The 85,767-nt window shown below is 43.6% G+C and carries 86 protein-coding genes, 2 pseudogenes and 4 riboswitches (1 of these 92 running past the window's edge); of the genes and pseudogenes, 30 read left to right on the forward strand and 58 right to left on the reverse strand.

Features of this window, described 5'->3' with window-relative positions; translation table 11 throughout:
• The 12 genes from EKC99_RS01270 to EKC99_RS01325 all read right to left on the reverse strand — a co-directional run.
• Positions 1-1,136, reverse strand: partial view of a putative bifunctional diguanylate cyclase/phosphodiesterase gene (locus tag EKC99_RS01270; RefSeq protein WP_163150073.1) — the 5' portion only. 463 nt of this gene lie to the left of the window's left edge; 1,136 of the gene's 1,599 nt are visible here — the first part of the coding sequence; it begins with the start codon at positions 1,134-1,136; its stop codon lies beyond the left edge, outside the window.
• A gap of 93 nt (positions 1,137-1,229) precedes the next feature.
• Entirely contained in the window at positions 1,230-2,342 is a 1,113-nt protein-coding gene (locus tag EKC99_RS01275; protein ID WP_009362583.1) for a Ger(x)C family spore germination protein, read from the reverse strand.
• Entirely contained in the window at positions 2,339-3,439 is a 1,101-nt protein-coding gene (locus EKC99_RS01280; RefSeq protein ID WP_163150076.1) for a GerAB/ArcD/ProY family transporter, read from the reverse strand. Before EKC99_RS01280 ends, EKC99_RS01275 begins: the two co-directional genes overlap by 4 nt.
• Entirely contained in the window at positions 3,436-4,902 is a 1,467-nt protein-coding gene (locus tag EKC99_RS01285) for a spore germination protein (RefSeq protein WP_163150079.1), read from the reverse strand. The genes EKC99_RS01280 and EKC99_RS01285 overlap by 4 nt, the downstream gene beginning before the upstream one ends.
• 79 nt (positions 4,903-4,981) lie before the next feature.
• Positions 4,982-7,870: an ATP-binding protein gene (locus EKC99_RS01290; protein WP_163150082.1), complete on the reverse strand. Its 2,889-nt coding sequence runs from the start codon at positions 7,868-7,870 to the stop codon at positions 4,982-4,984.
• Positions 7,854-8,228 carry a response regulator transcription factor gene (locus EKC99_RS01295; protein ID WP_075039408.1) on the reverse strand — a complete coding sequence of 125 codons (375 nt, stop codon included), beginning with the start codon at positions 8,226-8,228 and terminating at the stop codon, positions 7,854-7,856. The genes EKC99_RS01290 and EKC99_RS01295 overlap by 17 nt, the downstream gene beginning before the upstream one ends.
• On the reverse strand, positions 8,228-11,422 hold the full coding sequence (locus EKC99_RS01300) for a hypothetical protein (protein WP_205597781.1): 3,195 nt from the start codon (positions 11,420-11,422) through the stop codon (positions 8,228-8,230). The genes EKC99_RS01295 and EKC99_RS01300 overlap by 1 nt, the downstream gene beginning before the upstream one ends.
• Positions 11,419-12,804, reverse strand: coding sequence for a glycosyltransferase family 2 protein (locus tag EKC99_RS01305; RefSeq protein WP_163150085.1), 1,386 nt, complete (start codon positions 12,802-12,804; stop codon positions 11,419-11,421). The genes EKC99_RS01300 and EKC99_RS01305 overlap by 4 nt, the downstream gene beginning before the upstream one ends.
• Positions 12,797-13,837 carry a HEAT repeat domain-containing protein gene (locus tag EKC99_RS01310; RefSeq protein ID WP_163150088.1) on the reverse strand — a complete coding sequence of 347 codons (1,041 nt, stop codon included), beginning with the start codon at positions 13,835-13,837 and terminating at the stop codon, positions 12,797-12,799. The genes EKC99_RS01305 and EKC99_RS01310 overlap by 8 nt, the downstream gene beginning before the upstream one ends.
• Before the next feature lie 2 nt (positions 13,838-13,839).
• Positions 13,840-15,450: a diguanylate cyclase gene (locus EKC99_RS01315; RefSeq protein ID WP_163150091.1), complete on the reverse strand. Its 1,611-nt coding sequence runs from the start codon at positions 15,448-15,450 to the stop codon at positions 13,840-13,842.
• A 12-nt stretch (positions 15,451-15,462) separates the two neighbouring features.
• Positions 15,463-16,368, reverse strand: coding sequence for a chemotaxis protein (locus EKC99_RS01320; protein ID WP_019417999.1), 906 nt, complete (start codon positions 16,366-16,368; stop codon positions 15,463-15,465).
• Positions 16,369-16,438: 70 nt separating this feature from the next.
• Positions 16,439-17,077: a glycoside hydrolase domain-containing protein gene (locus EKC99_RS01325; RefSeq protein WP_019418000.1), complete on the reverse strand. Its 639-nt coding sequence runs from the start codon at positions 17,075-17,077 to the stop codon at positions 16,439-16,441.
• Between the two features lie 144 nt (positions 17,078-17,221).
• Between EKC99_RS01325 and EKC99_RS16125 the strand changes: the two genes are divergently transcribed.
• The gene (locus EKC99_RS16125) at positions 17,222-17,803 is read left to right on the forward strand and encodes a TetR/AcrR family transcriptional regulator (protein ID WP_075039403.1); all 582 of its coding nucleotides are present in this window, start codon (positions 17,222-17,224) and stop codon (positions 17,801-17,803) included.
• On the opposite strand, the gene EKC99_RS01335 is transcribed toward EKC99_RS16125, so the two are convergent.
• Complete coding sequence (locus EKC99_RS01335; protein WP_075039402.1) at positions 17,800-19,056, reverse strand: ATP-binding protein; 1,257 nt, start codon at positions 19,054-19,056, stop codon at positions 17,800-17,802. The genes EKC99_RS16125 and EKC99_RS01335 overlap by 4 nt on opposite strands.
• Positions 19,057-19,195: 139 nt before the next feature.
• Here EKC99_RS01335 and EKC99_RS01340 point away from each other — a divergent pair, with 139 nt between their 5' ends.
• The 3 genes from EKC99_RS01340 to EKC99_RS01350 all read left to right on the forward strand — a co-directional run bounded on the left by EKC99_RS01340 (position 19,196) and on the right by EKC99_RS01350 (position 21,019).
• On the forward strand, positions 19,196-19,384 hold the full coding sequence (locus tag EKC99_RS01340) for a hypothetical protein (protein ID WP_019418003.1): 189 nt from the start codon (positions 19,196-19,198) through the stop codon (positions 19,382-19,384).
• Positions 19,385-19,516: 132 nt separating this feature from the next.
• Entirely contained in the window at positions 19,517-19,753 is a 237-nt protein-coding gene (locus tag EKC99_RS01345; RefSeq protein ID WP_075039401.1) for an IDEAL domain-containing protein, read from the forward strand.
• A gap of 114 nt (positions 19,754-19,867) precedes the next feature.
• Positions 19,868-21,019: an aminotransferase A gene (locus tag EKC99_RS01350; RefSeq protein WP_042533688.1), complete on the forward strand. Its 1,152-nt coding sequence runs from the start codon at positions 19,868-19,870 to the stop codon at positions 21,017-21,019.
• Between the two features lie 10 nt (positions 21,020-21,029).
• On the opposite strand, the gene EKC99_RS01355 is transcribed toward EKC99_RS01350, so the two are convergent.
• From EKC99_RS01355 to glcT, 9 genes are all read right to left on the reverse strand, one after another.
• Positions 21,030-21,896: an NAD(P)-dependent oxidoreductase gene (locus EKC99_RS01355; RefSeq protein ID WP_042533686.1), complete on the reverse strand. Its 867-nt coding sequence runs from the start codon at positions 21,894-21,896 to the stop codon at positions 21,030-21,032.
• A 15-nt stretch (positions 21,897-21,911) separates the two neighbouring features.
• Positions 21,912-22,679 (reverse strand): SDR family oxidoreductase, encoded by a 768-nt coding sequence (locus EKC99_RS01360; RefSeq protein ID WP_042533684.1) that lies wholly within the window; start codon positions 22,677-22,679, stop codon positions 21,912-21,914.
• 25 nt (positions 22,680-22,704) lie between these two features.
• Positions 22,705-23,973 (reverse strand): GGDEF domain-containing response regulator, encoded by a 1,269-nt coding sequence (locus EKC99_RS01365; protein ID WP_021094498.1) that lies wholly within the window; start codon positions 23,971-23,973, stop codon positions 22,705-22,707.
• Positions 23,970-25,214 (reverse strand): GAF domain-containing sensor histidine kinase, encoded by a 1,245-nt coding sequence (locus EKC99_RS01370; RefSeq protein WP_163150094.1) that lies wholly within the window; start codon positions 25,212-25,214, stop codon positions 23,970-23,972. Before EKC99_RS01370 ends, EKC99_RS01365 begins: the two co-directional genes overlap by 4 nt.
• A gap of 131 nt (positions 25,215-25,345) precedes the next feature.
• Complete coding sequence (locus EKC99_RS01375) at positions 25,346-27,325, reverse strand: methyl-accepting chemotaxis protein (protein ID WP_075039399.1); 1,980 nt, start codon at positions 27,323-27,325, stop codon at positions 25,346-25,348.
• A gap of 141 nt (positions 27,326-27,466) precedes the next feature.
• Positions 27,467-29,182, reverse strand: coding sequence for a phosphoenolpyruvate--protein phosphotransferase (gene ptsP / locus EKC99_RS01380; protein WP_163150097.1), 1,716 nt, complete (start codon positions 29,180-29,182; stop codon positions 27,467-27,469).
• Positions 29,183-29,455, reverse strand: a complete 273-nt coding sequence (locus EKC99_RS01385; protein ID WP_019418009.1) for a phosphocarrier protein HPr — start codon at positions 29,453-29,455, stop codon at positions 29,183-29,185.
• A gap of 83 nt (positions 29,456-29,538) precedes the next feature.
• Positions 29,539-31,551, reverse strand: coding sequence for a glucose-specific PTS transporter subunit IIBC (gene ptsG / locus EKC99_RS01390; protein WP_163150100.1), 2,013 nt, complete (start codon positions 31,549-31,551; stop codon positions 29,539-29,541).
• A 243-nt stretch (positions 31,552-31,794) separates the two neighbouring features.
• Positions 31,795-32,640 carry a glucose PTS transporter transcription antiterminator GlcT gene (glcT, locus tag EKC99_RS01395; protein WP_163150102.1) on the reverse strand — a complete coding sequence of 282 codons (846 nt, stop codon included), beginning with the start codon at positions 32,638-32,640 and terminating at the stop codon, positions 31,795-31,797.
• 193 nt (positions 32,641-32,833) lie between these two features.
• On the opposite strand from glcT, the gene EKC99_RS01400 reads away from it, so the two are divergent.
• Positions 32,834-33,637, forward strand: coding sequence for a Cof-type HAD-IIB family hydrolase (locus EKC99_RS01400; protein ID WP_009361103.1), 804 nt, complete (start codon positions 32,834-32,836; stop codon positions 33,635-33,637).
• Positions 33,638-33,655: 18 nt separating this feature from the next.
• On the opposite strand, the gene EKC99_RS01405 is transcribed toward EKC99_RS01400, so the two are convergent.
• Positions 33,656-34,684, reverse strand: a complete 1,029-nt coding sequence (locus EKC99_RS01405) for a C40 family peptidase (RefSeq protein ID WP_163150105.1) — start codon at positions 34,682-34,684, stop codon at positions 33,656-33,658.
• Between the two features lie 175 nt (positions 34,685-34,859).
• On the opposite strand from EKC99_RS01405, the gene EKC99_RS01410 reads away from it, so the two are divergent.
• A complete protein-coding gene (locus EKC99_RS01410; RefSeq protein WP_163150108.1) occupies positions 34,860-35,624 on the forward strand; it encodes an alpha/beta fold hydrolase in 765 nt (254 codons plus the stop codon).
• A 168-nt stretch (positions 35,625-35,792) separates the two neighbouring features.
• On the opposite strand, the gene mnhG is transcribed toward EKC99_RS01410, so the two are convergent.
• Genes mnhG through EKC99_RS01445 form a run of 7 tightly spaced genes read right to left on the reverse strand, consistent with a single transcriptional unit; the run spans position 35,793 to position 41,479 of the window.
• Positions 35,793-36,134 carry a monovalent cation/H(+) antiporter subunit G gene (gene mnhG, locus EKC99_RS01415; protein WP_033383505.1) on the reverse strand — a complete coding sequence of 114 codons (342 nt, stop codon included), beginning with the start codon at positions 36,132-36,134 and terminating at the stop codon, positions 35,793-35,795.
• Positions 36,124-36,399, reverse strand: coding sequence for a Na(+)/H(+) antiporter subunit F1 (locus EKC99_RS01420; protein ID WP_009361107.1), 276 nt, complete (start codon positions 36,397-36,399; stop codon positions 36,124-36,126). The genes mnhG and EKC99_RS01420 overlap by 11 nt, the downstream gene beginning before the upstream one ends.
• On the reverse strand, positions 36,396-36,872 hold the full coding sequence (locus tag EKC99_RS01425; RefSeq protein WP_009361108.1) for a Na+/H+ antiporter subunit E: 477 nt from the start codon (positions 36,870-36,872) through the stop codon (positions 36,396-36,398). Before EKC99_RS01425 ends, EKC99_RS01420 begins: the two co-directional genes overlap by 4 nt.
• 6 nt (positions 36,873-36,878) lie before the next feature.
• Positions 36,879-38,351 (reverse strand): Na+/H+ antiporter subunit D, encoded by a 1,473-nt coding sequence (locus EKC99_RS01430; RefSeq protein ID WP_009361109.1) that lies wholly within the window; start codon positions 38,349-38,351, stop codon positions 36,879-36,881.
• On the reverse strand, positions 38,344-38,676 hold the full coding sequence (locus EKC99_RS01435; RefSeq protein WP_009361110.1) for a Na(+)/H(+) antiporter subunit C: 333 nt from the start codon (positions 38,674-38,676) through the stop codon (positions 38,344-38,346). Before EKC99_RS01435 ends, EKC99_RS01430 begins: the two co-directional genes overlap by 8 nt.
• Positions 38,676-39,098, reverse strand: coding sequence for a Na(+)/H(+) antiporter subunit B (locus tag EKC99_RS01440; RefSeq protein WP_009361111.1), 423 nt, complete (start codon positions 39,096-39,098; stop codon positions 38,676-38,678). The genes EKC99_RS01435 and EKC99_RS01440 overlap by 1 nt, the downstream gene beginning before the upstream one ends.
• Positions 39,095-41,479, reverse strand: coding sequence for a Na+/H+ antiporter subunit A (locus EKC99_RS01445; protein WP_205597782.1), 2,385 nt, complete (start codon positions 41,477-41,479; stop codon positions 39,095-39,097). The genes EKC99_RS01440 and EKC99_RS01445 overlap by 4 nt, the downstream gene beginning before the upstream one ends.
• Positions 41,480-41,591: 112 nt before the next feature.
• On the opposite strand from EKC99_RS01445, the gene EKC99_RS01450 reads away from it, so the two are divergent.
• Complete coding sequence (locus EKC99_RS01450) at positions 41,592-41,765, forward strand: hypothetical protein (protein WP_163150111.1); 174 nt, start codon at positions 41,592-41,594, stop codon at positions 41,763-41,765.
• Here the strand turns inward: EKC99_RS01450 and EKC99_RS01455 are convergent.
• From EKC99_RS01455 to EKC99_RS01475, 5 genes are all read right to left on the reverse strand, one after another.
• On the reverse strand, positions 41,748-43,040 hold the full coding sequence (locus EKC99_RS01455) for a globin-coupled sensor protein (RefSeq protein ID WP_163150113.1): 1,293 nt from the start codon (positions 43,038-43,040) through the stop codon (positions 41,748-41,750). The two genes, EKC99_RS01450 and EKC99_RS01455, sit on opposite strands and share 18 nt — an antisense overlap.
• An 81-nt stretch (positions 43,041-43,121) precedes the next feature.
• A complete protein-coding gene (locus tag EKC99_RS01460; RefSeq protein ID WP_009361115.1) occupies positions 43,122-43,265 on the reverse strand; it encodes a YvrJ family protein in 144 nt (47 codons plus the stop codon).
• A gap of 68 nt (positions 43,266-43,333) precedes the next feature.
• Positions 43,334-43,549 carry a DUF2922 domain-containing protein gene (locus EKC99_RS01465; RefSeq protein ID WP_009361116.1) on the reverse strand — a complete coding sequence of 72 codons (216 nt, stop codon included), beginning with the start codon at positions 43,547-43,549 and terminating at the stop codon, positions 43,334-43,336.
• Between the two features lie 12 nt (positions 43,550-43,561).
• Complete coding sequence (locus tag EKC99_RS01470) at positions 43,562-43,765, reverse strand: DUF1659 domain-containing protein (protein WP_009361117.1); 204 nt, start codon at positions 43,763-43,765, stop codon at positions 43,562-43,564.
• Positions 43,766-43,816: 51 nt separating this feature from the next.
• Positions 43,817-44,131 carry a winged helix-turn-helix transcriptional regulator gene (locus EKC99_RS01475; RefSeq protein WP_019418020.1) on the reverse strand — a complete coding sequence of 105 codons (315 nt, stop codon included), beginning with the start codon at positions 44,129-44,131 and terminating at the stop codon, positions 43,817-43,819.
• A gap of 114 nt (positions 44,132-44,245) precedes the next feature.
• Between EKC99_RS01475 and EKC99_RS01480 the strand changes: the two genes are divergently transcribed.
• Positions 44,246-44,848: a nitroreductase family protein gene (locus tag EKC99_RS01480; protein WP_026011749.1), complete on the forward strand. Its 603-nt coding sequence runs from the start codon at positions 44,246-44,248 to the stop codon at positions 44,846-44,848.
• A 15-nt stretch (positions 44,849-44,863) separates the two neighbouring features.
• On the opposite strand, the gene EKC99_RS01485 is transcribed toward EKC99_RS01480, so the two are convergent.
• Positions 44,864-46,120 (reverse strand): ATP-binding protein, encoded by a 1,257-nt coding sequence (locus EKC99_RS01485; protein WP_163150115.1) that lies wholly within the window; start codon positions 46,118-46,120, stop codon positions 44,864-44,866.
• An 18-nt stretch (positions 46,121-46,138) separates the two neighbouring features.
• Positions 46,139-46,381 (reverse strand): YueH family protein, encoded by a 243-nt coding sequence (locus EKC99_RS01490; RefSeq protein ID WP_009361121.1) that lies wholly within the window; start codon positions 46,379-46,381, stop codon positions 46,139-46,141.
• A 256-nt stretch (positions 46,382-46,637) separates the two neighbouring features.
• Between EKC99_RS01490 and EKC99_RS01495 the strand changes: the two genes are divergently transcribed.
• Entirely contained in the window at positions 46,638-47,162 is a 525-nt protein-coding gene (locus EKC99_RS01495) for a sigma-70 family RNA polymerase sigma factor (RefSeq protein WP_019418024.1), read from the forward strand.
• Here EKC99_RS01495 and EKC99_RS01500 read toward each other — a convergent pair.
• On the reverse strand, positions 47,089-47,289 hold the full coding sequence (locus EKC99_RS01500; protein WP_009361123.1) for a hypothetical protein: 201 nt from the start codon (positions 47,287-47,289) through the stop codon (positions 47,089-47,091). The two genes, EKC99_RS01495 and EKC99_RS01500, sit on opposite strands and share 74 nt — an antisense overlap.
• Positions 47,290-47,430: 141 nt before the next feature.
• Between EKC99_RS01500 and EKC99_RS01505 the strand changes: the two genes are divergently transcribed.
• Both EKC99_RS01505 and EKC99_RS01510 read left to right on the forward strand, forming a co-directional pair.
• The gene (locus tag EKC99_RS01505; protein WP_163150117.1) at positions 47,431-47,577 is read left to right on the forward strand and encodes a hypothetical protein; all 147 of its coding nucleotides are present in this window, start codon (positions 47,431-47,433) and stop codon (positions 47,575-47,577) included.
• Between the two features lie 88 nt (positions 47,578-47,665).
• Positions 47,666-47,842, forward strand: a complete 177-nt coding sequence (locus EKC99_RS01510; protein ID WP_009362719.1) for a YkvS family protein — start codon at positions 47,666-47,668, stop codon at positions 47,840-47,842.
• A 15-nt stretch (positions 47,843-47,857) separates the two neighbouring features.
• On the opposite strand, the gene EKC99_RS01515 is transcribed toward EKC99_RS01510, so the two are convergent.
• The 7 genes and pseudogenes from EKC99_RS01515 to queC all read right to left on the reverse strand — a co-directional run bounded on the left by EKC99_RS01515 (position 47,858) and on the right by queC (position 52,167).
• Positions 47,858-48,547 carry an oxidoreductase gene (locus tag EKC99_RS01515; RefSeq protein ID WP_240468781.1) on the reverse strand — a complete coding sequence of 230 codons (690 nt, stop codon included), beginning with the start codon at positions 48,545-48,547 and terminating at the stop codon, positions 47,858-47,860.
• Positions 48,548-48,664: 117 nt separating this feature from the next.
• Positions 48,665-48,994, reverse strand: a pseudogene (gene queF / locus EKC99_RS01520) (preQ(1) synthase); the annotation flags it as partial.
• A gap of 131 nt (positions 48,995-49,125) precedes the next feature.
• Complete coding sequence (locus tag EKC99_RS01525) at positions 49,126-50,028, reverse strand: hypothetical protein (RefSeq protein WP_043965114.1); 903 nt, start codon at positions 50,026-50,028, stop codon at positions 49,126-49,128.
• A 137-nt stretch (positions 50,029-50,165) separates the two neighbouring features.
• Positions 50,166-50,327 (reverse strand): annotated as a pseudogene (locus EKC99_RS01530) (preQ(1) synthase); the annotation flags it as partial.
• A gap of 18 nt (positions 50,328-50,345) precedes the next feature.
• Positions 50,346-51,068, reverse strand: a complete 723-nt coding sequence (queE, locus tag EKC99_RS01535) for a 7-carboxy-7-deazaguanine synthase QueE (protein ID WP_163150121.1) — start codon at positions 51,066-51,068, stop codon at positions 50,346-50,348.
• Positions 51,068-51,505, reverse strand: a complete 438-nt coding sequence (gene queD / locus EKC99_RS01540; protein WP_009362722.1) for a 6-carboxytetrahydropterin synthase QueD — start codon at positions 51,503-51,505, stop codon at positions 51,068-51,070. Before queD ends, queE begins: the two co-directional genes overlap by 1 nt.
• Entirely contained in the window at positions 51,502-52,167 is a 666-nt protein-coding gene (gene queC / locus EKC99_RS01545) for a 7-cyano-7-deazaguanine synthase QueC (protein WP_019418028.1), read from the reverse strand. The genes queD and queC overlap by 4 nt, the downstream gene beginning before the upstream one ends.
• Before the next feature lie 76 nt (positions 52,168-52,243).
• Positions 52,244-52,288, reverse strand: a riboswitch (PreQ1 riboswitch).
• A gap of 139 nt (positions 52,289-52,427) precedes the next feature.
• Between queC and phoU the strand changes: the two genes are divergently transcribed.
• On the forward strand, positions 52,428-53,087 hold the full coding sequence (gene phoU / locus EKC99_RS01550; protein WP_009362724.1) for a phosphate signaling complex protein PhoU: 660 nt from the start codon (positions 52,428-52,430) through the stop codon (positions 53,085-53,087).
• Between the two features lie 89 nt (positions 53,088-53,176).
• Positions 53,177-53,752, forward strand: a complete 576-nt coding sequence (locus EKC99_RS01555) for a hypothetical protein (protein WP_163150123.1) — start codon at positions 53,177-53,179, stop codon at positions 53,750-53,752.
• A 46-nt stretch (positions 53,753-53,798) separates the two neighbouring features.
• Here the strand turns inward: EKC99_RS01555 and EKC99_RS15860 are convergent, their stop codons facing one another.
• Complete coding sequence (locus tag EKC99_RS15860; protein ID WP_003396753.1) at positions 53,799-53,912, reverse strand: DUF6254 family protein; 114 nt, start codon at positions 53,910-53,912, stop codon at positions 53,799-53,801.
• Positions 53,913-54,018: 106 nt separating this feature from the next.
• On the opposite strand from EKC99_RS15860, the gene EKC99_RS01560 reads away from it, so the two are divergent.
• Positions 54,019-55,632: a methyl-accepting chemotaxis protein gene (locus tag EKC99_RS01560; RefSeq protein ID WP_163150126.1), complete on the forward strand. Its 1,614-nt coding sequence runs from the start codon at positions 54,019-54,021 to the stop codon at positions 55,630-55,632.
• Between the two features lie 10 nt (positions 55,633-55,642).
• Here the strand turns inward: EKC99_RS01560 and EKC99_RS01565 are convergent, their stop codons facing one another.
• The 3 genes from EKC99_RS01565 to EKC99_RS01575 all read right to left on the reverse strand — a co-directional run bounded on the left by EKC99_RS01565 (position 55,643) and on the right by EKC99_RS01575 (position 57,575).
• Positions 55,643-56,092, reverse strand: coding sequence for a hypothetical protein (locus EKC99_RS01565; protein WP_163150129.1), 450 nt, complete (start codon positions 56,090-56,092; stop codon positions 55,643-55,645).
• Positions 56,093-56,137: 45 nt separating this feature from the next.
• Positions 56,138-57,133 carry a YkvI family membrane protein gene (locus tag EKC99_RS01570; protein ID WP_163150132.1) on the reverse strand — a complete coding sequence of 332 codons (996 nt, stop codon included), beginning with the start codon at positions 57,131-57,133 and terminating at the stop codon, positions 56,138-56,140.
• 67 nt (positions 57,134-57,200) lie between these two features.
• Positions 57,201-57,575, reverse strand: coding sequence for a FixH family protein (locus EKC99_RS01575; protein ID WP_163150135.1), 375 nt, complete (start codon positions 57,573-57,575; stop codon positions 57,201-57,203).
• Positions 57,576-57,664: 89 nt separating this feature from the next.
• Here EKC99_RS01575 and EKC99_RS01580 point away from each other — a divergent pair, with 89 nt between their 5' ends.
• The 5 genes from EKC99_RS01580 to EKC99_RS01600 all read left to right on the forward strand — a co-directional run bounded on the left by EKC99_RS01580 (position 57,665) and on the right by EKC99_RS01600 (position 63,826).
• Complete coding sequence (locus EKC99_RS01580; protein ID WP_163150138.1) at positions 57,665-58,639, forward strand: YncE family protein; 975 nt, start codon at positions 57,665-57,667, stop codon at positions 58,637-58,639.
• A 2-nt stretch (positions 58,640-58,641) separates the two neighbouring features.
• Positions 58,642-59,313, forward strand: a complete 672-nt coding sequence (locus EKC99_RS01585) for a response regulator transcription factor (RefSeq protein WP_163150141.1) — start codon at positions 58,642-58,644, stop codon at positions 59,311-59,313.
• The gene (locus tag EKC99_RS01590) at positions 59,300-60,706 is read left to right on the forward strand and encodes a sensor histidine kinase (RefSeq protein ID WP_163150144.1); all 1,407 of its coding nucleotides are present in this window, start codon (positions 59,300-59,302) and stop codon (positions 60,704-60,706) included. The genes EKC99_RS01585 and EKC99_RS01590 overlap by 14 nt, the downstream gene beginning before the upstream one ends.
• Before the next feature lie 35 nt (positions 60,707-60,741).
• Positions 60,742-61,596 (forward strand): methyl-accepting chemotaxis protein, encoded by an 855-nt coding sequence (locus tag EKC99_RS01595; protein ID WP_035064150.1) that lies wholly within the window; start codon positions 60,742-60,744, stop codon positions 61,594-61,596.
• A gap of 142 nt (positions 61,597-61,738) precedes the next feature.
• The gene (locus EKC99_RS01600) at positions 61,739-63,826 is read left to right on the forward strand and encodes an ATP-dependent Clp protease ATP-binding subunit (protein ID WP_163150147.1); all 2,088 of its coding nucleotides are present in this window, start codon (positions 61,739-61,741) and stop codon (positions 63,824-63,826) included.
• 12 nt (positions 63,827-63,838) lie between these two features.
• Here EKC99_RS01600 and EKC99_RS01605 read toward each other — a convergent pair whose 3' ends face one another.
• From EKC99_RS01605 to EKC99_RS01615, 3 genes are read right to left on the reverse strand one after another with little or no spacing between them, the layout of a single operon-like run.
• Positions 63,839-64,486, reverse strand: coding sequence for a TetR/AcrR family transcriptional regulator (locus EKC99_RS01605; RefSeq protein WP_009362735.1), 648 nt, complete (start codon positions 64,484-64,486; stop codon positions 63,839-63,841).
• A 7-nt stretch (positions 64,487-64,493) separates the two neighbouring features.
• Positions 64,494-65,528 (reverse strand): ABC transporter permease, encoded by a 1,035-nt coding sequence (locus tag EKC99_RS01610; RefSeq protein ID WP_163150149.1) that lies wholly within the window; start codon positions 65,526-65,528, stop codon positions 64,494-64,496.
• Entirely contained in the window at positions 65,525-66,241 is a 717-nt protein-coding gene (locus tag EKC99_RS01615; RefSeq protein ID WP_205597783.1) for an ABC transporter ATP-binding protein, read from the reverse strand. Before EKC99_RS01615 ends, EKC99_RS01610 begins: the two co-directional genes overlap by 4 nt.
• A 161-nt stretch (positions 66,242-66,402) precedes the next feature.
• A riboswitch (Lysine riboswitch) is annotated at positions 66,403-66,581 on the forward strand.
• 133 nt (positions 66,582-66,714) lie between these two features.
• On the opposite strand from EKC99_RS01615, the gene EKC99_RS01620 reads away from it, so the two are divergent.
• The 5 genes from EKC99_RS01620 to EKC99_RS01640 all read left to right on the forward strand — a co-directional run bounded on the left by EKC99_RS01620 (position 66,715) and on the right by EKC99_RS01640 (position 72,461).
• Complete coding sequence (locus tag EKC99_RS01620) at positions 66,715-68,136, forward strand: amino acid permease (protein ID WP_136260318.1); 1,422 nt, start codon at positions 66,715-66,717, stop codon at positions 68,134-68,136.
• A gap of 284 nt (positions 68,137-68,420) precedes the next feature.
• On the forward strand, positions 68,421-68,939 hold the full coding sequence (locus tag EKC99_RS01625) for a type II toxin-antitoxin system PemK/MazF family toxin (RefSeq protein ID WP_163150155.1): 519 nt from the start codon (positions 68,421-68,423) through the stop codon (positions 68,937-68,939).
• 502 nt (positions 68,940-69,441) lie between these two features.
• Positions 69,442-70,860: an ATP-binding protein gene (locus EKC99_RS01630; protein ID WP_163150158.1), complete on the forward strand. Its 1,419-nt coding sequence runs from the start codon at positions 69,442-69,444 to the stop codon at positions 70,858-70,860.
• A 2-nt stretch (positions 70,861-70,862) separates the two neighbouring features.
• Complete coding sequence (locus tag EKC99_RS01635) at positions 70,863-71,597, forward strand: ZIP family metal transporter (RefSeq protein ID WP_163150160.1); 735 nt, start codon at positions 70,863-70,865, stop codon at positions 71,595-71,597.
• Positions 71,598-71,609: 12 nt separating this feature from the next.
• Entirely contained in the window at positions 71,610-72,461 is an 852-nt protein-coding gene (locus EKC99_RS01640) for a DMT family transporter (RefSeq protein ID WP_009362525.1), read from the forward strand.
• A gap of 8 nt (positions 72,462-72,469) precedes the next feature.
• Here EKC99_RS01640 and EKC99_RS01645 read toward each other — a convergent pair whose 3' ends face one another.
• From EKC99_RS01645 to EKC99_RS01665, 5 genes are all read right to left on the reverse strand, one after another.
• Entirely contained in the window at positions 72,470-73,006 is a 537-nt protein-coding gene (locus tag EKC99_RS01645; protein WP_163150163.1) for a 1,2-dihydroxy-3-keto-5-methylthiopentene dioxygenase, read from the reverse strand.
• A 12-nt stretch (positions 73,007-73,018) separates the two neighbouring features.
• A complete protein-coding gene (locus EKC99_RS01650; RefSeq protein ID WP_009362523.1) occupies positions 73,019-73,627 on the reverse strand; it encodes a methylthioribulose 1-phosphate dehydratase in 609 nt (202 codons plus the stop codon).
• Complete coding sequence (locus EKC99_RS01655; protein ID WP_033383316.1) at positions 73,624-74,280, reverse strand: 2-hydroxy-3-keto-5-methylthiopentenyl-1-phosphate phosphatase; 657 nt, start codon at positions 74,278-74,280, stop codon at positions 73,624-73,626. The genes EKC99_RS01650 and EKC99_RS01655 overlap by 4 nt, the downstream gene beginning before the upstream one ends.
• Positions 74,277-75,500: a 2,3-diketo-5-methylthiopentyl-1-phosphate enolase gene (mtnW, locus tag EKC99_RS01660; RefSeq protein WP_009362521.1), complete on the reverse strand. Its 1,224-nt coding sequence runs from the start codon at positions 75,498-75,500 to the stop codon at positions 74,277-74,279. Before mtnW ends, EKC99_RS01655 begins: the two co-directional genes overlap by 4 nt.
• A gap of 59 nt (positions 75,501-75,559) precedes the next feature.
• A riboswitch (SAM riboswitch) is annotated at positions 75,560-75,667 on the reverse strand.
• Positions 75,668-75,756: 89 nt separating this feature from the next.
• Positions 75,757-76,929, reverse strand: a complete 1,173-nt coding sequence (locus tag EKC99_RS01665) for a pyridoxal phosphate-dependent aminotransferase (protein WP_163150166.1) — start codon at positions 76,927-76,929, stop codon at positions 75,757-75,759.
• 97 nt (positions 76,930-77,026) lie between these two features.
• Between EKC99_RS01665 and EKC99_RS01670 the strand changes: the two genes are divergently transcribed.
• The 6 genes from EKC99_RS01670 (at position 77,027) to EKC99_RS01695 (ending at position 83,850) form a co-directional block, all read left to right on the forward strand.
• Positions 77,027-77,821: a carbon-nitrogen family hydrolase gene (locus EKC99_RS01670; protein WP_035064181.1), complete on the forward strand. Its 795-nt coding sequence runs from the start codon at positions 77,027-77,029 to the stop codon at positions 77,819-77,821.
• Between the two features lie 87 nt (positions 77,822-77,908).
• A riboswitch (SAM riboswitch) is annotated at positions 77,909-78,008 on the forward strand.
• A 72-nt stretch (positions 78,009-78,080) separates the two neighbouring features.
• Positions 78,081-79,250 (forward strand): S-methyl-5-thioribose kinase, encoded by a 1,170-nt coding sequence (mtnK, locus tag EKC99_RS01675; protein WP_163150169.1) that lies wholly within the window; start codon positions 78,081-78,083, stop codon positions 79,248-79,250.
• A gap of 10 nt (positions 79,251-79,260) precedes the next feature.
• Entirely contained in the window at positions 79,261-80,295 is a 1,035-nt protein-coding gene (gene mtnA / locus EKC99_RS01680; RefSeq protein ID WP_163150172.1) for an S-methyl-5-thioribose-1-phosphate isomerase, read from the forward strand.
• Positions 80,292-81,404, forward strand: coding sequence for a sugar ABC transporter substrate-binding protein (locus EKC99_RS01685; RefSeq protein ID WP_163150175.1), 1,113 nt, complete (start codon positions 80,292-80,294; stop codon positions 81,402-81,404). The genes mtnA and EKC99_RS01685 overlap by 4 nt, the downstream gene beginning before the upstream one ends.
• The gene (locus EKC99_RS01690) at positions 81,401-82,894 is read left to right on the forward strand and encodes a sugar ABC transporter ATP-binding protein (RefSeq protein WP_163150178.1); all 1,494 of its coding nucleotides are present in this window, start codon (positions 81,401-81,403) and stop codon (positions 82,892-82,894) included. Before EKC99_RS01685 ends, EKC99_RS01690 begins: the two co-directional genes overlap by 4 nt.
• Complete coding sequence (locus EKC99_RS01695) at positions 82,891-83,850, forward strand: ABC transporter permease (protein ID WP_009362514.1); 960 nt, start codon at positions 82,891-82,893, stop codon at positions 83,848-83,850. Before EKC99_RS01690 ends, EKC99_RS01695 begins: the two co-directional genes overlap by 4 nt.
• Positions 83,851-83,856: 6 nt before the next feature.
• Here EKC99_RS01695 and EKC99_RS01700 read toward each other — a convergent pair whose 3' ends face one another.
• Positions 83,857-85,593, reverse strand: coding sequence for a methyl-accepting chemotaxis protein (locus EKC99_RS01700; protein WP_163150181.1), 1,737 nt, complete (start codon positions 85,591-85,593; stop codon positions 83,857-83,859).
• Between the last annotated feature and the right edge of the window lie 174 nt (positions 85,594-85,767).

Below are 85,767 nucleotides of genomic sequence, written 5' to 3' on the forward strand. Positions count from 1 at the left end.
AAATCGGCTTGCAAAAATTGTTTAATAGAAACGTTAATGCCCATTTGCACGTGTGGAAGCCCTTTTTTCCTCCACACTTTACTTTGTTCACATACTTTTCGCAACACCCATTCACCGATTGGCTGAATTAAATTCGTTTCCTCGGCAATCGGAATAAACGTTGCGGGTGAAATCCATCCGCGCTTCGGATGATACCAGCGCAATAACGCTTCCACCGCCACAATATCGCCTGTTTTAATATCGACAATCGGTTGATAATGAAGCGTAAATTCATTTTGTTTTAACGCTTTTCGAATGCTATGTTGAATGTACAATTTTTGTTCGTTCGTCTTTTTTAATTCGTTCGTATAAAAACAGTACGTATTTCCACCGTTTTCTTTCGCAATTTCAAGGGCTAAATCCGCAAACGACATGAGCGTCGTCCAATCGGTTGCATCGTGAGGAAAGACGCTTACTCCAATGCTTGGCGTCACCGTCAGCTCTTGATCTGTCAGTTGAAACGGAGCCGAAAATAATTGAATGATTTCCTCGATGACTTGACGCAGCTCATTTCGGTCAACGGTATAAAAAGCGAGAAAAAATTGATCGCGATGTTGTCTAGCGACGATGCCACCTTCATAGCGCCGCAATCGCTCCGCTACTTGTTTTAACAATTCGTTTCCACGTTCATAGCCAATTAAATCGTTAATGAATTTAAAACGGTCTAAATTCAACGACAATAACGTAAACGGTTCATTTTGATTCATTCGCTCGCAAAGCATATGTTGAAACGAATCGTACGACAAGACGCCGGTTAATGTATCCGAATCATTATCGTCTAACAAAAAGAACCCTGTCCAAATGAAATGCGATTGAAACGAATGCACGTGCATATACGCATGACGTTGATCGACCGTCACTTTTCCGCGCCACGTATCGTTTGTATATAATGTAGAAATGGCTTCTTGGGCACGGTCAACGAGTTGTTGCACGACGCCATAGCGGCGCGATAGTTGTTTCATGAACAAATCGCTCATATACACAATCGTTCCGTCTTCGTTCGTAACAAAAAAAATCGCACATTGATCAAACTGTTGCCCAACGGCCTCCCATTTTATCAATGGAGGGTGTTGGAACAGAAACTGCTGTTCATTCATGTTGTAATCCTCGCTTTTTGTTTTCTTCCCTCCTTTTTTTATTAAACCATACGTGACGATAATTGAAAATAATTTTTCAGAAAGAAACGAAATTTAGTCAATTGTTCCTGTGCGTAAAATCGATACGTTCACATCGACGTCGATCCGTGCATCTTTGTACAATGGCAACCATTGTTTATGTGTCAACTGTAATTTGCGCACCGAATGGTCATATATTTGTCCAAATCCGATCGGGTCCGTTTTATATGCTTTTAATTTCACCAATAGCTGATTGATTTCTTTTTTCATTTGTTTTTCAATTGCTCGCTCAAGCACGTGTATATTCGCTTGCATAATTGGCTTCATTTTTTCAGACATCTCTAAAATTTCCGTTTGCATCTTGACCGTAACACGGAAATGCGGAAATGGTTTTTGACGAACGAGCTTAATTTTCCGTTTTGTTTTTATTTCATTAATGACAAGATTCACTTTTTTTCCCTTTTTCTTTATTAATAACGGAGCGACATCTTCGCGCGACACCGTCACATTTTTTAGTCCGGTGTTATACTCTGAGGCTAATATTTTTATGTAAAAACTTTCGTCGAGTCGCACCGTTCCGACAAATTTGTCTCCGCGAAAGAGTGCTACTTTTTCAATAATCGGTTTGTCGTCACGCAATGATAAACAAGGTAAAACCGGATCTTTGCCAACGTCGTAATAACTATGAATGAACTCGTGCAACGTGGCGGCTAATAGCGATTCACTGCGCAAATTTTTTTCAATTAATCGATATAAATATGTGCCAATATCGGGCGTATCTTCATGTTTTTTACTTTTTATGACTGTTTTTGCGTTCGGCTCCGCAATAGCTAAATAAACGAGCGAGCCGATATTTGCATCGCGTTGTAGCGTGTCGGTGAGTGGAAAAATCCCATCTTTCTCTGCTAGCTCTTTTCCGTATACAACGACGCGAATTTGTCCCGAACCTAAATCGTGGCTCGTTTGCGCCTCTAAATCTTGGCGAAGCCCTTTGCTCGTTTTATTTGTCGCTTCAATGACTTCGGACATCGATGAACCTGTCGTTTGGAACGAAAGCATAACCGATCCCGCCTCATACATCTTTCCTTTTTTATCAAATCCTGCTGCTGTAATAATGCCTTGTCGCTCTAATACGCGCGGGGATACACAACCGCTAAGCAACAACATGACGATGATCAACCATTTCATTTTGCGCTCCCCTTTGCCCATGTTTTGATGCGCACAAAAACATATAAGAAAAATGGATAGACGAAGCTCAACGAAAACCCATACCATCCGACTTGATCAATAAACTCGTTAATTGTCGCTCGCTTTTCAAACATCATCGCAACGAAGAAAGATAAACATGCGAAAATAAATAATCCGTATTTTTGCTTTATATGAAAAAGCGCTTTTCCGCCGCGCGTCATCGCCCACATAAACATGAGCAAATTAGGTAAAATGACGAGCAGCCAAAGCGGAATAATGACGTATTCAAACCGTTCAATAAAAGGAAATTTGACGATCGAAAACATCGACAACGACGCCCAAATGGTCACATCGAGCTGCTTCGGACTAAAAAAAGCAATCGCAATGACCGTCACTATGGCAACGAGCAATGTCGTCAATAACACACCAAGTTGCGCATAGCGATGAACGCGCTCTTTTTCTTTTACAAACGGATAAATGAGATATAACACTTCAAATCCGAGCATCGTGTAAGACGTTTTTAATACGCCGTTCATCATTTGTTTCGGCGTCGCTTCTAATATAGGGAGTAAATGAATCCACTCCGCATATTTCAACGGTTGAAAAACGACAACAACGATCCAAATGGCCATAAAAAACGTTAAAAAACTAACGCCAGCCACGAGCCGAAATCCGCCGCCATATAGGGCATATACCGTTAAAAGCACTAAAATGAGCGCACCGCCCCAAAGCGGAAAATCGGGGTACATCCACGTTAATGCCATCTCCACATAACCGAGCAAAATAGACGTATACGCCATTAAAAAATAAACGACAACCGCTGCGTTCATGATCCAACCGAGCACACGTCCATACACGAACGTATGAAGCGAAAAAATGTTGTCATGTTCCGACGATTTTAACGTTTGGCAAATGACGAAAACGATAAGATGAATCCATAACCCGCTAATAAGGACGGCAATCCATGCATCTTGGCGCGCTTCAACGAAAATGACGCGCTGCACGCCGACGATGCCGAGGCCAATTTGCGCGGTATGAACGAGAAAAAAAACGAGATACGCATTCACGGATAGCCGTTCGTTTGGCGTTTTCATCATTCATCCAAATCCTTTCGTTTCATCGCTTCACGCCATGAAAAACGGCGGGAGTTTTGCGGACGGTTCGTTTTCGGACGTTCGTTATAAAACTTAATCGGCAAGCGAATGAGCGCATATTTCATATCTGCAAAACGAAACGGATACATCGGCGATAAATATGGACGTCCAAGCGATGTAAGCTTTAATAAATGAATAAGCAACAGGCTGACGCCAATAAATATGCCGATAAGCCCCCAAAGCGCTGCGAGTAAAATGATTGGGAAGCGTAAAATGCGAATCGTTGCCCCCATTTCATAACTTGGTGCCGTAAACGAACCGAGCGCGCTTAATGCAACAATAATGATGAGCACGTTGCTCGTAAATCCGGCATCCACTGCAGCCTGTCCGAGAACGATACCGCCAACGATACCCATCGTTTGACCGACTTTTGTCGGCAAGCGCGCCCCTGCTTCACGCAATAGTTCAATCATAAATTCTAAAAATAACGCTTCAATGACAGGAGGAAAAGGCACGCGCGAACGGGATTCGCCAATCGTTAACAATAAAGCGGACGGAATGACTTCGTAATGATATGTAATGACGGCGACATATAACGGTGATAAAAAAATGGAAGCGAAAATGCCAAGCATGCGTACCGCGCGCAAGACGGTGCTCATCGTCCAGCGTAAATAAATGTCTTCCGTCGTCTCAAAAAAGCTAAAAAACGTCGTCGGACAAATGATGACCGTCGGGCTACGATCAACAAAAATGCCGATGCGCCCTTTTAATAAACTATACGCTAAGCGGTCAGGCAGTTCCGTTAATAAATATTGCGGAAAAATCGTATATGCATGATCGTCTAATAGTTGCGCTAAAATGGAGCTGTCGATCACTTCGTCAATTTGCAATTCCGTTAACCGTTGCTTCACCGTTTGAACGTTTGTTTGATCGGCGATGTCCTCAATGTATACGACGCGCACATCGAGCGGATTGCGCACCCCGATCGTCATTTTTTCAGTCACCAATTTTTGATCGGTAATATTTTGGCGCAAAATACGAATGTTCGTATCGATGGACTCGGTAAACGACATTTTCGGACCGAGGACAAGCGATTCCGTTTCCGCTTTTTCAAGCGAACGTTCGACTTTTTCTGCGATGTTGACGACAAGACCACGCTTTTCTTTTTCGATGTAAATGCCCGCCCAACCGTCGCGTATATATGACGCCATTTCTTTTTCCGTTTCACATATGCTCACTGCGCCAATCGGCAAACAGCGCGCCAGCTGCTCAATCGATACGTGTTGTTGTGCTTGAATAAAGGCTAGGACGTTTTGTTGAAGATGAGCGTGATTAATTAAATTGCTTAAAAAGAGAACGTATACGTTTTTTCCTTTACATGCAATGCGGCGGCACATAAAATCTGGCGAATGGGCAAGCTGTTTCGCCACATCATCTATTCGATTTTTTTTCGTAAACCACATCATCTTGTCCCCTTTTTCTTCCGCTTCGTTTTTTACTAGTTTGCAATGACAAACGTTTTTTATGCAAAAAAAAGAGGAAACCTTAATTGGCTTCCTCGTTCAGTGGGACAAAAATTTCTCCTTGTCGCTCTTTATTCAACAACATTTGCAAAATCGTTTTCGATAGTTGGCTCGGTTGATATGGTTTTACTAAATAACTATTTGCGCCGAGCGCCATTCCTTTTTCCCGTTCTTCTAACGCCGAAGAAATAATAATTGGAATATGGGCGAGCTCTTCATTTTGTTTTAATGCTTTTAACACATCCCAACCAGATGCGTCATGTTCTTCTAACATAATGTCCAACACGACCGCATCCGGTTTTTCTTTTTGAATGAGCTCAATCGCCTCTTTTCCTTCTTTGACGAGTTTGACGCGAAACCCGCTATCTTTTAATTCCGCTTCTAATAACGCAGCTAAATTTTCATCATCTTCAACAATAATGACGTGCGCATGCGCTTGTTTTTCATCCGTTTCGCGTTCATCATCTCCACCGCGCGCCAACGTGACAAGCGGCAAGGAAACGGTAAACGTGCTTCCTTTTTTCAATTCGGATGTGACAGTAACTTCTCCTTCATGCGCTTTGACAATTTCTTTTACAATCGCCAGTCCAAGACCTGTTCCACCGATGCGGCGACGGTCGGAATTGTCGACGCGATAAAATTTCGTAAATAAGTTCGGGATCGCTTCTTCTGGAATGCCTAGCCCTTCGTCTTGCACATCGACACATAGTCGATTGCCTCGTTCGTATATGCGTACTGTAATATTGCCGCCTTCTGGCGAATATTTGATCGCGTTGCTAATTAAGTTTGTAAACACTTGAGCGAGCTTGTCGCGGTCGCCGAGCACCGTCGTTTTGTCTGTTTCTTTTCGGACATGAAACTGGTGAATCGTCGTATTTACTTTTTGCGTTTCAATGACGTTTTCAATAATCGAAACGAGATCTTCGTATTTTTTGTCGTACGTTTGTTTTCCAGACTCCATTCGCTGTACATCTAAAAAGTCGTTAATTAGCGCCGTTAACCGTTTCGCTTCTTGGTAAATTGTCGTTAAATATTTTTTCTGCCGTTCTGGCTTTAACTCTTTCGTTAACATCAGTTCCGTAAAGCCGAGTACGCTTGATAACGGCGTGCGCAATTCGTGGCTGACGGTGCTCACAAACTCCGATTTCATTTGGTCGACTTCAAACTCTTTCGTAATGTCGCGATGGACAAATACCGTCCCTTGTCGCTCCCCATTGCGATATAACGGCTTGGCGTACACTTGAATGACTTTTCGTTTTTGCGGTAAATGGTACACAAACGGTTCACGTTCTTCATCGCCGTTAAAAATAATCGACTGTAAATAGTCGCACAATGTTTTCCCTGCATCAGATTGCTCAACTAAGCCGCGCGCCCATTGTTCGTAACTGGCACCTTCAAGTTCAGCAATCGATTGTTTTTGCAGCAGTGCAACCATCTGTTTATTGACGATCTTGCTGTTGCCGTTCTTGTCGACAAAATGAATGCCTTCTTGTACTGTATTTAAAATATGTTGTACCGTTTCGCGCGCTTGTTCTGACTGTTCATATAGCGCAATTTTTTGCAGTGAAATCGATATTTGTTTCGTTAAACCGACATATTCTTGAATCTCTTCATCAGAAAACGGTCCGCCGAAGCGACTAAATACTAAAATCGCTTCCACTTCATTTTCATTCGAAAGAACAGGCAAAAAGATGTCATGTACAAACATCGTTTCTTCATGATACCCTTTTTCAGAAGCTGTAACTTCCCGTTTTAGCATAAACGGCTTTTTTTGCTCAAACAATCGTTGATGTAGACCGTTATAAATATATGTTAAAAACTGTTCTACCCCATGCGCCGACAATCCGAATGCCGCATGCGTTTTTTCGTCGTTCATTAAAACGATCATGCCGCGATCCGCTTCCATAATGCGCGCCATATGAAACACGATGCTTTGCAACACGTCTTGCTTATCCAATGAGCTCGATAGTCCGTGAACAAATTCGTTATGACGCTTTAATTCTTTTTCTCGCGCCTGCATCGTTTCAAGCGCTTGTTCCAGCTCGGCTTGTTGCACCTCTAATTCATCTTGCTGCGCAAGCAATTCTTCGTTGTGCGCCATTAAGCTTTCTTCTTTTTCTTGAATGCTCGTTAACATTTTTTTAAAGGCGTTTGCCAATTTTCCAATTTCATCTTCGCGATTTTTCGCTTCACGGACGTCATAGACGACTTGCTCATCGTTCGCCATTTTTTCAGCCACTTTGGCAAGTTCATTAAGCGGTCTTCCGATTTTTGTCATCATGATACGCGCGATTGTAATTAAAATCGTCAAAATCGTCAAAATGAATAAAATAAACGCCGTTTGCGCGGTCGTTTGATCATTGCGCAACTGTTGAAATTCCGCATCAAGCTGTTCATTTAATGTATTTTTGTACGTTTTCATTTGAAATTGAAATTGTTCAATCGATGCGGTTCCGCCGTTTTCTGATAAGCTTAATACTTTTTGGATGTTGCCGTTTTCAAACGCTTCAATCGCTTGCGGAACGAGCGTGCCGAAATAATAGCTAGCAAACTGGCGCGCTTTTAAAAGAAATTGCTTATCGTCTTTTGTCGTCGCTGCCAACTCTAATGCATCAAGCGCGGTTTGCACATGTTCTTGTTCGCGAAAAATGCTTAATTTAAATTCTTTTCGGTTGAACGCTAAATAGCCGCGCGTATCAGAAAACGCCTGGTTAAACGCCCGTTCAATTTCTTGGGCATATTTCATCTTCGTTTCGATTTGTTCTTTTTTTCGTTCAAACGTCGACGTTAACGACGTTTGATATAGAAACAAAGATGCCGCCCCGATGACAAAGACGACTAAAAAACTAGTGACGAGCACGACAAATTGTCTTGCTAAGCTTTGCCGAAAATAGTTACGCATCTTCTCCATGTAAAATCGCCTCGATTCGTTGCACTAATTCAAGCGGGCTATACGGCTTTGCCATAAAATAGTCGGCGCCAGCGTCTAGTACACGTTGTTGATCCGCCTGTTGACTTTTTGCCGATAGCATCATAATCTTTACATGTTTTTTATCGGGCATTTGACGCACTTGTTGAATGACTTCTAAACCGGTATATATTGGCATCATATAATCAAGTAAAATTAAATCGTAATCGTTTTGTTTAATCATCTCCAACGCTTCTTCCCCATCGCACGCTTCATCGATGTCATGCCCTTCATCTTCTAGCGTATCGACAACGAGCATGCGCAACACTTCTTCATCTTCCGCTAACAAAATTTTCGCCATTATTTCCCCTCTCCTTCTACTTTTTCATATATTTGTTTCACAATCGTGTACGAACGTTTTAACCGTTCGTGATATGTCGGTTGTTCCCAACCGTTCCATGTGTACGTATAAAAATGTTTTGCATCTAAATGTTCAGGATACGAAAATCCTTTTTCATACACGCCAACGCGAATGCCGTCAATCGTTCGGCTGCTTGCTAGCCCGCCTTGCCACATATCTCCCATCGCTTCGTGCATGCTCGGGTCTTTCATATTTAAAAGCGCCCACGGGATGCGAATTTCATACCCATCTTTTTGTTTGCTGACGCTTACGTCTGTTAAAGAATTGTATGCTTTATCGTTCGGATTTGCTGTACCAAACGTCATGACGCCTGTTTCGTAAAAATCGAACGGATACGTTTTTCCTTTAATTTGTAATTTTTTATTGAGCGTCAAACGAATCGGATGATATATACCGTTATTTTTTTTGTTCGCATACGGCAAACGGTCAATCATCTTTAACATGTGTCCGTAATGATAATAAAACGAATCGTAATAACTATCAATCCATAATCGTCCTTCTTTTTCACCGCGCAAATGGAGAACGAAATCGACGCCTTCTGTTCGTACGTTCGGCACATCAAGAATGGTCGCTTGCCCTTGATTCGGTACGGTATTAAACAATATATAGACGTCTTTGTCTTGTTTAACCGTTGTGTCGTAACGAATGTAAACGTACCGTTCATCGCTCGTCATATAGAGCGCACGCCCGTCTTGTCGAAAGGCAGGAGCAATTTGTTGAAATGCCCAATCTTCTTTTCGTCCGTCGACTTTGATCATCATCGTTTCATTTTCCGCTGGATCAAAGCTAAGTAAACCGAATTGTTGTTCGTTCGTTTGCGCGTTAGACCAAAACGGACGACGGTCAGGATTATCGTAATCCATCGTGTTCCACGTTCGTTTAAACCATTCATCTTGCCATGTGAAAATAAAACCGCCTGCCATGTTTTCATGAACGATGTCTTCAAACAATTTTTTGTTGATCATTCCTTGTTCTTGTTCGGAATGAAACCCTTGGTTCATCCCATATACGTTGCGATGCGTCATTCCGCGCGATGACGGCACGCCAAATTCGGCGACGACAATCGGCATGCGATGCGCTCGTTTCATATCGTTTAAGTAGCCAGCATAGTTGTTTTTCTCGCCGCGATGATCGATGTAATTCACATATTTCGGCTCATAGTTTAAAAAGTCTGGGTAGTACGGATAAATGTGATACGACGCAAACAAGCCGCTATGCATTTTATTTGTCGGATATATGACGTTCGGGTTTACCGATACGAAATCTTCTTTTTCTAACGGCTCGCTCGGATGTGTTAACAAATCCGTCGTCACCCAGTTTGTGAAACTGACCGGACGTTGCCAGCCGTACGTTTTCGTTTCGTATGCGATCGCTTCATCCATCATGCGCGCAAGCCAAATTTCAAACGGTGACGCATCTTTTGTGTACACATACGTCCCTTTATAATCTAGTAATCCCGCATGTTTCGTATTTGTCGCATGAACGACCGTCGGTTCCCATTCGACCCCAAAAATCCAGCCGAGCACATACGGCGAAATATCGTATCGATATATGCCGCTCGCATGCCCTGGACGAGCTGGGATGTTTGCGCGCCCGTGAACGATATCGATCGTTCGTTTCATTTCCGCAACAAATTCATCCGTATTTTCTTTTGCAAACGCATCGTTTGTGCGCAAAAACGTTTCTTCATTCACCCATACCCCATGAAATAAATATAAAGGCTGCTCGGCGATTTCGTTATATTCGTAAAACGCCTCATAAAACGCAGGCGGGTGAATCGTGTACACACGAATCGCATTGGCATGCATCGCCCCAATTTGTTTAAACCAACGGAAATATTCTTCTTTCGTAATCGCCGTTTCACCCGGGAAATGACCCGGTTTTGCGATTCCCATATTGACCCCTTTTAACAACATGTTTTTCCATTTTCCGTTTTGATAAATTTGTATATATTGCTCTCCGACGCGTCCCGCGAGTTGAATCCCGTCGTCTGTTTTCGCAATCGTTCGTTCGACCGTACGTTTTTCATCATGATGCATCGATTGAAAAATCGTTTTCATCATTGGAACATACGCTTTCCAATAAAACGATGCGGTGCTATTCGGGTCGTGGCGCGTCGTCCATTTACGCCATACGTCGATGCCGACCGTTTGATATATGCTCGGTACATCTCCTTCATCTGCATAATCACCACAAAAGTAATACGCCTCATAGCGCGCATTGCGATGATGAACAACGGCTGGAAACGCCGTCGGCAACCCGAGCGCTTGTAATTTTTCTTTCCCACTTTCCGATAACGACAGCGTATATGTCGCTAACACTTCCTCATTATGTATAGGCTTTACGACATCAAACCAATACGAATACGGAATGGAACCTTCTATCGCAAGCTTTTTTTCTCCTTTTTTCGTCGGAGTAAAAAGCACCCCTTGTTTTCCTATTTCTTTTTTATCCAAAATGACGAGCCGATCGTGTTCATCAACAAGCACATAACCCGGACCGGTAAATGCATATCGTTTCTCATATTGTTTTTCGTAATTTTCTCTTACCCAACCAGGCACTTCGTCATCTTCAAGTTTCGGAAAATAGCGGCCAATCCAGCCCGTCCATTCGACGTTTAATAAACTATAAAATTTGTTGCGAACAGACGGATCCGTCGGGCTTGCAAACGAATTAAACTCGGCGATGAGCGTTTTGTTTCCGGCAAACATCGCCTCGTGCAATCGATTGACTTCTTGTTCCGTCAAGCCACCGTACACTTTTTTTGAGCGCTTCCCTTTCTTTTTTTTTGTCGTCAAATCATTTTCATATACGCCGTACGTATCGGCGACATAAATGACATCATACGATTGTAACGATGTCGGCCATGGTCGCTCTTTTTTTGTCGTCGGCATAAACCCGACATAATCTTTTTTCACATCGTAGCGCGTTCCGTTTGGCTTCACGTACTTTTGTTGGTTTAATAGCCAAACGAGCCCTTTATGTTCACGATACGTATCATCTGGAACCGTTTTATTGACAATCAACACGTGTAACGTCGTGTCAGGTTTTATTTTCCATAACCAATACGGTGAAGAAATGATCAGAAAAATAAAGACGATATATAAAACGAGCCAACGTTGTTTGTTCATCATTTCGACACACCTTTTCTTTTCATTTTTCCCCATCCTTTTCTTTTTAACAGCACATCAATGATTCCTTCACAGCGCCATAACACCGTCAACGGGCGATACCATAACGTTTCAGTAAATGAATAAAAAAAGAGGTACACAACGTCTGAGACGCTCGAAAATTTCCGCACCGTCCATTCTTCTAATAACACGGCAGCCATGGAAAAAATTGAACCGTACAAAACAGAAATGAGAAATAGTAAAATAGCAAATTCAATATACACATCTCCTAAGATGAGCGAAACGATCATGAGGATGTAGCCGAACAACTCAATAACAGGACCTAAAAATTCAATCAGTAAAAAGTATGGCATCGACACGAGCCCGATGGAGCCATAACGTGGGTTAAACCACATGCGCCGATGAAGCCAAAGGCTTTCAAACAACCCGCGATGCCAGCGCCGCCGTTGCTTGCGCAAATCGGTCATCGACTCTGGCGCTTCCGTCCAACAAACCGGATCAGGCACGTACACAATTTTTTTATTTGCTTTCGTTTCTTTAATGAGACGATGAAGTCGGACGACAAGTTCCATATCTTCTCCAACTGTATGCGCATATCCGCCGGCACGAATAACCCATTGTTTTGAAAAGGCACCGAAGGCACCTGAGACAATTAATAATAAATTATGACGGCTTAATCCGATACGTCCCATTAAAAAGGCGCGCAAATATTCAATGACTTGCATAATGACGAGCGGATGACGGGAAAGTCCTATGCGCACTACTTCCCCTTTTTCAATGTCACAGCCGTTAGCGATGCGCACACTTCCGCCAGAGGCGATCACGTCTTCGTCTGAGTCCACAATCGGCTTCATTACTTTTAAAAAGGCGCGGCGTTCAATGACCGAGTCGCCATCCATGGAACAAACGTATGGATACGTTGAAAAATTAATGCCCGCATTTAATGCATCTGCTTTTCCGCCGTTTTCTTTATCGATGACAAATAAATGAGAAAACTTGCGTGAACGATACACCGCGCGCACACGTTTCGTTTTGAGTTGTTCACGAATGACGCGCCTGATCGCAATGAGATCGAAATCTTTCTTCAGCCGCTCAAGCGTATCGTCGGTTGAGCCGTCGTTAATGACGACAATTTCATACTCTGGGTATTCGATGCTAAGTAACGAACGAACAGTCGCCAAAATGCCGGCTTCTTCATTGTAGGCAGGCACTAAAATCGAAATGGGTTTCGTATAACTCACATCGAGCATTTCTTCATACGGTTCCCATTCGTCCAATTCGTACATGCGGCGCAATTGAACGAACGAAACAACGAGTAAAAACGTATAAAACAAAATGACCGCCAGCATAAAATAAAAGACGAACATCGCCGCCATTTCAATCATGTTCTCGACCTCTTTCTAACCATTCAAGCGCCATATCGCGCGCATAGCGATCGTCTGATGTTTGCGCAATATGTTCGAGTATGTCCAGTCCGTTCGGCATGCGCAACAACGCTTCTGCCGCTTGCGATCGAACGGAAAATACAGCATCTTTCATTAACAAAACAATATGATCGACCATTTCTTGCCGGCGCGTACGTGCGCACAGTCGTAATGCCATTAAACGCTCTTGCCAAACAGGAGATTGGAAATGAACGCGCAATTGTTCAACGTCGAGTGGATATGCCATTTGTGCTAACGCTTTTAATGCACGAACGCGATATTCGCTTTGCTCATGTTGAAGCAATGTACGCAAAAATGAAACGTGCGCAAGTTTTTGCATAATGCCAATCATATCAATTAACGCATATTGTATTTTTTCATTCCAATCAAAAAAATGGTCAACCATTTTCGCAAACATATGGTCGTCCATGCGCGATAAAATGAGGCGATAATCAAATTGCGTAAACGATTCATCCGTTTGTTTCATATATTCATATACGTTCGGATGTTGAAAAAGCGCAAACATTTTTAACAGTTGGCGCTTTTCCATCGGCGTTAGCTGTTTTTGTTCGTACATCGTTTCTAACTCATGGACGAGCGAGCGAAGATGAAAATCTTCAATAAAAAAGAGGGCGTTCATTCTTCTTCCGAGCCGCCGATGGGCAAGTTGTGCGCGTAAATAATCGACAAAATACATCTCGGCTAACGTTGTCGCCCTCTCCTTTACGCCCTCATTGGCAAGAACGCGTATAAAATGATCGAGTAGTTCCATTACCGCAACATGTTGTGCAGACGATGACGGAGCAGGGACTTGTTCGTCACCGTAAGCTAAGTAGCGAAATAACACCGGTTCATATCGTTGTTTATACCTTTTTACTTCTCGTTTCCATTTGCCATCTTTTATTTTTCGAACAACTAAATAAAGAAACATCACAAGTAAAGCGGTGAATAAAGCGACGACGATGACAGCAAACAAAACAAGTTCATGGAACACGACTAATTCATCCTTTTTAATATATGGCGTATTCTTGCTTCAAGCTCAAGCAACTTAAACGGCTTTGTCATATAGTCATCTGCACCGAGCTCCAGCGCACGGGCAATATCGTTTTCACTTTTTCTTGCTGTTAACATAATGATTTTATACCGCGAGGAGTCTTTTCGGTTTCGCAGTTGTTGTAACACTTCAAGTCCATCCATTTTCGGCATCACCCTATCTAAAATGACGAGGCACGGTTCTTTTCCATCATGCCAATCGGACGTCATAAACTGCTCGCCATCTTTAAACGCGCGCAAATCGAGCGTCACTTTTTCTTTCGTAAACATTTTTTGGACGACGTCTGTCACAATCGCGCGCACAATGGCATCATCATCGACAATCGCGACTTTCACCGTGCGACGATGTGATGCTTTTTGTTGTTTCGCAAGCACGACGCAGTTTCTTCCTGTATTTTTCGCTTCATATAGTGCAGAGTCGGCCAATTCAATCCAATGGCCGATCGGCTTCGTTGGATCGTTCACTTCAACAATGCCCGTTGAAAACGTACACGAAAACGTCACATCGCCACTTTGAAACGTCATCCGTTCAAACTGTTCACGCAGGCGATCAAACACAAGAAACGCCTCTGCCGCTTCTGTTGCCGGCAATAATACAACAAATTCTTCTCCGCCAAAACGAATGACGATATCGCGTGCACGGACGTTCGCTTTTAAAAATTGCGCAAATTGTTTTAAAACGACATCACCAATTAAATGTCCGTATTGGTCGTTGACTCGTTTAAAATGGTCAATGTCAAGCACCGCTAAACAAAACGGTTCGTGCGTGCGATGCCAATCGCTTTTTAATTGTTCATATGCTTGTTTTATATATTTTCGGTTGTAGACGTGCGTCAGTTCATCTAAAAGAAGCAGTTCGTCAATTAGTTGCTTTCTCTGAAGTTGACGGCGAATACGTACGATAAATTCGTCGATCTCAAACGGTTTTGGAATGAAATCGTCAGCGCCCATTTCATAGCTTTTTATGCGCGTTTCTTTTCGATCATCAATGCTCACCATAATCATCGGGATAAATTGTTGTTTTAATTTTTCTTTTAAAAACGTTAATACTTCAAACCCTGTTTTTTTCCCCATATGAATATCAATGACGACACAATCCGGGCGGACATCGTAAAACAAAGCGACCGCTTTGACCGGATCGGCAATCGCGACAACGTACCATCCGTTTTGTTCCAGTTGTTCTTTCACATACATTAAAAACGATGGATCATCATCAATAAGCAAAACGGTCGGTTCGTCTCCTCTTTTCGTCCCTTGTTTTCCTTTTGCCACTTCTTCAATTTGTTGTTCATAACAAAGTTGAAAAAGCGGGGCTAGCCGCTCTTTCACATCTGTCGCTTTCCATTTTTTTCTTTCGTCTTCTCCCCATTGTTCCATTAACTGGCGCGCATAATTTCCGATATCCGTCATTCCGATCATCGCGGCCGTGCCAGCGATGGAATGAAGTAGGCGGTACACGTCTTGATGGGCAATTTCATCTACCGTTTCCCATTCTTCTAACCGTTTGCGGATATTTTTTAAAAAATGTTGGCGATATTTTTCATAACGATCCATAGCCATCCCCTACTACAAAATATATTGATCAATCATTTGCACAAGCTCGGCAATTTCCGGTTTGCTTACTTGTGCTGTCGCTCCAACGCGCTCCCCTTTATGACGAAGATCGTCGGTAATAAGCGAGGAGAAAATGATGACTGGTAAATGTTTTAATGTTTCATCTTCGCGAATGCGCTTCGTTAAATGATGGCCGTCCATTTGCGGCATTTCAATGTCGGTAATGACTAATTGCACTTCGCTTTCCACCGGCTTTCCTTTTTGGACGATCGATTGTAAATAATGTAACGCATCTTCGCCGTTTTCAAAAAACTCGACATATACATACCCTGCTTCCGCGAGCGTGTCGTGAAGAAGCTTACGTAACAACGGTGAATCTTCCGCAACGATTAGCTTTTTATTCGACCGCTCACGTTTGCCAAGCTTTTTCACACGCTCGACATGAATGCCCGATTGCGGGTTAATATCGACGACGATTTTTTCAAAGTCAAGCAATAAAATCATATGGCCGTTTAATTTCACAACGCCGATAATTTGGCTTTCCAATCCTTGATACATTTGCGACGGCTTTTCGATTTGTTTCCATGATATGCGATGAATTTGTGTGACGTTATGGACGTGAAACACTACTTTTTGTTGATTAAACTCCGCAACAATATATTTATCTTGCGCTGGATTGTTTGATGGCCCAAAGCCGAGCGCTTTCGCTAAATCAATAAGCGGTAGCACTTCACCGCGCAATTCAATAATGCCTTCGATGTATGGATGGGCATGCGGCACTTTTGTCGGTGCAATCGGATGAATAATTTCTTTTACTTTAATGACGTTAATCGCAAATCGGTTTTCACCAATTAAAAATTCGACAATTTCTAGTTCATTCGTCCCACTTTCTAATAAAATTCCATGTTTATTTTCCATAAAACAGCCTCCATTACGACATCATTTACCGTTATTTTATCATACTTCTTATCGCGGACGAAAAATATTTTTAATACAAATAGTCGCTTATTTTTCGGTTTGCCACGTTCGTATCAATGGCGCAACGGTCGGCATCGCGCCCATATTGCCACATCCAAACGTTCGCGCGGCAATTCGGCACGTTCGGGCGATACGTCGGTGCTTTGGCCGCTGGCGTCGCCCCCGGACGCGGGTATGAGCTCCATATGATCGTTTGTTGGGCGATTCGTTCATCGTTTTTTACCGCTTCACAATACGCTGCACCAAACGCTCCTTTCGTCGGATTGGCGTATATACCCGGACGATATCCGCTCGGATAAAACGTATCGACCCATGCTTGAATCCATGCGGCATCTACTTGAAATTCATCTTCAATATTGGCAAAAATGACTTTATTTTTCGGAATGCCTAATCTGCGCGCATGAAAAATCGCATTTCGCGCTGCCGTTCTTCCTTTTTCGTATTGTGTCGCCTCACGAAACGCATTGTAAATCGGTGCAATTTTTATGCCGCGCCCTCGAATAAATGCAATTTCCTCTTTCGTCAAACCGTCCGATACGTTCGGCACCGTCGTCACATATCTTCCCCAAAATTGCGGAAAACCGTATTGTGTTCTGACACACGTAAGCAACGTTTCCGTCACTTTTGCAGCTGAATCGACGCCCCACATGTCCATTCCCTCCTTTTCACGCTTCTTTCCATATATATGCGAATCATACATGTCTAAACAAAATTTTCATCTTTTTTAATAATACTTTATTCCTAGGTAAAAATCACTATAATAAAAGTAGAAGATGATGACGGGGGATTCATAATGAAAAGAGAGCGACAAAAAAAGCAAACGAGAATATTGCTCCAACAAACCGCCCTTCAATTATTTCAAAAACAAGGGTATGAGCAAACGACCGTTTTGCAAATTACGAATGAAGCTGGCGTGGCGAAAGGAACATTTTTTAATTATTTTCGTACGAAAGAAGAAGTATTACAAAGCGTATTTTCCACCCATGTAGAACGTGTATGCAAAAGAGTGCAAGAAAGCGAGGAACGAACGTGGCATAAGCAAATCGAGCAGTTGTTTTATGAATTAACAACGATGCACGAAAAACTCGGAAAAGAAGTGACGAAATCCATGGTACATATTTATACGGGAAAACAACAAGAGACGCTTCCGTTCACTCCTTTTATTCATATGTTGACGAACATATTTGAAGAAGGGAAACGATGCGGAGACATTCGAACGAAACGATCTTCCGAAACGCTTTCGTTAATCGCTCTTCAACTATATTTTGGGGCATTAAAACTATGGATGTTTTCTCACTTATCTGAACCGCTGTCGACTTTTACGATCGATACGATCACGATGTTTATCGACTATATGAAAAAAGAAGGGGACTAATCCCCTTCATATAGCGGTAATGTAATCGTGACCGTCGTTCCTTCATTCAGTCGGCTTTCGTACGCCATCGTTCCTCCCATTTGGCGAATGAGCCGAGAGGCGATCATGCTTCCAAGCCCGGTTCCTTTCGATTTTGTCGTATAGTACGGCAAGCCGATATTTTTCAGCTCATCTTCAGTCATTCCTTTTCCTGTATCGCGAATCGTGATAATGACTTCCTTTTCTTTTTCATCGACCGTTTTATGAACCGTCACCGCCCCACCGTATTCAATCGCTTCAATCCCGTTTTTCATCACGTTTAAGAGCGCTTGTTTTAAATAATGCGCATCGCCATACACGTCGCTTTTACCTTCTGTGTAGAGATGTAGCGACACGTTCGTCATCGTACCGAGCGGACTTAATAAATGGACAGAGGTATGTAAAATGTCATCGATGTTCACTTTTTGCAGTTGAAAGGATGCTGGTTTAGCGAGCGTTAAATATTCTGTAATAATTTCGTTCGTCCGATCTAATTCTTCTAAAATGATTGGAGCGAACTTTTTTACGTTTTCATCGGTCGTATCTTTGCTTAAAAATTGGACGAATCCACGCACCGTCGTGAGCGGATTGCGAACTTCATGGGCGAATGAAGCGGCCATTTCGCTTACTGTCGCTAATTTATCGACGTAAATCATATCGTCAAACTGTTCGTTAAATTGAATGAGACGTTCGATGACGGAAACGAGCGCTAAAAACATCGCGATAAAAAAGGAGAAGTAAACGACATAAAATCGCCAAGAAAGCGGCGGAACGGCGTACATAATCGTTGCGATATATAAAATGAGATAAATAAAAACGATCATAAGTCCATACAATATTTTTCTTTTGACGTTAAAAAAAGACGAGCGAAACAACATGCCGACAACGTATGCGAATACGGAAACGATCACTCCCGCATAAGCAAACGGGCCGCCGATCATAAATCGTCCGATCACAACGGTGAGCGTACATAATAGCCCAGCCGTTTTTCCGATATATAATGTCGTCACTAAAATGACGATCATACGAAAGTCAAAGTTCGTTTTCGCTAACGGTTGGATCGGATACATCATACATAAAACGGCAGTAAACGATGCCACAACGCCGTACATCATTTTTTGTTTCCAAGTGAGCATCATTTTTCGGCGAAATGGAAAAAATAAATTTGCATTAAAAACGAGTGAAAATAAAATAGTAATATTGACAACGAGCGGTTTAATAACAGCGCTAAACATGTGATGCCTCCTGATCATTGTTCCTTTTGTATTGTAGCACACTCGCTAACGGACATAAATGTGTTCGTATTTTCAGAAAAAACAAAAACATTGACATCTTTATGAACATCATAGACGTGGACAAGCGAAGGGCGTTACAATGTTTGTGAAGAAAAACACGAAAAGAGAAGGTGTCAAAATGAAAGGGTTAGCCATTCTTTTTGAAGAAAATCATACGGTTACGATTTTAGAAGATGTAGAAAAAGAACAACTGGAAGAAGTCGCAGACGAAGAAACAGAAGCGGTTCTTTGGCATGATGAAGAAATCGACTGGGATTACGGTTATTAATATATAAAGCTGGCATTCGTCAGCTTTTATTTTTTTGTTTTCATTTTTCAAAATTTTATTTACAATTTACAAAAAACTCTTTATAATGTAGAAAAGGAGAAGAATATTCTTCTCTCTAAGGGGGAATGAAACATGTTTGAAAAGTACAATGATATGGCACTCGTATCTCAACCGTATGATCTCACAGATTACAAACAAGCAGCACAATTTGTGATCGAACAGGCGTTGTTTCGCTACGAAAGAGATCGGCTCATGCGCGATATTGACAAGGCGCTTGAGCAACGGGATGAAGCGTTGTTTCTAACCCTCGCACAACAATACAACGAGCTTCGAGAACGCTATCGTCATTTGGAGGATGTGCGCGCATGATCGACTGTGAAACGACAGAACAGCACATAAGGTGGACGTTTGACGCAAAAACACATTGCGAAACGTTCACCTTTTATTGTTTAATAAAAAGAAAATGAAGAAAGGTGAAAAACGATGATGCTTCCGATCAATGAACGTGTACAACATATTCAGTTATCTGGCATTCGTCAATTTTTTAATCTCGTCGCACAAGAAAAAGATATCATTTCGTTAACAATTGGGCAGCCCGATTTTCCGACGCCGGAACATATTAAAGAAGCAACGAAGCGAGCGCTTGATGAACAATTTACTTCTTATACGCATAATGCTGGATACTTGCCTTTACGTGAAGCGGCTTGCCGTTTTGTTGAAACGAAATACGGGCTGCGCTATACAACCGATGAAGTAATCGTCACTGTCGGAGCAAGCCAAGCGCTTGATATTGCGTTTCGCACCATTTTAACAGAAGGCTCGGAAGTCATTCTCCCTGCCCCGATTTATCCAGGGTACGAGCCGATTATTCGTTTATGTGGTGCTACGCCTGTCTATGTCGATACGCGCCAAACAAATTTTAAACTGTTAGCTGAACAAATCGAGCCGTTTATAACTGAGCGAACGCGCTGTATCGTGCTTCCATATCCGTCCAACCCGACAGGAATGACGTTAACGAGCGAAGAATTGCAACAAATCGCTGAGCTCGTGAAAAATAAACCGATATGGGTCATTTCGGATGAAATTTATAGTGAACTTGTGTTTACAGGCACGCATGAGTCGATTGCAAAATGGCTTCCGGATCAAACGATCGTCATTAACGGCGTCAGCAAATCGCATGCGATGACCGGATTTCGCATCGGTCTTTTATTTGCGCGGCAATGGGTCATTGAGCATATATTAAAAGTGCATCAATATAACGTTTCATGCGCGACGTCCATTTCACAAAAAGCAGCGCTAGAAGCGTTAACGGTCGGAATAAACGATGCCGAGGAGATGAAAAAGCAATATGCTGAACGAATGGAATATGTGTACGACCGCCTTTGCACCATAGGCTTTCACGTACAAAAGCCGAACGGAGCGTTTTACATTTTTCCATCGATCGCAACGTTTCATCACTCCTCATTTGAGTTCGCCCTCAAGCTTGCAAAGGAAGCGAAAGTAGCGGTCGTGCCAGGAAGTGCGTTTTCTACATACGGCGAAGGATATATTCGCTTGTCATACGCTTGCTCGATCGATGCGTTACAAAAAGGTCTCGATCGCATCGAGTCATACGTAAAAAAAGGTGCTCGCTAAAAGCACCTTTTTACCATTCTTTATACCATTTATATAACGCCTGCGTCCCGCTCTGTCCTTCTCCCCGTTCAGCAAGCGATTCATACAACTGTTTCGCAAGCTTTAACCCCGGAAGCGACAAGCCGAGCGTTTCCGCTTCTGCAAGCGCAATGCCCATGTCTTTAATAAAATGTTTCACATAAAAACCGGGAGCAAAATCGCCCGCAAGCATTCTTGGGGCTAAGTTGGAAAGCGACCAGCTGGATGCTGCACCTTGTGAAATGCTTCGCAACACTCGTTCCGGATCTAATCCTGCTTTTTCCGCATACACGAGCGCTTCACATACGCCGATCATATTTGTCGCAATCGCAATTTGATTGCACATTTTCGTATGTTGTCCCGCCCCTGCTTCTCCTTGCCAAACGATATTTTTTCCTAAATGAGAAAGAAGCGGCATGCATGCCGAAAACGCCTCTTTATCGCCGCCAACCATAATAGATAACGTGCCGTCGCGCGCACCAATATCGCCTCCTGATACAGGTGCATCAAGGGCAAATATCCCTTTTTCTTTCGCCGCTTCGTGAATGCGTACCGCAAGCGATGGCTTAGACGTCGTAAAGTCAATGACATACGTCCCCCGTTTTGCATTTGCAAGAATGCCGTCGTCACCAAAATATACGTGCTCGACATCGTGCGGCTCGCCGACCATCGTCATGACGACGTCTGCCACTTTAGCGACGTCTTTCACCGCATCTTTCCATACTGCCCCTTCCGCCAATATATCCTCCGCTTTTTCTTTTGTCCGCGTATATACGATGAGCGAATAACCTGCCCGAAGCAAATGTCGCGCCATGCTTTTTCCCATCACACCAAGCCCAATAAAACCGATCGTTTGCATATGTTTCACCTCATTTTAAATCGCTTTCACCATGCCGCCATCCACTACAAGCGACTGTCCTGTCATATACGTATTTTCATCGGACAATAAAAAGGCGACGACGTTCGCAAATTCTTCTGGCGTGCCATAACGTCCGAGCGGAATCGTCGCTTTCATGCGCGCTTCTAGTTCTTCTTTGCGAATGCCGAGCTTTTTCGCATTTTGTTCGTCTAAATAGGCGACACGCTCTGTCGCAATGCGTCCCGGTGCAACGGTATTAATTAAAATGCCATACGGGGCGAGCTCTTGCGCGAGCGTTTTCGTCAAACCGACGATGCCGAGGCGAAACGTATTGGAAAGAAGCAGTCCCGGAATCGGCTCTTTAATGGACGATGAGGCGATATTTACAATTTTTCCTTTCGTCTTTTTCAAATGCGGTAACGCTGCGCGAATAAGACGCACGTAGCTTAACACATTTAACTCAAACGCTCGTTGCCAATCATCGTCTGTCAACGTCGCAAACGTCCCTGTCGGTGGTCCCCCAGAGTTATTGACTAACAAATGAATGTCGCCGAACGTTTCCACCGTTTTTTCTACTAGCTGCTCGATCATTTCTCGATTCGTCACATCCGTCACCGTATATGCCGCCTTCCCTTTTCCGAGCGCATTTAACTGTTCAGCGACTTCGTGCAATTTTCGCTCATCGCGGCTCGCAAGCATGACATGGACGCCTTGCGAAACGAGTTTTGTCGCAATCGCTTTACCGAGCCCTTGGCTCGACGCAGCAACAATCGCTGTTTTCATTTCATCCGCCTCCTCTCACGCTATACTATTCGCTAACGACGACGCGATTCCTTCCTCCACGCTTTGCTTCATATAGCGCTTCGTCCGCTCGCTTCACCATTTGCTCTTTCGTCATTCCTTGTTCATATTCGCACACGCCAAAGCTGCACGTAATATGCCCGACTTTCGGGAAATGAACGGTTTCCACTAAATGACGTAACGATTCCGCTAAACGATACGCGCCTGTTCGCGATGTTGCAGGGGCTAAAATAATAAACTCTTCCCCACCCCAACGCGCCAAAATGTCACAATCGCGCAAACGGTTTGAAATGGCTTCACACATGCGCACTAACACCGCATCACCAACGTCATGTCCGTACGTATCGTTCACTTTTTTAAAATGATCAATGTCAAATAAAATGATGGAAAATGTATGTTTGTATCGCTTCGCGCGCTGAATTTCACGCGTAAAAAACTCATCAAATTTTAGTCGGTTAAACGTTTTTGTGAGCGGGTCTTTCGTCGCTAAAAACTCGTTTCGCTTGCTTTCTTCTTCAAGTGCAGTAATGTCGGTAAAGACGACTAAATACGACTCCGATTCATCTGGAAACGACGTCGCTTTCACTAAAAAGACGTGCTCTTCCCCTTGTTTACACATCAGTTTTACCTTTAAAAACGGAATGGTGCGGTCAATAAGCGGACGAATCCAACGCCTTTCCCCTTTCATATAAAAATAGCCGGGTTCATGAAGAAAATAATCGCATACGTGCGCCCGACCGGCACGAAGTTTTTCCATTTGTTCTTGCCCGAAAAAACGTTGAAACGATAAATTGCAATCTAACAACCGTTCATCGTTTAAAATGCATATTAAGTTTTCTTGAAAGTCGATAATGGTGCGCGTATATTGTTTTTGTTTTTCAAGCTCAAGTTCGAGCTGACGTTGATAAATCGAATGTTGCAACGATTGCAAAAATTTTTCATGGTCAATTGGCTTTAAAATAAAATGATTTACCCCGTATTCGATGGCGCGAATGAAAAAATCGTTGTCGTCATAGGCAGTCGTAATAATAATTTGCACATGCTCATCAATCGTGCGAATATGGCGGATGAGTTCTAACCCATTCAAGAAAGGCATTTTAATATCTGTAATGACGATGTCAGGTCGAAACGTCATAAATAGTTCGAGCGCTTCTTGACCGTTTTTCGCGACTTTTACATCGCGAATGCGCCGTTTTAATAAACGCGTTAACATATCGCGCGCGCCCGGCTCATCTTCAACATACAATACTTTAATATCTGTTTGTACCGTAATCATAATCCCCTTCCCCTTTCATATCGCGGCATGCGAATCGTAAACGTCGCTCCTTTTTGCGATGATGAAACGAATACATCCCCGTTCATTTTCGTGACAATCATTTTTGACATATATAATCCGAGCCCTGTTCCGTCTTTTTTCGTCGTCACATACGGTTCGAACATATGTTTTTGTATTGTTTCATCAATGCCGCCTGCATTATCTTTCACTTGAATGTAAATAAACGAGTCGTCCGCATATGTGCGCACGCAAATGATTCGTCGTGCAATATCGCGCGCAACAAACTGCTCGCACGCATTCGTCAACAAATTAATGAGCACTTGGCTCATTTCGTTCGGAAATCCGTACATATGCGCACGCGTGCGATTTTCGACGTGCAAGTGAACGCCGTAATGATCTAAACTCGCTGAAATAATTTTTAACGCTTGGCGAATCGCTTGAATCGGTCGAAAATATGTCGCTTCTTTATGCGGTTTAAAAAAGTTGCGAAAGTCGTTAATCGTTCGCGACATATGTTGAATTTGGATGAAACATTTTTGAATGGACGTGCGCAAATACAATTCGTCTAGTTCTCCATATGCATACGCTTCTTGTATATCTTGCAAAAGCAAGCCGAGCACATTTAACGGTTGGCGCCATTGATGAGCGATGTTTCTTAACATTTCTCCCATCGTCGCATAGCGTGATTGCTCGATGAGCATAAAATCTTTTTCGCGGTTTTTACGCACTTCTTCTTCCACTTTTCGTTGCAACGTCGCATTCATTTGTTCCATTTCTTGTTTCATCCGCTGCAATTCATGTAACGTTTGTTCTCGTTTAATCGATTCGCCAATCGTGCGGGCAATTGCCAAAAAAATAGCGCGTTCATGAGCGGGAAACGTCCTTTTTTGTTCGCAATCGACGACGCTTAAAAACCCCCACCGCTCATCGTGAATAAAAATCGGAGCGATCATAAACGATTGAATGTCCCATTCCTCAAAAATAGTGCGCACATCACCTTCTAATTCATCTGTATGCCCGACAAATACATTTCCGTCATACAAATGGGCAAAACAATGGGCGTGTTCTGTCGCAAGCACGATATCATCATGCTTCAGAGGACGTGAAGAGGGTGTTTGTATATGATGAATGCGTTGTAACGTATACGTTTGGGCGGTTGTATGTAAACGAAAAATGGCCACGCGCGTCACATGAAGCGCAATGCGCAAACTTTCTAACGCCGCCATAAGCGAGCCATCCATATCCCTCTCCTCCAAAAAAACAAACAAATATAGGTCTTTCATCCTAAATTTATCGTAATGATTATATAAACAAAAATCAAGGAAAAAAATTGTTACTGAAATGTAAAAAAAGCTAGGCATTATACCTAGCTTTATACACGAAAGCGATGAATCAATTGCTGCAACGTGCGGCTCATGTCGTTTAACCGCTCTGCTGCTTCTGTGACAGTGCTTAACGCTTTTAACTGTTCTTCCGATGATGCGGACACTTCTTCTGCCGATGCAGCCGATTGTTCTGAAATTGCTGCTAAGTTTTGTAACGCTGCAACAATTTGTTCTTTATTTTCATTGACGTCATGAATTTGTGTAAAAATATGTTCGATCGCTGACGTTAACTGTTCCATCATTGTTGCAATATGCATGAACGACTCGGCCGTTTCGTTGACCGCTTGTTGTTGCTGGTCGTTCATTTGTTTCGTATGGTCAACCGCTTCGGTCGCAAGAGAAGCTTGTTGTTGAATCGACGTAATCGTTTGACGAATTTGTTCTGTCGCTTGTGCCGATTGCTCCGCGAGTTTCCGCACTTCTTCTGCGACGACCGCAAATCCTTTTCCGTGCTCACCTGCGCGCGCCGCTTCGATCGAAGCGTTTAACGCTAAAAGGTTCGTTTGAGCAGAAATGTCTGTAATCGTTTGAATGATGGCGCCAATTTGTTTCATTTTTTCCCCTAAATCAGCGATCACTGTTTCAACAGAGCGCAATTCATTTTGCGATTCCGCTGATTTCGCTTGAAGTACATTTAACTTTTCAATGCCCATATAACTTGCGTCTTTCGTTTCGTCGGAAAGCTGCTTCACCCGTTCTGCCGATTGCGTCACCGCACCCATTTTTTCAGATAAGTCGTTCATACGGTCGTTCATCGCATCTAAATTGCTCGCCTGCTCTGATACGCCTTTTGCAATATCGGTCACCGCCGTCGTCACTTGTTCGCTCGTCGCCATCGTTTCTTCAGACACCGCGCTTAAATGATCGGCCGCAGCGCCAAGTTCCGTAACGGAACGATCCACTTCGCCAATAAGCGAACGCATATGAGATACCATGTCGTTAAAGTGGCTCGTGAGCTGGGCAATTTCGTCGTTTCCTTTCGGCTCAACGCGCACCGTTAAATCGCCGGTCGCCACTTGTTGCACACGCTCATTGAGCTGAATAATTGGTTTGACGATCGAACGCGATACGGCATAAATAAGAAGCGAAGCAACCATTGTCGCGATGACAACAATCGTCCATGATGTTTTTCCGATTGTTGTTAACGTCGCTAATAAATCTTTTTCTTTATATACGACACCGACTTTCCAGTTCAACTTTGGAATCGTCGCAAAATATAGCAATCGTTTTTCGCCATCTTGCTCGTATTCATAAGCTCCTTGTTCTTTTGCAAACATCGTTTTTACAACCGGATGGTCAGACATATCTTTTCCTTTAAACTGTGGATGAACGATCGCCAATTTATTTTGGTCAAACAAGACAGGATAGCCGTTGTAGCCGACGCGGAACTGTTCGACCGTCTCTGCAAGTGTATTCAATGAAACGTCCAAGCCGATCACGCCGATCACTTGACCGTTTTCAACGATCGCTTTAGCGATCGTGACGATGTAGTCGTTCGTTACCGCATCGACGTATGACTCAGTCCAAATAACTTTATCAGGCGTTGCTACGGCCGCTTTATACCACGGACGCGTCGTCGGGTCAAAATCTGGCGGCAAATCGACAGCTGGCGTCGTATACATCTTGCCGTTTGCCGTACCGATGTAAGCTAATTGTACTTTTTTATGAATGTTTAAAAACGCCGCGAATTGTTGGTCGATATCTTGCCAAAGTTGTGCATCTTCCGTTTTTGTAAACGTCTTAAAACCTTTCGTTTCACTAAATTGTTTTAGCGCATCTTCTTGGCTAGCGAAGCTATGTTCAATATCGTCAACAAGCCCTGTCACAAGCTCCTCAGCGCGCACTTTTGCATCTTTTTTCATAACAGACGCCATTTGTACATAATTGACCGTCTGTGAAGCGATAAGTGCAACAATTAATAATAAAGCCATTAAGCCCGTTAATTTCATCGTTAATGACCGAAACAATGTAGACCCCCCTTAGTTATGTCGAATGTTGTCGAAAAATTAATAAAGTTGTAGTTTCATTATAAAAGGTTTACGATATGATGTCTATGACCGTTTTGTACTGATTTTTTTCCACAAAAAAAGAACCGGGGCGTCCGGTTCTTATTGTTGGAACGTTTCTTTCACGAAACGAACGACTTCTTCTGCTGTCGCAAGCGATAAAATATGATTTTTCACTTGTTCAGCTTCTTGTTTAGACAGTTTCTTTAATTGTGAGCGAACGCGTAAAATGGATGTCGCACTCATGCTAAATTCATCTAAACCAAACGCTAATAAAATTGGCACAGCAAGTTGCTCTCCTGCCATTTCCCCACACATGCCAACCCATTTTCCTTCTTTATGCGCCGCTTCAATGACGTTATAAATGAGGCGCAAAATCGCTGGGTTGTACGGTTGGTATAAATATGAGACGCGCTCGTTCATTCGGTCAGACGCCATCGTATATTGAATTAAGTCGTTTGTACCGATGCTGAAGAAATCGACTTCTTTTGCGAATTGATCGGCCAATACAGCAGCTGCTGGGATTTCGACCATCATGCCGACTTCAATCTCATCCGACACCGGAACCCCTTCCGCAACGAGCTTTTCTTTTTCTTCTAAAAGAATCGCTTTCGCTTGACGGAATTCGTCTAACGTCGCAATCATCGGGAACATCACTTTTAAGTTGCCGTATACGCTTGCGCGCAACAACGCGCGAAGTTGCGTACGGAACATTTGTTGCATATCTAAGCAAAGACGGATCGCACGGAAACCTAAAAACGGGTTCATTTCTTTTGGAAGGTCTAAGTATGGTAATTCTTTGTCGCCGCCAATATCGAGCGTACGAACGACAACAGGTTTTCCTTCCATTTTTTCCAATACTGTTTTATATGCTTCAAACTGTTCTTCTTCTGTCGGCAACTCGTGACGTCCCATGTATAAAAATTCTGTACGATATAGTCCGATGCCTTCTGCTCCGTTCGCAAGCACACCTTCGACGTCGTTTGGCGTGCCGATGTTCGCCGCAAGCTCGACATGGTGACCGTCTTTCGTCATCGTTTGCTCGTGAACGAGCTTCGCCCATTCTGCTTTTTGTGCAGCAAATGCGGCACGTTTTTGTTCATATTGGGCAATGATTTCTTCTGTCGGATTGACGATCACTTCACCGTCAAGTCCGTCAATAATGACGATGTCGCCGTTTTGAATCGTCGCTGTCGCTTCTTTCGTGCCGACGACGGCTGGAATTTCCATTGAGCGTGCCATAATCGCCGAGTGAGATGTACGACCGCCGATGTCAGTTGTAAAACCTTTCACATATTTTCGGTTTAATTGTGCCGTATCGGACGGTGTTAAGTCTTCAGCGATAATGACGACTTCTTCTGTAATCATGCTTGGATTTGAAATCGTGACTCCTAACAAATGAGCAAGCACGCGTTTCGTTACATCGCGAATGTCTGCGGCACGCTCTTTCATATATTCGTTATCCATCGCTTCAAACATCGCAATAAACATCGATGCGACGTCATGAAGAGCAAATTCTGCATTGACGCGTTCTTGTTCAATTTTTTGTTCAACAGCTTGGACGAGTTCTGGGTCGCTTAGTACGAGTAAGTGGGCGGAGAAAATAGCCGCTTTATCTTCGCCAAGCTCTTTTAATGCGTGCGCTTGAATCACTTTTAGTTCTTCTTTTGCTTTGGCGAGCGCTTGTTGCAAGCGGCTCACTTGTTCAGCTGGGTTTTCAATCGTTTGTTTTTCAACCGTTAAATCGGGATGTTCTAAACGGTACGCTTTCGCAATGGCAATGCCATTCGATGCAGCAATCCCTTGCAATCGTTTCATTTATTGAGCTAATCCTTCTTTTGCTAACGTTTCTGTTAATGCATTCATCGCTTCTGCTGCATCGCTACCTTCAGCTGAAATCGTAATTTGCGCACCTTGTGGAATACCTAATGACATGACACCCATAATGGATTTTAAGTTTACTTTTTTGCCGTTGTACTCTAATTGAATGTCGCTATCGAATTTGCTTGCTGTTTGAACTAACATTGTTGCTGGACGGGCATGAATACCAGATTCTGCTGTTACTTGAAACGTTTTTTGCATATTGCTCATCTCCTCACTTTATATTTTGAAAACATAGAGGGCGAAAACCCTCTATGTTTTTTTACCGAAAAATGACGCATTTTGCAAGTAAATTATTTTTGAACGACGACAACGTCTTCGCCTTTTGTTACTGTTCCTTGTTTCGCGATGTACACCGTTTCTCCTGCTTGTAAGTTCGTGAAAATAATTGGCGTAACAACAGAAGGGGCGTGTTGTTTCACATATGCAAGGTCAACTTTTAAAATTGGTTGTCCTTTTTTCACTTCTGCTCCTTCTGATACGAGCGCTTCAAATCCTTGACCGTTTAATTTCACTGTATCAATACCGAAGTGGATGAGCACTTCACGACCTGTTTTTGATTGAATGCCGATCGCATGTTTTGTCGGGAACACGTTCACAATCGTTCCGTCTACTGGCGATACGACTGTTCCATCTGTCGGCTCAACCGCAAAACCGTCACCCATCATTTTTGTTGAAAACACTTGATCTGGCACTTCAGAAAGTGGAACGACTTTTCCTGTTAACGGCGATGCGACTTGTTCTGTTTCTCCTGTTGCTTGCACCGCTGGTTTTGCTTTTTCTACTGCTTTTGTCGGCACGCGGCCTTCCATAATATCTTTAATTTGTGTTTTTAAAATGTCTGATTTCGGTCCGAAAATCGCTTGAATGTTGTTGCCGACTTCTAATACGCCAGCCGCACCGAGCGCTTTTAAACGATCTTTATCGACATGTTGAATGTCGTTGACAGATACACGTAAACGCGTGATGCACGCATCTAAATGTGCGATATTTTCTTTTCCGCCAAGCGCCGCTAAAATTTCGTGCGGAAGTTCGCCTGCATCTGCTGAAGCAGTTGTGTCTGTCGTTTCTTTTTCACGACCTGGTGTTGCTAAATCCCATTTACGAATCGCAAAACGGAATCCGAAGTAGTAAATGACCGCAAACACAAGACCGACCGGAATGACGAGCCACCATGCTGTACGGCCCGGCAACACACCGAATAGTAAGTAGTCGATGACACCACCTGAGAATGTCATACCGATTTTTACGTTTAAGATGTGCATAAGCATGAATGATAAACCAGCGAAAATGGTATGAATCGCAAACAATGCTGGCGCAACGAACAAGAATGAGAATTCAATTGGTTCTGTAATCCCTGTTAAAAACGATGTTAACGCGGCAGATGCCATAATCCCTGCAACGACTTTTTTGTTTTCTGGACGCGCTTCATGATAAATCGCAAGCGCCGCTGCTGGTAAACCGAACATCATGAACGGGAATTTTCCTGTCATAAACGTACCCGCCGTTAGCTCGGCACCGTCTTTAATTTGTTCGAAGAAAATGCGTTGGTCACCACGTACAATTTCGCCTGCTTTGTTCACGTATTGACCGAACTCAAACCAGAACGGTGAGTAGAAAATGTGGTGTAAACCGAACGGAATTAATGCACGCTCGATGACACCGAAAATAAATGCAGCTAACGTACGGTTCGCATCAATCATATTGTGTGAAAATGCGTTTAAGCCGTGTTGAACAGGTGGCCATAACCACGTCATCGCAATACCGAGAATTAACGCGGATGCAGCTGTCACAATCGGAACAAAACGCTTTCCTGCAAAGAAACCTAAATAAGATGGCAACTCAATGTTAAAGTATTTGTTGTACATGTACGCGGCTAAAATACCGACGATAATCCCGCCGAATACTCCTGTTTGCAACGTCGGAATACCTAATACGTTTGCAAACGATGGGTCTGTGCCGATTTGATCGGACGTTACACCTAAAATGACGCTCATTGTTACATTCATAACTAAGTAACCGATAATCGCTGCTAAACCAGCAACTCCTTCACCGCCAGCTAATCCGACGGCAACCCCAACCGCGAATAAAAGCGGCAAGTTCGCAAATACAATTCCACCAGATTGCTCCATCACTTTTGCAACCATTTCAACCCAGCCTGTTTCTAACGCCGGAATTTTTTCAATTAATGCTGGGTTTTGCAATGCGTTACCAAACGCAAGCAAAATACCTGCTGCCGGTAAAATCGCAACGGGAAGCATAAGCGCTTTACCGACTTTTTGTAACGTACCAAACGCTTTTTTCATATAAAACCCTCCTTCATCATGTTAACGTTTGCAACAAACGGCATTTTCATGTATGGAAAGTAGATGAAGTGAAACGTTAGACGTCTAACGAATGTAAGCATTTGCAAATATGAGAAAACAAAAAGGCATGAGCAAAGAACGACAGAAAAAGGGTATTATGTAACGAACGTTTCGTTACACCACTTTTTTGCCTTCTTTACTCATGCCTGATCGAATCAGTAACACGTAAAGATAAGTGCCCATTTATTCACTTTTTCCAGTTAACCGTTGCAAGTGCAACGTTAAATATACTGCTTCTGCTTCATCTACCGGAAGCTGCAACGTTTGCTGCATAATTTTTATGAGCTTCCACGACAGATTATAACATAGTGGGTACGTCTCTTTCAATATGTTTGATAATTTTTTTGGCTCTTCAATTTTTTCTCCTTTTTTCACTCGCTCAATCGCATAGCGCAAATGACGAACAAACCGTAAATAATGAATGCTTTCGCGATCAATGCGAATGTCAAGCTGTTCTTCCACGACAGAAACGAGCCGAGAAATCAATTGCGAATGTTGATTCACTTCCGACAGTTGATGATTTGTTAACGCACTATGAATGTGTAACGCGATAAAACCAATTTCTCCTTCAGGGAGTTGGATGTGCAAGCGGTCATTTAACATATTCACGACTTCGGTAGCGACGTCATATTCAAGCGGATATAAACTTTTCGTTTCCACTAAAAACGGATTTTTAATATCCATTCCTTGTTCTAATCGCTTGATTGCGAACAAAATATGGTCCGTTAATGCGACGTGAATATGTTCGTTTAACGGACTGTTCGTTCGTTTTCGGATATGATAAATGATGTCGTTCATTAAGCCGATAAATTCTTCATCGACATGTGGCAACAACTTTTTATATTGTTCTTGTTCACGCTCATTTTTTAAAATAAACCATTTTTCAACGTCTTTTTGTTCAATGACGTCTCCTTTCTTTTTACCAAAGCCAATGCCTTTCCCGATTAACACGACTTCATCGTATGTTGGATGCGAGGCAATGAGCACGTTATTGTTTAATATTTTTTCAATGCGAAACGATTGTTCCACGTCTAGTTCGCCCCTTTAAAAACGTTTACATTACTTTCAATGTTACGAAACGAACGAAGCAACGTCAATGGAAATGCGATCATTTTTGTCAAGACAGCTGTGAACGTTTTTTTACAATGAGGCATTTCAATTGCACAAATGCGTTTGTTCGATTAAACTTTTGTTCATCACGAAATGGAAAGGAGTTGCCATCATGATTCAACTCATCGTCACCGATTTAGACGGTACGTTGCTCGGTTACGACCGACGCGTCAAAAAAGAAGATCGTGAGGCGGTCGTTCGCGCCATAACAAGCGGCATCCAGTTTGCCGTCGCTTCTGGGCGAATGGATAATGAAATTTTGGAAGTGTTAAAAGAAATCGGTCATGACGCGCATCGCATTAGCCAAAACGGCGCATTTGTATACACAAGCGATCATCGTCTTCTTCATCAGCGCGCATTCGATTCAGCTCTTGCGCGTTCCATTTATGAACGGGCGCGCACTCTTGAAGCGATTGTGCTCGTATGTAACGAACAAACGAGCTTTGTCGAAACGAAAACGGAACAAATCGAACAAATGAGAGCGCGGTTATTTTTCGATATTGTTGAAAAGCGAGAGATGCTTCACGCGATTGGACGTGACATCCATCCGTCAAAAATCACGGTCATTGGGGAAGAGCATGTCGTCAACCGTTTTGAGCGCTTCGTCAATGAAACGTGGGGACCGTATGTCGATACGTTCATTTCTGAACCGCGTTGTTTAGACATTATGCCGAAACGAATTAGTAAAGGTGAAGCGCTTCAACTGTTAATGAACCATTTACACATTCAACCGGAAGAAGTCGCTTGCTTTGGCGACTCGTTTAATGATATTCCGATGTTTCGCCTCACCCCGCATAGTTTCGTCATGTCGCACGCGCATGAACAAGTGAAAAAAGAAGCCCGTTACGTCGTTTCCTCTGTACATGAGGCGATTGAAACGGTGCTTCACATAAACGAGAAGATGCCTCAAACGTAAGAGGCATCTTCCTTTCAATTAAAAAAGACGAACGGCTTTTACTGCTCGCGGCGCCCAATACGGTTTCATGTTCGCAAACGCAACGCCTGTGCTTGTCGCCGCATGCAGCAACGTTTCGCTATCGACGACAATGGATACGTGGTTAATGATTCCATCTCCATCTGTATCGAAAAACATTAAGTCGCCTTTTCGAACGCTTGCTAGTGGCACTTCCGTACCGACCATCGCTTGTTCGCGTGATGTGCGCGGCAATGTGATGCCGTTTTCGCTATATACGCGATACGTAAACGACGAGCAGTCAAATACATCTGTGCGCGTCGTCGGTGCACCGAACAAATAGGCTGCACCGATATATTTTTTCCCTGTTTCAATGATCGCATTCGCCCGTTCTTCCCATGAAAGCGGCACGTAAATCGTTTGTCCGACGTAAATGAAATCGACGCTCGTTATACTTGGATTTAACGCAAGTAAATCGTTCACTGTTGTATTGAATGTTTTCGCAATCGTAGATAACGTATCGCCCGGTTGAACGATATATCGTTTTGTTGCGCTATTTGTCGTTGTTGGCGGTGTTATCGTTGTTGGTGCTGGCGTTGGTGACGTCAATTGATTTGTCGTTGTATTTGTTGTACTTGCCGCCGGCACTTGTAATACTTGTCCAACATAAATACGATTCACGTCTGTAATCGTTGGATTCAGTTCAAGAAGACGTGTCACCGTTGTATTCCATTTTTTAGCAATGGTAGATAACGTATCGCCACTTTGAATCGTATATGTTGTTATAGTTGTTGTATTTGTTGTTGTGTTTGTTGGCGCAGTTGGTTGCACAGTTGTTTGTGCATCAGGCACTTGTAATACTTGTCCAATAAAAATCGTATCTGTCGTTAGTTGATTTAACGTTTTTAATTCAGTCACTGACGTGCGGAACGTTTGGGCAATTTTCCATAACGAATCGCCTGATTTCACCGTATATTGTGCGGCATCTACCGCTTTTTCCCCTAAAAATAACGTCGATAATACCGCTCCAGCTACAATCGTTTTTTTCATCGTCCCAAACTCCTTTTTTCTGTTTTTGAAGCGCTTCCTTGCTCATATGATAACATGAAACTAACAATCTATTAACTGTATACTTTTAAACTTTTCTTCCATTAAATTGAAATCAGAATAAAATATCGATCTTTTTTCGCATACTATTCGTATGAAAACGAAAGGAAGATGCGAAATGGCTTACACATTTGTCGAACATTCCGTTCCTTTGTACTATGAAACGATAGGAAGCGGGACACCGATCGTGTTCGTTCATCCACCCGGCATGGGAAGTGTGACGTTTCATCGCCAGCAGCGCGAACTTTCTTCTTCATTTCAAGTCGTCACATACGATTTAAGAGGAAATGGAAAAAGTGGAAAAGGAAATAAACCGATAACGATGAATATGTTAGTGAGCGATTTACATGAGCTGTTTCATCATTTACAAATCAAAGAAGCGATCGTTTGCGGTTATTCAAACGGAGGCTCGATTGCACAACATTTTGCCTTACAATATCCACATCAAGTGAAAGCGCTTATATTAATTGGCGGTTTTTCGGAAGTATGTACCCCGCTATTGTACGGTGAATTTTTGATGGGCATTTACGCAGTCAAATGGCATGGGCTATCTTTTTTAGCAAACGTGCTCGGTCGTTCCCACGGCATAACGAAAGAAGAACAACAAATGATTGCAAACTACGTTCGGTTAAGCGACCGAAAGCGTTTGTATGAAATGTACGTCACAGGTCTTCATTACCGTTCCACCGACCGATTGCACGAGCTTCGTTGTCCTCTTTTACTGATATACGGCGCTCGCGATTATTACGTTCATGCGTATGGTCGTCTATTTCAACAACATGCGCCCGACGTCCGCATCGTCTATGTCGATGGGGCACGCCATCAAATTCCAACAAAACATGATGCTGAACTCCATCTGATCATTCGTTCATATTTTTCGTAAGAAAAGCGCAAAGCGCCCGCCTATCGGCGAAGAGCGCACAAGCCCCACCGAGGAGGCTGTCGCCGCCGCAGTGTGGGGCGGAGCGACTCGAGCCGATGGCGCTTGGAGCTAGACAGCTCCCCAAATCTGAAATTTTATACTTTCTTATCTTGTAAAAAAAGCTGACGGTCATTTTCCGCCAGCTTTTTCTTTTAAATCATCGCGAACTGTTCCTTCCCACCGCTCGACGTTTGCATAATACGCTGCCCGGCTAATGAGATGCGCCGCCACAGGAGATGTCATAAAAATAAAAATGATGCCGAGCAATAAACGAGAGTTAAAGTGGTTGTTTTCAATTAAAAAATGTAAAAACGCGCCGAGTAAAATGCACATGATGCCGAGCGTCGTACTTTTACTAATCGCATGGCTGCGCGTATATACATCCGGCAAACGAATCGCGCCGATCGCAGATAAAAGGGTCAACACCGCGCCAAGTAAAATGAGCGTTGCAACAATCACATTAGCAATCATCCCCACGTTCGATGACAACCCCTTTCTCTAAAAACTTCGCAAACGCGACCGTCCCAACAAACGCTAAAATGCCAATGAGCAAAATGACATCTAAAAACGCGCTCGTATTTAACAACATCGAAACGATCGCAACCATCCCCGCAAGTGTAATGCCCATCGCATCGAGCGCAATGATGCGATCAGCCACACTTGGCCCTTTTACGACGCGATATAAAAAACCGATCATAGCGAATGACAAGATGACGAGGGCGATATTGGCAATCATTTGCTCACCTCCATAATCGTTTTTTCAAACGATTGTTTAATGCTTTCAATGGCTTCATGCACATCTGGGCTATTTAACGCATGAATATACAACGTACTTCCATCATCTGACACGTCTAAAACGAGCGTACCCGGCGTGAGCGTAATGAGCATCGCTAAAATGGTAATTTCCCACTCTTTTTTTAATTCCGTCGGCAAAGCGAAAATGGCCGGCTGAATCGTTAACGGACGTTTCATGACGACTTTCGCAACGGCGATGTTCGATAAAATGAGCTCTTTGAAAAAAATAAACAACAATTTCACAATGACGAACACCGGAACGAGATAAAAACGAGAGTGAAAAAAGCGACGCAAGATGAAAAGGATAAGCAACCCGATTATATAGCCAACGATAAACGATGCCCCGTCAAATGAAACCGTTAAAAACATCCATACGAACGCTAAACAAACGTTTAATAAAATTTGAAATGCCATCGCTTTCTACTCCTTTAACACCGCTTGAATGTACAAATCCGGTTCTGTCAATACACGAACGGCATCGACAACAAACGGGCGAACAAATTCTACGCCAACCCCGTATGCAACGGATAAAACAAGCAACACGAGCACAGGAACGATTCGTCCATCAAGCCGCTTTTGTTCAAACCCTTTTTTCTCTCCCCAAAAGCCGTTCATAAATATTTTCATGACAGAATATAACACAAGCAAACTCGACAATAAAATGACGATCGCTTCAAATAAGAGATGCGCATCGAAGCTTGCTTTTACAATAAGCAACTTACCGATAAATCCGCTAAATGGCGGAATGCCTGCAAGCGATAACGCGGCGATAAAAAATGCCCAACCGAGAAGCGGGTATGACGCCATTAATCCAGAAAACGTACGAATATCGTTCGAACGGGTAATCGAAAAGACGATGCCAACGAACAAAAAGAGCGTCGTTTTCATCACCATATCTTGCAACAAGTAAAAAATCGTTCCTTCTACACTTTCTGACGTCATCATGGAAACGCCAAAAATCATGACGCCAACAGCGGCAATAATGTTGTAAATGACGATGTAACGCATATCGTCATACGCCACCGCTCCGATTGCGCCAATCGCAATCGTACCGAGCGCAAGCCAAGCGAGCAACGTATGCGTGTAGGCAGCATCATGCGTAAATAAAAGCGTAAACGTGCGCAAGATCGCATATACCCCTACTTTTGTCAACAAGCCTCCAAATAGCGCTAGCACAGGTGTCGGCGGCGCATAATATGCACCCGGAAGCCAAAAGTAAAACGGAAAAATCGCTCCTTTTAATCCAAATACAACGAGAAACAATACGGCAATAACCGTTAAAATAGGAGAAGGACCAAGGTCATGAATGCGCTCAGCTAAATGCGCCATATTTAACGTCCCTGTCACCGCGTATAAATACGCCACCGCAACGACGAATAATGCGGACGAAATGACGTTGACAAGCGTATATTTAATCGTTTCACGCAATTGCATTTTCGTGCCGCCAAGCACAAGCAAAACGTATGAAGACATAAGCATTACTTCAAAAAAGACGAACAAGTTAAACAAATCGCCTGTCGTAAAAGATCCGTTCACACCGACGAGCAAAAATTGAAAAAACGAATAGTAATAAAATGTTTCTCGCTCTTTGCCAATGGCATAAAACGAGTACACTAAACAAGCAAGGGCGATGATGCTTGCGGTAAGTACAAGAAGCGCAGATAACGAATCAGATACGAGCGTAATGCCAAATGGTGCTGGCCAATTTCCGACGTTTAACGTTTGAATGCCGTCTGTATGGACGCGATAAAGCAACACGCTACTTGCAACGACTAAACTACTTGTCGCTACCGCTGAAACGACGCGTTGCCAAAACACGTGCTTCGGGAAAAAAATAAGAATGATTGCCGTCACAAGCGGAATGACAATCGGCAAAAGTAGAAGGTTACTCATCTCCCTTCATCCCTTCCATATGATCTGTTCCAATTTCTTGGTATGAACGATACGCCAACACTAAGAAAAATGCTGTTACCCCAAAACTGATGACAATTGCTGTTAAAATGAGCGCTTGCGGCAGCGGGTCGACGTATCGCGTTGCTTTTTCTCCTAAAAGCGGCGGGGCGCCTACTTTTAACCCGCCCATTGTCAACAACAACAAATGAGCGCCATGGCTAAGCAAGCCTGTACCGATAATGATGCGAAGCAAACTTTTGCTCAGTATTAAATATGTCGCAGCGGTAAATAAACAACCGATGACGACAATCATAAGCAGTTCCATTAGTCGCTCTCCCCTATCGTTTCAATAATAATCATCGTCACGCCAACGACGACAAAATAAACGCCTAAGTCAAATAACACTGCGGTATGAAGCGACGTATGGTCAAGCAACGGCAAATGAACGTATTGATACGCATGCGTTAAAAACGGTCGGTCGAGAAATAGGCTGCTTATTCCTGTTCCGACCGCAAACAACAATCCGATCGCCACAAGCCATTTATAATTGATCGGAACCATGTTGCGAACCGTTTCAATATCAAACGCTAAAAGCAATAAAACGAGCGCACCAGCTGTCATTAATCCGCCGATAAAACCGCCGCCCGGATAATAATGACCTGCAAAAAACAGTTGAACAGAAAACAGCACGATGATCGGCGTAACGACCGCTGTTGTCGTTCGTAAAATGACATCGTTTCGCTTCATCGTTCCTCCTCCTTCGCCAGCCGCAATTTTACCATCGCATAAATGCCTAAGGCGGCAATCGCTAACACGCATATTTCAAACAACGTATCAAAGCCGCGGAAATCGACTAAAATGACGTTGACCATATTTTTTCCAGCCGCTTTTTCATACGTATTGTCTACGTAATATTGCGAAATGGAATCAAAATGTTTTCCTGCATACGCAAAAAAGGCAATGACGCTCATCGTGACGCCAACTGCAATGGAAATGAGCGCATTTCCTACGTTAAAACCGACGCTTTCTTGCTTTTGGCTAAATTTCGGCAAATGATAAAAACAAAGCAAAAAGAGCGCAACGGAAATCGTTTCAATGACAAGTTGCGTGAGCGCTAAATCCGGAGCGCGAAATAGCACGAAAAATAACGCCACCGCATAACCGACAGCCCCTAACGAGACGATAGCTGTTAAACGCGATTTGGCCATCACCGTCGTAATCGTCGCCGCAATCATGGCTACAGCGAGCACAACTTCATATACGCGAACGTGCGCTAGGCGACTTAAATCGATGTTCCATTGCTCGCTTACACCGATCGTAAATAAAAGCAAACCAACAAGCGAGGCAAACATGTACATCAAGTACGTGCGCATCGAACCAGTCATCATGCGCGACATCACCGCACGAGCTCCTCTTTCCATCCAAACGAACGACTGATCGTACAAAACGTTTAGCGACATCCGTTCCGAAAGGCGAGCATACACCTTTTTCCATTTTGAAAACGTGCGATACAACAACAAACCGAACAATAAGACGCCAATCGTCATAAACAATTCTGGCGTAAACCCGTGCCAATGGGAAATATGGACATCAACAGCTTCATTTGGCGTAAACAGTCCGTATAATACCGCATATACGGCTGGTGCTAATATCGAGTCGGACAATACGTTTGGCACGATTCCAATAAAAATGACGAGCAATGCTAACACAATTGGTGCAACGAGCATACCCATTGGCGCTTCATGCGCTTCTTTTTTCAACAAATGCGGCTTGTACGTGCCAAAAAACGTGCGGCTCACGAAAAGCGCGCTATATACAAACGTAAATATGCTTGCGATCCATGCAACGATCGGTAAAATAGCGGCCCAACCTGCCACTTCTGTTGCACGCAACATCGCAGTAAAAAACATTTCTTTACTTAAAAAACCGTTAAACGGCGGCAGTCCCGCCATCGAAAGCGAGCCGATCAGCGCGATCGTAAACGTCATCGGCATCACCGTCATTAAACCGCCAAGGCGACGAATGTCGCGCGTTCCTGTTTCATGGTCAACGATGCCGACGACCATAAATAAACTTCCTTTAAACGTCGCATGGTTAAATAAATGAAAAATCGCAGCTAGCACCGCAACCATAAATATGTTTTCTTCCATCCAGTCGTAATGAAACGCTAGTCCCCCGACTCCTAGCAGCGACGTAATTAAACCGAGCTGGCTGACGGTTGAAAACGCTAAAATCGCTTTTAAATCCGTCTGTTTTGACGCTAAAAACGATGCCCAACATAACGTCACAAGCCCAACGAGCGCCACGGTCCAAACCCAAAAAGACGAAACCGCAAAAATCGGCGTCAAGCGTGCAATTAAATAAATTCCTGCTTTCACCATCGTGGCAGAGTGCAAATACGCACTAACAGGCGTCGGTGCTTCCATCGCATCAGGTAACCAAATATAGAACGGAAATTGCGCTGATTTCGTAAAAGCACCAAACAAAATAAGGAAAAGAGCGGGGATAAACAGCGGATGTTCCGTTAATGGTATATTGACGAGTTCACGAATGTGATACGTTCCACCTGCGATCGCAAGCGCAACAAATCCACCGAGCATAAGTAGCCCGCCAAACATGGTAATAAGCATCGATTTTTGTGCCCCGTAGCGCGACCGGTCACGCGTATACCAATAAGCGATTAACAAAAACGATGAAATAGATGTCAATTCCCAAAAGACGTATAGCGCAATGAGATGGTCTGATAAAACGACACCGAGCATAGCGCCCATAAATAAAAGTAAATATACGTAAAAATGGCCGAGCTGTTCTTTTCCTTTTTGCAAATAATAAATGGAATATAGCACAACGAGCGTACCGATTCCTGTAATCAATAATGCAAACAATAAACTTAATCCATCGACATATACGTCAAATGAAATGTGTAGCGACGGAATCCAAGGCATTGTCGCACGAATCGCTTCACCGTTGCGCACGTCTTCCATATAAGATAGGAAATAAACAAATAACGCAAGCGGAAGCGGCAAGACGAACCACCCGACGTGCAGCGAGCGGACAAATTTGTACAAAAATGGAACGAATAGCGCCAACAAAAACGGCGCGAACATCGCGATATGTAATGTCGGCAAAGCAGTCAACCCCCTTCTAACATAACAATCCTCTTTTTTATACGAACCATATGTATAAAAAGTTTCACTTTTTTTCAAAATACATAGTAAAAACGATGAAAGGAGAAAAGCGATGGTTGCTTTTTTTATGTTTGCCATGTTTTTTGCCGACTATGAAACCGAAGGAAAAAAAATAGAGCCTTCCATTTACGCGACGGTAAACGAAAGGCATCATGAGCCGTTTCAACCAAGACAATATATTCGGAAAGTAGAGAAAAAAGAGGACGGATTACAATTCGCTCGCTAACCCTTCTAATTCATCCGCAGAGGCGGAAACGTGTTCCATCGCCTCGTGAATTTCGCTTACTGCTTGTACACACGCTTTCATTTCGCCGTCAATGCGGACGCTATATTGGCAAATACGTTCAAGCGCTGTTGCAAATTCATCAAAAAACGAATAAATCGTTTCCATTCCATTTGTACTCTCGGTCACAGAAAGCGATGCTTGTTCAAGCGATTGCGACATCGCAACAATATGATCATGAATGTCGCTTAATACGCGCGACACGTCAGCGACCGATTGTTTCGTTTGCGTCGCGAGTTTGCGCACTTCATCAGCAACAACAGCAAACCCTTTTCCGTGCTCCCCTGCGCGCGCCGCTTCAATCGATGCGTTCAACGAAAGCATATTCGTTTGATCCGCAATGGACGTCACAAGCGAAGCGATATGTTCAATTTCTTTCATCGCTTGTTGGAGCTTGCCCATATTCGTTTCAATTTGTTTCATTTTTTCGTTCATTTGTCGCATGTTTTCTACTTGCGCTTGCAATTGTTTTTTTCCTTTTTCTGATTTTTCAGCGCTCGCCACAGCCACATGAGAAGCTTCTTGCGCTGCTTGCAAAATGCCAGCAGTTTGCGCGTTTAACGAAGAAACGGAAGCGCTTACTTCATCAGAGACGTGACTTAACTGTTGAATCGATTCTTTCACTTGTTCTTTCATTTGTTGTTTGAGCGTCTCCATTTGTAAACGAAGCGCTTCATTTTCCCGTTCATATTGTTCTAAAACGAGTTGCTGTTCGACGTTTAACATTTTAGAGACCGATTTCATAATGGCTCGCACATATAGCGGTCGTTCAATATGCTCCCCAATGATTTCCCACATTTCTTCAAGCAAATGTTGAAACGAAGCGATGTACCATTTCGGCTCTAAACCGATGCGGACGTGTGCTTGGGCAACGCGGCGCCTTTTTTCAATAAACGCTTCATCAATCTGTCCGTTAAACATTTCTTTGACATGGATCGTTAACGTTTGTTTTAGGCGCTCAATTGTGCTATGTTGTTGAATGATCGAAAGCAAATGACTTTCTGTTTGAAGCGCACGATAAAAAGCGTCAACGATGCGAGCAATATGTGCTTCGATATAAGGTTTGACGTGCTGTAAAATCGCAATATCTTTCGTCGTCATCCCGATGAGCGCCAGCTGTCGTTCAACCGTTTTGTCGTTCAAACGAAGCGGTTCTTCTTTCATTTGTAAAATCGCCTCAAGTTGTAAATCACGCTCATCTCGTTTTCGTTTAAACAAAATAAAACCCCCCTTAACTCACATAAACAACATGTTTACATATGTATGTTAACAAACGGAAGAAAAAAAGAAAACACCCATTTAGTTGGGTGCTTTCCATTGTTCACCTAGCGTACGAATCGAATCGATGACCGCATCTAATTTTCCTTCAATCCGATGCAGTAAATAAAACGTTACCGCAATGGGAAAACCGACATCGGAAAGAAGCGACAAATAGGCTTCCATCTTTCTCATCCTTTCTTTTTTCGCTTATATGCGACAAGGTGTCCTGTGTGTCAGGACACCTTCACTCGTTAAGCAAACGCCCATTGTGTCATCGTCGTATCGATGAGGCGCGCTCCTTTTTTCGCGATGAGGTCGCCTCCGCTAGACGGAAAGACGTTTGCGGCAATGATGACATCCATCACTTGACTAATTTGCGCTTCTGTCACATCTTCACGCGGTGCATCAATCGTGAAACGAACCGTCTTTCCTTCTTCATTCATAAACTGCAATTCAAGCGTTTTCATTTCTCATCCCTCCTATTCGCCTAATACGTGCACATCGTTGCGATATACGTGAACGAGCGGAGCGCTTTGCAAAGATGCGAGCGCTTGGGCAACAGAGACGAGCGAGCTTTCCGTTGCGTTCGGTTTAATCGTATACGTTTTGTTTTTATATACCGGTTTGCCCGTTTCTGTCACGCCCACTTCAAACGTTAAACGAAGTTGTGAACGTTGAATCACGCCTCCTCCCCTCCTTTCACCTATAACTATCGCAACGACAATGGCAAAAGGTTAGGGACTACACCATTTTTCTGCCCATGCTTGCACCGCTTCCATCACGATGCGTAAATCTTTTCCTTTCTCCGTTAATTCGTATTCAATGCGCACAGGCTTTTCCGGATATACATGGCGGACGACGATTTGTTCTTCTTCTAACTCTTTTAATCGTTCTGTTAACATTTTTTGACTAATTTCTGGAATACTTTCTGCTAAATCTTTAAAGCGAAGCGGACCGCGAAATAAGACGTGAATAATTAATCCGTTCCATCTTTTACCGATTAATTCAAACGCGGCTTCAATTTTTGGACAAACATGTGAATGTTCCATGGATGATCACCCTATGCATGAAATTTGACAAACTTATTGTAACTAAATTAATATATTTATCGTAACTAACAAAAAGTGAGTAATGTTATTTTTGTATGTTCAAGGAGGATATATATGATTTCAATTATGGAACAACGTCAATCGATTCGGAAATACGATCCGAATGCTTCGATTTCGAAAGAACAACTGACAAAAATTTTACAATTAGCGACAAAAGCGCCTTCCGCTTGGAACTTGCAACATTGGCATTTCGTCGTCATCTATGGAAAAGAAGCGCAACAAAAGCTTCTTCCGATCGCTTACAATCAACAACAAATTGTTGATGCATCCGCGGTCGTTGCGGTGCTTGGCGATTTACAAGCGAATAAAAAAACAGATGCCGTATATGATCCGCTTGTCGCACAAGGAAAAATGACAAAAGAAGTGAAAGAGACGCTCGCCAAACAAATTGAACAAGCATATACAAACGCACAATATGCGCGCGATGCTGCGTTCACGAACGCTTCGTTAGCAGCGATGCAACTCATGCTTGCCGCAAAAGCAGAAGGGTTTGATACGTGCGCCATCGGCGGCTTTGATCCACAAGCATTCATGAAAGAATTTCACATTTCAGACCGATACATTCCGGTGATGCTTATTACAATCGGTAAAGCGAGCGCGCCAGCCCATCCGTCTCTCCGTTTACCAGTAGATGAAGTCACGACATGGGTAGAGTGATAAAAATGACCCGTTTTAAGACGGGTCATTTTTATATGTTGGCAATATGATGTGAACCCGCGTTCCTTTGCCGACTTTGCTTTCGATTTGCATCGTGCCTTTATGTTCATGAATCATTTTCATGCTCGTCGTTAAACCAAGTCCCATTCCTTTTTCTTTTAACGTATAAAACGGTTCGCCAATTCGTTTTAAATGCTCTTGTTCAATGCCTTTTCCTGTATCTTCGATGATAATATGGACGCGGTCATCTTCTTCTTTCGTAGAAATTGTAAGCGTTCCCCCTTTTGGCATCGCTTCTAAGGCGTTTTTTACGACGTTGACAAACACTTGGATGAGCTCGTTTTTGTCGCCGTGTACGGTTGCCGATGTGTGCGGTTCGTATTTCATTTGTACATTTTGCAAAATCGCTTCGTACGTAAACAATCCGACAACGTAGTCAACAACGTCGTGTAAAGCGAGCGGCTTATACGATTTCATTTGCGGTTTCGCTAGCACGAGAAGTTGGCTCACGATTTGATTGACGCGCTCAATTTCATCTAACATAATTTGCACGAAACGTTCATCTACTTCTTTCGTTTCTTTCATCATTTGTAAAAAGCCTTTAATGGACGTGAGCGGATTGCGAATTTCGTGGGCGATGCCTGCCGCTAACTCGCCGATGACCGATAGTTTTTCTTTTTTCAACAACAGCTGCTCAGCAACTTTTTGTTGCGTAATGTCGCGACCGATGACGACAAGCCCTTTTCGTTTTCCGTTTTCGTAAAATAGCGGCACTTTAATGACGTCAAACGTTTTCATTTCACCGTTTGGCATCGGAAACGATTCTTCCGCACGCGTCACCGTTTTTGCCCGCCACGCTTCTTCATCCGAATCGATGCAATAAAGTAACGCCTCGCGAAAATGAGGAGTATATTCCGCCAGTTCCGCATCTGTTTTTCCTTTATAATCGACATGCTCAAGCCCATAAAGCTTTAAACCAAATTCGTTTACTCTGAGCCAACGCCCTTGTCCATCTTTAAACGAGACGAAATCAGGCATCGCATGAATGAGCGTCAACAGCTCTTGTTCGCTTTCGCTCATCTGTTTTAAGGCACGATGTTTTTTCAAAGCGATATACATAAATACAGCAGACAACATGACAAAAATAAAGCCTTTAAACGTTTGAACATATGGCATGATGTGTTGTGGAAGCGGCAACTTTTCTACGTAAAAATCAGTCAATACGATCCAAATGGTGCTGACAATCACATAAATGACAATGGCGTATTTCATCTGGCAACGAAACCTTTCCTACATTTCTCTCATCCATTGTGCAAGCTTCATCGCAAGCGGCGAAACATGTTCTTCTTCTAACACTTTCGCAAGCGATTGTTGTAAACGCGATTCGATATGAGCGAAATCATCATAGCTAACATAAATGGACCATTCCAAATACGGAATCGCGACAACGATATATTGTTCTTTTTTATTTTCATAAATGTATACATTTTGTTGTAATGATTGTTCATCAATCGTCGCTTTTCTAATTTTCATCTCTTACTCATGCCTTTCCATTTTTTATTATCATATCACAAAATTTTTCCATTGTTCAAAACATTTTTTAGCAAATCCGCTCATTTTCACTTCGTTTTTCGTCCGATTTTTTGTATTTCCTCTAGGCAAATGGTGTGTATGCAGAACATAAACGGACGATTTTTATCCGTTTTCCCTTTCGCTTGGCGCAAGCGTTTTTGTTAGGCTAAATGTACCGCGGAATAACTGAAGGCGCGCCTTCAAGGAAGGGATATATATGTCATTTGAAAAAATCGTTGCCGAATATCGCCCACTCATTTCTTATATCATTCGCAAGTTGCACATTCGCCGTCATGTCGATGAATATATGCAAATTGGCTTCATTGCGCTTTGGGAAGCATATGAACGATACGACGAAACGAAAGGTTCCTTTTGTACGTTCGCATTCAAAATGATTCGCTGGCGCATCGTGTCACAGCTGCGCAAAGAAACGAGAAACGTACACGTTCCGTTGCCAGATGAATATGTGTTAAAAGAAAATGTCGATTTTTTTGCCGACATCATGTGGGAAGAAGCGATGCAATATTTAACGCCACGTGAGCGCATATGGCTTGTTCGTCATGTGATCGAAGGAAAAACATTAAAACAAATCGCTCATGAAGAAGGCGTAAGCGTGAATGCCGTAAAACAATGGCGCATGTCCGCCGTCAAAAAGCTAAAACGTTACGTTAACTGCGCGGCTCATCCATATAGTAGTACACGACATCCCCACCGCGCTGGGCAACGCCGCGAAAATGTTTAAAATCTTCTTGTTGGACGAGCACATGACGAAACGTTAAAAAATGTTCCTTTTTCACAAGTACATGTGGAATGGCGCGCGTGCGCAATTGTTGAAGAAGTTGCTTTGCTTCTTGTTCAGTCACGTTCATCCCTCCCTCTTTGTTTTAACGTGCTGAACGATACATGTCAATACGATGTGTGAATGCCTAATTTTGTTATATTGACACACGTCTATCGAAAATGCACATACAATGTTGGTGGATTCTAAATGAAAGAAAGGAAGATGAACGATGAATGACTGGAATATGTATGAAGATTTCCGACTAGATCAACAAATGATGCCGCAAACAATGCCAATGCCACAAATGCCGCAACAAATGCCACAGATGATGCCAGGACCAATGTGGCCGTACATGCCGTATGGGCCACAGCGTTAAAAATAGTTGAAAATGCCCTTTACGAACGAGGAAAAATCATGCAAAATAGAAAAAAGGTTTAAAAATTCAAAAGTAAAGGGGATTTTCAATGAAAAAAGCGCAAATTGGCGACATCATTGAATTTAAAAATGGGTTGCGGGGAATTGTTGAAAAAGTAAACGAAAATTCAGTTATTGTCGATTTAACGTATATGGACAACTACAAAGAACTCGACTTGCAAGAACGAACAGTCGTCAACCATAAAAACTACAAAATTGTAGAGTAACGAAAAGAGGGCTGCTTATTGTTGATGAGACAGCCCTCTTTGTTGTTCACATTGCCCTTTCATTTCGCTACATTCGTAAATGTATACCCCTTTTTTTTCTGAAAGTGCAGCATAATACATCGCTTCTGCCACTTGTTTTGCGGCGATCGGTTTATATTTTTCCCATTTGCCGACGAACGCAAACGAAAAACCGTGACAAAGCCATTCCGCTGTTTTTTCACCGAGACGAAATTCTTGTCGCTCACCTGTTAATAACGATGGGCGAAAAATGTGCAACGAGCGAATCGTAAGCCGCTGCAACGCTTCTTCCGTCTCTCCTTTGACGCGATTGTAAAAAAACATCGAATGCGGATCTGCCCCGATCGCAGAAACGAATAAAAACGTTTTGACGTGACATTTTTCCGCCAGTTTTGCCGCCCGCAACGTATATTCGTAATCCACTTTAATAAATTGTTGTCTTGTTTTTGCTTTTTTCATCGTCGTCCCTAAACAACTAAATACATCGTCGACATGAAAATATTCTTCATATTGTTCTATTTTGTCAAAATCAACGACAACTTGTTTTAATTTTTCATGCTTGCACGCCATTTGTTTTCGAACAAACACCGTCACTCGTTCATAATGCTCCGAACGAAGCAACCGCTGGAGAAGCTCGCCTCCGACTAATCCGCTTGCTCCGATCACAAGAGCCGTTCTCTGTCTCAAATGAAGACCCCCCAAACAAAAAAGGTTCGTAACAATTTGTCATTATATACCCGTTTGCGAAAAAAAACTAGTTCTCTTTTATGAATTTTTTAAGGCTGACTTCATGAGCCAGCCTTCTTAGCGATTATCTACTTTTTCCGGATATAAATCGTGGTTTAATAAGCGATATTCCGCCATTTGTTCGTATTTCGTTCCCGGGCGACCCCAGTTGCAATACGGGTCAATCGAAATGCCGCCGCGCGGTGTAAATTTCCCCCACACTTCAATGTAGCGCGGCTCCATGACGCGAATTAAATCGTTCATAATAATATTGACGCAATCTTCATGAAAATCACCATGATTGCGGAAACTAAATAAATATAACTTCAGCGACTTGCTTTCAACACATTTTTTATCAGGAATGTAACTAATGTAAATTGTTGCAAAATCTGGTTGTCCGGTTTTTGGCAACTGCTTTTTGTAGAGCAGGTGGACTATATCTTATTCTTATTCGACTGCGATATCGAATAAGAACCCTTGCGCTTCCACCACGATATTTTCATCGTGATGTACTCTACTCTCTTCCTTTATCACTACTTTTACTCGCTTCGTGATAAAGTGATTTCGATAGTCTCTGCACCTTCCTTAAAGAAAAAGGCTGTATACATCGCACTTTCTTCTTTAAGGCTTGGCTCAGGGTTGGAGAAATAGGGTTCTAATAAATGGATAAGACGATTCTCTTCTTGCATTCTCATATAATAATTCTCTTGTCGATGGATATTGCGATGACATGCAGAACACAAACATTTGTAAATTTTACTAAAGTTTTCTTTATGAAATTTATGCATTTCTGAAATGACAGACAGTGTGTCTAAACAATTACGTTTATCTAAATAAAAGCAAATAGCATCAAAAATTTTTGTAAAAGATAGGAGATGATGTCCATTACAAGTAATGGATCTGATTCCACAGCACTCACAAGTATAGTCTTTTTCAATAACGATATATCTATTCCAAGTGTCAAGAACATACTCTTTCACACTAAGACGATCAATGTGTTTATAGACCTGAGAACTGTAAAATCCACCTTTCCAATTCGAATTATTTTTTCCTCTTTGTTTTTTGGATAGATTTTCTTTAAATTCCTCTGATCTTTTCACATTTTTATTTGAAGCAGAAATTTTATTTTTTATTTCTTGAGCCTTCTCTTTACCATAAATATCCTCATAACTTTTCCCTTTATACATAATCTCTGCTTTTCTTTTATTAGAAATCGAATATCTTTCCTTTTTCCTCTTCACTATGTTTTCAAAAACATCTAATCCGTACTCCGCAATAATCCTTTCTCTTTCCGAGTGCCTAGGTAACCCGTGAATCTGCCTCCACCTTTCAAGACTAGACCAATCCATACCTAATTCAATGGACAACTCATGAATACTTTTCCCAATGTAAATAAACTGCTCAGTAAACCATCCCTTATCTCTCCAAGGTGTACCGTACAATACAAACACCCTTTCACGAACACATATTCCTATGCTTGTATTGTACATAAAAATTCAGATAATTTCCACCCTTTTTCTCTTCCCCTGAATTCACAAGGTTTAGCCGACAGTGTCACCACTGAAGTGTGCCCTCATTGACACAAGCTCGTAAACTCCGGACAGTTAAATTTTACAAAGTAGTCGCGATCGGGATGTTTGTTATCAAACACTTCAAGAATGTCTGGGCTGTATTCAAATACATATTTCGTTCCTTGGTTTCCAAGAAGCGTAACTCCTTGTAGTTCTTCATCTTTTCTCATCGCTTTCTCCTCCTTTAGTTATACGCCGCGACGATTGCCCCATAATAACGTGTGTAGTTGGGGCAAGACGCGAACGTCGTTCATTTCGCTTGATTGCACAACTTGTTCGACGAGCCATTCAAGTTTTTGTAATAATTTTAAGCGAAGCGTAACGTCGTCTGCTTCCTGTAGCTCATCGTTGCCGACTTGAACGTAAAACGGAACGGTTGGGTAGCGTTGATGCACATGTTTGGCATAAGCAAAATCTTCATCGTTAAATACGACGACTTTTATACTCACTTGTCCGCGATGGCTCGCTAATCGGTCCATGATTGTATCAAGCATCGCAAAGTTTGTTTCCATGCTTGAACTCGGCGGCTTTGGTGAAATCGTGAAATCATCGATATCGTAAAACCAGTCTTGCCATACGCTTCCTTGCGTCTCTAAGCCGATGCGCATTCGATGTTGTTTCAGTAAAGAAATGAGCGCATGCAAACTTTTGAGCAGCGCAGGATTGCCGCCTGAAATGGTCACGTGGTTAAACCGATCCCCGCCAAGTTGTTTCAGTTGTTGCCAAATGTCTTCAGCCGTCATTTGTTTTATTTCATCTTTCGCTGAACCGTCCCACGTAAACGACGAATCGCACCAACGGCAACGATAGTCGCATCCTGCTGTGCGGACAAACATCGTTTTTTGCCCGATGACCATGCCTTCGCCTTGAATCGTCGGGCCGAAAATTTCAATGACCGGAATGCGCTCCATTATTGTTTCCCTGCTTTCGGACGATATACGACGTAGCTTGTCGGGGACTCCCGCACAAACACTTGAACGCATGTCGGTTTATTCGGCAACGTGTCTAAATGTTCCTGAACGATTTCTGCAATTTTTCGCGCTACCACTTCTGTCGTTGGAAAATGTTCAGCCGCTGTATCGCTAAATACGTCTTTATGGTCGTTCATAACTGTATGATCAAAACGGTTGTGCACAAGTTTTTTTAACTGTTGAAAGTTAATTAAAAAGCCTGAATCATCAAGCTCGTCACCTGCAACAGTAATGTTGATAAAATACGTATGTCCGTGCATATTCGCACATTGGCCGGCTGCTTCATGCGGAATAAAGTGCGCTGCCGCAATTTGCATATCTTTATTTAATTCATAGCGAAACGGGTGAATGACTTGCGGATAAATTTGTTGGATCATTGCACATGCGCCCCTTTCTTTTCACTCATATATTGATCAAGACCTCGTTTACGCAACACGCACGCTGGACATTCGCCACAACCGTCAGCGATGATGCCGTTGTAGCATGTGAGCGTTTTCGTGCGCACGAACTCAAGCGCATCCAGCTCATCAGCAAGCTTCCACGTTTCCGCTTTATTTAACCACATGAGCGGCGTATGAATGACAAAGTCGTAATCCATCGCTAAATTAAGCGTCACATTTAACGATTTAATAAATACGTCACGGCAATCCGGATAGCCACTAAAGTCTGTTTCACATACGCCCGTCACGAGATGACGCGCCCCTTTTTGTTTCGCAAGCACCGCCGCAAACGATAAAAACAATAAATTGCGCCCATCGACAAACGTGGACGGCAATTGTCCTTCTTTTTGTTCGATCGCTATATCGCTTCTTGTTAGCGCATTTGGTGCGAGCTGATGTAATAGCGACATATCAAGCACCGTATGTGGCACGTCAAGCTCTTTCGCAATCGATGCAGCGACGTCAATTTCAAGCCGATGGCGTTGGTTGTAATCAAACGTCACCGCTTCGACTTCCGCAAAATGTTTTTTCGCCCAAAATAAACATGTTGTACTGTCTTGGCCGCCACTAAAAACGACGACTGCTTTTTCTCTTTTCATCTTTCGCTCCCCTTTCTTACATAATGAGAAGAAAGAGCGTTCTAAAACAAAAACGCTATACCCCCTAAGGACATAGCGATCCCTAGTTTTTTTATAGAGGGTGTTCTAGAACCTCTCCTACGCAAGCCGCGTAGAATTCTTCTTCAATTGTACGCCTAACAATATACCATAAAACATATATTCATTCTATAAAAAATTATGCTTTATTTGTGAACTGTTTTCAGGATATAATAACAACAAAAAAAGTTAGGTGATTCAACATGACAAAACGTTCAACTTTTGATGCGGCGCTTCAACAACTGCGCGAAAAATTAATGACGATGGTATCTGCTTCCCAACAAGCGCTACATGAATCGATTGAAGCGTTAAAAACGCAAAATATCGCGAAAGCAGATGACATTATCGAAAACGATAAAAAAATTAACGAACTTGAGCGCGAAATTAACGAGCTGGCAATTATGACGATTTTAAAACAACAACCGGTCGCATCTGATTTACGTCGGTTAATCGTTGCGCTTAAAATTTCGTCTGATGTCGAGCGCATTGGTGACATTGCGGTCAATATCGCAAAATCAGTCAAATTTATCGGCACAGAACCGCATGTGAAACCGATCGTCCACATTCCTGAAATGGCGGCAATCGTCAATGAAATGTTAGACCATGCGCTTCATGCGTTCCATAACGATGACGTTGAAGAAGCGAAACGGATCGCACTTGAAGACGATCGAGTAGATGAGTTGCAAGGAAAAATTATTCAAGAATTAATTGACTTAATGAGCGAAAAACCAGAGTTTACAAATCAAATTACACAATTGTCGTTCATCACGCGCAACTTAGAGCGCGCTGGCGACCATGTGACAAATATCGCTGAAAATATTTTATATAGCGTCAAAGGAATTCGCATTGATTTAAACTATTAAATATTCGGGTGCCTCATAATTTGAGGCATCTTTTTTATCGCTTTCTTTTTTATGCGATGATATAATTTTGTCGGGGGAGGTGAGTAAACATGGACGATATGCTCAAACGTATTTTCGATGAGCTTGCATTGTTGCGCGAACACATGGCCACAAAAGACGATATCGCTGCCATGGACAAGCGTATCGAACACATCGAGCAAACGATGGCGACAAAAGACGATATCGTAAGCATTGAGCAACGCATGGCCACAAAAGACGATATCGCAAGCATCGAGCAGCGCATGGCTACTAAAGATGACATCGCAAGCATCGAGCAGCGCATGGCTACTAAAGATGACATCGTAAGCATCGAGCAACGCATGGCCACTAAAGATGACATCGTAAGCATCGAGCAACGCATGGCCACTAAAGATGACATCGTAAGCATCGAGCAACGCATGGCCACTAAAGATGACGTCGCAGACATTCCTCTCATTAAACAAGCCGTGTTAGAAACATTAGAAGCAGTAAATGAAATATCAACGATCAAGCAAAACCTCGCTGAAATGTCCCAAAAGCTAGATGATGTCATCGCGACCCAAGCGCGACACGAGCTCGCTATCCAGTCGCTCGCTGTTCGGTCACTTGTACATGAAAACGAAATTCGTGCGTTAAAAGCAAGATAACGAGGCAAAAGGCTGTCACAAACTTCTTTGGGACAGCCTTTTCCATTTATTTTTCTTCTTTTGCTAGTTGTTCAAACGACTTCACTTTCCCGTGCGGTTCGTTTTGCGCTTGTTTCCGAACGGTCCATTGTCGCTCTTTTTGTCTTTTCGATTGGGTCATTCGTCTCACCTCCCTTTTTATCATTTGTTCATTTTTCTTTTTTATGACTTTTTCGTTGTTTGAAAATTGTGTATATTTGAAATAAGGGGAAAAGGGGGAGAGAACATTGTTACAATCGAAACAAGCAAAAAAAGCACTGCAAAAAGTACAACGAGTAGCGAAAGAAGTACAACGAACGATGCGATTAGACCAAGCGCTCGCTCAACAGCTCAATTCGTTGCGCGACGTATTAGACCGCCATCTTGAACGCGATGAATATTTCGTCATCGTCGATGAAGACGGAAAAGGTGTTGTGCATACAAACCGTTTGCGTGAAGGGATGGTGTTTGACGACGAAGTAGGAAAAAAAGCGGCAACGACAACTGCTCCACTGTTGCAACTGTATAAACGAAATACGGGCGAAGTGCTCATTGATGCGGCCTGTCCGCTTTTCGAACAAAATGGAAAGCGCTTTAATTTGCGCATGGGACGTCTGATCCATCAGCCATATATAGAAATGTGGTTTAGCACGATCGTCTTCTTGCCAGTCATCGCTCTTTTTATTGTTGCGTTTATAATGCAGCTATCGGTCAAACAAACGTTGCTTCTGACGGGCGTCACCGGCTTCATCAGCTTTCTCGTTTCTTTTTCATTTTACCGTACGATCATGAACCGCCTGCACGCGTGGTATCACGTCACTCGTGCCGTCTCATCCGGACAGCTTCATACCGAAGTGAAAACGGTCGGAAAGCGCAACGCTTTTCATCAAATTGGCTATGAAATAAACAAAGTCATTCTCGGTTTGCGCATGATTTTACAACAAATCGCAAAGGCAACTTCCTCCGTCGAACAAGTGAGCCACGAACAAAAAGAAGAAGCGAAGCGAATTGCGGAGGCGTTTGATGAAGTGTCCGCAACGATGGAAACGTTTCGTGAAGGGGCGCAAAAACAAACGACGTTTGTCGATGAAGCGAAACAGCGCATTCAAACGATGCTTGATTACATGCGCACCGTCCAAACAGATATTGAACAAGTCGTCGAACGGGCGCAAACGACATTTCAATCTGCCCAAACAGGATATACGTATATGCAAGCTATCGAACAACAAATGAACGACACAAAACAACAAATGAACGACACCGCAAAACAAATTCAAACGGTCGCGAAAGAAGCCGATGCGCTCATCCAAAAAGTGTCCGCCATTACGGCGATTGCGGAACAAACGAACATGTTGGCGTTAAATGCTTCCATTGAAGCGGCACGAGCAGGAGAAGCTGGAAAAGGATTTGCCGTCGTCGCCTCAGAAGTGCGGAAACTTGCGGAACATACGAACGCTTTCGCGCATGAAATTTTATCATCGCTTGCGAATACGTATAATCAACTATCAAGCGTCGCACATGCGGTCACGAAACAAGCAAATACGATCGACGAAACGACCACCTCCTTAACAAAACTGACCGACAGTATTGCGTATTTTCAAACGATGTCACATGAGCTAAATGCGTTAAGTCAACGAAACCGAACGCTCATGCAACAAACGACAAAAGAAGGAAACGAACTACACGAAGCGATTACAGATATTTATACGATCGCCAACGACTTTACAAAAGTCGTTCACGAAACGGCAAGCGGGCTGGAACAACAAGCGATGAGCGTCCATCAACTCGCAAAAGAAGCGGCAGTGCTAGCGGAGGAAGTGTATCAACTAAAACAAATTTTACATCGGTTTGGCGTGAAGTGAAAAAGCGAGCCTAAAGTGCATTGGCTCGCTCGCTTTTTGTACGATATGCATATGCCCCGACACCGATCGTTAAAATAAAAAGAAACAAAAGCATCTCTCCTGCCTCTAAGCTCGCGACAACGCTACATCCGAAACAAACGAGAAGCGGTGTTTCCAGCCACTGTTCCTTGCTAAACAGCCACCACTCAAATAAACCGATCGTAAACGCCAATACGTACATCGTTTCGGCATGAAGCCAAAAGAACGAAAAAACTCCCATCCATAACGCAATGGCTGCTGGCAATAAAAGAAATGCGTCATGCTCACGTACACCGCGCTTAAACACATATATATGAACGATAAGTCCAAAAGAAAAAACAATAAGCGCCCATACGCTTGCATCGTACCATTGAATGATGTGAAACGTTTCGAGCGTAAAGAAAAGAAGTAAAACGAACATTGCCATGACCGTTTGCCGCATCACTTCACCTCCCCTTTACATTCAATGTACTACACTTCTTTTTTTCTAGCTAGGCATTTTTCGATAGAAAAGCAAGAAAATAAAAATAATGCTCATATATCCAAACAAAGGATATAAAAAAGTAAGAAGCGCATGATATCCGATTAAGCTAAACGCATACATCGCTAGCAAAAGCACAATAAGGATAAATGTCGGCTGCTGAAAAAAAAGCGCCAATTTCCGATGCAAGCCGAACACCCCTGCAATAAACGAGGTGAAAATTTCCCCATAAATAATCACGACGTATAACGAGTAAAACGAAGCAAGCGAACGTTTCACTACTTCCGCCATCGGAATGCTGTAAGAGGACAATTGCGGCAACAATGAAAGAGCAACATGACTGCTAAATAAAATAAACATAAGCAACATGCCACCGAGCCAACCACCGAGACGGATCGTCTGTTCATCTTTTACTTCCGTTGCAAGCGGAACGAGAACGACTTGCGCCATCGCTAAATTAAACGCCACATACGCAAACGGAGAAAAAAAAGCAGCAAGCGGTGGCTTCGTCCATACGACGTCGCTTCCGTTCATTATCGCAATACTTAAACTAAATATCACCATCATCGGCACGACAATCATATTGACGCTTAAAATACCGTTTAAACCAAATAACATCGTCACAAAGGCGAGAATGATCGTGAGCACAAGCCCAACATATGCCGGCATATGAAGCTGTTCTTCAAACACCGCCCCCGCCCCTGACAACATGACCGATGTCACGCTAAATAACACAACAAACATAAAGAGATTGACGAGAAAACCGAATTTCCCAAACAAATACGCATTCAACTGTTCATATGAACGGGCATGAAGCCGAGCGGCCATCATCATTAAACGCGTTCCGAAAAAAATAAATAGCCCCCCGCTTGTCGCAATAGTCACAAACCCAATTGCACCGTATTGCGTAAAAAATTGCACAATTTCTTTTCCGGTCGCAAATCCAGCCCCAACAACCGTTCCGACATACACAAACGCAATTTGAACCGCCCGCATCCACATACGCTCTCCCCCACTCGTCCATTTTTTCTATATATATGAAAAAAAAACGGCGAATATTTTCCGCCGTTTATTCTACCACTACATCGATTTTTGGCATATTATGCATATTTTTCGCCGTCACATGCGCCACAACCGCATACGTTCCTTTCGTTGCAAACGTATAGCGCGCGACATATTTTCCGTCGCCGACATGTTTTCCTTCAATCATTTGTCGGTCTTCTGTGCCATGTTTCCATACTTCAAATTTCACTTCTGATGCATCCGTTACTTTTTCATCGCCATATGTCACAAAACAAGCGAGTTCGACTTCTTGATTAGCCGGAAGCTTTTCTTCCACCGCCATGTTGACGTCTAAATACGCCAACTCTTCTTCTTCCGCCTTGCTCGCACAACCGGCGACAACAAGCAAAACGAACGAAAACAACAACAACCATTTTTTCATGTTTATCCCCTTCCATGTTACAATAGTTTCACAAAATATTCACAACTATTTGCTACAATAGTATTAAAACGCGATGGAGGACTCGTACAATGCAAGTTCGTTTCTTTCTTTGGCTGATGATCGTGATGTTATTAACGAGCTGCACCTCACAAACGTACCCCCCGATCAAACGGGACGAGGCGATCATTGGCGTCGTAAATATAAAAGAACAAAGCTTGTCATTTATTGATTATAACACGAAACAAGTCATGACAACATGGCAAATGAAAAAACCAATCACAAAAGCAGCACTTCTTCCGGACGGAGATACGATCGTTTTATTCGGACAAGACATGGACGAAATGATCGCCTATACGTTATCAACCGGAACAGAAACGAGACGATGGAACGTTGAAAAAGGGATAACGGATGTACTTGTCACCGAACGTCACTTGCTCGTCGTCAACGAAAAAAAAGGAACGGTGTCAATCATGACGTTTGATGGAAAAGTGAAAAAAGTGATCACCACTCCGCTGTCCCCTTTTTCAATCGTAGAAGACGATAAACATCGCCAATGGATCGTTATTCATTTTAAAAACGGTGCGATTTCATTTATTGATCAAACGACAAAACGAGTGACACGAACGGTCGATACGCTCGATTCCGCCGTCAGCGGCTTCGTCGTTCCCGAAACGAATGAACTATGGGTCGGCGGGCATGGTAGCGGAGCAACGATTCAACAAGAAGTGTACGTTCATTCACTTGTCGACGGACGGTTGCTCACACGTGTAAGAGCAGAAACGATGCCGATTCAATTCGTTCAAACAAACGAAGCGATATACGCTCTTTGTCACGGATCGAATATGTTGTATGCATTTGAACCAAAAACAAAACGTATGATGCGCTCGCTTGATGTTGGCGCCAATCCGTTTGCGATGACAAAGGCGAAAAGCGATCTCGTCATCGCAAGTTACGACAGCAATGAATTAATTTTTGTCGATGAAAAAACGTTCAAACAAACAAATACCGTTTCTGTCGGACATGGACCGTTTTATATCTTTTTTCGTGATGCAAAGGGGGAATAAGCGTGGCAACGATTTTAATTATTGACGATGAAAAAGAGATGCGCGAGCTACTTCGCCTATATTTAGAGCCAGAAGGATTTACGTGCATCGAGGCGGACGATGGCGAAGCAGGGCTTGCCCAATTCGGACGAAGACATGTCGATTTAATTTTACTTGATATTATGATGCCAAAACTCGACGGCTACCGTTTTTGCATGCACGTGCGCGAGCGTTCGCAAGTGCCGATCATTTTTTTAACGGCACGAAGCGATGAATGGGATCGTGTATATGGGCTGAAAATTGGCGCAGACGACTACATCGTAAAACCGTTTAGCCCGAATGAAGTCGTGGCGCGCGTTCATGCTGTACTTCGACGAACGAAAGGGACTGAGGCAACTCCGCAATATGAAGCAGGTCCGATCGTTGTCGATGAAAAAGCTCGAAAAGTCACGGTCAACGGAAACCATGTTCTATTAACGTTAAAAGAATTTGAATTGCTCGTGTTATTTTTAAAACATCGCGGTCAAGTATTTACGCGTGAACAGCTGTTAGATCGCGTTTGGGGCATTCATTACGTCGGCAGCACGCGCACGGTCGATACGCATATTAAAACGTTGCGCATTAAATTAGGTGAAGCGGGGCAACTCATCCAAACGGTATGGGGAGTGGGATATAAATTTGATGAAACGGTTTAATTCTCTTTCTCTACAACAAAAACTATGGCTCACGATTAGCGCTTTTTTAGTGCTTGCGGTGTTGCTTTTATATACGGTTGCTGTGTATATATATGAAAATATTTATATTTCACACGTCGAACAACGTTTATTGCAAGAAGGAATGAACATTGCGGAAAAATATGACGGCGGTGCGCTGACAGACTCGTTTCGCAACACCGTTTCCTTTATCAATGACATATCCGATACAGAAATTGTGCTCGTCAACAATCCGCGTGAATTAAGCGCCTGTTTGCCGTTTGAAGTCGATCATCACTCCGTCATTAGCGAAGCAGAACGGCAACAACTGCTTGCCGGGAAAACGGTAACGAAAAAAGGATATGAACAAACGTTTGACCGCCAAATCGTCGGCATCATCATTCCGCTATTAGACGAACATCGCCTCATGGGCATTTTATATTTGTACGTTCCGCTTGCATCCATTGAAGATGTGCTCGAGCGCATTCAAACGTTCGTCATGATCGGCGGTAGCCTTTTTTTATTCATTACGGTATTTGTCGGACGAAAAATTGCGATGCATTTCACAAAACCGTTGCAACATATGCAACAAGCGGCCTATCGCGTCTCACAAGGCGATTTTTCTGTCCATGTGGATGTCGAAACGGAAGATGAAATCGGACAATTAGCGAAGGCGTTCAATCAAATGGCGCATGCGCTCGCCAAAGAAGATGAGCGAAAAAAAGAATTTTTAGCGAACGTTTCCCACGAATTGCGCACGCCGTTAAGCTATGTGAAAGGATATAGCGAAGCGTTATTAGACGGGGTAGTGAAAGACGAAGAACAACAAAAAAAATATATGAAGCTCATTCACCGCGAGGCGAGCCGCATGCAACGTCTCGTGCGCGATTTGCTTGATTTGGCACAATTAGAAGGCACATATCCGCTCGTGCGCACCCCGTTTTCGATCGCACAGCTCATCGAAGAAACGATGGAAAAATACGAGCCGCTTTTACAAGAAAAACGCATTCACCTTTCCCTCGATGTCGACCATGACTTAGTCGTCGATGGCGACCCCGATCGCATCGAACAAGTGTTGCAAAACTTGCTTGATAATGCATTGCGCTACACCCCTTCTGGCGGCAACATGTCGTTATGTACCGTAAACAAACATCCGATGTGCGAGCTCGTCATTTCCGATTCGGGACAAGGAATGTCGAAACAAGACATCGAACGATTAGGCGAACGATTTTTCCGAACCGACCGCTCCCGCTCGCGCGAACATGGCGGCACAGGTCTTGGCATTGCGATCGTCAAGCAAATTGTAAAACTACACGGCGGATCAATTCGCTTTGAAAGCGAACAAGGAAAAGGAACGACTGTGTACGTTCAATTGCCGTTATATGATGAATCATAGTACAATAGATCTATCATATGTTTAGGAGGGATGACATGAAGTTACATACGATTCCGCTCGATTTAGAGCGCGTATTTGAATCGATGTGCCACTCATTTGCGATGATTTTATTTCGCCCAGATACAACAGTATTATGGGCAAACGATGTATTTCTTCAAGCGATGGGCTACACGGAGCAACAATTGCTCGGTTTATCCCACCGTCAATTTTGCCTTCCAGAATACGCAAACAGCTACGAGTATACACAATTTTGGAATCGCCTAAAAAACAAACAGCCGTTTTACGGCACGGTGCAACGCGTCACCCGACACGGCAAACATATATGGCTAGAAGCGCTCTATACTCCGGTGTTAGACGAACAAGGGCAATTGCAAGCGGTTTTTAAAATCGCCACCGATGTCACCGACCGGCAACAGACGTTAAATGAAGAGTTTGCTAGTTTACTTGAAGAAATGAACGCGAGCACGAGCGATATTCAACAAACGGCGCGCTTAATCAACAATCACGTGAAACAGTTGAGTGAAAAAGCGGAAAAAGTAAGCAAAAGCACAGAAGAAATTCAAGGCGTCATTTCGTTCGTGAAAGACATCGCGATGCAATCGAATTTGCTCGGATTAAACGCCGCTATCGAAGCGGCTCGCGCTGGCGAACACGGACGTGGCTTTGCGATCGTCGCAGAAGAAGTACGCAAAATGGCAGAAAAAAGCAAACATTCCGCCGAAGATATTTCCGAACAGCTGAATCATATTACAAACTCAGTGTTAGAGATGGTTCATATGCTTCAAGAAGTGGCGGAAAAAATAAACGATAGCGCCGAAGCAATCGACGAACTTCACCAAGTACAACAACATATGGTCAAAATTACAGACAAACTGACGAAGCTTTTATAACTGCCCATCGCGGCAGTTTTTTTTCGTCACGAAAAAAATTTTTATTTTTTTTTAAAAAAGGTCTTGAAAGTCAAAAAAGGTCAAATTATAATAAAGTCAGAAAGGTCAAATATAGTCAAAGTCAAAAAGGAGGTTGGTGCCTATGATGTGCCAAGTATGTAAACAAAATGAAGCAAACATCTTTTTACATGTGCAAGTAAACAACGACAAACAACAATTACACCTTTGCGAGGCGTGCTATGAAAAACAAAAACAACAATTAAAAGTGCCAGCAGGATTCCACTTCGATCGTTTTGATCAATTGTTCTCCGACTTCTTCGCACCGCTTGCTGAACGAACAGTTTCCCACGCCCAACAACAAGAACAACAACCGAAACGAAACGGATTGCTTGACCAATTCGGTCGCAACTTAACGCAATTAGCGAAAGCAGGACTAATCGATCCTGTCATCGGACGCGATAAAGAAATTGAACGCGTCATTGAAATTTTAAATCGTCGCAATAAAAACAATCCGGTGTTAATCGGTGAACCGGGCGTTGGTAAAACGGCGATCGTCGAAGGATTAGCGCTTAAAATCGTTGAAGGATCTGTTCCATCGAAACTATTAAACAAAGAAGTGTACGTGCTCGATGTCGCTTCCTTAGTCGCAAACACAGGCATTCGCGGTCAATTTGAAGAGCGAATGAAACAATTAATTGCTGAATTACAGCAACGGAAAAACGTCATTTTATTCATCGATGAAATTCATTTACTTGTCGGTGCCGGATCGGCAGAAGGCTCAATGGACGCAAGCAACATATTAAAACCGACGCTTGCCCGCGGAGAATTGCAAATCATCGGCGCAACAACGTTAAAAGAATATCGTCAAATCGAAAAAGACGCTGCGCTTGAACGTCGCTTCCAACCGGTCATCGTTCACGAACCGACAATCGAACAAGCGATTGATATTTTAAAAGGCATTCAGCCAAAATATGAACAATTCCATCAAGTCAAATATACAGATGAAGCGATTCACGCATGCGTCACTTTGTCGCATCGCTACATTCAAGACCGCTTCCTTCCTGATAAAGCGATTGACTTGTTAGACGAAGCGGGTTCAAAAGTGAGCTTAAAAGCGACACCGACAAATAAAGAAGCCATCGAACAACGTCTCGAACAATTAAGAAAAGAAAAAGAAAAAGCGGCGCAAGAAGAAAATTACGAACTCGCTGCCAAATTGCGCACCGAAGAATTGCAACTTGAAAAACAATTACAACAAAACGGACAAGCTGAGCAACCGGTAGTAGACGTCATGCACATTCAACAAATCATTGAAGAAAAAACAGGCATCCCAGTCGGCAAACTACAAGCTGATGAACAAGCAAAAATGAAACATTTAGAAGAAAACTTAGCGAAAAAAGTCATCGGTCAAGAAGAAGCCGTGAAAAAAATCGCAAAAGCGATTCGCAGAAGCCGCGCTGGCTTAAAAGCGAAAAACCGTCCGATCGGTTCGTTCTTATTCGTCGGTCCGACTGGCGTCGGTAAAACAGAATTGTCGAAGACGCTTGCTGAACAATTGTTCGGCTCTAAAGATGCGATGATTCGCTTAGACATGAGCGAATATATGGAAAAACATGCGGTCGCCAAACTCATCGGTGCACCTCCTGGCTACATTGGCCATGAAGAAGCCGGTCAATTAACGGAAAAAGTGCGCCGCAACCCTTACAGCATCATCTTGCTTGATGAAATGGAAAAAGCGCATCCAGACGTGCAACATATGTTCTTGCAAATTTTAGAAGACGGTCGTTTAACAGATAGCCAAGGTCGTACCGTCAGCTTTAAAGATACAGTCATCATTATGACATCAAACGCAGGGACGAATGTCGAAGGCGACTTGCTTCAACGTCTCAGCCTATACTTCAAACCGGAATTTTTAAACCGTCTCGATGCCATTATCGAATTTAAACCGCTTGAAAAAGCGCACATGTTGCAAATCGTTGACCTCATGTTCGCTGAATTGCAACGCACGCTTTCTGAACAACAGATAACCGTTACAATGAGCGACAAAGCGAAAGAAAAATTAGCTGACCTTGGTTATCATCCGACATTTGGCGCTCGTCCACTCCGCCGCGTCATGCAAGAACATGTCGAAGACCAAATTGCCGACGTGTTGCTTGATGAAGAACATGTTCGTACAATCCACATTGATGTAGAAGACGATCGCATCGTTGTGAAACATGAAAAAGCCTAATCCGCACATGGATTAGGCTTTTAGTCCATTCATCAAAAACTGAATCGTCCGCTCCATCTCCTGTTCATCATCCCACGGACCGTCGGGCATGAGAAGAAAACGAGTGAATAAAAACCCTGCGATTGTCGTAATCGTCAAGCGAATAATCGTCTCCGGCGGAAGTGGAACAAGCTCCCCTTTTTGTTGAAAATGCTCGACAATTTGTTTAAACTTTTCGTACACATGATTGATAAAAATTGTTTGAAACTGCGCTTTAATGTCATCGTGAAATGACATTTCCTGCCATAATATACGAATCGCAGGCAAATACGTTTTCACAAATTCATACCGATTTTGAAAAACGGCGCGCACAAACTGCTCATAATGTTCATATTCGTTTTCAAATACGTCTTTCACAAACTTTTTCGCTAAAAACGGCGCAACCGATTGAAATAACGTCGGTTTAACGATCGCCAACAACAAATCTTTTTTCGTTTTATAATGACGAAAAATCGTTCCTTCCGCTACCCCTGCCCGCTTCGCAATTTCGCTCGTCGACGTCGCGGCGTATCCTTTTTCTGCAAACATGTCAATGGCCGCTTGTAAAATATTGATTTGTTTTTCGCTTAACTGTTGTCCATCGACGTTTAATAAATGAAACAACTGTTGCCGTTCGTCCATCATACCCTCACAACTTTCGATATTTCTTTAATGCTAATACATTTAATATCATAAATAAAAGAGAAAAACTAATCAAAACGTATACGTCGAAGGCGATTGCTTCAAACCCTTTTCCGCGAATCATAATTTCTCTTAACGCATCTGCCCCGTAATATAACGGCATGGCGAAGCTAACAGAACGAAGCCACGGCTCCATCGTTTCTAAATGAAATAGCCCTGAGAAAAAAACTTGTGGAACGACGACGAGCGGAATAAATTGAATCATTTGCAATTCGTTGTTCGCAAATGCCGATAATAACGTTCCTAACGTGAGCGCCGTCATCGCCAATAAAAACGTAATGAGCAGCACATACGAAAACGACCCTTCCATCATCATGTCTAAGACGTGAATCGCAAACAAAGAAATCAGGCTTGCTTGAATCGTCGTAAATATGCCAAAGCCGATGACGTAACCGATCACAATTTCCCATCGTTTTAACGGCGTCGCTAACAAACGCTCAAGCGTGCCGCTCGTCCGCTCGCGCAAAAACGACACCCCTGCAATTAAAAAGACGAAAAAGAAAATGAAAAAGCCGATTAATACCGGACCGAAATTGTCAAATAACGCCATGTTTTCTGAGCCGTGCATATATACCGTGTCGATCGCAAATGGTTGTTTCGTCGGCGGCATAAGCTTTTGTGCTGCTTTTTGCACCGTCATGAGCAGCACCGTTTTGCTGATAGATGGATCGCTTCCTTCAAGCGTCAGACGGAAAGCGGTTTCCTTCATTTCAATGAACGCGTCAATTTGTTGCTCATCTAGTTCGTCCATCGCCTTCGCTTTTGTCATCGTCGTCACATGCGCATCTGCTTGTTTTAATGCGTCTTGCAACGGCTGTGGCACGTTTGCATCAACCGCGATATGCGGTTCATATTGTTCTCCGTTAAACACTAAGTCCATTAAAAACAATACAAACATCGGTGCAACAATCATTAACGCAACCGTTCGTTTATCGCGAAAAAACTGACGAATAATGCGAACGACAATCGCTTGAATTCTCATGCATATGCCCCCCCAAAATGTAAAAATGCTCGTTCTAACGTCGTTGTGCCTGTTTGTTTCTTTAATTCGTCTGGACTGCCGACGGCAATCAACCGTCCATCGCGAATCATCGCCAACCGCATACATTTTTCTGCTTCATCCATGACGTGCGTCGTCACAACGATCGTCGTGCCGCGTTGACGAATGCGTTCAAGTTCTTCCCAAATCGCTTGCCGAAGAAGCGGATCGATCCCGACGGTCGGCTCGTCTAAAATTAGTACTTCCGGTTCATGAAGAAGCGCGGCCGCTAGCGAAAGACGGCGTTTCATTCCGCCAGAATATTGATGAACCGCTTTTTTCCTATCGTCCGTTAAATTGACAAGCTGCAACACTTCTTCGATGCGCTCTTTTTTCTTCTTCCCTTTTAGTCCATAAATCGAGGCGAAAAAGTCTAAATTTTCAAGTGCCGTTAACTCCCCGTATAGCGCATCGGATTGTGCCATAAATCCGAGGCGCGCCATCGTTTGCAAATTCGGCATGCGCGCACCGAGTACATGAATCGTCCCTTCTGTCGCCATATCGATGCCTGCGATCATTTTGACGAGCGTCGTTTTCCCCGCCCCAGATGGACCGAGGATGCCGAAAATTTCTCCTTCATTTACTTCTAGTGACACGTCATGAATGACTTCTTTTTTATGAAACTGTTTACTTACGCGTTGCAATTGAATCGCCATCATGTTCCCTCGCTTTCATTAAAGTGAGTGAGTACTCACTTTAATTATATACGTTCCATTTCCTTCTTGTACATATGTGCGAAAAATTTTTCATTGACGAAACGAAAAGATTTTTGTACGATAGTAACGTCAATTTCATACGAAATCTTTCTCGTCAACTAAGATGAGATAGAGGTCGCGGCAAATAATAGTAGTTTCATGGAGGCGCAGAGACGTCGAGGAAGTGAGATGAAAGGATTTGTCGCCGAAGTTTATAGCGTGCTCTGGCGCTATAAGCTGGGTCTGTTGCCGAATAGGTGCAGGACTGTCATCGCGCATGCGGTGGAGAGCTATCGATCTTAAGTTTGATGCGGATGTGTCATATATTGTGCACCCGTTGAAAACTTAGGGTGCACTTTTTTATTTGAAAAAGTGCACGACAACAGCGCTCTACCGTATGCACCGTATATTTTATGAACGAAAGGATGAAAAACATGAAACAACAAAAACTCGGCTTTTGGGTATTGACAGCGCTCGTTGTCGGTAACATGGTCGGATCTGGTATTTTTATGCTTCCTCGTTCGCTTGCGGAAGCCGCAAGCCCTGCTGGCGTGTTGCTCGGATGGCTGTTGACGGGTGCTGGGGTGTTAATGATTGCGATTATTTTTGGTAACTTAGCGATTCGAAAACCAGAATTAAATGGCGGACCGCAAATTTATGCGAAAGAGCTGTTTCCAAAAGGCTCAAATGCGTCGATTTTATCCGGCTTTATGTCATCTTGGGGTTATTGGATCGGAAACGTTGCTGGAAACGTCGCCATCATTACGACGTTTGCTAGTTACTTATCAACGTTTTTCCCTGTTTTAACGAGCGAACATGTCGTCTTTTCCGCTGGTTCATTGACGTTAAAACTTGGAAATTTACTGACGTTTCTCGTTTGTACGGCACTTTTATGGGTGATGCATGCGATTATTTTACAAGGAGCCGAAAACGCTGGAAAATTAAATTTCGTCGCAACAGCAACGAAAGTGCTCGGCTTTTTCTTATTCATTGTGATCGGATTGTTCGCCTTTGAAAAAAGCTATATCCAACCGTTTGTTGCTCCGCGTTACGATGAAGCAGGGCATACGCTCGGTCTTCTTTCGCAAATTAACAACGTCGCATTAAGCACGCTTTGGGCGTTTATCGGTATTGAATCGGCGATCGTCTTTGCTTCGCGCGCGCGCAAACAAAGCGATGTGAAACGCGCGACCATTGTCGGTTTATTTATCGCCTTAGCGATTTACGTCGGCATTAGCGTGCTCGTGATGGGATTGTTAAAACAAGAGGTGCTCATGCAGTCGGAAAAACCGCTCGTCGATGCGATCGGAACGGTGTTAGGACCGATCGGATCGCAACTGCTTGCCGGGCTCGGTTTAATTAGCTTAATCGGCTCTACGCTCGGTTGGATTTTTTTAAGTGCGGAAGTGCCGTATCAAGCCGCAAAACAACAGTTGTTCATTCGTGCCTTTTTACAAGAAAATAAAAACGGAATGCCGCGCTTTTCTTTAATCGTCTCGAATATGATTGCGCAACTATTCATTTTTTCAACAATTTCCAACTCGATGGCGGCAGCGTTTGATTTCGTCATTTACATTGCGACATTATCGTATCTCGTTCCATACGTCATCGCTTCCGTTTACCAATTGAAGCTCGTTTGGACAGGAGAAACGTATCGCACGATGCAAGAACGAATGATCGACGGAACGATCGCCGTGCTTGCGACCGTTTACTCCATTTGGCTTGTGAAAGCCGGAACAGCCGATATGAAAACATTTTTACTCGGCATCGCCTTGCTTGCAAGCAGCTTGCTTTTTTACCCGCTTGTTGTCAAACAACAAAGCGAAGAAACGAACAAACAAAAACAGTCGGCATAACAAATCCCCCGTCATTTTGAACATATCGCTAGCAAGAAAAAGCCCACCTTCTTCAGCTGCTCACAGTATATCATTGGCAAGTTGAAGAAGGTGATTTTGTCATATACATGCAACTTGAAATAGTGACTTCTGCATGAATACCTGTTGCAAGCATTCCTTGATCATGGCGAAGGCGCTGTACTCCATTTTCTCTTTCTTCCACCGTCTTGAATCCGATTGAACGGTTGTTGAAATGTGATACAATCATGAGCGTGATATATAAAACGAGGGGGACGTAGGAGAAGATGGAATCAGATACAATTCAACGCGAACGTTTACGTTTAAAAAAAGTGGACAAAAAGGAAAAACTAGATGAATGGCATCCAAAGAAGATTGCTTTAGCAAATGAATGGATTGAGAATGAGCAAACACAAATGAAGCGCCCAATCATACGAGGAGCTATTTTCACTTGTGAACTCGGAGAAAATATAGGCACAGAACAAAATGGAGAGCGACCGGTGCTTGTTATTTCCAATGACTGGATTAACCGTACATCTGGAAGCGTTAAGATAGCTCCTCTGTCGACAAAGTTAAAAACAAAAACGATTACAGATCGAAAAGGAAAAACCAAGGTAGTACCTCGTTTAAAGACACATTACTTTCTTCAAAAGGAAGTGTATCCGTTTTTAGCGCAGACTTCCGCGGTAAAGGTGGAAGAATTAACGACCGTCAACAAAGTACGATTAAAACAACATATCGGCAATATAAACGATGATGACTTAAATAAGATTATGAACCGTGTAAAGTGGGTATTTGACCTGTAACGAACTTACAGCGTATTGACACTTCCCTAGTTTTTTTCTATACTTAGATTACAAAATAAGTTGTCTGTCTCGTCACAGACTATTTCACACGTAAAAAAACGTGGATTCGTTTGTTTTTGCAACGGAGAGGAGCCTAAATGGTTCCTCTTTTTGCATATTACCGTCAATAGAATCATAAACTAATGATAAGTTGCCTGCCACGTCGCAGGCCATTTCACCCCGTTAGCGGGGAAATCATCGTTTTTGCCCCAGTACTTTAGTGCTGGGGGTTCATATTTTTCGTCTCCCAGCATTGTTTCGGACAAGCAAAGAATAATAAATGGTCATTGATTAGCCGAATGGATCAGTTACAATTCCTCCGTATACGAACAATTTAGTCTTTTTATTTTTCATCCTTCCTATCCGAGCAAAAATCCCCTGCTTACACCAATGATTTTTTCCGTCTTTTTCTCATATTTATGCTATAATATTCCTTGAATTTTGTTTTGTTGAGGGAGCATATATGGGGAGAGAGAGAAAAAAGCGATGGTTGTACGTCTTGTTTGTCATGTTGCCGTGTGTCATCGGCAGCGTATGGATTTTGCTTTGGCAGGACGAACAACAGCAACAACAGTTGCTTGAAGAAACGAAACTGTTTGCAAATATACATAAAAATGATTTAGACCGTTTTCTAACGGAAACGACCGTTCGCCTTGAAACGTTAGCGATCGTTGTAAGCAAACATATTGCGACATTAAAAAAGGAAGAAATAAACGACATATTGCAACAAATGCAAAAACAAGACGTTCGTTTTCAACGCATTTCGTTCGTTTCTGAAAGTACAAATGCGACGATGCGCTTAGCGAAACTGACGAAACAGACGATGATCGACAGCAATCGGATACCGACAATTATCACGCCGATTATCAATGAGCAGACGAACGAGACGGTTGGCTTTTTCGTGGCGGAGTTGCGCACAGAGTATATGAAGCATCGCATGAAAATCGTTTATCCGAACGCTTCTTTTCGTTTATATGATGAACATGGAGCGGTTCTTCTTGCGACAAACAAACTTCAAGCATCACAACAAACGGTAAGCGTTCATTTAAATCAAGCGCCATGGACGATTGAAGCGAACGTGCCGCACGTCAATATGAAACAAAAGATACAAGCTTCCCTTCCTTATATCTTGTCGCTTATTGTGATCATCCATATTATTTGGTTGTTCATTCAATATTCGCTATTAAAACGGCAAACGATCGTCGAACGAATGGAAACGGAAGCGCAAAAGCTTGAGCTCATCGGTACACTTGCCGCAAGCACGGCGCACGAAATTCGCAACCCGCTCGCTGGCATTAAAGGGTTTATTCAACTATTAAGTGAAAAACATAAAGATAACGAATCACAACTTTATTTTTCCGTCATTCAAAACGAAATTACACGCATTAACGATATCGTCAACGAATTTTTAATTCTCGGCAAACCGACGGCACAAAAGCTTGAAATGTGCGATTTAAATCATATCGTCCAAAGCATTCATCCGATGATTGAGTCGCAAGCGCATTTCCATAACGTCATCTATTCGTTTCAACGTGCAGACGTACCGCTTCCGATTCGTTGTTCGAAAGACCATTTGAAGCAAGTCGTCTTAAATTTAGCAAAAAATGCGATAGAAGCGATGCCGCATGGTGGCGAACTGACCATTTCTCTCGAAAAACAAGGAAACTTCGGCATATTGCACGTCAAAGATACAGGAAGCGGCATTCCGAAACATGTGAGCGACAAGCTATTCCAACCGTTTGTCACGTCTAAACAAACAGGGACAGGGCTTGGGCTCGTCGTATGTAAACGCATTATAGACATGCACGAAGGAACGATCGACATTCATAGCATAGAAAAGAAAGGAACGACGATTACTGTTCGTTTTCCGTTAGGAGGATGATTATGGTCGACATGCTGATCGGAAGCACGCTATCTGCGCTAGCCACAGGAGCTGGCGCTGTTCCTATTTTGTTTTTGTCGCGCTCGCTAACACATCAATGGCGCGACATGTTGCTCGCTTTTACAGCAGGTGTCATGATGGCCGCGTCCATGCTTGGATTAATTCCAGAAGCGCTTTCTTCCGGAACGTTTCTTGCCTTAACGGTTGGATTGTGCGGCGGTGTGCTCGCCTTAACGTTTCTTGAAAAAATCGTGCCGCACATCGATTTAGCGCATACTGAAAGCGGCGTAAAAATGGACAAAAAAGCGTTGCTTGTGCTTGCGGCAATTACGCTTCACAACATTCCAGAAGGACTATCTGTCGGCGTGAGCTACGCTTCCGGCGAACAAACGCATATTGGCGATTTAATTGCGCTTGCGATCGGCTTCCAAAACGCGCCTGAAGGATTGCTCGTTGCGCTTTTTTTATTTAACCAACATATTTCAAAAGGAAAAGCGTTTTTGATGGCAACAGGAACAGGAATGATTGAACTTGTCGCTTCCGTCATCGGCTTTTATTTAACGTCTGTCGTCGATGCGCTCGTCCCTTACGGATTAGCGTTTGCGGCTGGAGCGATGTTGTTTATTATTTATAAAGAATTAATTCCTGAAAGCCATGGCGATGGGAATGAACAATCGTCAACGTACGCTTTTATTATCGGACTATTAGTGATGGTATTTTTAATTGAAACATTTTAAAGGATGATTGACATGTCGAAATATTATATGCTTCTTTTATTGACAAGCGCATTATGGGGAGGAAACTTTGTCGCAAGCAAATTGCTTGTCGCTCACGCCTCCCCACTCACGTTGACGTTTATTCGCTGGACGATTGCGGTCCTTTTTTTATTTCCGATCGTTTTAAAAAAAGAGCGATCGATCCGCCTACAAACGCGCGGCATCGTTCCTTTGATTGCGATGGGGCTTTCGGGCGTCGTGTTGTTTAACGTGTTGATGTTTCAAGCGCTTCGCTATACGTCAGCGGATCATGTCGGTTTAATTTCGACGTTAAATCCGATGGCGATCGCGCTCGTTGCCTATGTCGTCTATCGTGACAAACTGACGTTGCGACAATGGCTCGCGATGATCGTTTCACTGATCGGGGTACTCATCGTCATGACGCACGGGCAACTGCATCGTTTAGCGGATGTAAACATCGGCGATTTATGGATGATCGCAGCGGTCATCATGTGGGGCGTTTATTCAGCCTGTGCGAAGGCGGTGATGACATCGTACTCTCCGCTTGCGGCGACGTTTTGGTCTGGCGTATTTGGCGTCATCGGATTGTTGCCGTTTCTTTCTTCTTTTTCCGTTCATGACGTCAACGTCTCCTTTTCGCTTGCGCTTTTATATACGAGCGTCGGGGCGACGGTGCTTGCGATGTTTCTTTGGAACGTCGGCGTCAAACGGGTCGGTGCTACGACAGCAGGCATGTTTTTAAATTTTAATCCGCTTTTTACTGCCTTATTTGCATACATACTGCTTGGGGAAACGTTGACGTTGCCCCAATGGATCGGTTCATTCGTCACCATTGCAGGCGTCATATTGTTTACAAAAAAATAGAAGGGGTGTTATTCCCCTTCTTTTTCTTCATATGGATGGGCAACCCAACCGGATGGATCGATAAATAACCGAACGGCAACGACTTGACGATCGTCCATTAATGTAAAGAAATGTGGATTTCCTTCTGGCACGGAAATGACGTCTCCTGCTTCAAGTTCCACGTCAAAATATCCTGTGTTTTCGTCTCCTTTAATGACGAAAATGCCATGTCCTGCGACGATTGCACGCACTTCATCTTCCGTGTGCGTGTGCACTTGTTCAAATTTTTTCAATAGCTCTTCTAAATTTGGTGTTTGTTCGCAGAGGGCAACAACGTCCCACGCTTGATAGCCTCTTCGCTTCGCTAAATCTTCAATTTCGGATTGAAACGCGGCTAAAATGTCCGCTTTTTCTTCGTCTGTTAATACAAATTTGTTTTGCAGATGCGTTGGAAGTTTACTTGCATCCCAATGTTCGTACAACACACCTTGCTGATTTAAAAACGCAGCGACGTTTTCCTTTCCTTCAATCACTTCTCCTGTATTGCGCACTTTAATCACTGCCATACTTACTCCCCCTTATCGTTTTAAAAGTAATAATTTGACGTGGTACTGACATAAAAACTCGCACGCTTCTAGCCATTTTTTCGCTTCAAACGCATCTTTTCCCCAAACGGTAATGCCGTGGTTGCGAATAAGTACCGCCCCGTTACTTTCGTGCACATGTTTCGCAAATTCATTCGCCAACGTCGGAATATGGGCGAAATTCGGAATAATCGGAATGCGAAATACCGCATCTTCTTCCCATAACCCGAACGCTTTAATGATTTCTTGATTCGTAAAAACGACTTCTCCTTCATCGCCGTACCATTCCGAAATGACGTTGTTGTCAACGGTATGCACATGCAAAACGCAGCCAGCGTTCGTTTTGTTGTAAATGTGGACGTGAAGAAGCGTCTCTGCTGACGGTTTGAGAGACGTCGCTTCCGCTGGCTGTCCGTCGGCACCGACGAGTAAAAAATCTTCCGCCGTCTCTTTTCGTTTATCTTTGCCGCTTGCAGTGACAAGAAACGTAAGTGGCTCATCGCTCACTTTGAGCGACAAATTGCCGCTTGTTCCCATAAACCAATCGCGCGCCGCTAGTTCTCGTTTCACCTCCGCAAGCTCTTCCCATTTTTTTTGCCTCATGCGATCACCTCGCTTTCTTTTAACGCATCGATGACATCATAAAACGTCGTAAACGGCGTATGCGGTAAATGAAGCTCACGGCATTTTTCAAGCAAAAAGTCGCGGGCGATGACATGATCCGCTAATTTTGCCGCCGCTAAATCCGTAATCGAATCGCCAATCACAATCGTTTTCGCCCCTTTTGGTGCGAGTTTACGAAGAAGAGACGGCTTGCAACAGCCGCATTCATTTTGACAATGTTCATCGCATGCATACGGCCATGTAATTTGAATCGTTTCGCCGCGAAAGTCCGCGCGATTGCAAAAAATGCGTTCTTTTTCAATGAACCCGTCTAACAACGGATAAACGAAAAAATCGATGCCGCCGCTGACGATATAAAGCGGCATATGTTGTTGTTTCGTCCATGCGACAAACTCGGAAAATCCGTCGCGAATGCGGGCAGTGTCAAGCAAAAATTGCACAATTTCTTCTTTCAATGACGACGGCAAAAGGGAAAACATGCGCCCAACGCCTTGTTGTACGGAACATCTTTGCGCAAGTATATCGTCTTTGATCGCTTCCCACTCCGGTGGGGCGAACTGTTTCATCACCGCAATAATGTTATCGTTTAACGTAATCGTCCCGTCAAAGTCGCAAAAAATGACTGGCTTCATGATGCGCTCCCCCATAAATGAAGCGCTTGTCGCAACGGTTCGTTTTCTTTTGCCGCTTCATGAAGCGAACGCCCTGAAAGCACCGCTTCAACTGCCGCTCGAAACGCTTGCCCGCCGCCAACCGCTCCGGCTGGATGACCGTGCACCCCGCCGCCTGCGTTAATGACTGAATCGATGCCAAAATCGCGAACTAAAAGCGGCACAAGTCCCGGATGAATGCCGGCCGATGGGACAGGGAACGCGCGGACGAACGGCTCTTCTTTCGTCAGTTCGTCGGCAATCGCAAGCGTCTGTTCTTTTTCAAGCGCTACGCTTCCGTACGGAGATGGGAAAAGCGAAAAGTCCGCTCCTGCCATGCGCAACAGTTTGCCAAGAAGAAGCGCATAGCTCACTCCATATACGTGCGATGAAGCGATCGCGCCGCTAAATGACGGATGCGCCATGATCGGCAAACGAATGTCATCGTCTTCGCGAAGCGCTTGCAATACATCAAGCCCGTATGTAAACACGTTAAACAACAACACGTCCGCGCCGAGCTCCGCCGCCCGCTTCGCTTTTTCTTTTAGCTCAAACGTTTTCCCTGTTAAATTGACCGCATATAACGTCCGATGCCCTGTTTGTTCGTACACGTCTTGTAACGCTTCTTTTCCTGCGACGATGCGTTTTTCAAACGGCGTCAAGTCGTTTTCAAACAAAATTTCATCGTCTTTCACAAGATCGACACCGCCGAGCGCTTGCTGTTTTAATTGCTCGGTCACATATCGCAAATCGCGACCGATCACCGCTTTAAAAATGCTCATGACAAGCGGACGGTCAAAAACACCAAGCTTTTCACGAATGCCATCAATGCCAAAGCGCGGACCAGGAAATGCTCGTTTTAATTCGTCAGAAAACGTCAGGTCAACAAGTTTAATCGTTCCATCAAGCGACAATTTGCCAAACGTCGTCGTCAAAATCGCTGGAAAATCGGCACTAAAATTGACGCTCGGATACGAAATGCGCACGAGCGCCCGTTTCAATCGCTTCCCGAAATACGTATTGACCCGCTCATCTTCCTCAAGCTGTTCAATCGACTCTACAACCCCTTTATGTTTTTTCAACTGTTCTTGTTCAAGTTGCGGCAAATCGGTCCACGATCCTACCGTAAGCCCAAGCGCAATCCCCTCCGCTTTTTTCGCCAAATCTTTGTCATCATGAATCAAATATGTTGCCGTAATCATCGTATCACTCCTTTACAAATAAAAAACCTCTTCATAAGAAGAGGCTAATCGTTCGTCTCTTCTTATCTCTCAGCTGATTGCTGCGAGAATTAGCACCGTGCTTAACGTTCGTTAAGTCGGTTGCCGGGCTTCATCGGGCTCGTCCCTCCGCCTACTCTTGATAAGAATTCGCAATGTATGAAATTTTTGAAATGGTTCGTTTTTCATAAATTTAATCTGAATTATGACAGCCGTCTTTCATTTTGTCAATGATTTTTTAAAAAAGTTGCAATCGTCCGATTCGTTCTGCTGCTTCTTTCAGCCGTTCTTCGCTTGTCAACAGCCCTGTGCGCACATATCCTTCCCCATGCTCTCCAAAGCCGATGCCTGGGGCAACGGCGACATGTGCTTGTTCAAGTAAAAGATTGGCAAACGTTTCGGACGTATATCCTTTTGGCACCGGAAGCCACGCAAAAAAAGAACCTGCTGGCGCTTGCACGTTCCAGCCGATGTCGTTTAATGCACGAATAAACGTATTCCGTCTTGCTTCATACGTGGCGACAAGCTCATCGACGCATTGTTGCGACTGTAAAAGCGCAACCGCTGCCGCTTCTTGAATGGCGCCGAACATGCTCACATACAAATGATCTTGCAAAACGTTAATCGCTTCGATCATGCTTTCGTTGCCGACCGCAAAGCCGATGCGCCATCCTGCCATATTGTACGTTTTTGAAAACGTATAAATTTCAATGCCAACGTCTTTCGCCCCTTCGACTTGTAAAAAGCTGACCGGCTTTTTCCCGTCAAACCCGATCGCCCCATACGCAAAATCGTGCACGACAGCAATGCCGTATGTTTCAGCAAACGAAACGGTTTCTTTAAAAAACGATTCCGTTGCTGTCGCGCCTGTCGGGTTGTTCGGATAGTTTAAAAACATCAATTTCGCTTGACGAACGACGTCTTTGTTTAACTCCTCATAATCGGGCAAAAAGTCGTTTTCCGCCCGCAGCGGCATCATTTCCATGCGCGCCCGCGCAAGCACAACGCCCGACCAATAGTCCGGATAACCGGGATCGGGAACGAGCACGACATCGCCGGGGTTTAATAAACAAAGCGGCATTTCAACGAGCCCAGCTTTGCCGCCAAATAAAATGGCGACTTCTTTTTCTGGATCAATGGTTACCCCATACTCCCGTTTGTAAAACGTCGCTACCGCTTCTTTCAAAAACGAATACCCGCGAAACGGGGAATATTTATGGTACGCTGGCTTTGCTACCGCCTGTTGCATTGCGTTTACAATATGAGCAGGGGTCGGCTGATCCGGATTTCCTTGCCCAAGATTAATGACGTCATGCCCTTCAGCAATGACCGTATTGACTTTTTGAACGAGCGAAGCAAAAAATTGCTTCGGTAGTTGCTGTAACAAGTTCGATTGCGGAAATGTTTTCATTTTTCGCACACCTACTTCACAAAAAGGTTGAAATTCTAGTCATGTATCATATATCGTAAAAATCAAAATGTAAAGAAAATTTTTCGAGGTGAATGAAATGAATATCGCTTGTATACAAATGGACATTGCGTTTGGAGCGCCTGAAAAAAATAAACAAACGATCGTGCGCTACATGGAACAAATGGCGCGTGACGTCGACGTCGTCGTATTGCCAGAACTATGGACGACAGGATACGATTTAACGAGATTAACAGACATCGCCGACGAAAACGGCGAAGATACAAAAACGTTTCTTTCCTCGCTTGCGCGCACGTACGATGTGCATATTGTCGGCGGATCGGTAGCGAAAAAAACAGACAAACAAATGACGAATACGATGTATGTCGTCGACCGAAACGGCCATGTCGTTAGCGAATATAGTAAACTTCATTTGTTCAAATTGATGGATGAACATATGTATTTACAAGCTGGGGAGACGTTACACGTTTTTCAACTCGCTCACACGACGTGCGCAGGCGTCATTTGTTATGACATTCGTTTTCCAGAATGGATTCGCACTCATGCGCTTCACGGAGCCGAAGTGCTATTTGTCGTCGCGGAGTGGCCGCTTGCTCGCCTTCATCATTGGCGTACGTTATTAATGGCGAGAGCGATTGAAAACCAATGTTACGTCGTCGCTTGCAACCGCGCAGGAAAAGACCCGAACAACACATTTGCTGGTCATTCGATGATCATCGATCCATGGGGAAACGTGCTCGCTGAAGGGGACGAACAAGAAACGGTCATTATGGCGAATATTGACATAAACGAAGTGCAACATGTGCGCGGACGCATCCCGATTTTTGCTGATCGTCGCCCAGACGTGTATAAAATTTTTGAAAAAAAGGATTGACAAACGAGCATGAACCGATGTATGATTCGAATCAAGCGAATTCACGAAACTTTTTCACTGTTAAAAACATTCAAATAACGATAAACACTCTTATCAAGAGCAGGTGGAGGGACGAGCCCGATGAAGCCCGGCAACCGGCGATGACGCACGGTGCTAATTCTTGCAGCAGTAGGCTGAGAGATAAGAGGTGCGAAGCAAACTTCAAACCTCTTTCGTTCAGCGAAAGAGGTTTTTTATTTATGTCAAGGGAGGAATTTGTATGTACGAACCGTTAACAGAACAAAAAGCGATCGCCCTTGCTGTTCGGTTGGGGCTTTTTGGAAAAGATGCGCTTCTTTCATGCAAAGAAATTGGCGATGGCAACTTAAATCTCGTGTTTCGTATCGTCAACGAGCGCACAAACGACAGCATCATCATCAAACAAGCGTTACCGTATGCGAAAGTCGTCGGCGAAAGCTGGCCGCTCACGTTAAAACGGGCGACGATTGAAAGCCAAGCGTTGCGCACTTTCGCAAGCTACGTCCCTCAATACGTTCCGAAAGTATACTATTCTGATGAGTCTTTAGCGATTACAGTGATGGAAGATTTATCGCATTTACAAATTGCTCGTCGTGGGTTCATCGAAGGAAAAACATTTCCGAACATTTCTGAACATATCGGCGAATTTATCGCGAAAACAGCGTTTTACACGTCCGATTTCGGCATGAACCAACAACAAAAAAAGAAGCTCGCACAGCAATTTACAAATCCTGAACTTTGTAAAATTACAGAAGATCTCGTATTGACCGACCCGTTTTTTGACCATGACACAAACAACTTTGAAGCCGAACTTCGCGCAGATGTCGAGCAGCTTTGGCAAGATGACGCATTAAAACGCGAAACCGCAAAATTGAAACGGCGCTTTTTAACGAAAGCGGACGTCTTGCTTCATGGCGATTTACATACAGGAAGCATTTTCGCAAGTGACGATGAAACGAAAGTGATCGACCCAGAATTTGCATTTTACGGTCCAATCGGCTTTGATCTCGGGCAATTTTTCGCTAATTTGCTGTTAAACGCCCTCGCTCGCGATGAACGTGACCGCAAACCGCTCTTTCATCATATCGAAAAAACGTGGGACGTGTTTGTTCGCACATTTTCTGAACTTTGGCGTGAAAGCAATGAACCGTACGCGACCGTTTCTGGCGTGCTTCATGACGTGCTTCGCGATGCCCTCACAGAAGCGATTGGATTTGCTGGCTGTGAAGTCATTCGCCGAACAATCGGTTTAGCGCATGTCGCAGACGTTGACGAATTGCCGCTTGAGCGCCGACTTGATGTGAAACGTCACGCGCTTCGCCTCGGACGCGAGCTGATCGTACAGCGTGAACAATTGCCGATTCATGCGATCAAACGACTTGTGCAACAAACGGTACATGTGAACAGCTAGGAGGAAGACAATGAAATCTGTACAATGGCACGATACACATATTACGATTTTAAACCAACAAGCATTGCCTCATAAGACTGAATATTTAGAATTAAAAAATATCAAAGACGTATGGGATGCGATCGTGACGTTAAAAGTGCGCGGGGCGCCAGCCATCGGCATGACCGCCGCCTACGGCTTAGCGCTTGCGGCAAAATCGTATGAAACGAACGACTTAGCGCAATTTCATGCCGAGTTAAAACGAGACCGCGACTATTTAGCTAGTTCGCGTCCGACCGCTGTCAACTTATTTTGGGCGCTTGATCGGCTTATGAAAAGCGTTGCGCAAGCAAAATCCGTCAACGAAGCGAAAACGACGCTCATTCATGAAGCGATTTGCATTCAAGTAGAAGATGAAGACGTATGCCGCCGCATCGGCGAACATGCCCTTTCCCTTTTTCAAGACGGCGATCGCATCATGACGATTTGCAATGCAGGAGCGATTGCGACGGCGCGCTACGGAACGGCACTTGCTCCGTTTCATTTAGCGAAAGAAAAAGGAATGACGCTTCATGCGTACGCTTGTGAAACGCGGCCTGTGCTGCAAGGAGCAAGGCTCACCGCTTGGGAGCTTTCACAAGCCGGCGTCGATGTCACGCTCATTACCGACAATATGGCCGCGCAAACGATGAAAGCCAAACATATTTCCGCTGTCATCGTCGGCGCAGATCGCATCGCCGCAAACGGCGACACCGCCAACAAAATCGGAACGTTCGGTCTAGCCATTTTAGCTAAAGCGTTTCACATTCCGTTTTACGTCGCCGCTCCGCTCTCAACGATCGACTTACAGACGAAAACAGGCGATGACATTCCGATTGAAGAACGCGCAAAAGAAGAAGTGACGCATATCGGCGGCGTGCGCATCGCACCGGACGTGAACGTCTACAACCCTGCATTTGACGTCACACCGCATGAACTCATTACGGGCATTATTACCGAAAAAGGGATCATTTTTGGCGATTACGCAACAAAACTACCAACATTATTTGAGGAGGTTTTCGCATGAGAAACATATGGCTTGCCTTCGTGCTCATTTTTGCGCTATTAGCCGGATGCACGAACGAACAAGATGCCGTTTCTAAACCGGCGCAACAGCCGAAAGAAGAAACGAAACAAACGAATGAAACAACAGGAGCGGACATTCCAGCCGCGCTAAACAAACCGATTAAAATTGCCGCCATTATGCAAATGTCGATCGGCACCTTTTCATCGCAATATATCGCAGGTGTGAAAGAACAAGTCGCAAAATTTGGCGGCGAGGTGCAAATTTATAACGCGGATAACGATTTAACAAAAATGGCATCGTACGTCGAAACAGCAATCAACCAAAACGTCGATGCGATTTTATTAGATCATGGGCGCGCGGATGCGTTGAAAGCCCCTGTGGAAAAAGCGCTCGCCAAAGGCATTCATGTCGTCGCATTTGATAATGATTTAAACATTCCGGGTGTCACTGTCATTGACCAAGACGATTACAGCTTAGCATGGAAAACGTTAAAAACGTTAGCGGAAGATTTAAACGGTGAAGGCGAAATCGTCACGATTTGGGTCGGCGGCTTTACGCCAATGGAACGTCGTCACGTCATTTACGAAGCGTTTCAAAAACGATATCCGAACATAAAAGAAGTCGCCAAATTCGGCACAGCGAGCGCAAATACCGCTTTAGATACACAAACGCAAATGGAAGCGATTTTGAAAAAATATCCGAACAAAGGCGATATTGATGCGGTGTTTGCGACATGGGATGAGTTTGCCAAAGGAGCAACGCGCGCCATTCAACAAGCAGGGCGAACAGAAATTAAAGTGTACGGCATCGACTTAAGCGATGAAGATTTACAAATGATTCAACAACCAAATAGCCCATGGGTCGCAACAACAGCAACTGACCCAGCGGAAGTCGGGCGCGTGCAAGTGCGCTTTGCGTATCAAAAAATTGCAGGCGAAAAAACGCCAAACATTTATTCACTTGAACCGCATTTAGTCAAACGTTCCGACTTACCAGATCAACAAGTGTCGATGGGCGAACTGCACAACTACATTTCGGGCTGGGGACAATCAAACGTCGCTGTCTCTCCATGGATGAAAACGCTCGAACAACAGGTGAAAAAGCAATGAGCGGGCTTTCCATGAAACAAATCGTCCATTCGTTTGGCGATGTCACCGTATTAAACGGCGTGAACTTCCATGTCCAACCGGGCGAAGTTCACGCCCTTTTAGGTATGAACGGCGCGGGAAAAAGCACGTTAATGAACATTTTAGCCGGCCATCTTCAACCGACCGAAGGAACGATTGACATCGACGGACGGTCGTATACGTTTTCTTCCCCAAGAGAGGCAAAGCGGGCTGGCATCGGACATGTCGTACAAGAAGTGGACGCAGCGTTATTTCCTGCCCTGTCCGTGTATGAAAACGTGCTCGCTGAACAAATTGCTGAACAACCGAACAAGTTGTTTTCAAAAACGAAAAAGCGGGCATTTGTTTTCCAACTGCTTGAGCGCGTCGGTTTGGCGCATGTATCGCCTGATGCGCTCGTTCAAACGTGCACGCTCCATGAAAAACAGCTCATTTTACTCGCTCGCGTCCTTTCTTCTTCCGCTCGCTATATTATTTTAGACGAGCCAACCGCTTCGTTAAGCGAACAAGAAACGGAACGGCTATTTGCGATGATCGAACAATTAAAAGCACAAGGCGTGTCATTTATTTATATTTCGCATAAATTGCACGAAGTCAAACGCATTTGCGACCGGATGACGATTTTGCGCGACGGCCATGTCGTGTATGAAGGTGATGTGTCGCTACCGACGGAACAAATCGTGCGCCATATGGTCGGACGGCAACCAAAAACGCGCAACACTTTTGCGCGGGAAAAAAGTGGCGAAACGATTTTTGAAGTGAAGCAACTATACATTCCGAAAACGAAAACGACGGTTGATTTACGTGTACAGCGCGGGGAAATTGTCGGCATTGCCGGCATCGTCGGCGCAGGAAAAACAGAATTAGCAGAAAGCATCATCGCTCATGTGAACACGACAGGGGAACGCATCGTGCGCGGGAAAAAACAAACGTGGACATCGCCAAAAGATGCGATTGAAGCAGGCGTTTGTCTTATCCCAGAAGAGCGCCGCAAACAAGGGCTATTTATGAACGAGACGGTAGAAAAAAATTTAACGGTGCGTCTATTGTCGAACATTTCGAAATGGAAATGGATAAACAAACGCCGCGAGCGCACGATCGCCACATCGCTCATTTCATCGTTACATATTCGTCCATCCTCGCCGACCGCACTGGCGAAAAACTTAAGCGGCGGCAATCAACAAAAAGTCGTCATCGGCAAATGGCTGCAAACGAATAGCGACGTATTTCTTTTTGACGAGCCGACAAAAGGCATTGATGTGCATGCCAAAGAGGAAGTATTTGCGATCATTCGCTCGCTTGCTGAGGAAGGAAAAGCGATCATTTATTTCACGAGCGAGTTTCAAGAGCTGCTACATATCGCACATACGATTTATGTGATGGTCGACGGTCGTTTCATAAAAAAAATAGACGCCCAAGAAGCGACATATGAACAGCTCGTCCATGATACAACGGGAGGTGAAATGAGATGAAATTTTTATACAAATACGGAACGATGATCGCGATTGTTGTCGTCATTAGTTTTTTCAGCATCACGCTCGATTCGTTTTTTACGTATGCAAACTTTAGCGACATTTTACGTTCGATTTCCATTGTTACGCTCGTGGCGATCGGCATTACGTTTTCATTAATTGTCGACGGTTTTGATTTATCGGTCGGTTCAACCGTCAGTTTAGCGACCATCGCAAGCGCCTCCGCGCTCGTTTTACATCGTCAAGAGCTTTTCGTTGCACTCATCGTTCCGCTTCTTCTCGGCGCACTCGTTGGATTGCTTAACGCCTTTCTCATCATTCGCCTTCGCCTGCCTGATTTATTGGCGACGTTAGCCGTCATGTATATCATTAACGGCGTGCAATTGACATATACGAAAGGATTTTCGATTTACAACGACATGCCGCTTCCAGAAGGCGGAACGGCGCCGGGAAAATTTATTCCATCGTTTTTATTTATCGGACAAGGAGAGCTGTTTGGCATCCCATTTTCTGTGTTGCTTATGCTTTTTGTCGTCGTTTGTGCTCATCTTTTTTTAACGTATACAACATTCGGACGCTTGTTTTACATGACAGGCGAAAATCGTGAAGCAGCAAGGCTCACCGGCATTCCCGTCGATCGTTACCGCACGGCTGCGTATATCATTAGCGGCCTGTTCGCTGCTTTAGGGGGCATTGTTCTTGCTTCGCGCATCGGCACCGGACAAGTATCGGCAGGGGCTTCCTTATTAATGGACGGCGTCGCTGCCGCCTTTATCGGCTTTTCCGTCTTTGGCGCAGGCAAACCGAACGTCATCGGTACGCTGCTTGGCTCGATTTTAATCGGGGTGTTGTTAAACGGGCTGACGATGATGAACGTCCCGTACTACGCCCAAGATATAATCAAAGGAACGATTTTAATTTTCGCACTCGCGTTGTCCCATATCGTAAAAAAGTAACCCACCTTACGCAAGGTGGGTTTCAAACGTTCGTTCTTTTTCTACTTTTTCCATTAGTTCATCAATAAGACGAATCACTTCGGTCGATGCTTGTTCGAGTTCTTGCAGTTGCGCTTCGGCACCTTTTATATCGCCTTTTGCGTACGCTTCCGCTGCTTTTTTCGCCGCGACGTGCACACGTTCATGAGGGGCATCAAGCTTTTCATACGCTGGCGTGCCTTTCAGTTGTTTTTTCGTTTGTTCATCAAAGTACCATTTTCCTAATCGGCATTGATGGTGAGAAGCGACATCTTCCGGACGAATGTTCTCGTAGCCGACAATCATATTGTAAATGCGCCATTTCCATAATAAGTGATCCGTTTTCGCTAAATGCAATAACGCTTTCGCAGATAGTTTAATATTGTTTTCGTTAACTAAATTTAAGCGGAAACGGTCGATCGCTTTGCTTAACGCATGAACCGTCTTTCCTGTTTTTTCACCAAGCTCGCGAATATATTCTGTTAATGAGGCGATCGATGCCATACGGTTTGCGATTTCATCGACAGCCGCTGCTTGCTGTTCAGCAACCGCAGCATTCGTATTTGTACTATCTTGAATGTCGCCCATCGCTGATACGATTTCGTTTAATAAAGGCATCGCTTCTTGCGCTTGACGGACCGCTTGGCGAATCGTCGATGATGTTGAGTAAATCGCGGATGATACTTCCGATGAAATCGTCCGCAACTCTCCGACGTTTCGTTGCACTTCGCCGAGCGATTGCACTGTATGATCGGCAAGCTTCCGAATTTCTTCCGCAACGACGGAAAATCCTTTTCCGTATTCCCCTGCACGTGCCGCTTCAATCGAAGCGTTTAACGCAAGTAAATTCGTTTGATCCGCAATGCCGTTGACAAGCTGCATCACTTTTTCAATCGCGCTTAAATGCTGTTGTAAATGTTCAAAACGGTCAACCATGTTCGTAAACTGTTCGGACGTTTCCATAATTTCTTCAAACGCTTCCGTCATCATTTGTTGCCCTTTTTCCGCCTGTTCAACGGATGTCGTCGTTTTTTCGGCGATGACGGTCGCCGCGTGCGCCACTTCCGAAACGGCCGTCGTCATTTCTTCCGTCGCCGCCGTCACCATTTGTACATCGCTATTTTGTTGGTCGAGCGCTTGTAGTAAATCTTTAATAAACATAATTTCCGCATTTTGTTCCATCAACATTTCTGTTCCGCTTGCGATTTGTTCCATCATCGTTTCTGTGTACACTTCAACGAGAAGTTGTTGCTCGATATTAATGGCCCGCTGCAACGTTTCCATCAACGTTAAACAACGTTTCGGCGCAAGTGCCGTTTTCGATAACAACGTCGTTAAAATAAAGAAATTCAAATGATTAAAGGCAACGATCAATTTTCCGACGTTCACTTTTTGTTTGCGCAACAAATGGAAAAAGCGAAGCGATTCATCGACGTACGCGCGGTTTCGTTCCATCGTAAAAAAGGCATCGATATACGCTTCCACGCGCGCTTCAGTAATCACATTTGTCGCTTCTGGCTGCACTTGCTGAAGCCCCTCATAAAGAAGATGAACGATTTCTTTTTTATGCGGTGCAATAAGTTCATCAATTTGTTTTAACTTTGCGAAATCTTCTGTCGTAAAATGGTTGTATGATAATGTGTCGTTAAATCGTCCTTGAAACGAATAGTCTGTCCCTTTTTCAAGCAATTCGTTCAACGACGGACGAAGGCGCTTAAATAACATGCGATTCACCTCTTTAGCTGTCTTGACATATAAGTCTATTGTACTACATCGCTTTCCTGCCTGTCATTAGTAATCGGTAGTGTGTTTGAGTCAAGACTTTGTGGGAGATTTTTTTCTCGACCGATTTTTTTGGTTATATATGGTTTTATAAAATCGTTATATGTAAGCGCTTTT

The organism is Anoxybacillus sp. MB8 (assembly GCF_011006755.1).
Lineage (GTDB): Bacteria > Bacillota > Bacilli > Bacillales > Anoxybacillaceae > Anoxybacillus > Anoxybacillus gonensis.

Bases quoted from the DNA above. Each gene is read 5' to 3' on its own strand.
- EKC99_RS01275 (WP_009362583.1), bottom strand. From the start codon at position 2,342: ATGAAATGGTTGATCATCGTCATGTTGTTGCTTAGCGGTTGTGTATCC.
- EKC99_RS01280 (WP_163150076.1), bottom strand. From the start codon at position 3,439: ATGATGAAAACGCCAAACGAACGGCTATCCGTGAATGCGTATCTCGTT.
- EKC99_RS01285 (WP_163150079.1), bottom strand. From the start codon at position 4,902: ATGATGTGGTTTACGAAAAAAAATCGAATAGATGATGTGGCGAAACAG.
- EKC99_RS01290 (WP_163150082.1), bottom strand. From the start codon at position 7,870: ATGGAGAAGATGCGTAACTATTTTCGGCAAAGCTTAGCAAGACAATTT.
- EKC99_RS01295 (WP_075039408.1), bottom strand. From the start codon at position 8,228: ATGGCGAAAATTTTGTTAGCGGAAGATGAAGAAGTGTTGCGCATGCTC.
- EKC99_RS01300 (WP_205597781.1), bottom strand. From the start codon at position 11,422: ATGATGAACAAACAACGTTGGCTCGTTTTATATATCGTCTTTATTTTT.
- EKC99_RS01305 (WP_163150085.1), bottom strand. From the start codon at position 12,804: ATGATTGAAATGGCGGCGATGTTCGTCTTTTATTTTATGCTGGCGGTC.
- EKC99_RS01315 (WP_163150091.1), bottom strand. From the start codon at position 15,450: ATGGATCGTTATGAAAAATATCGCCAACATTTTTTAAAAAATATCCGC.
- EKC99_RS01320 (WP_019417999.1), bottom strand. From the start codon at position 16,368: ATGGAAAATAAACATGGAATTTTATTAGAAAGTGGGACGAATGAACTA.
- EKC99_RS01325 (WP_019418000.1), bottom strand. From the start codon at position 17,077: ATGTGGGGCGTCGATTCAGCTGCAAAAGTGACGGAAACGTTGCTTACG.
- EKC99_RS16125 (WP_075039403.1), top strand. From the start codon at position 17,222: ATGAAAAGAGAGCGACAAAAAAAGCAAACGAGAATATTGCTCCAACAA.
- EKC99_RS01335 (WP_075039402.1), bottom strand. From the start codon at position 19,056: ATGTTTAGCGCTGTTATTAAACCGCTCGTTGTCAATATTACTATTTTA.
- EKC99_RS01340 (WP_019418003.1), top strand. From the start codon at position 19,196: ATGTTTGTGAAGAAAAACACGAAAAGAGAAGGTGTCAAAATGAAAGGG.
- EKC99_RS01345 (WP_075039401.1), top strand. From the start codon at position 19,517: ATGTTTGAAAAGTACAATGATATGGCACTCGTATCTCAACCGTATGAT.
- EKC99_RS01350 (WP_042533688.1), top strand. From the start codon at position 19,868: ATGATGCTTCCGATCAATGAACGTGTACAACATATTCAGTTATCTGGC.
- EKC99_RS01355 (WP_042533686.1), bottom strand. From the start codon at position 21,896: ATGCAAACGATCGGTTTTATTGGGCTTGGTGTGATGGGAAAAAGCATG.
- EKC99_RS01360 (WP_042533684.1), bottom strand. From the start codon at position 22,679: ATGAAAACAGCGATTGTTGCTGCGTCGAGCCAAGGGCTCGGTAAAGCG.
- EKC99_RS01365 (WP_021094498.1), bottom strand. From the start codon at position 23,973: ATGATTACGGTACAAACAGATATTAAAGTATTGTATGTTGAAGATGAG.
- EKC99_RS01370 (WP_163150094.1), bottom strand. From the start codon at position 25,214: ATGGATGGCTCGCTTATGGCGGCGTTAGAAAGTTTGCGCATTGCGCTT.
- ptsP (WP_163150097.1), bottom strand. From the start codon at position 29,182: ATGAAACGATTGCAAGGGATTGCTGCATCGAATGGCATTGCCATTGCG.
- EKC99_RS01385 (WP_019418009.1), bottom strand. From the start codon at position 29,455: ATGAGCAATATGCAAAAAACGTTTCAAGTAACAGCAGAATCTGGTATT.
- ptsG (WP_163150100.1), bottom strand. From the start codon at position 31,551: ATGAAAAAAGCGTTTGGTACGTTACAAAAAGTCGGTAAAGCGCTTATG.
- EKC99_RS01400 (WP_009361103.1), top strand. From the start codon at position 32,834: ATGATTCAACTCATCGTCACCGATTTAGACGGTACGTTGCTCGGTTAC.
- EKC99_RS01405 (WP_163150105.1), bottom strand. From the start codon at position 34,684: ATGAAAAAAACGATTGTAGCTGGAGCGGTATTATCGACGTTATTTTTA.
- EKC99_RS01410 (WP_163150108.1), top strand. From the start codon at position 34,860: ATGGCTTACACATTTGTCGAACATTCCGTTCCTTTGTACTATGAAACG.
- mnhG (WP_033383505.1), bottom strand. From the start codon at position 36,134: ATGATTGCTAATGTGATTGTTGCAACGCTCATTTTACTTGGCGCGGTG.
- EKC99_RS01420 (WP_009361107.1), bottom strand. From the start codon at position 36,399: ATGATTGCCAATATCGCCCTCGTCATCTTGTCATTCGCTATGATCGGT.
- EKC99_RS01425 (WP_009361108.1), bottom strand. From the start codon at position 36,872: ATGGCATTTCAAATTTTATTAAACGTTTGTTTAGCGTTCGTATGGATG.
- EKC99_RS01430 (WP_009361109.1), bottom strand. From the start codon at position 38,351: ATGAGTAACCTTCTACTTTTGCCGATTGTCATTCCGCTTGTGACGGCA.
- EKC99_RS01435 (WP_009361110.1), bottom strand. From the start codon at position 38,676: ATGGAACTGCTTATGATTGTCGTCATCGGTTGTTTATTTACCGCTGCG.
- EKC99_RS01440 (WP_009361111.1), bottom strand. From the start codon at position 39,098: ATGAAGCGAAACGATGTCATTTTACGAACGACAACAGCGGTCGTTACG.
- EKC99_RS01450 (WP_163150111.1), top strand. From the start codon at position 41,592: ATGGTTGCTTTTTTTATGTTTGCCATGTTTTTTGCCGACTATGAAACC.
- EKC99_RS01460 (WP_009361115.1), bottom strand. From the start codon at position 43,265: ATGGAAGCCTATTTGTCGCTTCTTTCCGATGTCGGTTTTCCCATTGCG.
- EKC99_RS01465 (WP_009361116.1), bottom strand. From the start codon at position 43,549: ATGAAAACGCTTGAATTGCAGTTTATGAATGAAGAAGGAAAGACGGTT.
- EKC99_RS01475 (WP_019418020.1), bottom strand. From the start codon at position 44,131: ATGGAACATTCACATGTTTGTCCAAAAATTGAAGCCGCGTTTGAATTA.
- EKC99_RS01480 (WP_026011749.1), top strand. From the start codon at position 44,246: ATGATTTCAATTATGGAACAACGTCAATCGATTCGGAAATACGATCCG.
- EKC99_RS01485 (WP_163150115.1), bottom strand. From the start codon at position 46,120: ATGAAATACGCCATTGTCATTTATGTGATTGTCAGCACCATTTGGATC.
- EKC99_RS01490 (WP_009361121.1), bottom strand. From the start codon at position 46,381: ATGAAAATTAGAAAAGCGACGATTGATGAACAATCATTACAACAAAAT.
- EKC99_RS01495 (WP_019418024.1), top strand. From the start codon at position 46,638: ATGTCATTTGAAAAAATCGTTGCCGAATATCGCCCACTCATTTCTTAT.
- EKC99_RS01500 (WP_009361123.1), bottom strand. From the start codon at position 47,289: ATGAACGTGACTGAACAAGAAGCAAAGCAACTTCTTCAACAATTGCGC.
- EKC99_RS01505 (WP_163150117.1), top strand. From the start codon at position 47,431: ATGAATGACTGGAATATGTATGAAGATTTCCGACTAGATCAACAAATG.
- EKC99_RS01510 (WP_009362719.1), top strand. From the start codon at position 47,666: ATGAAAAAAGCGCAAATTGGCGACATCATTGAATTTAAAAATGGGTTG.
- queE (WP_163150121.1), bottom strand. From the start codon at position 51,068: ATGGAGCGCATTCCGGTCATTGAAATTTTCGGCCCGACGATTCAAGGC.
- queD (WP_009362722.1), bottom strand. From the start codon at position 51,505: ATGATCCAACAAATTTATCCGCAAGTCATTCACCCGTTTCGCTATGAA.
- queC (WP_019418028.1), bottom strand. From the start codon at position 52,167: ATGAAAAGAGAAAAAGCAGTCGTCGTTTTTAGTGGCGGCCAAGACAGT.
- phoU (WP_009362724.1), top strand. From the start codon at position 52,428: ATGACAAAACGTTCAACTTTTGATGCGGCGCTTCAACAACTGCGCGAA.
- EKC99_RS01555 (WP_163150123.1), top strand. From the start codon at position 53,177: ATGGACGATATGCTCAAACGTATTTTCGATGAGCTTGCATTGTTGCGC.
- EKC99_RS15860 (WP_003396753.1), bottom strand. From the start codon at position 53,912: ATGACCCAATCGAAAAGACAAAAAGAGCGACAATGGACCGTTCGGAAA.
- EKC99_RS01565 (WP_163150129.1), bottom strand. From the start codon at position 56,092: ATGCGGCAAACGGTCATGGCAATGTTCGTTTTACTTCTTTTCTTTACG.
- EKC99_RS01570 (WP_163150132.1), bottom strand. From the start codon at position 57,133: ATGTGGATGCGGGCGGTTCAAATTGCGTTTGTGTATGTCGGAACGGTT.
- EKC99_RS01575 (WP_163150135.1), bottom strand. From the start codon at position 57,575: ATGAAAAAATGGTTGTTGTTGTTTTCGTTCGTTTTGCTTGTTGTCGCC.
- EKC99_RS01580 (WP_163150138.1), top strand. From the start codon at position 57,665: ATGCAAGTTCGTTTCTTTCTTTGGCTGATGATCGTGATGTTATTAACG.
- EKC99_RS01590 (WP_163150144.1), top strand. From the start codon at position 59,300: ATGAAACGGTTTAATTCTCTTTCTCTACAACAAAAACTATGGCTCACG.
- EKC99_RS01595 (WP_035064150.1), top strand. From the start codon at position 60,742: ATGAAGTTACATACGATTCCGCTCGATTTAGAGCGCGTATTTGAATCG.
- EKC99_RS01600 (WP_163150147.1), top strand. From the start codon at position 61,739: ATGATGTGCCAAGTATGTAAACAAAATGAAGCAAACATCTTTTTACAT.
- EKC99_RS01605 (WP_009362735.1), bottom strand. From the start codon at position 64,486: ATGGACGAACGGCAACAGTTGTTTCATTTATTAAACGTCGATGGACAA.
- EKC99_RS01610 (WP_163150149.1), bottom strand. From the start codon at position 65,528: ATGAGAATTCAAGCGATTGTCGTTCGCATTATTCGTCAGTTTTTTCGC.
- EKC99_RS01615 (WP_205597783.1), bottom strand. From the start codon at position 66,241: ATGGCGATTCAATTGCAACGCGTAAGTAAACAGTTTCATAAAAAAGAA.
- EKC99_RS01620 (WP_136260318.1), top strand. From the start codon at position 66,715: ATGAAACAACAAAAACTCGGCTTTTGGGTATTGACAGCGCTCGTTGTC.
- EKC99_RS01625 (WP_163150155.1), top strand. From the start codon at position 68,421: ATGGAATCAGATACAATTCAACGCGAACGTTTACGTTTAAAAAAAGTG.
- EKC99_RS01630 (WP_163150158.1), top strand. From the start codon at position 69,442: ATGGGGAGAGAGAGAAAAAAGCGATGGTTGTACGTCTTGTTTGTCATG.
- EKC99_RS01635 (WP_163150160.1), top strand. From the start codon at position 70,863: ATGGTCGACATGCTGATCGGAAGCACGCTATCTGCGCTAGCCACAGGA.
- EKC99_RS01640 (WP_009362525.1), top strand. From the start codon at position 71,610: ATGTCGAAATATTATATGCTTCTTTTATTGACAAGCGCATTATGGGGA.
- EKC99_RS01645 (WP_163150163.1), bottom strand. From the start codon at position 73,006: ATGGCAGTGATTAAAGTGCGCAATACAGGAGAAGTGATTGAAGGAAAG.
- EKC99_RS01650 (WP_009362523.1), bottom strand. From the start codon at position 73,627: ATGAGGCAAAAAAAATGGGAAGAGCTTGCGGAGGTGAAACGAGAACTA.
- EKC99_RS01655 (WP_033383316.1), bottom strand. From the start codon at position 74,280: ATGAAGCCAGTCATTTTTTGCGACTTTGACGGGACGATTACGTTAAAC.
- mtnW (WP_009362521.1), bottom strand. From the start codon at position 75,500: ATGATTACGGCAACATATTTGATTCATGATGACAAAGATTTGGCGAAA.
- EKC99_RS01665 (WP_163150166.1), bottom strand. From the start codon at position 76,929: ATGAAAACATTTCCGCAATCGAACTTGTTACAGCAACTACCGAAGCAA.
- EKC99_RS01670 (WP_035064181.1), top strand. From the start codon at position 77,027: ATGAATATCGCTTGTATACAAATGGACATTGCGTTTGGAGCGCCTGAA.
- mtnK (WP_163150169.1), top strand. From the start codon at position 78,081: ATGTACGAACCGTTAACAGAACAAAAAGCGATCGCCCTTGCTGTTCGG.
- mtnA (WP_163150172.1), top strand. From the start codon at position 79,261: ATGAAATCTGTACAATGGCACGATACACATATTACGATTTTAAACCAA.
- EKC99_RS01685 (WP_163150175.1), top strand. From the start codon at position 80,292: ATGAGAAACATATGGCTTGCCTTCGTGCTCATTTTTGCGCTATTAGCC.
- EKC99_RS01690 (WP_163150178.1), top strand. From the start codon at position 81,401: ATGAGCGGGCTTTCCATGAAACAAATCGTCCATTCGTTTGGCGATGTC.
- EKC99_RS01695 (WP_009362514.1), top strand. From the start codon at position 82,891: ATGAAATTTTTATACAAATACGGAACGATGATCGCGATTGTTGTCGTC.
- EKC99_RS01700 (WP_163150181.1), bottom strand. From the start codon at position 85,593: ATGTTATTTAAGCGCCTTCGTCCGTCGTTGAACGAATTGCTTGAAAAA.